Origin of the sequence: Streptomyces rubellus (assembly GCF_036323805.1) — a bacterium.
In the GTDB taxonomy this organism is placed as follows: Bacteria; Actinomycetota; Actinomycetes; order Streptomycetales; family Streptomycetaceae; genus Streptomyces.
This window is the reverse complement of sequence record NZ_JAZDCX010000028.1, coordinates 1-94459: the sequence shown is the minus strand read 5'-3', so window position 1 is coordinate 94459 and position 94459 is coordinate 1. Positions and strand designations below refer to the sequence as shown.

Genomic DNA, 94459 nt, shown 5'->3' with positions numbered 1-94459 from the left:
AAGAGCGGCGGCCCTGGACTCCCGGGACGGTCCCGGGGGCGGGGCGGAGGCGGACACCGGAGTGGACGTGAGGTCGGACGGAGTGGGCGAGGCTGCCATGAAGGGCTCCCTGGAGTGCGACGGCTGTCGGCTATGCGCCTTCCGTACGGAAGCGCACCCGGTCAGGGTATCGGGCGGGACGGCCGGGGCCGGGAGCGTTCCGAGACGTGGACGGTTCCGGCACCCGTGGCGCCGGCCCCACGCCGTTAAGGAGTGCTGAACCGTCCGGTGAAGGAACACTCGCTGGTGCTGAAAGGCCGGCTGCGGGATGCTGGCCGGCATGATCACCCCCGACACCAAGAACTGGACCTGGGTGCTGGACCGCCCCTGCCCCGAGTGCGGCTTCGACACCCGGCCGGTCCGGGGCACGGACGTAGCCGGTCTGATCCGCGCGAACGCCGCGGCCTGGCGGCCGGTGCTGGAGCGCGCCGACGCGCGCGAGCGCCCCGCGCCGGACGTCTGGTCACCGCTGGAGTACGGCTGCCACGTCCGGGACGTCTTCCGGGTCTTCGACGAACGGCTGCGGCTGATGCTCGCCGAGGACGGCCCGGCCTTCCCCGACTGGGACCAGGACGCCACCGCCGTCGCCGAGCGCTACCGCGAGCAGGACCCGCGCCGGGTGGCCGACGAGCTGGCGGCGGCGGGCGAGGCGCTGGCCGCCCGGTTCGAGGCGGTGGCGGGCGAGCAGTGGCTGCGTACCGGCGACCGGAGCGACGGCTCCCGCTTCACCGTGGAGACCCTCGCCCGGTACATGATCCACGACCCCGTCCACCACCTCCACGACGTGACCCGCTGACATCCGCCGGTCAGCCCGCCGGCAGCGGGAGGTCCTCCCCGAGCAGCCCGGCCTCGACCAGCGCGTGCCACAGCCCGTCCGGCACGGGCCGCGCGAACATCCGGGCATTGTCCCGCACCTCCGCCCCGGTGGCCGCGCCGACGACCACCGAGGCCACCGCCGGGTGGCCGAACGGGAAGCGCAGCGCGGCCGCCCGCAGCGGCACCCCGAACTCCTCGCACACCGCCTGGATCCGCCGGGCCCGCTCCAGCACGTCCGGCGGCACCGGACGGTAGTTGTACTCGGCGCCGGTGCGCGGGTCGGCCAGCAGCCCGGAGTTGTAGACCCCGCCCACGATCACGGAGGTGCCGCGCCGGGCGCAGACCGGCAGCAGGTCGAAGGCCGCCCGGTGGTCCAGCAGGGTCCAGCGGCCGGCGCACAGCACCACGTCGACGTCGAGGTCGGCGACGAAGCGGGCCAGGTGGTCGCTGTGGTTCATGCCGAAGCCGATCGCGCCCACCGCTCCCTCCGCGCGCAGCTCGGCCAGGGCCGGGAAACCGGTCTCGTACACCTCGCGGACGTGGTCCTCCACGTCGTGCAGCAGCACGATCTCCACCCGGTCGGTGCCCAGCCGCTCCAGGGATGCCTCGACGGTGGCCCGGATGCCGTCCCGGCTCAGGTCCCACACCCGGGCGCGCGGCGGGGTGTCCAGGAAGCCCTCCGGGTCGGGCGGTTCCTCGCCGGGCTCGAGCGGGCGCAGCCGCCGGCCGACCTTGGTGGAGATCACGTACGAGCCGCGGTCCCGGCCGGCCAGCGCACGGCCGAGGCGCTCCTCGGAGAGGCCGACGCCGTAGTGCGGCGCGGTGTCCAGATAGGCCAGGCCCTCCGCCAGCGCGGCGTCGACGACCGCGCGGGCCTGTTCCTCGCCGACGGTGCGGTGGAAGTTGCCGAGGGGGGCGCAGCCGAGGCCGAGCGGGGGCACCCGCACCCCGCTGCCGCCCAGTTCCCGTGTGCCGTCCGGTCGCGTCATGGTCCTCTCCCGTCCTCCGCCGTCTTCCGGTTCCGGCCGTCCCGTCCCCGGCCGTCGCCCTGCGCGCATGACGACCATTCCCGCGGGAGCCGGAAGAACTCGCGCGAAGGACCGCCGCGGTCCCGCCCGCCGGCGGTCCGAAGGCCGGTCCGGGTGATCGGTTCCGGGGACCGGCGTGCTCCCGGAAGGTGGTGTCCGGACACTCGCGGCGGTATTCGGACTCTTCTCCTCCGCTCCGTTCCGACTCGCGCCGGAAACGCTTGCGGGGGCTGCGGGCCGGGCACGGTGACGCCGTAGGCTGGGGGCCGCACAGTACGCAGGGCAAGGGAACGTCAGCCGGTACGGAGCGTGGCGCTCCGGTCGGCCGGAAGGAGGCACTGGGTGATCGAGCTCGAGGGGGTGCCCGAGCTGGTCGACCCGGTCATGGTGGCCGCGTTCGAAGGCTGGAACGACGCCGGCGACGCCGCCTCCGCCGCGGTCGCCCATCTGGAGCGGGAGTGGAAGGGCGAGGTGTTCGCGGCGCTGGACGCCGAGGACTACTACGACTTCCAGGTCAACCGCCCCCAGGTGTGGCTGGAGGGCGGCGTGCGCAGAATCACCTGGCCCACGACCCGGCTGTCGGTGGTGCGCGTCGGCGAGACCGGCGGCCGGGGCCGGGCCCGCGACCTGGTGCTGGTGCGCGGCATCGAGCCGAGCATGCGCTGGCGGTCCTTCTGCAACGAACTGCTGGGCTTCGCCCACGAACTCGGGGTGGAGATGGTGGTGGTGCTCGGCGCGCTGCTCGGCGACACCCCGCACACCCGGCCGGTCCCGGTGACCGGCACCACCTCCGACGCCGACCTGGCCCGCACCATGGATCTGGAGGAGTCCCGCTACGAGGGCCCCACCGGCATCGTCGGCGTCCTCCAGGAGGCGTGCGGCCACGCGGGCGTGCCGGCGGTGAGTCTGTGGGCGGCGGTGCCGCACTACGTCTCGCAGCCGCCCAACCCCAAGGCGACGCTCGCCCTGCTCAACCGGCTGGAGGACCTGCTGGACATGCGGATCCCGCTGGGCGAGCTGCCCGAGGACGCCCGGGCGTGGCAGCTGGGCGTGGACCAACTCGCCGCCGAGGACAGCGAGGTGGCCGAGTACGTGCAGTCCCTGGAGGAGGCCCGGGACACCGCGGAGCTGCCGGAGGCGTCGGGCGAGGCCATCGCCAAGGAGTTCGAGCGCTACCTGCGCAGGCGCGACGGCCAGCCGGGCCAGCCCGGCGGCCATGCCTCCGGCGGTACGACGGCCACTGAGGGCGGTTCGTACCTGCGCGAGACCTCCGGCGGTCCGGGCCGCCCAGCGCGGCCGCAGGAGCCGCGGGAGCAGGCGGAGCCGCGGGAGCAGGCGGAGGAGTCCCAGGAGGGCGGAGGCGCTCCGGAGCGGCAGGACGACCCGGAGAACCGGGACGGCTCCGAGGGCCGGGAGGGGCCGGACGCCTCCGGCGGGCGGGACGACGGCTGACCGGTCCCGTCCGCGCCGGTCGCCGGTGCTCCGGCCGGGCGCGGACGGGACCGCCGGTCACAGGGCGGTCGGAAAGCGGTCAGAGAGCGGTCAGAGAGCGATGCCCAGCAGGGCGTCCACGGCCCGGGAGACCAGCCCGGGCGCGCCGGTGTCCGTGCCGCCGTCCGTCTCCTGGCGTCCGGCCCAGCGGTCGACGGCGGCCAGCGCGGCGGGCGCGTCGAGGTCGTCGGCGAGGGCCGCGCGGATCTCCGCGACCAGTTCCCCGGCGGGCGGCCCGTCGGGACGGGAGACCGCGGCACGCCAGCGGCCGAGCCGTTCGACCGCCTCGTCGAGGACGGCGTCCGTCCACTCCCAGTCCGAACGGTAGTGGTGGGCCAGCAGGGTGAGGCGGATGGCGGCCGGGTCGACCCCGGCCCGGCGCAGCCGGCTGACGAAGACCAGGTTCCCCTTGGACTTCGACATCTTCTCGCCGTCGAGGGCGACCATTCCGGCGTGCACGTACGTCCTGGCGAAGGGGTGCTGCCCGGTGAGTGCCTGGGCGTGCGAGGCACCCATCTCGTGGTGGGGGAAGGCCAGGTCGGAGCCGCCGCCCTGGACGTCGAAGCCCATGCCCAGGTGCTCGAGGGCGATGGCGACGCACTCGATGTGCCAGCCGGGGCGGCCCGGTCCGAGGGAGCCGCCGTCCCACGAGGGCTCGCCGTCGCGGGCGGCCAGCCACAGCACCGGGTCGAGCGGGTTCTTCTTGCCTGCGCGGCCGGGATCGCCGCCGCGCTCGGCCGACAGGTGCCGCATCGTCTCGGCGTCCAGCCGGGACACCTCGCCGAAGTGGGGGTCGCTGGAGACGGAGAAGTAGACGTCGCCGTCGAGTTCGTAGGTGGCGCCGGCGTCGCGCAGCCGCTCGATGATCGGGACGATCCGGGGTATGGACTCCACCGCGCCGATGTAGTGCTTCGGGGGGAGCATCCGCAGGGCGGTCATGTCCTCGCGGAAGAGGGCCGTCTCACGCTCGGCGAGCACGGTCCAGTCGTCACCGTTGGCGACGGCCCGCTCCAGCAGCGGATCGTCGATGTCGGTGACGTTCTGCACGTAGTGGACCTGCCGCTTGGTGTCGAGCCATACGCGCTGTACGAGGTCGAACGCGTTGTAGGTCGCCGCGTGCCCGATGTGGGTGGCGTCGTACGGCGTGATGCCGCACACGTAGAGGCGGGCGACGGGGCCGGGGGCGAGGGTCACACGTCCCCCGGTCGCGGTGTCGTGGAGGCTGAGGTCGCGGCCCTGACCTGGCAGGGCGGGCACCTCGGAAGCGGGCCAGGCATGCATGGTCATGAGCGTAACCGGCGATTGGTGGTGCCCACGAGTGGGGATCCGCGCCATGGCCGGGACCCGCCGTCCGTCCGGCCCGCCGGTCACGGGAAGGGCGGAGCCGCCGCGGGCGGCCGGTGCGGGCTGCCGGGCGGACCGGTCACACGGGGGGCCAGGGGATGGCGGGCCAGTCCCCGCCGGGCAGCGGGTGGCGGCCGGTGTCGATCAGGTCGCCGGTCCGCCTGCGCAGGGCGTCCAGCTCGGCGGGGGTGATCAGGGCGGCCAGCCGGGTGGCGAGGGGACGGTCGCCGGCCAGCGCCGCGGACAGCCGCCGCAGCGCCGCCACCGCCTCGGCGGGCAGCGGTTCGCCCGCCCAGCCCCACAGCAGGGTGCGCAGCTTGTCGTCGGTGTGGAAGGTGACCCCGTGATCGATGCCGTACAGCCGCCCGTCGGGGGTGGTCAGCAGGTGCCCGCCCTTGCGGTCGGCGTTGTTGATCACCGCGTCGAGGACGGCGAGCCGCCGCAGCCGCGCGTCGTCGGCGTGCACCAGCAGCGCGGTGCGGTCCTCGTCCACCTCGACCAGTCCGATGGGCTTCCAGCCCTCCCCCGCCTCCTCACCCGGCACCAGCGCGAGCAGCCCTCCGGCGAGGGAGCCCTCCGGCCCGTCGGAGGCGCCGGGGTTGCCGGAGGCGCCGTGCTCCCCGGAGCCGTCGGGGGCCGGTCCGATCCACAGCTGGCACATGCCCTCGCCGTACGGGCCGTCGCGCAGCACGGTCGGCGGCACCAGCCGCCAGCCCAGCGCCTCGGAGACCTCGTACGCCGCCACCTCGCGCCGGGCCAGGTCGCCGTCGGGGAAGTCCCACAGCGGGCGCTCCCCGCGCACCGGCTTGTAGACGCAGGGCACCTCGTGTCCGGCACGGGCGGCCGTGCAGTACAGCACCGCGTTGGACGCCCCGGCCAGCCGCCCGCGCACCGTCAGCTCACCGCGGGCCAGCAGTTCGGTCACCGGCGGGCCGGGTGTCACGGCTGGCGGCGGTATCCGTTCTGGCGCGGACATACGTGTCCCTCCGGATCGAGCGGCAGGCTGCACAGCGGGCACGGCGGGCGGCCCGCCCTGACGACCTCCATGGCGCGTTTGGCGAAGGACCGGGCCGTGGTGCCGCTGATCCGCACCCGCAGGACCGGCGGACCGTTCTCGTCGTCCCGCAGCAGCCGCTCCTCGGCGTCGGCCAGTTCCTCCTCGGACTCGACCTCCAGCTCGACCAGGGCCTGCGCCTCCACCACCACGCACTCGTCCTCGCCGTCCCAGGCGAGCGCCATCGTGCCGACCCGGAACTCCTCGTCCACCGGGGTCTCCAGCGGCGCGGTGTCGGTCGCCTCGGCGGGTGCGACGGCCGGGACCGGGGCGCTGCCGCCGGTGCGCCGCACGACCTCGTCCAGAAGTTCGTCGATGCGTTCGGCGAGCGCCTCGACCTGCGCCTTCTCCAGGGCGACGCTGGTGGTGCGGCCGGCCGTGGACGCCTGGAGGTAGAAGGTGCGGCGGCCAGGCAGCCCGACCGTACCGGCCACGAAGCGTTCCGGGTGGTCGTAGAGGAACACCTGACGGGACACGTCCTGCTCCAACGGGTCGACTGCTGGGTCACTGGCACCCTACTGCGCGCGGCGATCACCGTGCCGACCACCGTGCGCTGATCACCGTACCGGCCGCCGGGCCCCGGGCGCCGTACCGGCCCCGGCCCCGCTGTCCGCGCGGCCCCCGCTCCCGTCTCAGGCTCCGCCGCCGACGGCGGCCCGCCCGTCGCCCCCGGCCTCGGGCACCCCCTGCGCGGCGTCCTCCTCGCGCGGGGCCAGCGAGGAGAGGTCGCCGGTCTCGCCCAGCCGCAGCAGGAAGGGCCGCCGCGGGGTGTAGCGGACGGCGGTGACCGAACAGGGCTCGGCGTGCAGGCGCTGGAAGAGGTCGAGGTGCAGTCCGAGGGCGTCGGCGACCAGCGCCTTGATGATGTCGCCGTGCGAGCACATCAGATAGGTGGCGTCGGCGCCGTGCTCCCGTTCGATGCGCTCGTTCCACTCCCGTACCGCGTCCACCGCCCTGGCCTGCATGCCGCGCATCGTCTCCCCGCCGGGGAAGGCCACCGCGGAGGGGTGCTGCTGGACGGTGGCCATCAGCGGTTCCTCGCCCAGCTCGGCGAGCTTGCGGCCGGTCCAGTCGCCGTAGTCGCACTCGCTGATCCGCTCCTCGGTGTGCAGCGGCAGCTCCGGTCTGGCCCGGGCCAGCGGTTCCAGGGTCTGCCGGCAGCGTTCCAGCGGGCTGTGGACGGCGGCGGCCAGCGGGATCGGGGCGAGCCGGGCCGGGAGCGCGGCGGCCTGGGCGGCGCCGTGCTCGTCCAGGAGGACGCCGGGGGTGCGGCCGGCGAGCACCCCGGAGGTGTTGGCGGTGGACCGGCCGTGCCGGACGAGGAGCAGCGTGGGCATGGCAGCCAGCGTAGGCGAGGGCCCGGACGGCACCGCTCCGGGTGTCCCGGGTGCAGGGTCGCACCGGGCGGCCCGGGGAAGAATGGCGGATGTGATCGTGGACCGCGCCGTCTACCGGGACGGGCACCGCACCGAGGACTCCGGAGACCTCCCCGGGGCGGTCGAGGCCGTCCGGGGTGCCGCCGGCGACTTCGTGTGGGTCGGGCTGTCCGACCCCGGTGAGGAGGAGCTCGCCGCGGTCGCCGAGGCGTTCGGACTGCACCCGCTGGCGGTGGAGGACGCGTTGTCTGCGCGGCAGCGCCCGAAGCTGGAGACCTACGACGGCTCGCTGTTCCTGGTGCTCCGGCCCGTGGCGTACGACGAGGCGGCGGGCGCCGTGCGCACCGGGGAGTTGATGCTGTTCGTCGGCGACTCCTTCGTGGTCACCGTGCGGCACGGCGGCATCGATCCGCTGTGCGAGGTGCGCGAGCGGCTGGAGCGGGAGCCGGAGGTGCTCCGGCACGGCCCGGCCGCCGTGCTGTACGCGGTGAGCGACGCGGTGGTGGACGGGTACCTGGACGTGGCCGCGCTGCTGCGCACGGACCTCGACGAACTGGAGGAACGGGTCCTCGCTCCCGCGCCCGCCGCCGGGGGCGGGCGCGGGAGCGCCGGCGCCCGCGAGATCTACGCCTTCAAGCGTCAGGTGCTGGAGTTCCGCCGGGCGGCCGGCCCGGCGGTGGAGCCGATGGAACGGCTGACGGGGGCCGGGGTGCCGTTCGTCCCCGACCGCTCGCGTCCGTTCTTCCGCGACGTCGGCGACCATCTGATCCGGGTGAACGACCAGACCGAGGCGATGGACCGGCTGCTGTCCGACATCCTCTCGGCCTGTCTGACGCAGGTGAGCGTCCGGCAGAACAGCGACATGCGCAAGATCTCGGCCTGGGCGGCCATGGCCGCCGCCCCCACCATGATCACCGGGGTCTACGGCATGAACTTCGCCCACCTCCCCGAGCTGGACCGGCCGTGGGGCTATCCGGCGGTGCTGCTCCTGATCGCCGGTGTGTGCACCGGGCTGTACCGGACGTTCAGACGCCGGGGCTGGCTGTAGGCGCCCGGTCGGCGGGCGGGACGGCGGGCGGGGTCCCCGGCAGGACGGCGGCCGGCCGGGACGGCGGCGGAGACGGGACGACGGCGACGGGGAGGCCGCCGGACGGCAGACGGCACCAGGCGTCGCGCACGCCGGTGAGCCGCTCGTACGCGTACCGGCCCTTCGTCCACGTCTCCAGCGCCACCGACCTCGTCATGCTCCAGTCCAGCAGCCCTCCCAGCCGGGCCAGTACGGCGAGGCCGGTGTCCCGGTGGACGCGGCTCTCCGCCAGCGCGTTCTCCCGCAGCAGCCACCGGACGGCGGCACCGTGCCCGGCGCGGACGAAGCGCAGCAGACCCTGCCGGCAGTGTTCGAGGTGCGCCCCCTTGGCCCGGAGGACCTCCGCCAGCGGGCGGGCGAGTTCGAGACGGCCCGCGCAGTGCCCGGCGAGCCGGGCCAGCCAGGCCGCGGCCCGGGTCTCGGCGACGTAGCCGTGGGCGAGGTGGGCGATGACGTCCCGTTCCTTCAGCGGCTCCCCGCGGCGCAGCCGGCCGTGCGCCGGGCAACCGCCCCGCCGCTCCAGCAGCAGGTCCAGCGACCGCGCGTGGTCCGTCTCGGGAGGCACCTCGACCGGGGACAGTCCGCGTGTCGCGGGCAGTCCGGCGAGCAGCCGGGCGTGCCGGCCCTGCTGCTCGCCGTGTCCGGCCAGACCGGGCGCCAGGTCGCGCTGCCCGCGGGGGACGAGCACGGCGATCCGCCGGTTCTCCCGGCCGTTGCGGGCCTCGGCGGCGGCGGTCAGCGAACACAGCAGCGCGAAGGCCGCGTCGTTCCGGAGGGCCTCCTCGTACAGGCCCTCGAACAGACCCGCCGTCCAGCGCATGACCGGTACCTCCACGGACGTGTCCAACGGATCGTCTCCACCGGAACCGAGTCAAGCGGCGCGCCGCCTCGGCGGCAACAGCTGGGGCCGCCGCATGGGCCGAACGGAGGGTCCGCCGCCGCCGCGCGTAACCCTCCGGGCCGCGGGCCGTTGTGCCCGGGACGGCCGTGGCGGGGATGACCCCGAGCCCCCACCACGGCCGCGGACCTCTCCGGCGCCGGTCCGGGCGCGCCGTCCGCCGTCAGGCGAGCCCGGACCGCTCCAGTGCCGCCACCCCGGCGCGCAGCGAGGCGAGCCGCTCGTCCAGGGTGAAGCCGGCGGGCGCGAGCGTCAGGGTGGTCACCCCGGCCTCGGCGTAGGCCCGCATCCGGTCGGCGATCCGCTCGACGGGGCCGATCAGGGTGGTGGAGTCGATGAGCCGCCGGGGCACGGCCGCCGCGGCGCCGTCCTTGTCGCCGGCCAGGTACCGGTCCTGGATCTCGGCGGCCTCCTTCTCGTAACCCATGCGCTGGGCCAGCCGGTTGTAGAAGTTCTGCCTGCGGCTGCCCATGCCGCCGACGTACAGCGCGGTGTACGGGCGGAAGGTGTCGGCCAGGGCGTCGAGGTCGTCGCCGACGGCCAGCGGCACGGTGGGCACCACGTCGAAGCCCTCCATCGTCCTCCCGGCCTTCTCCCGTCCGGCGCGCAGCGCGCCGAGGGTGGTCTCCTCGGCGTGCTCGGGCGAGTAGAGGATCAGCAGGGCGCCGTCGGCGATCTCGCCGGTCTGCTCGAGGTTCTTCGGGCCGATGGCGGCGATGTAGACCGGGATGTGCTCGCGGACGGGGTGCACGGTGAGCTTGAGCGGCTTGCCCGGGCCGTCGGGCAGCGGCAGCGTCCAGTGCTCGCCGGAGTGGGTCAGGCGCTCCCGGGACATCGCCTTGCGGATGATCTCCACGTACTCGCGGGTGCGGGCGAGCGGCTTGTCGAACCGCACCCCGTACCAGCCCTCGGAGACCTGCGGTCCGGAGACGCCCAGGCCCAGCCGGAAGCGGCCGCCGCTCAGGGTGTCGAGGGTGGCGGCGGTCATCGCCGTCATGGCGGGGGCGCGGGCGGGGATCTGGAAGATCGCCGAGCCGACGTCGATCCGCTCGGTCCGGGCCGCGACCCAGGCCAGCACGGTGGCGGCGTCCGAGCCGTAGGCCTCCGCGGCCCAGCAGACGGAGTAGCCGAGACGGTCGGCCTCCTGGGCGACCGCGAGGTTGTCCGCGTCCATCCCGGCGCCCCAGTAGCCGAGGTTGATCCCGAGCCGCATCGCGCTCCCCTTACCGATCAGTAACGTTCCTGTCCCCGGGACTCTAGCGCGGCCCCGCAAGTACGCTCAACGGCCATGGAGCACAGGCACGTGGGCCGCACCGGCCTCCGCGTATCCCGGATCGGCCTCGGCACGCTCACCTGGGCGAGGGACGTCGGGGAGCGGGAGGCGGCCGACCTGCTGAAGGCCTTCTGGGAGGCGGGCGGGACGCTGGTGGACACCGCCGACGTGTACGCCGACGGGGGCGCCGAGCACCTGCTGGGCCGGCTGCTGGGCGACCTGGTGCCGCGCCGGGATGTGGTGATCGCCACCAAGGCGGGCAGCGTGCCGGACCCCGACCGCCGCGTCGACTGCTCGCGCGGCCATCTGCTGGCCGCCCTGGACGCCTCGCTGGAGCGGCTGGGCACCGACTACGTGGACCTGTGGCAGATCCACTCCTACGACCCCGTCACCCCGCTGGAGGAGACCCTCCAGGCGGTCGACACCGCGGTGCGCAGCGGCCGGGCCCGCTACGCCGGGGTGGCGGGCTTCTGCGGCTGGCAGCTGGCCAAGGCCGCCGCCTGGCAGCTCGCCGCGCCCGGCACCCGCGCCCCGCTGGCCGCCACCCAGCTGGAGTACTCGCTGCTGCAGCGCGGGGTGGAGCGGGAGGTGCTGCCCGCCGCGCTGGACCTGGGGGTCGGGCTGCTGCCCTCCTCGCCGCTGGGCCGGGGGGTGCTCACCGGCAAGTACCGCGGGGGCGCCCCGCCGGACTCGCGGGGCGCCTCGGAGCGGCTGGCCCCCTTCGTCTCGCCCTACCTCGACGAGGCGGCGGCCCGGATCGTGGACGCGGTCGCCACCGCGGCCGACGGACTGGCCGTCACCCCGCTCCAGGTGGCACTGGCCTGGGTGCGGGACCGGCCCGGAGTGGCCGCGCCGGTCGTCGGCGCGCGGACGGCGCGGCAGCTCGACGAGGCGCTGTCAGTGGAGGGCCTTACGCTTCCGGACGAGATCTGCCGGGCGCTGGACGACGTGTCGGCCCCGGTGCACCGCTATCCCGATCACGACTGGAGCACGCTTTGACCGCCTCCGGTACCGACAGTGCCGACAGCGCCGACATCCCGGGTGGCACCGGGGACGACACCAAGGACGCCGGCGGCCGGGCCGCCGAGCTCATGGCGGCCGTCCGCGCCGTGGAGAGCGGCGAGCGGTCCGCCGCCGAGTTCTTCGCCGAACCGAAGCCCGCACCCCGGCGCGCGGCACCGGCCTCCCGCCCCGTCCCCGCTCCCGGCGCCTCCCCGGCCGAGGGCACTCCGGTGGCGGTCCCCGAGGAGCTGACCGCACTGCTCACCGGCGGCGGGGTGCCCGGGGAACTGGCCCCCCGGGCCGCCGCGGTGCTCGGCGAGGGGGCCGAGGAGGTGCTGCGCGCCGACCCGTGGCAGCTGCTGGCCGTCCCCGGCGTACGGCCGGAGCAGGCGGACGGCTTCGCCCGGGCGCTGCTGGGCGGCCAGGCCGGTCCGGGGGACGAGCGGCGCACCCGGGCGCTCGTGGTGTGGCTGCTGGAGCGGGCGGCGCTGGCCGGGCACACGGTGCTGTCCCCCCGTGCCCTCGCCGGGGAGCTGGCCCGGTACACCGTGCCGGATCCGGACGGTGCGGTGGGCGAGGCGGTCGACTCGGGCACGGTGCTGGTCTTCGAGGACGCCGAGGAGACCTCCGGGCCCTCCGGGGCCGCCCCCGGTGGCGCGGAGGGGTCGGACGGCGGTCCGGGCCACCAGGGGGCCGGGGAGGCCGGGGAGGAGACCGAGCGGCCCGTACGGCTGCTGCTCGGCCTGGACCGGTACGCCCTCGCCGAGGAGAGCCTGGCCGATGGTCTGGCCCGGCTGACCAGCACGTTCACTCCGCCCGACGAGGAGGACGCGCGGCGCTGGGCCGAGGCCGCGGCGCAGGCGCCCACCCCGTCGGCGGCGGAACTGCTCCGCGCGGCCGCGCACAGCGGCCTGGTCGCCCACACCGGTGGCGAGGCCGCGCGCGCCGAGCCCGCGGCCCTGGTCGCCGCGGCCCGCTCCCTGGGGCTGCGGGCGTACGCGGCGGCGCACGGCGAGGACGGCCGGCGGCGGCTGGCGGAGCTGCTCGCGGACGGCGGCGGGCAGGACGGCGGGGACGGCACCGCGGACGGCGGCTCCGCGGGCGCGGAGGCGGCTCCGGCGGCGGTGACCGTGGACGGCCTGCTGGCCGGGCGGGAGGGCCCCGGGCGGGACGAGGAGGGCGCGTACGCGCTGGACCTGCTCGTCGTCCTGGACGCCCCCCAGCTCGACGCCGAACGGGCGGCGGCGCTGGTGGAGTCCCTGCCGGACGGGGCACGGCTGGTCCTCAGCGGGGATCCGCACCTGCTCGGGGCGGCCGGACCGGGTCGGGTGCTGGCCGACCTGCTGGCGGCGCGGGTCTGCCCGCACGTCGTCTCCCGGACCCCGGATCCCGGCCCGGTCGGCGAACTGGTCTCGGGCATCGCGATCGGGGAGCTGAACGAGGTGGCCGCGCCCGGCCGGGAGGTGGTGATCGTCCCGGTGCGCGACGCCGGGGAGGCGGTGCACCGCACCGTGCAGCTGGTGGCCGACTCGGTGCCGCGCGCGCTCGGGGTGCCCGCCGCGCGGACCCAGGTGATCACGCCCGGCCACGGCGGCGCCGCGGGCACCCGGGTGCTCAACGCCGCGCTCAAGGAACGGCTCAACCCCGGCCCCGGACGGTTCGGCGGCTTCGACCCGGGCGACCGGGTGGTCCACTCCCCCGCCCCGGGCCGCGCCGTACCGGGCACGGTGGTCTCCGGAGACACCGAGGGGCTGCGCCTGGAGTGCGACGGCCGTACGGTCACCGTCCCCCGCGAGCGGGTGGCGGTGACCGTACGGCACGGCTGGGCGCTCACCGCCCACCAGGCCGTCGGCACCCGCTGGCCGGCGGCCGTGGTGGTGCTGCCGGGCGACGCGGTCCCGGCGCTGAACCGGGCCTGGGTCTACACGGCGTTCAGCCGCGGTGAGCGGCATCTGTCCGTGGTGCACGGCGTGGAGCGGGCGCTGCCCGAGGCGGTGGCCCGGATCCCGGCTCCGGAGCGTACGACCCGGCTGCGTACGCTGCTGCGCGCGCAGCCGGGGGCGGACCGGGCACCGGACGCGGCGGGTTAGGCCCTCCCGCGGCGCGTGGTGTCCCCGAGGCCGGTGTCGTCGGGGCTGTCGGTGTCGTCGAGCTCTTCGAGGTCCTCCAGTTCCTCGAGGTCCTCGTCGTCCCCGTCGTCGGCCTCCTCCTCGGCGTCGGCGGCGGCGCCCCCGACGTAGAAGTCGTCCTCGTCGAAGACGGCGCTGACGTCGAAGCGGCAGACGACCCGCTCGGCGTCGGCCGACTCGAAGGGCGCGCTCAGCCACTCCCCCGGTTCGGCGGGCTCCTCGCTCGCGATCACCCACATCGTGGAGTCGCCCTCCTCCAGGCCGAACTCCTTGTGCCGGGTGGCGATCTCGTCCGGTTCGTACTCGCCGAACAGCACTCCGAGCGCGGCGTGCGCCCCGCTTCCGGCGAAGGGGCCCTCCAGCGCCTCCGCGTCGGTGTCCGCCGAGTCGGGGTCGAGCTCGGTGACACGCTGTGCCTGGGCCATCAGCCGCTGCGGTTCGACCACGGTGTAGTCGCGGCGGATCAGGACGGTGAGGGCGGCGGGCTCCTCCGGTCCGGTGTAGGCGGGCATGGTGTCGCCCCCGGGAACCTCGAAGGGGGTGACCTCGTCGTAGACGTCGTACAACAGCTCGTCGTACGCCTCGCCCGCCGCGGCGAGTTCGTCGAAGGCGGCGTGGACGGCGGCGTCGGCCCGGGCGGCCTCGGCGTCCGTGGCTCCCTCGGCAGACCGTCGTTCGACGGCTTCGAGGTGACGGTCCAGCGCGGTCTTCAACGCTTCGGCGGCGGCTCGTACCTCGGCAGCACTGGGCTGCGCAGCATCAGACATAGTGCAGACGCTATCCGTACTCGGGCCCCGCACGCACAATAGATGTGATGCCGGAATACGAATTTCGTGATGTGTACGTCCCGCGCGGGGTCTCCCGCAAGGCCGCGACACGTCTGCTGACCGACCATGCCGAGTACGGGCACTGGGAACTGGACCGCCTGAGGCTCAACTCCGACGGCAGCCGTCAGGTGCGGCTGCGGCGGCGGGTCATCCGCCAGCTGCGCGCCACCTGGTGACGCGGCTCACACGGGAGCGGACCCCGGCCCCGGCAGGGGGCGGGGTCCGCTCCTCGTCGTGCGCGGGGTGCGGCACGGAGCGCGGGGTCAGCTCCGCGCCGCGCGGGCACGCCGGTAGAGCACGGCGCCGCCGAGCAGCGCACCGGCGCTGACCGGCAGGATCGTGCCCAGCGCGGGCGCGCCGGTCTCCGCCAGGCGGCCTTCGACGGGCACCTGGACGTCGTCCCGGGAGTCGTCGTCCCGGCCGGGGGCCTCGGCGGCGGGCTCGCGCTCCTCGTCCTGCTCCTGCTCCCGCTCCTTGTCCGCCGGCTTGTCCCTGCCCTTCTCCTTGTCCTCGCGGTCCTCGTGCCCCGGCTTGCCCTTGTTCCCGGGCTCCTCCTCGCAGTCCTGCTCCTGCGGCTTCTCGGGCTTCTCCGGGGCCTTCGGCTTCTCGGTGACCGGCGCGGGCGCGGAGCCCTCGTTGACGCAGTCGTTGCCGAAGGCCGAGTTGAGCCCGCCGCCGGCGGTGACGGAGTTGCCGCAGATGTTCGCCGGGCCCTTCACGGGGGCCTGGACGACATTGCCGGAGCCGATGTCCAGCAGCCCGTCGGAGCCCCTGGCCACCCCCCGGGCCGTCGCGCCCTCGGTGTGCCCGGCGCCCTCGGCGTGGCGGTGGCCCCCGTCGTGGCGGTGCCCCCCGTCGTGGCGGTGGCTCTCGGTGCGCTGCCCGTGGCCCAGGTTGGCGCACTCGTTGCCGTACGCGGAGTTGAGCGCGCCGACCGCGGACACGGTGTTGCCGCAGATGTTCGCCGGGCCGTGCACCGGCGCCTGGACGGTGTTGCCGGACAGCACGCCCGAGGAGCCGATGGCGGCGCCCTCGGCGCCGGCGTCGGCGTGAGCGTGCCCGCCCGAGATGGCCAGCACTCCGCCGGCCGCCGCGATGGTGATCAGGCCCTTCCTGGTGACCTGTCGCATGTGTACTTCCCCTTGCCTTCTACGGTGCGTGGTGGTGTGTGGGATGGCGGGCGGAAGGCGTCTGCCGGCCGCTCCGCCCGAAACGGCGGCCCCGGGGCGCATGGCGCGCACTCCGGGGCCGCCGTGCGCCGGACCCGCGCGGGCCCGGTCGCGACGTCAGTGGTTGACGCAGGAGTTGCCGAAGGCGGAGTTCATCAGCCCGATCACGTTGACCGTGTTGCCACAGGCGTTCGCCGGGCCGTCGACGGGCACCTGGACGACATTGCCGGAGCCGATCCCCCCGGAGCCGACGGCGGCACCCTCGGCGCCGGCGCCGGCCATGGCCGCGCCGGCGCCCGCGAACGCCAGACCGCCGGCGGCGGCCGCGACAGCGGCAACCTTCTTGATCATTGGTTCCTCCTCGTTGGCAACGCGGTCCCAGCCGCGGACCGCACCCCCTGTAACGACACCGGAGGAGAGGAGCTACGGTCCGTGAGGGCTTTCACCCGACCCGGGGACGGTCGTACACAGTGGCGAACGGGATCGCTCCCGGTGCCGGCCGCCAGGACGGCCGGCACCGGGAGCGGAGGCCGGCACCGGACGGTGCCGGTCAGGACTGGGCGATGAAGCGGTCCAGCACCCGTACGCCGAAGCGCAGGCCGTCCACCGGCACCCGCTCGTCCACACCGTGGAACATGCCGGCGAAGTCCAGTTCCGGCGGCAGCTTCAGCGGGGCGAAACCGAAGCACCGGATGCCCAGGTCGTCGAAGGACTTGGCGTCGGTGCCCCCGGAGAGCATGTAGGGCACGGCCCGCGCGATCGGGTCCTCGGCCCGCAGCGCGGACTGCATGGCGTCCACCAGCGCCCCGTCGAAGGTGGTCTCCACCGCCTTGTCGGCGTGCACGTCCTCGCGCCGCACCCGCGGCCCCAGGATCCGGTCGAGGTCGGCCAGGAACTCCTCCTCGTACCCGGGCAGGAAGCGCCCGTCGACATGGGCGGTGGCCTGGCCGGGGATGACGTTGACCTTGTACCCCGAACCGAGCATCGTGGGATTGGCGGTGTTCCGCAGGGTCGCCCCGATGATCTTGGCGATACCGCCCAGCCTCGCCAGCGTCCCGTCCATGTCCTCCGGATCCAGTTCGACGCCCAGGGCGTCGGAGAGCTCGTCGAGGAAGGAGCGGACCGTCTTGGTCATCCGTACCGGGAAGCGGTGCCGCCCCAGCCGTCCGACCGCCTCGCACAGTTCGGTGATCGCGTTGTCCGTGTTGGTCATCGAGCCGTGCCCGGCGGTGCCCTCGACGGTGAGCCGCATCCAGTGCATGCCCTTCTGGGCGGTCTCCACCAGGTACAGCCGCAGGTTCTCGTCGACGGTGAAGGAGAAGCCGCCGACCTCGCCGATCGCCTCGGTCACCCCCTCGAACAGCTCCGGGTGCCGGTCCACCAGGAAGCGCGCCCCGTAGGTGCCGCCCGCCTCCTCGTCGGCGAGGAAGGCCAGCACGACGTCGCGCGGCGGCCTGCGGCCGGAGCGGAGCATGTCGCGCACGACCGCCAGGGTCATCGCGTCCATGTCCTTCATGTCGACGGCCCCGCGGCCCCACACGCAGCCGTCGGCGATCTCGCCGGAGAACGGGTGGTGGGTCCAGTCGTCCGCGTTCGCCGGGACGACGTCGAGGTGCCCGTGGATCAGGAGGGCGGGCCGCGAGGAGTCCTCGCCCTCGATCCGGGCCACGGTCGAGGCGCGCCCCCGGTGGGACTCCAGGATCCTCGGCTCCAGCCCCACCTCCGCGAGCTTCTCCGCCACGTACTCGGCCGCGGCCCGCTCCCCCGGCCCGGAGTGGTCGCCGTGGTTGCTGGTGTCGATCCTGATGAGGTCGCGGCACAGGCCGACGACCTCCTCCTCGCCGCGGACGGCCTCACCGCGGCCGGCCTCCGCCGCGGTCGCGTTCGGCTCGTTCACACTGCCGCTCACACTGCCTCCTCCTGTAGCGGGGTCCGCCCCATCCTCCCGCTTCCACCGGCCGCGGCACAGCGGCAGGGGTGATCGGCCGGCCTCCGGCCAGTGCTATGGTTTACACGTCGCCACGGCTGCGGCCGACGGCTCACATCCTGTCCGGGTGGCGGAATGGCAGACGCGCTAGCTTGAGGTGCTAGTGCCCTTTATCGGGCGTGGGGGTTCAAGTCCCCCTCCGGACACACACGCTGCATCCACCGACGGTGTCGGCCGGTTCCCGGTCGGCACCGTCTCGGTTTTCCCCGGCCGCCCGCGCGGTTCCCCGGACGGCAGGTCCCTCCGGTACGGGAGCGGTACGGAAACCAGTACTCCGGGGCACATGTGGCCGCGACGCACCGCTCCTAGCCTGGGCTCCGATATCCGGACACCACCGGACGTCCCGGATGAGAGCCGTGAGGGGTGTGAAGGCGTGACGCAGACCGCCGCGGAGCCGTCGGTGCGCAGTGGCCCACTGACCGTCGAGACGCACGAGGGCATCGCGAAGCTGACGCTGAACCGCCCGGACCGGCGCAACGGGATCAACCAGGAGCTGGGAGCGGAGCTGCTGCGCGCGGTCGTCGACGCGGCACGCGACGACACGGTCCGCGTCATCGTCCTGACCGGCAGCGGCCCGGCGTTCTGCGCCGGGGACGACATCGAGTCCCTCCGGGAGCTGATGGCGGGCAACCACGCGCGGGCGGCCTCCTTCCCGGGCAGCCGGGACTCCTACTACCTGCGCGTCTGCGAGGAGATCCTGCGGGCCCCCAAGCCGGTGATCGCCGGCCTCAACGGCGCGGCGGTCGGCGCCGGCACGGAGATCGCCTGCGCGGCGGACTACCGGCTCGCCTCGTCCGAGGCGAGGATCGGCAGCTGTCTGAGCCGCCTCGGGCACGTCGGCAACGCCGTGCTGCTGCCCCGGGTGGTGGGCCCCGCGCGGGCGACCGAGATCTTCCTGACGGGCCGGCTGGTCGGGGCGGCGGAGGCGGAACGGATCGGCCTGGTGGACCGCGTGGTGCCGGCGGAGGACTTCGCGAGCGAGCTGGAGAACCTCGCCGCCGCCCTCGGCAGCGGCCCCACCAGGGCCTTCGGCATGTTCAAGGAGCTGCGGGACCGTGCCTGGCAGGCGCCCGCGGAGTTCGGGCTCCGGCTGCAGGACGCCTACCACGCCAAGTGCCTGGACGGATACCACGACGGCCGGGAGGGTCCGCACGCCTATCTGGAGCGCCGTCCGCCCAGGTTCACCGGAAGGTGAGCCGCCCCGGAGATCCCGGCCGCCCGGCCGCCCGGCACCCCCAGACGAGGAGACCCGTGCACGACGAGACCGCGCCCACCCGTGAGCCGGCGGCCCCGCCCGCCCCGGAGAACCACCCGGACATCCTCCCGCGCCCCGGCTTCGACCCCGCGCTGTTCGCGGGCCGTACCGCCCTGGTCGCCGGGGCCAGCAGCGGCATCGGCGCGGCGGTCGCCCTCGAACTCGGCCGGTACGGCGCCCGGGTGGGGCTGGTGAGCCGCGACGGAGCGGCCATGGAGAAGGTGGCGGCGTCGGTCGCGGAGGCGGGCGGACAGGCGGTCGTGGCACCGGCGGACCTGGCCGACGGCCCGGCGCTGGCGGCGGCCGTGCGCCGCTGCGAGACCGAGCTGGGACCGGCCGACTTCCTCGTCAACAGCGTCGTGCACGCGACACGGCAGGTCTTCCTGTGCGAGCAGGACGAGGCGGACTGGCAGCGCACCCTGGACATCAATCTGACCGGCACGTTCCGGCTGTGCCGGCTCGTGGTCCCCGGCATGATGGAGCGCCGCCGGGGCTCGATCGTGCTGCTGTCCTCCACCGCGGGCAAGCGCGGCCTGTCGTCCAACACCGCGTACTGCGCCGCGAAGTCCGGCATCATCGGCTTCATGCGGGCGCTGGCCCAGGAACTCGGCCCGTTCGGCGTCCGGGTCAACTCCGTGTGCCCGGGACTGACCGACACCCCCGCCGTCCACGACGAGGACCGGTACGGCCGCGACTTCATGGCCAGCCTGCGCCGCCACCACGGTCCCGCCGACCTGACCTGGGAGCGTTATGTGCGCCGCTCGGTCCGGGGCACCGCGCTGGGGCGTCTTCTGCTGGTTCCCGAGGTGACGCAGCAGATCCTCTGCCTGCTGTCCGACCTCTCCTCCGGAGTGACGGGCAGCGCGGTCGACGTCGACGCGGGGGCGATGTGACCACGCACCCGGCCGGCACCGCGGCCGGCCCCCGCACCGCGCCCGGGCCCGGCGCCCCGGCGCCCCACGGGGGCCCGGCCCTCGTGCTGAACCGCGAGGCGCCCGGCGCGGACATCGTCGAGGACGCCCTGCGCTCGGCCGGGCTCCGGGTGACCGGTCCCGGCGGCACCGGACCCGGCACCCCGGGTGTCTGCTGCGCGATGCTGACCGGGGAGCGGGTCCTCGGGCACGGCGGGCGCCGGGGGGACAGCCGTCCGCTGGACCGGCGGGCGGTGGCGGAGACGGCCCGGGCCATGGCCGAGCGGGGTACCGGACGCATGCTGCTGGTCACCGACTTCGGCCCGGAGGTGCACGCCGCCACCGATCCCGGTCACGCGGCCGACCGCGCCGGCGATCTCGCCTTCTGGCGCCATCTCGCCGCCCGGCTGGCCCCCAGGGGGGTCCTGCTCAACCAGCTCCGCCTCGGTGTCGCCCCGTTTCTGGACGGCCCGGACGGCCCGTGCGGCCCGGACGGCCCGGTGCGGCGGGCGGAGGTGCTGCGGCATCTCGCGCTCCGGCGCGCCGCCCGGCCCGAGGACCTCTCCGCGGCGGTGCGGCAGCTGATCGCCGCGGAGTGCTCCTACACCGTCGGTGACACGCTCCATGTCGACGGCGGGATGGGACTGGGCATGATCCCGCCGGCCGCTCCGGGCGGCCCTCCCGGGGGCGCCGGGAGGGCCGGGGAGCCCGCGGCGGCCGGGGAGCCCGCGGCGCGGGGTTTCGACCTGCGCGGCCGGACCGTGCTCGTCGTCGGCGCCTCCAGCGGCATCGGCCGGGCGGCGGCGGTGAGCGCGGCCCGGCGCGGTGCGAGCACGGTCCTGGTGGCCCGCCGCCGCGCGGAACTGGCGGAGCTGGCGGACGAGCTGGGTTCCGGACCCGCACCGGCCGGGGCGGCGCCCCGGCACCGGGTGCTGCCCCTCGACGTCTCGCGGACGGAGTCGGTGCCCCGCACGGTGCGGGACGCGGTCGCCGCCGCGGGACGTGTCGACGCCCTGGTGTACGCGACGGGGCTCTTCGCGCTCGACCGGCCGGAGTCGGGGGCGGACGTGCGGGACCGCTCCCTCGCGCTCAACCTCCACGGGTACGCGGCGTTCGCCGAGGAACTCGTGCGGTACTGGATCGAACAGGGCATACCCGGCTCGGTCGTGGGCGTGAGCTCCGTCGGCGCGTCGGCGGCGCTGGTGCGACACATGGAGAGCTACGGGGCGAGCAAGGCGGCCATGGCGCACTACACACGCTGCCTGGCGGCCACCGCGGGACGGTACGGCATTCGCGTCAATCATGTGGCGCCCGGTCTGATCCGCACGCCGATGTCGTCGATCGTGAGCACCGGGTTCGAGCGGTGCTGGCTGTCCAGAATTCCACTGGGCCGGGTCGGCACGGCCGAGGAGGTCGCGTCCTGGATCAGTTATCTGGTGAGCGACGCCGCCGGATATGTCACCGGAACCGCCGTACGTGCCGACGGGGGTTTCGGCCTGGCCGGACTTCCGCCGCTGCGTCTGCCGTGAGCCTCTGACCAGCAGATATCCGGAGTACCGGTACCCGGCGTCCCATGCCGGCCGACGGCCCGGGTACCCGGAAACCCTGTTCCGTACCGCGTTTCTGCGATTTCCTCGAAGGAGCTGCCGATGCGGATGAGAACAGAACGGATGTGCCGCGAGAGCGAAGTCGTCCACCCGAGCGGATCAGAATTCCGAGCAATAGGGGCAGGGTGCATGGAAAACACCGCGAAAAACGCCGCCACCAAGTATGAAGCCGTCCGGATAACCGGGCTGGGATTCCTGCTCCCGGGGGCGGACACCGTGGCGGCGGCCTGGCGTCATCTGTCGGAGGGGAACTCGCAGCTCGGCCCCGTCCCCGCCGAACTCGGCGGCACGACCGGGGTGTTCTCCGCCGGCCGGGTCACCGGTTTCGACCACCGCGACTACCTCACCGACCTTCCGGACAACTTCACCAAGCGCTACAGCCGGGACATCCTCCTGGTGATGTCCGCGGTCGAGAACGCCCGGTCCGACGCCGGGCTCGACAGCGCCGGCGCCGTCGCCCCGGACCGCATGGGAGTGGTCGCCTCCAGCGCGCGGGGGCCGGCCGAGTGGTGGTACCAGGCGGCGTCGGGCCACGACCTGGGCACCACCTGGCCGACCGTCGCCCCGGACCGGGCGATCTTCGCCTCGCTGCCGGGCACCCCCGCCACGCTGAGCGCCATCCGGATCGGCGCACAGGGCCTGGTGACCACCGTGAGCAACGCCTGTGTCGGCGGCCACCAGGCACTGGCGCTGGCCGCCGACCAGATCGAGCGCGGCGCGGCCGACGTGATGTACGTCATCGGCTACGACCTGCCGCTGGTCCCCTCGGTGCTCCAGGTCTACTCGGCCCCGGGCAGCACGGTGCTGAGCCAGGAGCGGGACGCGCGGCGCGCGGTCAAGCCGTACCACAAGGACCGGGACGGCTTCGCCCTCGGCGAGGGGGCGGTCGTGGTGGTCCTGGAGAGCGAGGCCCACGCGCGGGCCCGCGGCACCGCCGGATACGCCGCGCTGCGGGCGGCGCACAGCATCAACGAGGCCGCGCACGCGACACGGATGGACCTCTCCGGACGCAGCACCGCCCGGATGATGGCGGAACTGCTCGACACGGCCGGCCGGCGTCCCGGGGCCGTCGACTACATCTGCGGCCACGGCACCGCGACCCGCTACAACGACGTCTGCGAGAGCCGGGCGCTGTCCCACCTCTACGGCGAGAAGCGGTCGCTCTGGCCGCCGATCGGATCGAACAAGCCGATCTTCGGGCACCTGCTCGGCGGCGCGGGCCTCCTGAACTGCGCCGCGGTCGCCCTGATGCTGTGGCGGCAGTGCCTGGCCCCCACGATCAACAGCGAGGAACCGGACCCGGAGTGCGCCCACGACCACGTGGCGGAGGGCGCCCGCCCCGTCCGGCTGCGCTCGGCCGTGTCGCTGGCCTTCGCCATCGGCAGCCAGAGCTCCTCGGTCCTGCTGGAGGCCGCCGAGTGACCCCGCGCGACCACGCCGGGCGGGCGGGGCCCGCGGCCGGGACCCCGGAGGAGGGCGGTGCCCCGTGAACGGCCCGTGCGAGACCGGGGCGCACCGGGTGCCCGGCCCCGACGAGCTGTGCGCGGAGTTCCTCGAACCGGGCGACCACCTCCACATCGCCTCGACCATGTCCCGGCCGAACGTCCTGGTGCTGGCCGTGGCCCGGGTGTTCGGCGCCCGCGGCCGGTTCACGGTGAGCAGCAACGCGCTGCACGCCGGTGTGCACGCGCTGACGATGGCCGGTGCCGTACGGCATGCCGTCACCGGCTTCGCCGGCGACACCGTGCCGTACTCCGCGCCCAACCGGCTCTACCGGGACCTCGCCGAGGGCCGCCCCTTCACCGTGGAGGAGTGGAGCCTGCTGTCGCTGGTCCAGCGGCTCGTCGCCGGGGCCACCGGCCTGCCGGCCGCGGTCACCTCCTCGCTGGCCGGTTCGGACCTGCCCCGCGGCGCGTCCGTGGCACCCGTCCGGACGCCGGCCCCGGCGGGAGACGCGGTACCGGCGCAGGCCGGCCCGCCGGACGGGGACGTCCGGCCCGGGCTGCTGATCCCCCCGCTGCGGCCGGACGTCACCCTGCTGCACGCCCAGTGCGCCGACCGGCTGGGAAACCTGTACCTCGCCGGTCCGCTGGGCGAGGGGCCGTGGGGCGCGCTGGCCGCCCGCAGGGGGGTGCTCGCCACGGTGGAGCGGGTGGTGGACGAACCGCCCGCCGGAGCGGACTGCTCGATACCGGCCGACCGGGTGCTCTCACTGGCCGTGTGCCCCTGGGGCGCCCACCCGCAGGGGCTGGCGCCTCTGCGGTCCGCCGGGGTGGCCGGCTACCTGGACGACTACGGCTTCCTCGCCGACCTCGCGGCGGCCTGCCGGACCCCGCGGGACACCGAGCGGTGGTTCCGGCGCTGGGTGGGCGAGGTGACCGGCCACGCCGACCACCTCGCCCGGCTCGGACCGCGGCGGCTGGCCGGCCTCCGGCTGGACGGAGCGGACCCGCGGGAGACCGGAGTGGACCCGGCGGCCGGACGGACGGCACCCGCGGCACCCGCGGCCCGGGCCGTACCCGCCGCCGCCCCGGAGCGGACGGGCCAGCCGACACCGCGGGAGCGGCACATCGTCCTCGCCGCGCGCGCGATCGCACGGCGGGTGCTGGACCGGGGCTACCGGACCGCCCTGGCGGGCATCGGCACCGCGCACATCGCGACCTGGCTCGCCGCCCATCTGCTCGCGGAGCGCGGGGTGCGCCTCCAGGTCTGCGCGGAGCTCGGAATGATCGACTTCTCCCCCGAACCCGGCGACACCTTCCTGTTCTCCCAGCGGCATGTCGCCCGCTGCCGGCGGACCGGCGGAATCCTCGACGTCCTGGGCGGCCTGGCCGGCGGCGGCGCGGGCCGCACCCTGGGCGTGCTGTCCACCGCGCAGATCGACGCCGCCGGGGCGCTGAACACCAGCCGGCGCGGTGACGGGCGGTTCCTCGTCGGCTCCGGGGGCGCCAACGACATCGCCTCACACGTGGACACGGTCGTCGTGGCCCCGGCCTCGCCGCGCCGCTACGTGCCGGCGGTGGACTTCGTCACCAGCCCCGGGCACAACGTCCGCTGTGCGGTGGCCGAGTTCGGCGCCTTCACCAGGGAGCACGCCGCCGAGCCGTTCACCCTGACGTCGTGGAGCCCGCCACCCGGCTCCGGCGGCACACCGCGGTCCGCGATCGAGGACCTCACCAGCTGGAAACCGCTCGTCGCCCGGGAACTCCCGACCGAGGACGCCGTCACGGCCGGGGAGCTCGACAGGCTGCGGGCCCTGGACCCCGAAGGGGTGTACCGATGAAGACACCGACGAGGCCGCGCACCGAGCGGCCAGCGTCCGGCCGGGCGGTGCCGGGTGCGCCCGTGGTCCTGGCCGGGGTCGGCCACGACTTCCCCGGCGAGCCCGTCGGGAACGACTACTTCGAGAACCTGCCGGGCCTGGACGTGGACGACGCGTGGATACGCCGGCACACGGGCGTCGCCACCCGGCACTGGGTGCCCGAGGACCAGCGGCCGGTCGACCCGGCCGAGCGGGCGGCACGGCAGGCGCTCCGGGACGCGGGGCTGGAACCCGGGGACGTCGATGTGATCATCGGCACCAGCGCCACCGCCCGGCCCCGGGTCAACCCCACCTCGCCGGGCAACCGCTACATGGACGTGGCGCTGCCCGTACAGCGCAGGCTGCACGCGGTCAACGCGTTCTGCCTGGACGTGACCGGAGTGGCGTGCGCCGGCTTCCTCAACGCCAGCGCGGTCGCCAAGGGACTGCTCGCCGCCACCTCCACCCGGACCGCCCTGGTGGTGTGCGCGGAGAACCCCAGACCGATCCTCAACTTCTCCTACCGCAACTGCGTTCTCTTCGGCGGCGGTGCCGCCGCCGGCGTCTGGCGGGTCAGTGCGGACGGCACCGACGGCATCCAGGCCCTGGCCCTGCACTCGGACGCCTCGTACTACGACGCCTTCGACATCGACGACCAGGACAAGATGGTGATGAAGGGCAAGGTCGTCGGCGACACCGCCCCGCCCCTGCTGCGCAAGGTCACCGACGAGGCGCTGACCCGGTCCGGCCTGGGCCTCGACGACATCGACTGGGTCATTCCGCACCAGGGGAACATCAACCTGATCCGGGACGTGGCCGGCCTGCTCGGCCTCCCCGAGGACCGGACGCTCCTCAACATCGGCCGCCGGGGCAACACCTCCAGCGTCAGCGTGCCCGGCTGCCTGTCCGAGTACGTCCACGACGGCACGATCCGCCGCGGCGACCGGGTGCTGAGCATGGCCATCGGACGCGGGTTCAGCACGGGCGCGATGGTCTTCAGCTACGGGTCGCCGCGGCACCGGACCCGCGGCACCGCCGCCCCCGCCCCGCAGCCCTCAGGAGACGAACACCCGTGAGCGACGCCTTCCAGGACGACCACCGCCCCTCCGGTCCCGCCGTGCGGAGCCCCGGACCCCGCTGGGCACGGCACGGCCTGGCGATCACCGGTACCGGTCACTACTACCCGCGCCGCCTGGTGCGCAACGACAGCGCGGAGCTGAGCAGGCAGGGCAGCGCCGCCAGCGCCGCGGTGCTCGGACGGGTGGCGGTGCGGTCCCGGCACGTCAGCGACGAGCAGGAGAGCGTTCCCTTCATGGCCTCCGCCGCGGTCACCGGGGCGCTGCGGCACGCCGGGCTCCGGCCCGCCGACGTCGACCTGCTGATCCTGAGCAACTGGACGACCCCGCCGTACATGCCCGAGTACGCGCCCCAGGTGGCCGACCGGATCGGGGCCGGCGCCTGTCTGGCCTTCGACGTGTCCGCCGCCTGCGCGGGATTCGTGCACGGCGTCCAGCTGGCGGCCGGCCACTTCGTGGCCATGCCGGAGATCCGCACCGCCGTGGTGGTCGCGGCCGAGCAGTTCAGCAGGCGCGCCCGCCCGGGCAGCAAGGGCGAGCTGGTCTGCGGGGACGCGGCCGGCGCCGTCGTCCTGGAGCGCTCGGGCCGGACGGGGACCGGGCTGCTGGACTCCGTGCTCGCCAGCGACGGCAGCCGCAGTGAGCTGGTGACCGTGCGGATGCCGGAGGCGTGGATCACCAGCAAGCCCGACCTGCCCGAGCACGCCGCCTCCGGTCTGCTGCGGGCCTGCGAGGAGCTGCTGGACCGCAACGGGCTCACCCCCGAGGACATCGACTGGTGGGTGCCGCACCCCGGCACCGACCTCGTGCACGAGCGGCTGCGGGCGTCCCTGGGCGTGCCGCACGAACGGTTCGCGTTCAACTTCCACGACCGGGCCAACACCGCCAGCGCGTCGATCCCCACCGTCCTGTCCGAGTTCGTCGAGGCCGGGCTGTTCCGGCCGGGCCATCTGGTGCTGGCCCCGGCCATCGGCTCCGGCTGGTACCACGGCGCGCTGCTGTTCCGGCTGTGACGGCGACCGCGCCGGAACGGCACGACGAGAGGCGGGGAGGCACCACATGACGACACCGGCACCCGGAGCCCGGCCACCGGAGCGGCGGCCACCGGAGCGGGAGCCGCGCAGGGCCGTCGTGGTCGGCGGGAGCCGGGGCATCGGGGCGGCCATCGCCCTCCGGTTCGCCGCGGAGGGGCTGGACACCGCGGTGGCCGCGCGCGACCCGGAGCAGCTGGACGGACTGCGCGACCACGCGCGCGAGCGGGGGCTCCGGCTGACGGTCCACCGGGTGGACGTGCGCTCGGCGGAGAGCGTGGACGGCCTGTTCGCCGCGCTCACCGGGAGCGGCGGCGTCGACGTCTGTGTCAACGCCGCCGGACGCAACCTGTCCCGGAGGCTGGTCGCACCGCCCCGCGACGGTTCGCTGACCTGGCGCACGCACGGCGAACAGGACTGGCGGGACATCGTCGACCTGTGCCTGACCGGGACCTTCCTGGTGGGCAGGGCCGCGGCGGCGGCGATGGCCGCCGCCGGGCGCGGCGGCGTCATCGTGCCGATCGTCAGCTGCACCTGGCGGGGCTCGTGGGGGCAGTCCGCGTACGCCGCGGCGAAGGCGGGGGTGGTGTCGCTGACCCGCAGCTGGGCGCTGGAGCTGGGCGAGTACGGCATCCGCGTCGTGGCGATCGCGCCGGGCGTGGTCGACGGCGCGGCGCTGCGCGAGAAGTGCGCGTCCGTACCGGCGCACGCGGCGTTCATGGACCGGCTGCGCGCACAGGTGCCGCTGGGCAGGTTCGCGGACGAGTCGGAGGTCGCCGAGACCGCCCTCTACGCGGTGCGCAACAGCTATCTGACCGGGACGGTGCTCGACGTCGACGGCGGGGGCTTCCCGGGCCGCGTCCGGTGAGCGCGGGCCCCCTCCCGGGCCCTGCCCCGCGAAGCCGCGGGCGGACCGCCGGCAGGACACGGACTCAGAACACGGACCGCAGGACACGAGCAGGAGGAGCGACGCGTGAGCCATCAGGAGAGCCGCCGCACACCGGCCGGGGCGGGCCCGCTGGCCGGCGTGCGGGTCGTGGAACTGGCCGGCCTCGGCCCGGCCCCGTTCTGCGGCATGCTGCTGGCCGATCTGGGCGCCGACGTGGTCGTCGTCGACCGCCCCGGCCCCACCGACGAGGACCTGGCCCGCCACAACCTGCTGAACCGGGGCAAGCGCTCCGTCGTCGCGGACCTGAAGGACCCCGCGGGCCGGCGTACGGTGCTCGGCCTCGCGGCCCGGGCCGACGTGCTGATCGAGGGGTTCCGTCCCGGTGTGGCCGAACGCCTCGGAGTGGGCCCGCGCCAGTGCCACGACCGCAACCCGGCCCTGGTCTACGGCCGGATGACCGGCTGGGGCCAGGACGGACCGCTGGCCCACTCGGCCGGGCACGACATCGGCTACATCGCGCTGACCGGCGCGCTGCACGCGATCGGACGGGCCGGTGAGGCCCCCCGCGTCCCGCTGAACCTGGTGGGCGACTTCGGCGGCGGCGGCATGTACCTGGCCGTCGGGGTGCTCGGAGCGCTGCTCCGCGCCCGGCAGGACGGCGCCGGCCAGGTCGTGGACGCCGCGATCGTCGACGGCGCCAGCCACCTCACCACCATCCTGTACGGCATGCTCGCCGCCGGGCGGTGGCGGGACGAGCGGGGGGTGAACCTGCTGGACTCCGGGGTGCCCTACTACGACGTCTACGAGACCGCCGACGGCGGGCACATGGGCGTCGGCGCCCTGGAGCCCCGGTTCTACGCCGAGTTCGTGCGTCTGCTGGGTGTCCGGGACCAGGTGCCGCCGCACCGCGAGCCGTCGGTCTGGCCGCAGCTGCGCAAGCTCTTCGCCGAGGCGTTCCGCACCCGGACCCGGCGGGAGTGGACGGAGGTGTTCGCGGGGACCGACGCGTGCGTGGCCCCGGTGCTGTCCTTCCAGGAGGCCCTGGCGGACCCGCACCTGACCGCCCGGGAGACCTTCACCACCGTCGGCGGCGTACCGCAGCCCGCGCCCGCGCCCCGGTTCTCCGGGACCCCCGCCGCGGTACCGGGCCGGCCGCCCGTACCGGGCGAGCACGGCGCGGAGGTGCTCGCCGAGTGGGACGTGGCCGGTGCGGCCGGCTGACCGGCCGCGGGGACCGGTACCGGTACCCCGGGTCACATCCGGCTTCCGCAGTCGGTACCCGCGGGCCGCGGACACCCGCGGCGCCCGTCCATAGGCTCCGAACCATTCACCCCCAGGAGGCACAGGCAATGCTCGACGGAGAGATCTGGAAGACCAGCGGCATCCAGTTCTCCGGCTTCGGCCGGTACTTCCCCCGGGAACTGCTGTCCAACGAGGGGGCCGAGGCCCGGCACACCACGGAGATCGAGCAGAAGGTGCTCGGTTCCGGCGGGGTGCGCACCCACCACCGGGCCGCGGAGGACGAGGACATCGGCTACATGGCCACCGCGGCGGCCGGTGCGGCGCTCGCGGACGCCGGCATCGACGGCTCCGAGGTGGACGTGCTGATCCTCAGCAACTGGACCGACCGGTGGTGCGCCCCGGAGTGGGGCGCCCAGGTCGCCACCGGGATCGGCGCCCGGCACGCCATGGGCTTCGACATCTGCACCGGCTGCGCCGGATTCGTCCACGGCGTGCACACCGCGGCGATGTACCTGGCCGGTCCCGCCCACTACCGCACGGCGGTCGTGGTGTGCTCGGAGCGCTTCTCCCGCCGGGTGCGGCCCGGTTCCAAGGGCGAGATGGTGGTCGGGGACGGCGCCGGCGCCGTGGTGCTCCGCCGTACCGGCGACGGGAACGGCGGAGGTGACGGAGGTGACGCGCCCGGGCTGATCGACTCCATCATGCGCAGCGACGGCACGCTGTCCCACATGACCACGGTGCACCCCGGCAACGGCTGGGTGCGCAGCCAGCCCGAACTCAACGAGGTCGCCGTCAAGTACGTCGTCGGCGCGGCGCAGGAGCTGCTGGAGCGCAACGGGCTCCGTGCCGGGGACGTCGACTGGGTGGTGCCGCACGCCGCGACCGAGCCGTTCAACCGGGGCTTCGAGGCGGACCTCGGCATCGACCGCGCCAGGATCCTCAACAACCTCGCCGAGCGGGGCAACACCTCCAGCGCCTCCATCCCCACCACCCTCTCCGAGAACCTGGAGAAGGGCGTCGTCAAGCGCGGCGACCTCGTCCTGTCGGTGTCGCTCGGCGGTGGCGTGTGGTGCCACGGCGGGCTGCTGTACCGCCTGTGACCGCGCACCGCCGCCGTTCCGCCCACCTTGCCGCACTCGCCGCGCCCGCACGGGCCGGCGGGCACAGACCACGAAGGAGCCGCACATGGGCAGGCCGCGCGACACCCTGGTGACGGGGATGGGATTCTGCCTCCCCGGAACCGGCGGTCTCTGCGCCGCCCGGGAGGACTTCTGGGACGTCATCTCCACCGGCAGTCTCCTGATCGACCGCGGCGACCGGTACGCCGGCGTCATCGAGGCCGACCTGCTCGCCGAGGCCGCCGCCCGGCTGCCCGGGGTGTCACAGAGGTATCTGGCCAACTACTCGCCGGTCCAGCTCTACGGCCTGATCTCCGTCGCGGAGGCGTGCCGGGACAGCGGGCTGGGCATCGAGGACGGCGACCTGGCGGAGGCCGGGCTGCTCAACGCCCGGCACTGCCTGGACGCGAACTTCCTGGTGCAGCAGCGGGCCCTGACCGCCGACCTGGAGACGACCACTCCGCCCGAGGCGCGCGGTCTGGTGGCCCGCAGCATGATCGGCGGGCAGCTCAACGACACCACGCTCGCCCAGGTCTCCGCGCTGCGCAACACCGGCCCCAGCTACACCGTGTCCACGTCCTGCGCCTCCGGCGGCGTCCTGTTCGGCATCGCCCAGCGCATGATCGCCGCCGGGGAGGCCGATCTGGTGCTCGTCACCGGCGCCGACCAGTACGACTCCGGCCGCCGCGCCGACTTCGACGCGGTCGCGGCCAGGGCGGTCGAGGGCCTGGACCTCTCCGACAGCGTGGGGGTCACCCATCGGATGATGCGTCCCTACGACCGCCGCACCGGCGGTCTGAACGTCGGTGACGGCGCCGCCACGATCGTCCTGGAGAGCCGGGAGCGCGTCGAGGCCACCGGGCGGCTGGACCGGGCCGGTGCCGTGCTGGTCAGCCAGAGCACCCGGCGCAGCCCGGTGCGCAGCACCATGGCCATCGACCAGGAGGGCGTGGGCGTGTCGCTCGCCATCGAGCGGTGCCTGGCCGGGCACCTCGCCCCGGAGGAGGTCGACTACGTCAGCGGCGGCGCCGAGGGGTCACCGGTCTTCCACTCGATGGAGTCCACCGCGCTGCGCGCCGTGTTCGGCGACCGGGTGCGCGAACTGCCGGTCAGCGTGCAGGAGGCGTGCTTCGGGCACAGCGGGTCCCCGCTGGGCCCGATGGGCGTCGCGGCCGTCACGCTGATGATGGAGCACGGGGTGATCTGCCACACCGCCGGGTGCGAGGAGCCCGATCCCGCCTGCGAGTTCGATCCGGTCGCCGACGGCAAGCCGCGCGAGGCGGCCGTCGACCACGCCGTCTCGCTGAACTACGGCAGCGGCATGGTCTCCAGCGCGATCCTCCTGGAGCGCCTGCGATGAACACACTCCACCGCACCCTGTCCGGCCCGCCCGCCGTGTCCCCCGGGGCGCCGGAGCCGTACTCCCGCACCGTCGCGGTCCCGCCCGGGGACACCCCGGGGTACCGCGGCGTCCGCGAGGCACTGCGCTCCCTGGGCCTGCGGGTCGTCACCGACGGCACCGGCGGTACCGGCCCGAAGGCACAGGGGGAACCGCCGGGTGCCTACTGCGCGGTGCGGATCGCCAGCCCGTGGTTCGGCGCCCCGCCCGGCGGCGGGGCGGACGGACCGCTGGACCGGACGGCGGTGCTGGCCGCGGCCGAGCGGATGTGCGCCGCGGGCGGCGGGCGCCTGGTCCTGGTGACCGACGCCGGCCGCTGGCCGGCCCTGGGCGTCGAGCCGGAGACCGCCGCCGACCAGGCCGCCGACCTGCACTGGTGGAACGAGCTGGCGGCCCGGGTGGCCGGCCGGGGCGTCGCCGCCAACACGGTGCGGATCGGCTACGCGCCGTTCCTCGGCCACCGGCTGTCCGCCGGCCGGGAGGCCGACCTCCTGCGCTGCCAGGCCGTGCGCCGCCCCGTGGCGCCGGAGGACCTGGCCGGGGCGCTGAGCATGCTGCTGTCCCGTTCCGCCGGCAACGTCGTCGGCGAGACGGTCCCGCTGGACGGCGGGCTGGAGCGGGTGGTGGTGCCCTTCGGCGGCACCGGCGGTTCCCGTCACGGGCCCCCGGCCGGCCCCGACCCCTGGTCGCTGCGCGGCCGGCGCTTCCTCGTCACGGGCGCGAGCAGCGGGATCGGCGCCGCCTGCGCCGGGGAGCTGGCCCGGCTGGGCGCCGACACGGTGCTGGCCGCCCGCCGGGCCGACCGGCTGGCACAGCTCGCCGCACGGATCACGGACACCACCGGGCGGTCCGCGCACGCGGTCCCCGCGGACCTGGCCGAGCCCGGCGCCGGGGAGGCCCTGCTCCGCGAGGCCGAGCGGGTCGCCGGCCCGGTCGACGGACTCGTCCACGCCGCCGGCGTGCTGGGGCTGGACGGCCCGGGCACCGGCCGGGCCGCGCGGGAGCGGCTCTACCGGCTCAACCTCTTCTCCCTCGTCGAGCTGGCGGAGGAGCTGACCGCCGGATGGGCCCGCGGCGGTGTGCGGGGCGTGATCGTGCCCATCGGATCCGTCTCGGCGCAGATCACTCCCGTGCCGCACGTGCAGAACTACGGCGCCGGCAAGGCCGCGGTCTCCTGGTTCTCCTCGCATCTGGCGATGACGGTGGCCAGGCACGGGATCCGGGTCAACACCGTGCTGCCGGCCGGGGTCACCACTCCGATGAAGGAGGCCGCGGACCCCGCCTTCGTCGAGGCGTCGATGCGGCGGGTGCCCAGCGGCCGGTTCAGCACCGTCGAGGAGGTGGCGGCGCTGGTGTCCTACCTGGCCGCACCGGTCTCGGACTATCTGACGGGGACGCAGCTGCGCATCTGCGGCGGGGTGGGCACCCTGCGCCCGCTGCCGGAGCTGGTCCCCCTGCACGACCACCCCGGCGGCGGAGCGGCGCCCGGCGGAGACGAGCGGAAGGCGGACGGGTGAGGCGCATGACGGACGACAGGACGGACGACCGGGCGGAAACGGCGGCCGCAGAGCCGGCGAAGGACGGCGGCGACCGTCCCCTCGCCGGCCGGCTGGCCCTGATCACCGGGGCCTCCTCGGGCATCGGCGCGAGCACCGCCGTCGAGCTGGCCCGGGCCGGCGCCGACGTCGCCCTCGTGGGACGCCGCGAGAACCTGCTGGCACAGGTCCGGCGGCGGGTGCTCGACGAACAGGTCGCCGGACACGCCGTGCCCATGGACCTCTCCGTCCCCGACGCGCCCTCCCGTCTGGTGGAGCGGGTGCGCGAGGCCGCCGGGCGGGACGTGGACATCCTGGTGAACAACGCCGCGGTGGCGCGCTCCGGCCCGATGCACCAGGTCGCGCCCCGCCACTGGGACCTGGCGCTGCGGATGAACCTGACCGTGCCGTTCCAGCTCGCCAACGCCCTGCTGCCCGCCATGCGGGAGCGCGGGCACGGCTGGGTGGTCAACATCGGCTCCGTCGGCGGGCTGCGGCCCCTGCCCGGTGCCGGGCCCTACTCGGTCAGCAAGCACGCGCTGCACTATCTGACGGAGCTGCTGGACCTGGAGAACCGCCCGGCCGGCGTGCGCGCCCTGTGCCTGTGCCCCGGCTGGGTGCGCACCGAGATGGCCCTGGAGCCGGAGCAGGTCGGGGTGGACGAGGAACTGCTCGTCAGCGCGGACGAGTTCGCCCAGGTGGTGCGCTGGGCGGTGACCCTGCCGGCCAGGGTCAGCGTCGGCCCGGTCATCCCCGTCTACCCGACGAGCGACCGCGCCGCGCTGGACACCGTCTGGCAGCGGCTGCTCGGCGGGGCGCGGCAGCCGTGGGAGGCCCCCCTGGAATCCCGGGAGCCCCTGGAGAACGGCACCGCCGGCCGGAACGCGCCGAGCCCGGCCGGCTGAGACCGGGACACCACGAGGAGCGAGGACGGATGCACACGTTGCTGGACGCCGCCGACCCGGCCGTTCCCACCGCCGAGCAGTGCGTACTGGGTCCCGTGCTGCGCGCCCGGGCCCGGCAGCACCCCGACCGGCTGTACGCCCTCTTCGACGACGGCGGCCGGTGGACGTACGCCGCCACGCTGGAGGCCGCCGAGCGCGCCGCCACGGGGCTGCGCGAGCTGGGCCTGGGACACGGCGACCCGCTGCTGGTCTGGCTGCCGAACGGGCCGGACATCCTGCGCTGCTGGTTCGGGGCCAACCTGCTCGGCGCCGTGTACACGCCGGTGAACACGGCCTACCGGGGCGCGCTGCTGGAACACGTCATCGGCCTGTCCGGGGCCCGGGTGCTGGTGGTCCACGCCGAGCTGCTGCCCCGGCTGGCCGGCCTCGACCTCGGGCGGCTGGAGCATCTGGTGGTCGTCGGGGAACCGGCCGGGGACGACGGCGGCTACCCGGGCCCGGCGGGACCCCGGCACCACACCGCGGAGCTGCTCGTCCGCTCCCGGGCCGGTGATCTCGACGAGGTGGCGGTCGCGCCCTGGGACACCCAGTCCATGGTCTTCACCTCGGGCACCACGGGGCCGTCCAAGGGCGTGCTCAGCTCGTACGTGCACCTGTACTCGACCGCCGGTGCCGATGTGCACGGTTACCACGGCCCGGACGACCGCTACCTGGTCAACCTCCCGCTGTTCCACGGCGCGGGCATGATCGCCTCCTACTGCATGATGCTGCACGGCGGCTCCGTCGCGGTGGTGCACGGCTTCGAGACCGGGACGTTCCTCCCCCTCGTGCGCCGGATGGGGGTGACCGTCTGCACCCTCCTGGGGGCCATGGCCGGTTTCCTGGCCGGACGGCCCGAGGAGCCGGACGAGGCGGACAACCCGCTGCGCACGATCTGCCTCGTCCCGTCCGTGCCCGAGGGCGCGCTCCTGCAGAAGCGCTACCGGGTGGACACCGTCTACACCACCTACAACATGACCGAGATCTGCGCCCCCCTGATCTCCGGCCCGCACTCCGGTCTGCCGGGCTTCTGCGGCCGGGCACGTCCCGGCGTGGAGCTCCGCCTGGTGGACGAGCACGACCGGGAGGTGCCCGTGGGCGAGACCGGGGAGCTCGTGGTGCGCGCCGCCCGCCCGTGGGCGCTCAGCCACGGGTACGCGGGGATGCCCGAGGCCACCGCGCGGGCCTGGCGCAACGGGTGGTTCCACACCGGCGACTGCTTCCGCGCCACCGAGGACGGCGACTACTTCTTCGTCGACCGGGCCAAGGACGCCATCCGCCGCCGCGGCGAGAACATCTCCTCCTTCGAGGTGGAGAACGCCGTGCTGGAGCACCCGGACGTCGCCGAGGCGGCGGCGGTGGGCGTCCCCAGCCGGCACGGCGAGGAGGACGTGCTCGTGGCCGTCGTCCCGGCGCCCGGTGCCGAGCTGGATCCCGCCGGTCTGCTCGAGTTCCTGCGGCCGCGCACGGCCCACTTCATGGTGCCCCGCTATGTCCGCACCGTGGCGCGCCTGCCGTACACCCCCAGCAACAAGGTCCGCAAGCACCTCCTGCGGGAGGCGGGTGTCACCGGGGACACCTGGGACCGGGAGGCCGCGGGCGTCCGCGTCGGGCGGACGCGGTTCGGCCGGCAGCCCGACCGGTGACGACCGCGGCCCGGCCGGCCGCCCGTCCGGCACGATCGTGAGGAGCCTCCGTGGCACAACCCGTCATCGACATCTGCTCGCTCTGGTTCGACCGGGACTGCTGGCGCTTCTTCCTGCGGAGGCTCGCCGGTGTCGCGCCCGCCTATCTCGAACGTTTCGGCCTGCTCATGGCCGGGGGCTTCGGCGCCGACCCCGGCGAGTACCGCGGGGCGCTCGCGGAGCACGGTGCCGACGCGGCCATCGAGGTGCTGGTCCGCCGTCATCCGGTGGACGGCGACCCGGCCGGCCATCTGGCGGGACTCGACGCGGCCGGGGTGGTCACCGAGGTCGTGCACGGGATGCCGGGCCGGCTGCCCGGTGGCGAGACCGTCAACGAGCGGCTGGCCGCCATGGTGGCTCGGCTCGGCGCGGCCGCCGGGCGGGTGCGGCCCTGGGCGGGCATCACCCTGCTCGACCCCGACGAGGCGGTCGCCGAGATCGACCGGTGCGTCCGAGCCGGGTTCACCGGCATCAACGTGGCCCCGTTCTACGAGGGGGTCCCGCCCCTCGACGGCCGCGCCGCCCCGGTGTTCGCCGCCGCGGCCGAGCGCGGGCTGCCGGTGTGGGTGCACTGCGGGAACAACTTCCGCGCGGACCAGCCCATGGACCTGTGCACCTGGCGGGACCTGGACCGCCTGGCGGGGCGCCATCCGGACCTGGTGCTCGTCGCCGGCCACGCCGGCTGGCCCTGGATGCTGGAGACCATGGCCGTCGCGCAGCGGCAGCCGGGTGTCTATGTCGACCTGTCCACCCACCGGCCGCGGCGGATGTCCCGCCCCGGTTCGGGCTTCGAGCCGCTGCTGGCCTACGGCGCCACGACGGTGCGGCACAAGGTGCTGTTCGGCACCGGCGGTCCGTGGGTCCATCCCGTGGACGTGCCGCAACTCGCCGAGGAGGTGCGGGCGCTCCGGCTGCCGCCCGGGGTGGCCGAGGACTGGCTGCACGACAACTCCGCCAGGCTGCTCGCCTGACGGGACCGCAGTGATTCACCGAGAAGGAGACCGCATGTCCGCTTCGGCACCGAACGCCTTCCTGCGCGGTGGGCCCGACCACTGCGACCACAAGCGGGTCCGGTATGTACGCGACGTCCGGGACACCTACAAACTGCCGGTCGGCCACGCCTACGAGCACTTCCGGCCGACCGACGAGACGCTGGAGCACCAGGCGGGGACGCTCAGGGTGTTCGAGTGGGTCACCCGTACCTACGTGGCGGAGTGACCCCGTCGGCCGCCCGGGTGCCGCGGGCCTCCCGGCCGCGGCACCCGGGCGGCCGGCCATGACGCGGGGGTCTCCGGGAAACTACCGGGGAATTCCGGTGCGGCGGCCTCCGGCCTGTTCAGCCGAACCGGTCGGATGAGGGCCTTGCCGATCCCTCACCGACCTGGGCGGAAAGAAATTCCAGCAGTCGGCGGTTGAAGAACTCCGGGTTGTCCTGGTTGGCATTGTGGCCCGCGTTCGGAACGACCACGGGCTCGCCGTTGGGCTCCCTTTCCACCCAGGTCCGGAAGTCCTTTTTGACGGAGCCGGCCGAGTCGTTCTCACCGCGGGCGAGAAGCGCCGGGCACGGTATTCGGTACTCGGGATCGGGCCGCATGCACCGGGACAGCCCGGACCACACCCGGAAGAACTCCTTCTTGCGGAGCCGACTGGTGGCGTCATAGGCGTACCGCCGGCTCTCCGGTTCCGTCGCCGTTCCCTCGCTGACCACCTTCCTGCGCCATTTGTCGCTGGTCAGCAGGAACAGGATCGGGGATAACCGGAAGAGAATCTTCCGCGAGGCCGAGAGGGGCATGGTGAGGCTGTTGTTCCCCACCACGACGAGCGCGCGCACCGCCTCCGGACGGCGGTACAGCAGTTCCTGGGAGATGAAACCGCCCAGCGAGTGCCCCAGCAGGACCGCACTCTCCCGGCCCACCTCCCGCATGAGGGCGTGCAGATGCTCGGAGGCCGCCGTCACCGAGAACCTCCCGGGCAGCGGCTTCGACCGGCCGTGCCCCTGGACGTCCCAGGTCAGCACCCGGTAACCGGCCTCGGTGAGGGGCTCCACCTGTGCGTCGAACATCCGGTGGTCCATGGAGAGCCCGTGTGTGCACATCACCAGCGGGCCGTCTCTCGGCCCGGCGGTCCAGTAGTGGATCGACGTTCCGGAGGCCGCCATCGTGTGCGGCGTCATCTCGGTCATCTGCCGCTTTCCTCTTCCGACTGTCCGGTTTCGGCTGTCCGGCCGTCGCGGTGCCGGTCCCGGCATCCGCCCGGCCCGGGGTACCTCAGGTACCGCTCCACTCGGGGGTACGTCGCTCCAGGAAGGCGCGAGCCCCCTCCCTGGCGTCCCGGGAGCGGCGCACCTCGTCCACCAGGGCCCGCTGCCGCTCGAAGCCCTCGGCCGCCGGCCAGTCGCGCGCCAGGGTGCCGATCCGTTTCGCGGCCCGGACGGCCAGCGGCGCCGCCTCGGCGATACGGTGCGACATCCGCAGGGCGAGTGCCCGGGACTCCCCGGGCTCACACACCGTGTTCACCAGTCCGTACCGCTCGGCACGCGCCGCGTCCAGGGGATCGCCGGTCAGCAGCATCTCCATGGCGATCTGGTGCGGAACACGGGAGGACAGCCTGAGCAGGCCCCCGGCGGCCGGCAGCAGGCCCCGTCTCACCTCGGGCAGTGCGAAACGCGCGTCCCGGGCGGCCACCACCAGGTCGCAGCAGAGCAGCAGTTCCAGCCCGCCGCCCCAGGCACCGCCCTCGACCGCGGCCAGCAGGGGCTTGGCCGGCGGGCGCTCGGCCAGACCGGCGAAGCCGCGTCCGGGGACCCGGCAGGGTCTCCCGGCGGCGAACTCGGCCAGATCCATCCCCGCGGAGAACCAGCCGCCCGCCCCGGTCAGCACACCGGCGCACAGCCGCGGGTCACCGTCCAGCAACTCCATCGCCGCGGCGATGCCCTCGGCGGTCGGCTGGTCGATGGCGTTGCGCCGGTGCGGGCGGTCGATGGTCACCAGCAGCACGCGGTCGACCCGCTGGACCGTCGGGCTCTCGGCCATCGGCTGGTCAACTCCGTCCGGTTCGGGGTGCCGTGGGCTGGGCGTCCGGACCGCGCGGCGGCGCCGGTACCCCGACGCTACGGCCGAACCGGAACCGGCGGATCCCACCGGCGGTACCGCCCGGACCCGGTGCTCCGGGACCGGTGGTACCGGACCCGGCGGTACACGGGGCACCGCACGGCGGCGGGATCCGCCGGTTCCGGCCCGGGGACGCCCCCGGCCGTACGCGGCGACACCGCGGCGCGGACCGCCGCCCGCGGAAAGGCCCCCGTTTTCCCCGCTTCCCGGAAAACGGTCTTCACACCGTCACGCGGGACACGGAAGAGCCTCTTCCGGCGTCTTCCTCCACCGCCCGGCGAAGTTTCGCGGAGGTGAAGAATTCCCGGCCGTGCGGATGGATTCCACCCAGCGGCCCTGACCCGGGTTAGAGTGCTTCCGTCGGCGGCACGGGGACGTCGGGGACGCCACGGCCAGGGACCGGTTTCCACAATCCGGCGCCGACACACCGCAAGTCAGGACATGAGGGAGACGTCCCTTATGGGGATCGCCGGCACTTTCACCGGAGCCGGGTCACACGCCCGGCATCACTGCCCGCCCAATCCGATAACGCCCGCCCCATCCGATCGAGCGGCTCTCCGGTCGCATCCACCGGAAAAACCCGGGCAGACGCAGGACAACAGCACGGACCATGAGCCAGAACACGGGGGAACACGCCATGACGACCGCTTCCACCACTCGCGCCACGACCGCGCCCCACGCACCGTCCCGGTAGCCAGGAGGTCGGGGGAAAATGCGAGAGAAAGTATTGATCGTCGAAAACTTCCCAATCCTCTCCTTCGCCGTGGAACAGGTTCTCAGCACGAGCGAGTCCGTGTCGGTCGTGGGCGTGGCCAGCGACTTCGACTCGTCCGTGGAGCTGGCCCGGCAGTACCGGCCCGACGTGGTCCTGCAGGAACTGTGCCTGCCGACGCCACCGCGGGGCCTGGCCCTGTGCCGGGCGATGAAGGACCTTCCCTGCTCCCCGCGCGTGGTGGTCTTCACCACGGACAACACCCCGCGGACCGTCGCCGACTCGGTGGCGGTCGGCGTGGACTCCTTCGTGCACAAGTCCGTACCGCCGGGCAAGCTCCTCGAAGCCCTGGAGAGGTGCACCGAGGGACGTCGTACCTGGTGGCTCGGTGACGACTACGGAGACGAGGACGCCTCGGCCGCCGCCCCCGAGGAACTCGGCACGATGATGACCGACCGGGAGAAGGAGATACTGTCCCTGCTGGTCCAGCGCTACACGAACGACGAGATAGCGCGGGAACTGCGACTGGCCCGGCAGACCGTCAAGAACTACGTGAGCAGTGTGCTGGGCAAGGTCGGGGTCCCCAGCAGACGGCACCTGTTCACCCGTCCCGGCTGACCGCGCGGACATCGGTGCCCCGGGGGGGGGGGAGGAGACTGCCGGGGGCACCGGCGCGCCCCGCCCTACCGCACACGGCGGGTGCGCCCGCCCCGGACCGCGCTCAGTCCACCGCCCTCGCCGCCGCCCGGCCCGCGGTGCGGCCCGAGAACAGGCAGCCGCCCAGGAAGGTGCCCTCCAGGGAGCGGTAGCCGTGCATGCCCCCGCCGCCGAACCCGGCGGCCTCGCCGGCCGCGTAGAGGCCGGGGAGCGGCTCACCGCCGGCGGTGAGCACCCGCGAGGACAGGTCGGTCTCCAGGCCGCCGAGGGTCTTGCGGGTGAGGATGTTCAGCCGGACGGCGATCAGCGGGCCCGCCGCCGGGTCCAGCAGACGGTGCGGCGGGACCACCCGGGTCAGCCTGTCGCCCAGATAGGAGCGCGCCCCGCGGACCGCGGTGAGCTGGAGGTCCTTGGTGAAGGGGTTGCCGACCTCGCGGTCACGGGCGGCGATCTCGCGCCGCAGGGCGCTCTCGTCGATCAGGTCGTCACCGGTGAGCGCGTTCATGCCGCGCACCAGGGCGGACAGGTCGCGCTCGACGACGAAGTCGGCCCCCCGCTCCATGAAGGCCCGCACCGGTCCGGAAGTGCCGGAGCGGGCGCGGCCGAGGACCTGGCGGACACTGCGGCCGGTGAGGTCGGGGTTCTGCTCGGAGCCGGAGAGCGTGAACTCCTTCTCGATGATCTTCTGTGTCAGGACGAACCAGGTGTACTCGTGCCCGGTCCGCATGATGTGTTCGAGGGTGCCCAGGGTGTCGAAGCCGGGGAAGAGCGGCACCGGCAGCCGCTTGCCCGTCGCGTCCAGCCAGAGCGAGGACGGGCCGGGCAGGATGCGGATGCCGTGATTGTTCCAGATCGGGTTCCAGTTCTCGATGCCCTCGGTGTAGTGCCACATCCGGTCGCGGTTGACGATCCGGCCGCCGGCCTTCTCCGCGATGCCCAGCATCGCCCCGTCGACATGCGCGGGCACTCCGGAAAGCATGCGCCGGGGCGGGGTTCCCAGCCGCTCCGGCCAGTTGGCGCGCACCAGGTCGTGGTTGCCGCCGATGCCGCCGGAGGCGACGATCACGGCCTGGGCACGCAGTTCGAAGGCACCGGTCACGTCCCGGTTGCTGGCCGTGCCGCGTTCGGTGTCGCTGGGGGCCAGCACCTCGCCGGTGACGGTGTCCACCGCGCCCGCGCTACGGGCCAGGGCGGTGACGCGGTGCCGGAAGCGCAGCTCCACCCGGCCGCGTGCCACGCCCTCGCGCACCCGCCGTTCGAAGGGCTCGACGAGGCCCGGCCCGGTGCCCCAGGTGATGTGGAAGCGCGGCACGGAGTTGCCGTGGCCCGTCGCGTCGTAGCCGCCGCGCTCGGCCCAGCCGACGACGGGGAACAGCCGCAGCCCCTGGGCACGCAGCCAGGACCGCTTCTCGCCCGCGGCGAAGTCGACGTACGCCTCGGCCCAGCGGCGCGGCCAGGCGTCCTCCTCCCGGTCGAAGCCTGCCGTGCCGAGCCAGTCCTGCCAGGCCAGTTCGCGGCTGTCGCGGATGCGCAGCCGGCGCTGCTCGGGGGAGTCGACGAGGAACAGCCCGCCGAAGGACCAGTGCGCCTGGCCGCCGAGCGAACCGGGTGGCTCCTGGTCCAGCAGGATCACCTTCCGTCCGGCCTCGGCCAGCTCGGCGGTGGCTGCGAGGCCGGCCAGCCCTGCTCCGATCACGATCACATCGGCGTCGTACACCATTCGCCCACCCATCCCGGTTCGGTCACGCTGGTGACTGGAGAGTAACCCCGCTCTTCGCGCGGCCGTATCCCCCGCGGCCAACTCAAAGGGCAGATCCGCGGGAGGGTGCCCCGGAATCGCGGGGCACCGGTCACGCGTAGGGTCGGAACCGTGATCGACAGGTTCCGGACGGCGGCGCGGCTGTGGTGGGCGCCGGGGCGGCTGCACGAGGAGGGCGAGACGCCCGACTACCGCTTCTCCCTGGCCAACGAGCGGACCTTCCTGGCCTGGATCCGCACCGCGCTGGCGCTGGTCGCGGGCGGGATCGTGGTGGACCAGCTCCTGACCGGCCTGCCGCCGGGGGCGCGCACGGCGATCGCCGTCGTACTGCTGGCGGGCGGCGCGCTGTGCGCGGTGCGGGCGGTCAACCACTGGCTGCGCACCGAGCGGGCGATGCGGCGCGGCGAGGACCTGCCGCTGTCGCGCTTCCCCGTGCTACTGGCCCTGGGTACGGCGCTGGCCGCGCTGCTGGTGGTGGGCGCCGTGGTGCTGGGGCGGTTCGGACGGTGAGCCGGACGGGGGGCGGGGCCGCGGACGGGGCGGCCGTACGGGACCCCGCGGCGCAGCCGGAGCGCACCCGGCTGGCGTGGCGGCGCACTGCGCTGGCCTTCGCGGTCGTGGTGGTGCTGGCACTGCGCCGGGCGGTCCACGGCGGCGGGGCGGCCGCGGCATGCGCCGCGGCGTTCGGGGCATTGGCCTGGCTGGTGTTCCTGGGCGCGGCCCACCGGCGCTCCCGGGCCCTGGCCGCGGCCCGGCCCGGTCCGCTGGGCACCGCGGTGGCGGTGACCGCGACCGCCTGTACGCTGGCGTTGCCGATCTCTGGGGTGGTGGTGCTGCTATGACGAATCCGCTTGTCGTGGTGATGGGGGTGTCCGGTTCCGGCAAGACGACGGTGGGCACGTCCCTGGCCGAGCGGCTGGGAGTGCCGTACGCGGAGGCCGACGACTTCCACCCGCCGGAGAACGTGGCGAAGATGGCCTCGGGCGTCCCGCTGGACGACGAGGACCGCCGCCCCTGGCTGGACTCGATCGCCGCCTGGCTCAAGGGCCAGGACGGGGAGGGCGGCGTGGTGACCTGTTCCGCCCTCAAGCGGAGCTACCGCGACCGGCTGCGCAGGGCCGCGCCGGAGCTGTTCTTCCTCCATCTCGACGGTTCCGCGGAACTGATCTCCGCCCGGCTGGACGGGCGCAAGGGCCATTTCATGCCGCCCGACCTGTTGCGGTCCCAGATCGAGACACTGGAACCGCTGGAACTGGACGAGCAGGGCGCAGTGGTCCCCATCGACGGCACTCCCGAGGAGACCGCGGAGCTGGCCGTGGCCGCCGTGCCCCGCTGACCCGCGTCACGGGACGGTGTTCCCGGCCGGCCCGGGGCGCCCGCTGCCGAGGCCGGGACGACCGCCGCGTCGGCCCGGATTCCACCGGATCTCCACAGACACTGAGCAGCCGATATGTGGCATCGGAAGATTTCGGGGCACACGGATCCCACAGAGGGTCCGGTACGTCCCAACGATGACGACTCGGCGACTCCGTCGGAGGTGGTACGCGTTGGCCGGTTTCAATGCCCTTGCCGAACAGGTACGTGATCCTGACAGAGATCCTTCCCAGCGCCGTCAGGCACTGCGCAAGTGTCTGGAGCGATTCGCGCCGTACGGGCACCGTGCCACCTGGCACCATCTGTGCGCCCGCGCGGGCATCTCTCCGGACGACCGCCGTCCCGATCCGGAACGGCTGGTGGCCGCCCTGGAGGAGCTGGAGGAGGCCAGGGAGGTGTGGCTGGCATACGAACGTGCCTTCGCCCTGCGGCGGAGGCGGCAGAAGTACGACGGCATCCGGCAGCCGCCGGGAGCCGACGACTGGCACCGTCGCAGCTGGGGAGGCCGTCAGCTGCTGCCCGTCAAGAACCCCGAGGCCGCTCCGCCCGCGCCGCTGGCGGAGGTGCTGCGCCGCCTGGTGCGCGAGGCGGAGGCACGCGAGGCGCGCTGTGCGGCGGCGCGGGCCGCGCACGAGGCGGCCGGGCGGCGCCCGGCCGGAAGGGTGGCCGTCAGCCACTGACGGCGCACGGGCGCGGCCGGCGGACACGGGCCCTCCCGGGACCGGCCACGGAGCCTGCGGGCCGTGGCGGGACACGACGGAACGGAGCGGTCACGGGGCGGCACGGCGGGTTCCCGCACGGCACCGGGAACCCGCCGTCGCACGCCGTGCGCCGTACGGATGTCCCCGAACCCCGGCCGAAGGTGTCTTCCGTTGACAGTGCCGCCCCTCCCCAGCATGCTGAGCAAGCGCTTGGTCGCGAACGGTGTCACGGTCACGAGGTTGGGGAGGCGAGCCCTGATGGCGGAGCCCCGGGTTTTCACGTCGGTCGGCGAACTGCGGGCGGCGGTCGGCGAGCAGCTGGGCACCAGCGACTGGCTGGAGATCGACCAGCGGCGGATCGACCTGTTCGCGGACGCGACGGGCGACCACCAGTGGATCCACGTCGACCCGGAGAAGGCCGCCGCCGGACCGTTCGGCACCACCATCGCGCACGGCTATCTGACCCTCTCGCTGCTGCCGGTGCTGGTACCGCAGCTGCTCCGGGTGGAAGGGGTGCGCATGGGCGTCAACTACGGCCTCAACAAGGTCCGCTTCCCCGCCCCCGTGCCGGTCGGCTCACGGGTGCGCGCCACCGCCCGGATCGCGGAGGTCACCGCGGTGGCCGAGGACTGCGTCCAGCTCACGGCGGGCGTGACGGTCGAGCGCGAGGGCGGCGGAAAGCCGGTGTGCGCCGCGGAGAGCATCGTCCGCTACTACCGCTGACTATCCGCGGCCGCCCGCGGCCGTCCCGCTCTCCGGGGCGGCCGGGGAACCGACCATCCGCAGCACGAGGCCGGCGTAGAGCTCGCCGATCTCCTCGGGGGTGCGGGGGCCGCCGGAGCGGAACCAGCGGGCCACGTCGACGCAGAGTGAGAGCACCGCCAGCGCCGTGCCCCGGATGTCCTCGACCGTGAACTCCCCGGTGGCCACACCGTCGGCCAGGATGCCGCGCAGGATCTCCTCGCTGCGCCGCCGCAGGGCGACGATCTCCGCGTAGTGGTCCTCGGCGAGCGCGCCCAGTTCGTACTGCACCACCCGGGCCGTGGTGTGGCGCTCTGCGTGCCAGCGCACGAAGGCGCGCACCGCCGCCGCGAGCCGGCCGGGGGCGCCCGCGACGCTGTCGTCGGCCTCGGTCAGGATGCGGACCGAGCGTTCGTGGCCGACCCGGCTGATCTGGTAGAGCAGCTCCTCCTTGGTGCGGTAGTGGATGTAGAGCGCCGCCGGGCTCATCCCCGCACGGGAGGCGATGTCCCGGGTCGTGGTGGCGTGGAAACCGCGTTCGGCGAACGCCTCCACCGCCGCCAGCAGCAGCCGGCGGGCCGCCTCGGGAGACACCTCCGCCCAGGAGTCGTCCGGGCCGCCGTCCGCCGCACCGCCCGGGGACTCGTCCACGGCCCCGGGCTCCGCATCCCCTGTCATCCGCACCTCGCCGCGCTCAGTCGACCGGTCGAACACCATACATCGATTGCTGAGCAGCCGCTTAGCGGCGGAGGCGGTGCCCCGGGAGGTCCCGGGGCAGCCGGGAAGGCGGAGACCCCGGTCGGCGAACTCCTCGGCCACCCGCCGTACGGCGGCCCGTTCCCCGGACAGTTCCAGATCCACGCCTGTTGAACCGGCATCTAAACCGGCATCACCGGTTACCGAGTGGCGGACACCGGACGAGCCCTCGAGGGCGTGGTCCGTGGCGCGCCACGTACCCCCGCCCAGCCGGGAGCGGATCGGCGAGGGCGCCTTCGAGACGGGCCTTCGCACTCGTCGACGGGCCGCCCGGCCCGGCCGGGGCGGGGAACGGTGCGCGGAGGGCTGCCCCCGGAGTCCCGGATCCCGGGCGGCCGTCTCAGGGCGTGGCACCCCCGGCGTCCGTCACCTGCCCCCGGCTGAGCCGCCGTTCGGCCGCGGCCCGCAGTTCCCGGCGCAGTTCCCCGGGGGAGGCTCCGCGCTCCAGGGCCCGCCAGACCAGTTCGGCCGGGGCGGGCGGGGCCAGCCCGCCGACCGGGGCGTCCAGATCCAGGTTGGTGGGGAAGGAGTACCCCTCGGCGCAGGCGGCCACCACGTTCCGCAGCCACCGCTCGGGAGCGCCCTCGGCCCTGCGCCGCAGCAGCACCGGGAACACGGCGTTCACCATCCGCTCGCGGTCCACGGTCTCCATCGAACGGCCGAACGGCGAGGAGATCTGCAGCAGGTTCGCCATGCGCCGCACGTCCGCGGTGCTGTTGTGCCCGGCCGCGTGGAAGAGAGCCGGGCTGAAGAAGACGGCGTCGCCCTTGTCCAGCGGCAGTTGTACGTGGTGCTCCTCGAAGTAGGCGCGGAACTCGGGCCGCCGCCAGGCCAGATAACCGGGTTCGTAGGTCTGGGAGTGCGGCAGGTACATCGTCGGACCGGTCTCGACGGGCATGTCGCAGTGCGCCACCGCGCCCTGGAGGGTCAGGACGGGCGCCGCCCTGTGCATGTGGGCGGGGAAGGCCGCGGCGTGCTCGTCGGTCAGGAAGCCGAAGTGGTAGTCGCGGTGGACACACTGCGCCAGGGCCCCCGGGTTGACGACGTTGACCTGGGAGGTGAGCTGGTAGCCGGGCCCGAGCCAGGCCTCGCAGACGAGCGCGGTCATCTCGTCGGCGTGGTACTCGGTGAAGACCTCCGGGGCGCGTACGGCCAGCTTCTCCACCGCGTTCCACACCCGGTCGTTGGTGCCGGGCTGCGCGTAGTGGTCGCCGCGTGCCGTACCCGCCGCCCGCTCCTCCTCGATCAGCGCGTCGAACACCGCGCCGGCCCGGTCGAGGACCGAGGGGTCGGGGTAGGCCCGTTTGAACACCACGATGCCCGGACCGTCCAGCAGGACCCGGGCGAGTTCCGCCTGGACCGCGCGCCTGCCCCGGGGGTCGGCCGCCAGCCGGCAGAGGTGCTCGGCGTCGTACAGGGGGACGTTCCGCACGATGTCGGCTGCGGTGGGGCAGTCCGCCGGGACGGTGGTCCGCCCGACGTGCGCGCGGAAGTCAGCGAGATCGCAGTCGGTCTCGCCGAGCCAGGTCTGCGGTCCCTTGACTGTGAGGGTCATCGTGCTCCTTTCGGGGCCCGGCGTCGTCGGGTCCGAGGGGGGTCGGCCGGGCGAACGCCCGGTCGCAGTAGGACAGGGGGATCCGGTCACTGACGTACGTGCTCTCGACCAGGCCGACGATGATGCTGTGATCGCCGCCCGCCACCACGCTGTGGGTGGAGCAGGCGACCCGTGCGGTCGCCTCCGGCAGCCCCGGAAGCCCCTTCTCGCAGGGGACGAAACCGCTGGTGGCCACTTTGCGGTGGCTGCGCCGGGCGAAGTGGAGGGCCACCGGGGCGTGTTCCGCGGCCAGCACGTTGATCAGGAAGGAACCGGCCCGGGTGAAGGCGAGGTGTGACTCCGCCTCCTTCGCCAGACAGAGCAGGATCAGCGGCGGCCGCAGGGACAGTGAGCAGAAGGAGCTCGCGGTGAACCCCCACGAGCGGCCGTCCGGTGTGACGGTCGTGGCGACCGTCACCGGAGCGGGCACCCTGCTCATGGCCTCGGTGAAGGAACTGATGGAGACAGCCATCTGGAACCCTTCCGGGTGCGGGACCTCGGTCCACCGCCTACCTGGACAGATCGGTCCGCCCCTCCGGAGGCGGACCCCGGACCGCCGGTTCTTCCGGGTCCGGTCACCAAGCCTGGCCCGGGGAGATACACGCGGGCTACGCGGCCCATACACGTCCGCGCCCGGCGCCGAGGCTCCGACTCCCGGATTCCCGCCGGCCCGCCCACCGGGCGGGGAGAAGGCCGTTTGAACGGATTCCACCCGGATATACGGAGGACCCGCTTCGTGACCTCATCCGCTCCCATCCGCCGTCCACAGCGGACGCGGCGCGCCCCGGACCCGCAGGGTCCACCCGCCGTCTCCGTCCCTCACAGTCGCCTCGGCCCCAGATGGGTGATCTTTCAAGGGAGAACCATGGAATTCCGGGTGCTAGGTTCGTTGGAAGTACGGGGGGCCGGCCGGTTACTGCCCATCCGGGGCAGCCGCCGCCGGGCGCTCCTCACGACTCTGCTTCTCCATGCCGGCCGGGTGGTTCCCGTGGGGAGCCTCACCCAGGCGGTGTGGCCCGACGGACAGCCCAACTCGGCACTGGCGAACATCCGTACCTACGTCTATGAATTACGGCGCCAACTCCAGCTCTTCGACGACGCCGAGGACCGGCTGACCAGTCATCCGGGCGGCTACCGGCTGACCGTGGGAGCCGGGGAGCTGGACCTGTTCAACTTCCGCGCCCTCGTCACCGCCGGGCACCGCGTCATGCGGCACGGCGACCACCACGGCGCCGCCGAGTGCTTCGGCCGCGCCGTGCGGACCTGGCGGGGACGGCCGGCGGAGGGGCTGGAGTTCGGCCAGTCGGTCGCGGCGATGCTGGCCTGCCTGGAGGAGGAGCACTGGTCCGCCACCTCGGCCTGGATCGATGCCCAGCTGGCCCTCGGACGGCACGAGCAGGTGATCCCCATGCTCCGCGAGACGGCTGCCCGGCGCCCCCTGTGCGAACACACCTGGGCCCAGCTCATGACGGCGCTGGGCAGTGCCGGGCGGACCGCCGAGGCACTGGCGGCCTACCAGCAGGCCCGCCGGGTCCTGGTGGACGAGATCGCCGTCGAGCCCGGAGCGGAGCTGAGGCGGCTCCACTCCGCCGTCCTCGAGGGCCGGTCCCTGGACTCCGCGCCTCCGGCTCCGCCGCACCGCGCCGCCCCCGGCGCCGTCCCGGGCACGCCTCTCCCCCCGGCGGCACAGCCCGTCCGGGCCTCCTGCGACCTGCCGCCCCGGCTACCGACGCTGGTCGGACGCGAGGACGTGCTGGACGAACTGCGCCGACTGGGCGAGCGGCAGAGCGCCTCCGTCGACGACCAGGCCAGCGTGGCCGTCGTCGCCGTCTCCGGCCCGGTCGGCGTGGGCAAGACGGCCACCGCGGTGGCCGCGGCCTACGGGATGCGCCAGCTGTTTCCCGACGCCCAGCTCTTCGCCACCTTCGGCGCGATGACCGGCACACCGCGCCGGACCGGCGAGGTGATGGTGGAACTGCTCGGCGCCCTGGGCGTGCCGCAGCAGGCCATCCCGTCCGGCGACTACCAACGGGAGGCGCTGTACCGGGCGGTGATCGCCGGACGGCGCATACTCGTCGTGCTGGACGACGTGGCCGACGCCGCGCAGGTCCGTCCGCTCATCCCCGGCGCCGGACGCTGCGCCGTCCTGGTCACCAGCCGCCCCCCGCTGGTCGACCTCGATGTCGACCGGCGGCTGTGTTTGTCCCCCTTGAGCAACGGCCAGTCCCTGCAGTTGCTGGCCGACCTGGTCGGCCGGGCCAGGGTGGAGGCCGAGCCCGGCGCGGCCGCCAGGATCGCCGAGGCGTGCGAGCGGCTGCCCCTGGCGCTGCGGATTGCCGGAGGCAGGCTGGCGGCCCAGCCCACCTCCCCGCTGGCGGCCATGGCACGGCGGCTGGAGAACGAGCCGGGCCGGCTGGACGAACTGACGCTGGGCGACCTGTCCGTCTCCCCACGGATCGCGCAGAGCTACCGCACGCTCGACCCGGTGACGCGCTCGGTCTTCCGGCGACTGGCCGCCGACGGCCCTCCGACGGTCACCCTTCGCACGCTCCGCGACCGGCTCGCCCTGTCGGAGCCGGTCGCCGACCGCGTTCTGGAGGAGCTGGTCCGGCACCACTTCCTCGTTCCCCTGGCGGAGGCGTCCCCCCGGGGAGGCCACCGGATGCCGAGGTTGTGTCGCGCCTACGCGCGCGTCTCCGGAGGGTCGGGAGACCAGCGCCCTTCCCACCACGGCGCTGTCATGAACCGCCCCGTGAACCGCAGTCGCCCGGCCGACCGGGCCGGTGCCGACTCCGGGAGGCAGTCTTGGTGAGCCCGCCCGGCATGCGGGAAGGGGACGGCGCCACCGCGCCATCCCCCTCCCGGGGGGCGGTGCGGGCCCGGCTGGCCGTCTCCCTGGTCTTCGTCATCATGGGGTCGACCATGGGCGGCTGGTCCGCGCGCATCCCCGAGATCAAGCGCACGGTCGGCCTGGGTGACGCCGCCTGGGGCGTGGCCAACACCGCGTCCACCGCCGGCGACCTGGTGGCCCTCGTGGTGGTGACCCTCCTCATCGGACGGGTCAGCATCCGCCTGCTCAGCCTGGTGGGCGCCGCCCTGATCCTGCTCAACGCGCCTCTGCTGGCCAGCTCATCGACCACCGTCGCGCTCGTCGTCGGCCTGCTGACCTGGGGTTTCGCCGCGAGTCTGCTCTCTACCCCCATGAACGCCCAGGCCATCGAGGTCGAACGCCGGTACGGCCGGCCGCTGCTGTCCACCTTCCACGCCTGCTTCAGCTTCGGCCTGCTCGGCGGCGGTCTGCTGGGCACGCTGGCCGCCGCCCTCGGCGTCCCGCCCAATCTCCAGCTGGCCGCCACCAGCGTGCTCCTGGGCACCCTGCTGGCAGTGGCCGGCAGGTCGCTGCCCGACGAGGTCACCCGCATCCGCGACCGGACCCCCCTGCGCAAGCGGCTGCGCAACAGGTTCACCCCGCAGCTCGTCCTGCTGGGTTCCATCGCCTTCCTCTCCTCCTTCATCGAGGGCGCCGCAGGCCAGTGGAGCGCCATCTACGCCGCCGACTCCCTCGGCGCCGGCGCCGCCCTGGCCGCGGCCACCTACACCGGTTTCACCGTCACCATCGCCACGGCCCGCCTCCTGGGCGACCGGCTGGCCCTGCGTCTGGGCCACCGGCGCCTGCTGCGACTGTCCGCGCTGACCGCTGCGCTCGGCGCGGGCATCACCGTGACTTGGCCGCACCCCGTCGCGGCGATGGCCGGCTTCGCCGTCGTCGGCGCCGGCATCGCCTGCATGACCCCCACGGTCTTCGGGCTCGCCGGCAAGCAGCCCGGCCTCTCCTCCGGGGAGGGCGTTTCGGTGACCGTCATCGGGCAGTGGCCCGGCTTCCTGCTGGCACCTCCCGTCATCGGTGCCGTCGCCGGCCTGCTGAGCCTGCGGATCGCGCTGGTCACCCTCGTGGTCGCGGCACTGGGCGCCGTGGCGCTGTCCGGCCGCGTCTCCACTCCGTGAGACCGTGCCCGGCCGCGGCCCGGGCACGCCGTACCGCCCGCACCCTCTCTCGTGGGGTGCGGGCGGTACGGGTGTCCCGCTCGCCCGGTCCTCCGGTCAGGGGACCCCGGACGCCATCCGCGCCAGCAGGCGGCGGTCCGTCTTGCCGTTCGCGTTCACCGGGAAGCCGGTGACGGAGGAGAACCGCTCGGGGACCATGTAGGGCGGCAGCGCGGCGGCCACCCAGTCGGACAGGTCGGGCTCCTCCGCCCCGTCGGCCACGTAGAACGCGTGCAGCCCGGTCTCGCCGCGGCCGGGGACCGCCAGCACGACCGCCTCCCTCACCCGCGGATGCCGGCGGAGCACCGCCTCGATCTCGCCCAGCTCGACCCGGTGCCCGCGGATCTTCACCTGGTCGTCGAGCCGCCCGAGGTGCGTCAGCTCACCGTCCTCGTACCGCACCCGGTCCCCGGTGCGGTAGTGACACTCCGGGCCGGGCGCGTCCGTCACGGCGGTGGCGCGGCCCGCGGCCAGCCGCACGAAGGCTCCGCTGTTGTGCCGGGGGTCGAGGTAGCCGTCGAAGCGCTGCGGGCCGCGGACGCACAGCTCGCCCTCGGTGCCCCCGGTCCCCTCCGCGGTGAGCAGGACGGCCTCCAGACCGGGGTGCGGGCGGCCGATCGGCACGGTGCCGTTGGAGGTGCACGGCCAGTCCCGGGGGACGGCCGGCAGCCGGTATCCGGTGCAGGTGACGGTCAGTTCCGTGGGCCCGTACAGGTTCTCCACGGTGCTGCCGGGGGCCGCCTGTGCCCAGGCGGCTGCCTGGTCGAGGGTGAGCTGTTCCCCGGCGAACAGGCTGTGGCGCAGACCGGGCATGCCTCCCGGAGGGAGGGCGCGCAGCCGACGGGCGAGGGAGATCACCGAGGGGACGGAGAACCAGTGGGTGATACGGCGGGAGGTGACGAACTCCGCCGGACGCAGGATCTCCTCCCGCCGGGGCACCACCAGTGCGGCCCCCGCCGTCCAGGCGGTGAACATGTCGAAGACCGAGGGATCAAAGGTCAGGTCGAAGGTCTGGGAGAGTCGGCTGCCGGGTCCGACCCGGTAGCGTTCGGCCCGGGAGGCCAGATAGCCGCCGAGGTTGCGGTGCCGGATGGGGACGCCCTTGGGCTCACCGGTCGAGCCCGAGGTGAACAGGATGTAGGCGATGTCCTCCGGCCGCCCGCGGTAGGGCTCGCTCCAGGGATCCGCCGGCAGTCCGGCGAGCGGGCCGCCGGGACCGGTGTCCGCCAGCCGGACGGCGGCGGCCCCGGCGGCGTCGGCCACGTCCTGCGCGTACGGCGCGCCCGCGTCGTCCGACACCACCGCCTCCACCGCCGCGGCCCGCGCGACGACGGTGTTCCGCGCGGCGGGGAAGGCGGGGTTGAGCGGCACGACCGCCGCCCCCAGCCGCAGGGCGGCCAGATAGCCGGCGTACGCGGCCGGGCTCCGGGAGGCGAGCAGCCCGACGGACGCCGGACGGCCGCCCGCGGCCCGGACCAGGGCGGTGGCCGTCCGTTCCGCGAGCCGGTGCAGCTCCTCGTAGGTCATCGTGTGGCCGGCGGCCTCCAGGGCCGGCGCGCCGGGGAGGCGCCGTGCGGTACGGCTGAACCAGGTGTACAGCGTGCCGTCCGGGGTGAGGACCCGGGTCATGGGAGGTCTCCCTTCGCGTCTGGGGTGGAACGGTGAGGCACCGGGCGGTCGGCGGCGGGCGCGGGACCGGCAGGGCCACGGGCGTAGGAGAGCGGCACGGGTGAGACGGCCCGCAACGACCGCCAGCACAGCCCCCGCCACTGCCCGTGGCGTGCGCCCGGGGCGACCGGCACCGTCCAGGGGCGGCCGGCCAGCCCGGTGCCCTCCGCTTTGACGCACGCCTCCTGAACCGTCCAGATCCAGGCGAACTCCCGGGCCCGGACGGATTCCGGCAGCGACGCCAGCAGCCCGGGTGCCTCTCCCCGGCAGCACCGCCGCACCAGTCCGGCGCTGGGCCGGTAGGGCGACTGGACGTCGACGCCGACGACGGCGCGGGCACCCCCCGGGGCGTGGAGCACCGCCGCGGCGACCCACCCCTCGGATCCCGACAGGCTGACGGCCGTGCCGGGGCTGCCGGGCAGGTACGGCCGGCCGCCCGGGCGGGCGGCCAGCGGCTCCCGCGCCGTGTCCGCGCCCACCGCCTCCGCCAGCAGGCTCCGCAGCAGGGCGCGGGCGGCCAGGTACCGCTCGGCGCGCCAGGCGGGCAGGTGCCCGGCGGCGCGGCGGTCGGCCGGGAAGGGGGGCACCCGGACGAGCGCGGCGGCGCGGGCCACGGCCAGGTGCACTCCGCCGGCGTGGTCCACGGCCCGCAGGTTCCCGCCGGGCCGGACCGTCAGGCTGAGGTCCGCGGCGGCCGGGAGCACCGGTCCTCACTCCCCGGCCGGGGCCGGAAGGACGGGACGCCGGGCGGGGAGCACCTCCCGGACCGGTCGGTCCGGGGCGGCGAGGAGCGCCGCGACCACCGACCGGTACTCCGCCACGACATCCGCGACCAGCGCGCCGTCGTACAGGTCGCGGTTGTAGACCATCACCCCGCCCCGGCGGTCGTCGTCGAGGACGATCCCCGGCACACCGCGCTGGGCCCACACCGGCAGCAGCTCCTCCGCGACGTCCCCCAGCGCCAGCAGCGGCGGGCCGTCCCCCAGGGCTTCCTCCCCCCGGGGCGACACCTGCCGGACGCTCAGCTCCGGGTACTCCAGGACGGGTGCGGCGGGCGCGGCCGACTGGAACCAGTAGTGGAACAGCCAGACGAACGGCCACGGCCGGTGCGCGTCGAAGTCCGGGCGCACCGCACGCGCGACGCGGTTGAACGAGCTGTTGTGGGCGACGGCCTCCGCCATCGTCGTGTGCACCGCCCGGATCACGTCCAGGAAGCAGTCGCCGGGGCCGGCCCGCAGTTCCAGGTAGACGTTGTTGGTGAACTGGCCGATCACCTGCCGGGAGGCGGGAGTGGCACGACCCAGCGTGGTGGTGCCGCCGATCAGCCGGTTCTGCCCGGTGAGGCGGCACATCAGCACGTGGTAGGCGGCCATCAGGGACAGGAACGCCGTGCTCTTGGCGCGCCAGGCCACCGTCCGCATCGCCCGGACACTCCCGTCGTCGAAGGTGAACCGATGGGCGACCTCGGCGGTCAGGTCCGGACCGCGCGGGGTGCCGAGCGCGGGGAAGACCGGTTCGGGCGGGAGCGGCAGAAGGTGCCGCCGCCAGTAGTCGTCGCGCGTGCCGTCCTCGGGGAGGGCCGCCCGCTGCCAGGAGGCGACATCCCGGAACGAGACGTCCAGCGGCTCCTGCGGGGCGGCCCGCCCGAGCCGCACCCGGTAGGCGTGCAGCAGGTCCTCCACGAACACCCGGCAGGCCCAGCCGTCGGAGACGACATGGAAGAAGCCGACCGTCAGAAGGTGCTCGCGCGGCGCCGTGCGCACCAGGCGCACCCGCCACAGCGGGCCGGAGCGGAGGTCGAAGGCGGCGAACTGCTCGCCGTGCACCAGGGCGGCGAGCCGCCGGTCCCGTTCCCGGGCGGGCAGCCCGGAGAGGTCCACGAGGGCGAAGGAGGGCTCCGTGTCCGGGCGGACGCTCAGCAGCGGCTCGTCACCGGTGGTCTCGAACACCGTACGGAGGACGTGGTGGCGGAGCGTCACGTCCCGCAGAGCCTGTTCCAGGACCGCCGGATCCACCTCGCCGTCCAGCCGGCGGAAGTCCACCACCGGCATCAGCGCGGCGCCGGGGTCATGCGGGGCCAGTCCCCTCATCAGCTCCCACAGCGTCTCCTGGCCGGGTGCCAGCGGCAGCCGCTCCTCGGCGCGGCCCGGCCGCGTGTACGCCGCCCCCGCCCCGCCCCGCGCCGCCGCCCGGTGTGTCGCTGCGTGGTGTGTCGCTGCGTGGTGTGTCACTTCTCCTCGCTCCGCAGGTAGGTGCTGTCGTCGGGCCACTCGAAACCGCCGAAGAGCAGGGCGGGACTGCGGTACCTGACGGCCCCGGCCACCGCTCCGGCGTCGAAGAGCCACTCCAGGAGGGCGCAGGCGACGGAGTCGGCCAGCGCGCGCGGCGTCCGGTCGTCTCCCAGCAGCGGCCCTACCTGGCGGGCGAGCAGGAGGCCCGCCACCGCGGGCACGGCGAGCAGGCTGCGCCCGCGGGAGCGGCGCCGTGCGGCGAGGGCGGCCAGGGAGGCGGCGGCAACCACACTGATCTTGTTGAGCATGAAGCGCCGCCGCTCCGGATGGGTCACGCTCAGCCACTGCTCGGAGAGCCCGTAGCTCAGCAGCCGCCGGCAGACAGCCCCCAGGGTGTCGGTGCCGACGCTGTCGTGCAGCACCACGGCCCCGGCCTCACAGGCGGTGACGTAGCCGCCGGCGGTCAGCCGGAGGCCCAGCTCGATGTCCTCGCCGCCGGTCGGGTGGGGGGAGTCCTCCGGGAAGCCGCCGACCTTCTCGAACACCTCGCGCCGCACGGCGAGGTTGCAGGTCGCGCCGCTGGTGAGCCGTTCGTACCGGACGGGGTCCTCGTGGTGGCCGTTGAGCAGCCACGACCGCCGCATGACGCGGAACACCGCGGTGTCCCCCTCTGCCAGGATGCCCGGTCCCGCGATGGCGGCCACCTGCGGCGGGGCGTCGCGCAGCGCCTTGACGTGCCGGTCGAGGAGTTCGGGGTCCGCCCGGCAGTCGGAGTCGACGAAGCACACGAGGTCGTACTGTGCGAGCCGGGTGCCGAAGTTGCGCTTGGTACCGACGTGCGCCGGCCCCTCGACATACCTGGCCCCGTGGCGGCGGCAGTTCTCCCGGTGGCGGTCCGCCTCGGGCTGCGGCGAGTCGTCCACCACGATGACCTCGGCCGGTTCGGTGCAGCGGGAGACCGCTGTGGCGAGACTCTCCAGCAGCCTGCCCATGAGCTCGACCCTGCCCTTCACCGGAACCACCACGGATATGCCCCTGCGGGTCTGTCCGCGGGGGGTGCCCGCGGCGTCCGCGGTGTCCGTCGTCGTGTCAGTCATGTCCGTCCGTCTCCGCCTCGGGGGCCACGGAGGCCACGGAGGCCGCGCGGTCCGTACCGTCCGTGTCCGCCGTGCGGTGTGTGCGCGCGCCGCACGGCCGGGGTCCCGCCGCGACCTTGGCCACGGCGTTCGCGATGTCGTCCATGTCCTGCCCGTCCCCCAGGAAGGCGCTGTGGTGCAGCAGGACGGCGTGGCCGGCCAGGTACTCGGCCCCGGGGTAGGTGCGGCCGCGGTGGACCTCGGTGAACCGCTCCGACAACGGCGCTATGGCCGGTTTGGTCCACGGGCGCAGCAGCGGGCTGCGCGGCAGCGGCGTGCGCGGAGTGTAGACGCGGGTGCCGAGTTCCGCGCTGAGCGCGTGGGCCACCCAGGTGTTGTCCGCGGCCGGCGGCAGCGGGTCGAAGACGATCGGCACCTCGTACATGGAGAGCCGGTCCTGGGCCGGCGGGCGGCGCAGGAGCCGTACGCCCGGTATCCCGGCCAGCAGCCCGGACAACCGCTCGTAGTTGCGGTTCCGGACGGCGTGCTGGCGGTCCAGCAGGCCGAGCTGGGCGCACAGCAGGGCCGCGGCGAACTCCCCCAGGCAGAAGTTCGACCCCATCATCGAGGCCGTCTCCGCCAGTTCGAGAACCCTCTCGCGCCGGTGCGGGCCGTAGCGCCGGGAGTCCGCGCGCAGTTCCTCCAGTACGGGCGCCAGGGTGTCGTCGTCGGTGACCACGGCGCCGCCCTCCCCCGAGGTGAGGACCTTGCTGTGCTGCATGCTGAAGCAGCCCAGCCTCCCCAGGGAGCCCGCGGGCCGGCCCTGCCACCGCGCGCCGTGCGCCTGTGCGGCGTCCTCGACGACGGTGACCCCCCGGGGCGCGACGGCCGCCGAGAGCGCCGGTACGTCGGCCATCGCACAGGCCCAGTGGACGGCGATGAGCGCGCGTGCGTCCACATCGGGGTCCAGGGTGTCCGGATGCAGGCAGCCGGTCCACGGGTCGACGTCGGCGAGCACCGGCACCAGTCCGGCCCGGAACACCGCCGTGGCGGTCGCGGTCCAGGTCAGGGCGGGCACGATCACGTACTCCCCGTGGGGAAGGCCGAGCGACTCCAACGCGATCACCAGGGCGCTGGATCCGTGGTCGGTGGGTACGCAGTGCCGCGTGCCGGTGTACTCGGCGAACATCGCCGCGAACCGGCGCTCGGCCAGCTCTCCGCGGCGGGGGCTGCTGATGGCCCACCTGCCGCTGTGCAGTACGGCTGTCAGTTCCTCCGCCGCGCCATCGGCCGGCTGCGGCCAGGTCGGCCACGGCGTGTGCGGCTCGCGCACCGGTGGTCCGCCGTCGATGGCGAGGCGAGCCGTCCGGAGCCGTGTCATGGCCATGAGTCCTCCTCCCGTCGGGTCCTCCTGATGTGCGGCACGAGCCGGTGGCCGGCCCCTCCGCGTGTCCCCCCGAGGCTTTCCCGCCCCTATACAGGGGCCGTACGTGCTCCGTACATGTGGCGCGCAGGGCTCCCCCGGTGCGCCACGGCACCGGCCCGCCCACCGCGCGTGCTACGGGACGGCTGCGCGCGCCGGGGGCGTACGGCCCCCGGCGCACGGCCGGGAGCCGTGGTGGCCGGCGGTCGGCCGACACGGCCGGGAAGGGCGGGTTCCGACCGTGCCCGACGCGTCCGCTCCGGGCACGGGCAGGGCGGGGAGACAGTCCGCCAGTTGCTCCTCCACCACCTGGGCCGCCGCCTCCACCAAGGCGTCGAGCGCCGGGTTGGGCAGGGTGTTCCGGCGCCGGACGACCTGGGTGAACGTCTCGAACGGCGGCGACCAGTCGACCTGGCGCAGCTCGCCGCTGGCGAGTTCGGCCTCGACGGCGACCCGCGGCACCAGGGCCACGCCGATGCCGTTGGCGACGCTCCGCCTGGCGGCGTCGGCCGAGTCCAGTTCGAAGACCCTCAGCCTCTCCGGCTCCCTGCCCCGGGAGGAGGCCAGGAGCCTCTCAAGGCCGAGGTGGCACCCGGCGCCGTTGTCCGAGCGGACGAGCGTCGCGCCGCGCAGGTCCTCGTCGGTGACCATGGTGCGGTCCGCGAGCGGGTGGTCGCGGCCGGCGACGAGGACGAGCGGCTCGGGACACAGGACCTCCGTCTCCACGTCGGCCTCCGCGTCCTCGGGGCCGCGGAGGCGGTCCACGAAGAACGCGCAGTCGAACCGGCCCGCGCGCACCTGGGCGACCACGTCCCCGTCCGCCGGGGAGCGCATCGAGATCTCGATCCCGGGATAGCGCAGGTACACGTACTCGATCAGGGGCAGCAGCCGGTGGTTGGCCAGGCTCTCGGGGGTGCCCACGTCGACCCGTCCGCGCAGTTGCCCTCCCGACTCGACCAGACAGCGGGCCCGGTTGGTGAGCGAGACGATCTCGCGGGCGTAGGGAAGCAGTTCCCCGCCGGCGGGTGTGGGGGTGACCCCGCCGGGCAGCCGCTTCAGCAGCACGGTGCCCAGCGCCTGCTCCAGCGCCTTGATGCGGTTGGTCACCGTGGGCTGGGACAGTCCCAGTCTGGCCGCGGCCCTGGTGAAGCTTCCGATGTCGACGACGGCGAGGAACGCTTCGAGCTGGGGCGTGTCCACGGTGCACCTCCCCCGTGCCACGGATGGCACGCGACATCACGTGCGGGGCGCCTGCCGCGTCCCGCCTCCACGGACAAACCTCACAGGCCGCCATACAGCTGTCATACGCGGGGCATACACCCGTGTCATACACGGGGCACAACCGCCCGCCGGGCCGGCCCGGCGGGCCGGGAGCCGGAGTGGCCGGGCGCGGGCGGGTCAGGTACCGCGGCTGGGCAGGGACAGCAGGTGCTCGCAGACGGTCCGCACGGTGCACGGCCGCGTCTCCAGCAGTTCGGGCCGCAGCTCCACGCCCAGGGCGTCCTCGATGCCGAGCAGCAGGGAAACCCCCTTGAGCGAGTCGAGGCCGTAGTCCTCCATGTCCCTGTCCCGGTGGATGTCGGCGGCCTCGACCCCGTTGCCGAGCACGTCCGCGAGCACGGTCCTCACAACAAGTTCGACGTCTTCCACCGCGCGTCCTCCCTCTCCCCGATCGTTCCGCCGCATTCCGTCCAGCTGTGTTCGGTCACGGTCTCCAGGGCCGCCATCACCGTCTCCTGCGGGACGGGAACCAGCGGGTATCCGCTCTCCCCGGCCAGCGGGCCACCGAGCGACTCCAGGAGCACCATCGCCACCTCGTCGCGACCGCAGGGTATGTAGCCCCGCTTGTTGTCGGTGGCCAGCTTCGCGCGCAGCTCCGCCCGGTCGAAGCGGCCGAGCCTGGTGCGCGGGTCGGGCAGCCGCAGCCAGTCGACGATCCGGTAGTGGCTGCGCAGATCCTCGCCGCCGAGTATCCCCAGGCTGTGGCTGACCTCGGCGGCCACCAGCATTCCCCACGCGACTGCCTCGCCGTGCTTCATGGACCCGCCGGAGATGAACTCCAGCGCGTGGCCGACGGTGTGGCCGTACTCGAATATCAGGGCCTCCCGGCGCTCCCTGGGATCCTGGCGCAGGAAGGGCTCCTTGGCGGTGACGCCTATGTCGAAGAGCTGGAGCAGCGGACCGATCCGCTCCCCGGGGAGCGCGGACAGCGCGCCGCGCAGCGTCTCCTCCTCTCCGGGCAGGACCGCCAGCACGTTCTTGGCCATCTCCGACAGCCCGGTGAACAGTTCCTCGTGAGGGACCGTCGACAGCCAGCGCAGATCGCAGGCGATGAGCGAGGGGGCGTAGTAGGTGCCGCACAGGTTCTTGCCACCGCGCAGGTTGACGGCCTGTTTGACCGACACCACCGAGTCGAAGGCCGCCACCGGTGTGGTAGGCAGGTGGATCAGTCCGGTCCCGCGGAACAGCAGCGCCGCGGTGAGCCCGGCGACGTTGCCCACCATTCCCCCGCCCATGCCGATGACGAGGGAACTGCGGTTGACGCCCCGGCTGATCGCGCTCTCGGCGACGCCCTGGACCAGGGACATCGTCTTGTTCGTCTCGGACGCGTCGATCCCGAACGTCTCGACCTTGACATGGTGCGACAGCTGCCGGGCGAGCGGTGCCGTGTGTGCGGCCACCTTGCGGTCGGCGACCAGGAGGACGGAGTCCGCGGAACCGGTCCTCGCCGCCAGCGCCTCGGCCAGGGCGGTGCCGCAGTCCACGCCGTACAGATAGGGGGTCTCGTGGCCGTCCAGCGGTATGTGTCGTTCGAGCATCATTCGTTGTCTACCTTTCCGTCGTCGGCCGTCCGCCGCGGCACCGCGCCGCCAGTTCTCCGCGGTCGACCTTCCCGTTCTCGGTGATGGGCAGCTCGCTGACCACTCGGAGCCGCTGAGGAACCATGTATTCCGGCAGCGCCGTCCGGCAGAAGGCGATCACCTCCGTGCTGTCGGGACCCCGCTCTCCCGGTTCCGGAAGGACGAAGGCGGCCAGTAGAGGGTCGGTGTCCGGCTCCTCCACCACGACCGCGGCGGCGCCGGCCACACCGGGGAAGTCCCTGAGCCGGTGCTCGATCTCACCGAGCTCCACCCGGTTGCCGCGGATCTGGACCTGGGAGTCGGCGCGTCCGCGGAAGTAGAACCGCCCGTGCTCGTCCCGGTGGGCGAGGTCTCCGGTGCGCAGCACCCGCTGCCCGGTACGCGGGTTCACGGGGTCGGGCACCAGGGCCGCCTCGGTGGCCCGCGGATCGTTCCAGTAGCCGGTGAACAGGGTGGGGCCGCGCAGGAGGAGCTCACCGGGCACCCCGGGCTCGTCGACGGCGCGTCCGTCCCCGTCGACGATCATCAGTTCCGCCCCGGCGTGCGCTGTACCGATCGACAGCCTCTCCAGGTCCTCCGGCAGCGGGCGGGGGACCTCCGCGAACGAGGCCGCCATCGATTCCGTGCTCCCGTAGCAGTTGATCATCCGGGCGCCGGGGAGGAGCTCCTGCAGCCTCCGCAGCTCGTGCGGCGGGAACTCCTCCCCGCAGAACAGCACGCCGCGCACCCGGTCCAGGCCGCTCAGCAGTTCCGGCTCCCTCCGGAGTGTCTGGCGCCAGATCGAGGGCACGCCGTTGACCTGGGTCGCGCCGGTCTCCCGCAGCACGGCCGCGAAGCGCCGGGGCCAGCGCAGCAGGGTGCGCGGCACCGGTACGACGGCCGCTCCGCTGCCCAGCGCGAGGCCGATGTCCAGCAGGGAGAAGTCGAACTGCAGCGGGGAGGTCGTGGCGACCCGGTCGGAGCCGCCGACGATGCCGCACGCCGCCATGCCGCGATAGAACGACACGACCGCGCGGTGGCTCATCACCACGCCCTTGGGCCGGCCGGTGGTGCCGGAGGTGAAGATGACGTAGGCGGGATCGGTCTCGACCCCCCGGCGCCAGCCGCGGTCCTCGCGCGGTGCCGGTGCCCGGTCCAGCTCCACGCCGTCCGGGCCGAACCGTCCGGTGCCGGACGCCTCCGGCGGGATCCGCCCCGGCCCCGTGTCGTGCGCCCGCAGGAACAGCACCGGCTCCGTGGTCCGCGCGATCCACCGCAGCCGCGGTGGGGGCGTCTCGGGGCTGACGGGCACGAAGACGGCGCCCAGCGAGGAGCAGGCCGCCAGCATCGCGATGGCCGACGAGGAGGTGTCCGACTCCAGGAGCACGCAGTCACCGACCCCGACGCCCGCCTCCGCCAGGGCACCGGCGTACTCGTCGGCACATTCCGCCAGCTGCCGGTAGGTGACCGTGCGGACGTCGCCGCGCCCGGCGTACTCGACGACCGCCGGGTTGCCGGGCACGACGGCCGCCGCGGCCAGCAGGAACTCGTGCATGCGCTCGCCGGCGGGGTGCGGCGGGGCCGCGCCGTGCTCGTCCGTGTTCACCGGGGGCCCCTCCCGTCGTGCGTGGTCGCGGCTGTCCTCGCGCCGGGGCGCGAGGACAGCCGCGACATCGCCCCGCCCACCTCGTGGAGCGCCCGGGCCACCACCTCCGGCCTGGCCCGACCGCGCTCCGCCGACATGGCGGCGAACCGCAACGCCCGCGGCAGCTCCGCCCAGCTCGCCGACGCCGCCCGCCCGGCCGCCGCCGGCAGCAGGCCGGCTCCGGTCAGGACGGTGATGCGGTGCCGCTGGTGCCGGGCCGCGGCCCACAGGTCGTCGGTGTGCGCGGCCAGCGCGGACGTGTCCGTCAGCCGGTCCGCCAGGAACGCCAGGACCTCGCACGGCTCGTCCAGCCAGCTGCCCGGCACCGGCGCCGCGGGGGCGCGGTCCTGCCGCACCAGCCACCGGTAGCGGGTGGCGGGCGGCACCGGGACGGGCACACCGAGCGCGTGCGCGTCGCGCAGCTCCACCTCGGGCCGGATCCCGGCCGGCGGGTTGAGCGCGGCGCGCAGCTCCGCGTCGGTCAGCCGGCCGCGGTACGGCCGGTGCCGGCCCTGCGGGAGCAGGGCGTCGAAGTGGTCCGTCAGCAGCCAGCGGCCCTCCCGGTGGTCCTCCAGCAGCAACCAGTGGGACACGTCGGCCCGGCCGTACTGCGGCGACCAGGGCAGGAAACGGGTGTTCCCGACGGCCAGGACGGCTCCCCGGGCGGCCAGCTCGCGGGCCAGCTCCGCACGCGCCGTCCGCCACCGGGCGGCGCCGCGGTAGCCGAGCTCCCGGCCGTCCCCGGTCCGGTCGATCCGCCGGTGGTGGGTGAAGGCGAGGCGGCCGCCGGGCAGGTCGGTCCGCACCGCAAGCCGTACCGCGTGGGCCAGGCGCCGGGCGGCGCCCGGCGCCTCCCGGTCCAGGTAGGCGACGAGACTGGTGGTGTAGCAGCTCAGTTCCGGGACGCCGCCGTGCCGTGTCGCGGCCATGGGGGACTCCTTTCGGGGTGGTCCCTGTCGGGAATCAGATCGCCAGTTCCGCCAGGACGGAGTCGGCCGCGTCGCCCACCACGGACAGCACGACCTCCGTGGTGCCGCCACCGATGCCGAACAGCGCCGCCTGTGCCCGCAGCCGCTGCGCCCCCGTGACGGCGAAGCCCTCGGCGCCCTGGAGGTGGGCGCACTCGGTGAGCACCCGTTCCACCGTGGCGGCGGCGCTGCTCTTCAGGAGGGCCGCCGCCGTGGTGTCGTGCCGCGTGGCGACGCGGTCGGCCAGCTCCCCGGTGAGCGCGTGCAGCTGCCGCACCTGCACCAGGCAGGCGGCGAAGCGCTGCCGGACGCTCTCCAGGTGCCACAGCGAGCCGTCGCCCACCGGCCGGGCCATCAGACGCCGTTTGGTGTCCGCCAGCACCCGTCCGCACAGCGCGGTTCCCCACAGCGCGCCCGCCAGCCGTTCGACCGCGATGTGCGCGGCGAAGCCGGCCAGGCCCATCCCGGGACGTCCAACGAGGTGGGCGCGCGGCAGCCGGACCCGCTCCAGCCGGAGGTGGCCGGTGCCGGAGCCGTCGAACAGGTCGGTGTCGGCCCGCTCGACGGTGACGCCCGGCGCGTCCGCCGGGACGAGCACCCAGGTGAAGCTGGTGAAGTGGCGGCCCGGCCGGTGCCTGGCGAGCACCAGGGCGTACTCGCACCAGGTCGCGTTGGTGATCCACCGCTTGACCCCGTCGACCTCCACCTCGGTGTCCCCCAGGCTCACCCGCGTGCCCAGCGCGGCGAGGTCGCACCCGGGCGACTCGTCCGTCGCGGCGAGTGCCACGGTGCGGGCGCCGTCGAGAGCGGCCCCGGCCGTCCTCCCCACCGGGCCCGGTCCGCGCACCGCGGCCAGCAGGGGTACGGCGGTGGCCAGCTGGACGCAGGACGCCAGGGTCGAGCCGATGCCGACGTGCGCGTCCGCCGCGGCGAGCAGCGCGCCGAGCCGGGCCGGTACCACTCCCGCCGCCGGATCACCGGCCCGGTAGACCCCGCGGAGCAGCCCGGCCGACCCCAGCGCGGCCCACACCCGCCGACCGTCCGCGTCCCGCGGGAGGGCGCCGAGCACGTCCGCCAGGGCCCCCGCGAACTCCTCCCGGCCCGGGTCCGCCGCCGGAGGGGTCGGCCGCACGCCGTTTCCGGCCGCCGTGCTCACGCGGTCTCCGGGGCGGTACCGGTCGCGGAGCGGGCGGCGCTCACGGCCCGCCACAGGCTTCCCGCGGTGGCAAACGTGGCGTCGTTGAGGTCCTCGTCGGGCAGGGAGACCCCGAGGACGTCCTCGATGGCGAACAGCAGGTCGATCGACCTCATGGAGTCCAGGCCGAGGTCGCGCAGCGGTGAGTCGGCGGTGAGCGGCCGGTCGTTGAGGAATTGCAGGTGGGAACCGACCAGTTCGACGAATTTCGGGTCCACGGGGATGAGTCCCTCCCAGAGGCGGCTTCTGCGGTCTGCGCGGGTTCCGGGTCCTACGGGTTCGCGGCGGCCCGCGCCCCGCCGAAGACCTCGCTGTCGGCGGCCAGCGCGGCGGCCAGCCGGGTCAGCAGCGCACCGGTGCCGGCCCCGCCCCGGTGCAGCCGCCGCAGCGTGATGAACGCCTGCACCGCGAGCTCGTTCCACCGGCGCACGTGCGCCTCGACCTCCGGCCCGGCCGGTCCGCCCGACCGGTCGCGGTACGCGGCGTGCAGTCCACGCGACCGGGCCAGCAGCCAGGTCTCCACGGTCAGCTGCTCCACCGCCCTCCCGGGATCGGGACACTGCTCGTAGGCGGCCAGGTAGGCCGACGGCGGCTCGATGTCGACGGCGGGGGCGGCCCGCGGCACGCCGCCGGCCGCCGGGGCGAAGCGCACCGCGCTCTCCACGCGGGGCAGTTCGTCCCAGCCGACCGTCCACCGGCCCGGAACGGCCGGCCCCCAGCGCGTCTCGTTGTGGTAGGCGTCGGTGACCAGGGCCCGGTCGCCGGAGCGCCGGACCAGGAAGCTGTGCGCCATGTGGCGCTTCCCGGCGTACGGCAGCCAGGGCATCCCGTAGGCGTCCCCCACCGCGTACACCGTGCCACCGTCCCCGGCCAGCTCGGCGGTCCCGGCGCCGGACAGGTCGGTCGCCGCCTCCCGCACCGTCAGACCGAGCCGGGCGGCGCACTCCTCGACCTGCTGCGCCACGGGCGGTTCGACCGTGGGCAGCGCGGTCTCCGGGAGCCGTCCAGGCCGGAAGCGGAGCACCGCGCCCAGCACGAGGTGGCTGTCCGGTCCGTGGTACCGGTCGGCCAGTACGGCGAGGTTGACCTGAATGCAGTCCAGCAGCTCCGTCCGCACCGTGGACGGGATGGTGGACGGGGTGGTTGTCGGCATCTGGCGCCTCCGCCTCCTCCGGCTGCCGTCTTCTCCGGGCACCGCGGGAAAACGGCGCCGGCGAAACAGAATGGAGCGGGAATCCATCGCGGGAGAGCGCGACGGGACCCGACTTTCCCTCATGTTATTGCCGCCGGGTAATCCGGGGTCAAGCGGCGCGGCAAGCGGAGCCATAGCGGATTTTTATGAGGGTATAAATCCGGCCGTTGGGCGGGCGTGCGCAAACTGTGGCGCGGAACCGCGGACAGGCCCTAATGTGAGAACACCTGCCACGAAACCGGAGGAAGGTCTCATGTCCCTAATGGTCCGCAGCCCCGTGGAAACAGAACGTTTTCGCGCATGGGGACCGCATCAACTGGACGAGATCGCGGCTCGGTATGGAATACCTCCGGACCTCCAGGAATCCATACGCCTCGTTTCACGGGTCCTTCCCTTCCGAGTCAACGAATACGTCCTGTCCCATCTGATCGACTGGTCGGACGTCCCGGACGACCCGATGTTCCAGCTGGTCTTTCCGCAGCTGGAGATGTTGCGGGAACAGGACCGGCGGAGCCTGGTCCGGCTGACCGGCACCGACACCCGGCGGTCCGACGCCCGGGCCGCGGTGCGGCGGATCCGGGAGCGACTCAATCCGCACCCCTCGGGGCAGCGGGAGTACAACGTGCCCAGCCTCGACGGCGAGCGGCTGTCCGGCCTCCAGCACAAGTACCGCGAGACGGTGCTGTACTTCCCCGGACACGGCCAGACCTGCCACGCCTACTGCACCTACTGCTTCCGCTGGGCGCAGTTCGTCGGCGAGCCCGGTCTGCGGTTCGCCGCTCGCGGACCGACGGGGCTGATCGCCTACCTGCACCGGCATCCGGAGGTGTCCGACGTCCTGGTCACCGGAGGCGACCCGATGGTGATGTCGACCGAGCGGCTGCGCTCCCACCTGGAGCCGCTGCTGGACGTGGAGACCGTGCGGACGATCCGCATCGGGACCAAGGCCGTCGCCTACTGGCCCCAACGGTTCGTCACCGACCGCGACGCCGACGACCTGCTCCGGTTCATGGAACGGATGACGGCCACCGGACGCCAGGTCGCCGTGATGGCCCACTTCAGCCACCCCCGCGAGCTCGGCACCGGCACGGCCCGCCGGGCCCTGGCCCGGATCCTGTCCACCGGGGCCGTGGTGTACTGCCAGGCGCCGCTCATCGCCCACGTCAACGACTGGGCGTCGACGTGGAACGAGCTGTGGCGCACCGAACTGGCGGCGGGAGCGGTCCCGTACTACATGTTCGTCGAGCGCGACACCGGACCGCACGGTTACTTCCGGGTCCCGCTGGCCCGGGCCGTGTCGGTCTTCCAGGACGCCTACCGGCTCCTGCCGGGACTGGCCCGCACCGTACGCGGACCGGTGATGTCCGCGACCCCCGGCAAGGTGGTCGTGGACGGTGTCGAGAGCGCCCCGGACGGGAAGTTCTTCAGGCTGCGGATGCTCCAGGCACGCGACCCCTCGCTCGTCGGGAGGCCGTTCCGGGCCCCCTACTCCCCCACCGCCGCGTGGCTGACGGAACTCGGCGCGGACCCCTCCACCCCGGCCGACATCGCCGCGGCGGTGCACGGCGCCCACACCCCCGCGCCGGCCCGCGCCGGGTCCGCGGGGCAGTGGCGAGAGGAGCACCGGTGACCGGCCCCGGCGCGGCCGCTCCCGCCGCCCCCCGTCAGCTGTCGCCCAACCTGGCCCTCAACGAACTCGTCGAGCGGCGCAGGGCGGCCGGCGACTCCCTGGTCCACCTCGGGTTCGGCGAGGCCCGGCTGCCCGCCTTCGCCCCCCTGACGGCACGGCTCGCCGCCGGCGCGCACCGCAACGCCTACGGCCCGGTCGCCGGCGCCGCGCCGGTGCGGGAGGCCGTGGCGGGCTACTTCGCCCGGCGCCGGATGCCCACCGATTCCGGTCAGGTGGTCGTCGGCCCCGGCAGCAAGCCCCTGCTGACGGCGCTGCAGTTCGCCGTCCCCGGCGACGTGCTGGTCCCCCGTCCCTGCTGGAACTCCTACGCCCCACAGGTGCGGCTGGCGGGCAAGCAGGCGTTCGGCGTGCCGATCCCCGCCGAGTGCGGCGGCGTGCCCGAGCCGGACGCCCTGCGCAGGACCCTGCACGCGGCCCGGGCGGCCGGTCATGATCCGCGCATCGTGGTGCTGACCCTGCCGGACAACCCGACCGGCACCCTGGCTCCTCCGCGTCTGGTGCGGGAAGTCTGCGCGGTGGCCGAGGAGGAGGACCTCCTGGTGGTCTCCGACGAAATCTACCGGGACACCGTGCACGACCCGGCCACCGCGCTGCTCGGCCCGGCCGAGGTGGCGCCCGGGCGCACCGTGGTCACCACCGGCCTGTCGAAGAGCCTGGCGATCGGCGGCTGGCGCATCGGGGCCGTCCGGTTCCCCGCCGGCTCCCTGGGTGAACGGATCCGTGCGGAGGTCCTCTCCGTGGCCAGCGACATGTGGTCCGCCCTGGCGGGTCCGATGCAGGAGGTCGCGGAGTACGCGTTCGGGGAGCCCTCCGAGATCCGTCGGCATCTGGCCGCCTGCGCCCGGCTGCACGGCGCGGTGGCGCGCGCGGTCCACCGGGCCGCCGTGGGCGCGTCGGCCCGCTGCCGGCCGCCGACCGCGGGCTTCTACGTCTACCCCGACTTCGAACCGGTCCGCGGGGAACTGGCCGCACGGGGCGTCACCGACTCCGGCTCCCTCCAGCTCCACCTGCTGGACAGGTACGGCGTCGCGGTGCTGGCCGGCCACCATCTCGGCGACAGCCACGGCGCGCTGCGCTTCAAGGCCGCGACCAGCATGTTGTACGGGGACACCCGGGAGCAGCAGGAGGCGGCCCTGGACGCCGCCGACCCGCTGCGGCTGCCGCACGTCGGCGCCGTCCTCACCAGGATCGAGGAGGCCTTCCGGGGGCTGTCCTCACGGAGCGCCGGGGAGGCGGCATGAGCGGCGACACGATCAGGGACGTCCGCGCGACGGTGATCAGCACGGCGGCCGAGGTGCTGGCGGTCGACAGCGGCGCACTCGCCCGCGACGGCGAGCTGCACCGGCTGCCGGCGTTCAACTCCTTCCGCATGGTCGAGCTGGTGGAGCGGATCGAGGAACTGCTCGGCGTCGAGGCCGACCCCTCCGGCCTCACCCCCGAGACCCTGCGCACGGTGGACGGCTTCTGCCGGCTCTTCGAGCGGGCGGCAGGCCCGCCCGCCGACCCGGCGGCACTGCTGGAGCAGATCCGGCCCGTGGTCCGCGAACACGCGGCACGGACCGACCGGGACGCCTCCTTCCCGGTGGAGGCACTGGAGGCACTGCGCCGCAGCGGTCTGCTCGGCCTGCTCGTCCCGGTGCGGTACGGCGGTCTGGGCGGCACGACGTCCGACATGCTCGCGGTCGCGGGCGGACTGTCCCGCGAGTGCGTGTCGGTCGGGATGATCTACGCGATGCACTGCCAGCAGGTCGCGGCGCTGACCGGGCACGCGTCGGAGGAGCTGCGGGCGGCGCTGCTGCCCCGGGTGGCCCGGGGCGGGCTCTACATGGGCTCGGTCACCACCGAGCCGGGCAAGGGCGGCCACCTGCTGACCTCGTCCTCGCCGCTGGGCGGCGACGCGTCGGTGCTGCGCCTGGAGCGGACGGCACCGGTCGTCACCGGCGGTGCCCACGCCGACGGCTTCCTCGTCTCGATGGCCGCTCCCGACGCGGCCTCACCGAACCGGGTGTCGCTGGTGTACGCCGACCGGGACCAACTGGAGATCACCGTCACCGGCGGCTGGAACCCGCTGGGCATGCGCGCCACGCACAGCGTCCCGATGCGGCTGGCCGGCGACATCCCGGCGCGCCAGGTCGTGGGCGGTCCCGGCGGGTTCCGCGACATCGTGCTGCGCACCTTCGCGCCCCTGGCCCACGTGGGCTGGGCCGCCTGCTGGCTGGGCGCCGCCGACGGCGCCCTGGCCCGGGTGGTGCGGTTGCTGCGCGCGGAGCGGGACCGCCGCGACCTGGGGTCGGAGCTGCTGCTGCGGCGGCTGTCCCGGGCCCGCCAGCACCTGGACACGGTGCACGCCGTGCTGCGGCACGCGACCGGGGTGCTGGAGGACCCGGCGACCGACGTGACGTCCCCGCCGGTGCAGCTCCTCCTGAACGCGGTGAAGCTGACCGCCTCCGAGAAGTGCCCCGCCGCCGTGGACGAACTGATCGAACTCACCGGCATGTTCCACGGCTATCTGCGCGACTCCCCCCTGGCCCTCGAACGCACCCTGCGGGATCTGCGCTCGGCCCCGCTGAACTACAGCAACGACCGTCTGCACGCGGCGGACGGTGCGCTGGTCCTCATGGACCGGGACGTCCGCCACGCCTGACGGCTCCGAGAAGCCCCGGAGAGTCCCCCGAGGAAACCCCGAGCAAGGAGCGACCATGAGATACCTGATCACCGGGGGAGCCGGGTTCATCGGCTCCCGTCTCGGCGAGGTCCTCCTCGCCGGGGGGCATTCGCTGCTGGTGCTCGACGACCTGTCGACGGGAAGCCCGCCCGGCGCCCCGGCCGCCGCGCACGGCGAGCGGTACGCCTTCGTCCGGGGGAGCGTGCTGGACCGGGGCCTGGTGGACGAGCTGGTCGAGCAGTGCGACGCCGTGGTGCACCTGGCAGCGGCAGTCGGCGTCCGGCTGGTCGTCGAACGGACGCTGCGGTCGTTGGCCACCAACGTGCTGGGCACGGAGGCGGTGGCCCGGGCCGCCCACCGCTTCGGCAGGAGGCTGCTGCTGGCCAGTACGAGCGAGGTCTACGGCAAGAACGCGGACGTGCCGCTGCGGGAGGACTCCGACCGGATCCTCGGCAGCCCCGAAGTGGCGCGGTGGTCCTACAGCGAGGCGAAGGCAGTCGACGAGTCCCTGGTCAACGCCTATCACCGGGAGCAGGGCCTGGAGTCGGTCGTCGTGCGCTTCTTCAACACCGTCGGCCCCGGGCAGAGTCCCGCGTACGGGATGGTGATCCCCCGGCTCGTCCGCCAGGCGGTGGAGAACCGTCCCCTCACCATCTACGGGAACGGCCTGCAAACGCGTTGCTTCATGCACGTCGACGACGCGGTGGAAGGAGTCGTCCGGCTGTTGGAGGAGGAGCGCTCGATCGGCGGGACGTTCAATCTCGGATCCTCCGAGGAGATCAGCGTCCTCGACCTCGGGAGGCGCGTCATCGAACTCACCGGGTCGAATTCGGAGATCACCTTCGTACCTCATGAGGAAGCCTACGGAAAACATTCGGAAGAACCGCTGCGCCGCGTGCCGGACACGACCCGGGTGAGGAAGCTGACGGGCTGGCGGCCGAGGCGATCGCTGGACGACGTGCTGCGGGACGTGATCTCGGAGGTCCGCGTCGGCTCCGTCGTCGCCGGCTAGTCCCTAGGAGGAATTCGTGACATACGATTACGCGGTAGTGGGGCTCGGTTATGTGGGCATGCCCCTGGCCAGGGCTGCGGCCGCGGTCGGCGGCCGCGTCGTCGGGTTCGACGTGGCGGCGCACCGGGTGGAGATGCTCAACGCCGGGCGGTCACCCGTCGACACGGTGTCCGACGCCGAGCTGGCCGTGATGCTGGACCAGGGGTTCACGGCGACGACCGACCCGGCGGTGCTGGCCGCCAGCGACACGATCGTCATCTGCGTACCCACCCCGCTGGACGGCGACCACCGGCCCAACCTCGGCCAGGTGTGCGCCGCCGCGGAGACCGTCGGAGCGCACCTGCGCGCGGGCACCCTGGTCGTCCTGGAGTCCACGATCTGGCCTGGAGCCACCGAGGGCGTGGTGCTGCCCATCCTGGAGCGGTCCGGTCTCAGGGCGGGCAGGGACTTCGGCCTGGCCTACTCCCCGGAGCGGATCGACCCGGGGAATCCGCACTACGGGGTGCAGAACACCCCGAAGCTGGTCGCGGGGCACACCCGGGCCTGCGGGGACCGGGCGGCGGCGTTCTACGGAAAGTTCGTCGCCGAGGTCGTCCCGGTCTCCGGGATCCGCGAGGCGGAGCTGTCCAAGCTGCTGGAGAACACCTACCGGAGCGTCAACATCGCGCTCGTGAACGAGATGGCGATGTTCTGCGACGAGCTGGACATCGACCTGTGGGAGTCGATCGAGGCGGCGGCCACCAAGCCGTTCGGGTTCGAGCGCTTCCTGCCCGGCCCCGGGGTCGGCGGCCACTGCATACCCGTCGATCCGGTCTACCTCGCGCACACGGCCCGCGGCCTGGGCCGTCCCTCCCGGCTCGTCGAGCTGGCCGTGGAGGTCAACGAGCGGATGCCCGGGCACGTGTTCAGTCGGATCCAGCACACGCTGAACACCGTGGGCAGGTGCACCAACGGTGCGCGCGTCCTCCTCGTCGGCGTGACGTACAAGCCCGACGTGTCGGATGTGCGGGAGACCCCCGCGGTCCCGCTCGCCCGCGCTCTGCGCCGGGCCGGTGCGCACGTCGTCTTCACCGATCCCCTGATCGGGGAATGGGTGGTGGACGGCGAGCCGGTCGACAGGGAGGAGGATCTGGCGGCGGCCGCCGCCTCGTGCGACATCGCCGTGCTCCTCCAGCCGCACCGGACGCTGGACCTGCACGACATCACGGCGGGTGGCTGCCCGGTCCTGGACACCAGAGGAGTCATGCCGGCAGACCCTCGGGTCAGTCGGCTGTAGGCCCCTCGGACACCGCCCAGCGGAACGGGAGAGCGCATTGCGAAGGCTACTTGTGGTTGTCGCGCACGGAGACGACGAGACCCTCGGGGCGGGCGCCACCCTGGCACGGCTGAGCGACGCCGGCGTCCGCATCCGGCTGTGCGTACTGACCGACGACGACGGTTCCCGGCACCGCAGTCCGCACCGGGCCGCCAACCGGTCACTGGCGGTCAAGGAGGCCGCCCGGATCCTGGGCATCGCCGAAGTCGCCGTACACGGCCACGGCGACAACCGGCTCGACCGGGTCGGCCAGCTGGAGCTCAACAGGCTCGTCGAGGTAGAGATCCGGGCCTTCGGCCCGGACACCGTTCTCACCTCCAGCCTGGCCGATCTCAACCAGGACCACCGGCTGGTGAGCTCGGCGGTCCGGGTGGCGGCCCGGCCCGGGCGCAGCGGTGTCGGCGAGATCCGCTGCTTCGAGGTCAGGTCGGCCACCGACTGGGGGGAGGCGTCCGGCATCCGGCCGTCCTTCTCCCCGAACTGCTGGCAGGCCGTCTCCGAGGAGCACCTGGAGCGCAAACTGGCCGCGCTGCGCGCCTACGGCCAGGAGGTCGAACCGTGGCCGCTGCCCCGGAGCGAGGGGGGTGTCAGAGCGCTCGCCGCGTACCGGGGCTCGCAGGTGGCGGTCCCGCTCGCCGAGGCGTTCGAGACACCGAGGGTCGTCCACGTGTAGCGACCCGGCGCACCGCCCGCGGCGGGCGGTGCGCCGGGTCGCTCCGGGAAGACCACCAGCGCCCACCCGCCGCGTCCGGCCGGTGACCGGCGCGTCCGGGTCCGGCCCTCCCGGAGCGGACGTGCCCGGCGAGCGCCGGCAGGTCGCGGACGGGGCCGCAGTCGCCGTGGACACGGCCGGACGGGGCGGGTGGGCGAAGCGGAGGATCCCCGGCGGGGAGAAGGAGGCCCTCGGCTCCCTGCCGCCGATGCCGACGACGGTGGTGCGGTCGGCGGACCGGGCGGCGCCGACGGTCTCCGTGCGCCCGACGCGCTCCACGGCGGCACCCGATTTCCCGATTGACGCCCGCCCCCACCCATTCCTATGGTGTTCGACAGGAAACCATGGGCACCGGGAGCGTTGCTATGAGCGGCACGACGAGCGGTTTCGAGCAGGCGCGCAAGACCGCGGCGGGGCTGGCGTACTCCCCCGGGTTCGGGAACGAGCACAGCGGCGAGGCCGTCCCCGGAGCGCTTCCGGTGGGCCGCAACTCCCCGCAGCGTGCTCCCCTGGGGCTCTACGCCGAACAGCTCAGCGGCACCGCCTTCACCGAACCCCGCGCCCACAACCGCCGCTCGTGGCTGTACCGCATCCGTCCCTCGGCCGCCCATCCGCGCCTGGTCCGCACCGGGAACGGAAACCTGCGCGGCGCCCCCTTCACCGAGACCGCGCCGGACCCCAACCGGCTGCGCTGGGACCCGCTGCCCGACCCCGCGCCCGGCACCGACTTCCTGGCCGGGCTGTGGACGCTGGGCGGCAACGGCGACGCCGCCCGGCGCGAGGGCGTCGCCGTCCACCTCTACGCCGCCGACGCCCCCATGGAGCGGGTGTTCGGCGACGCAGACGGCGAACTGCTGATCGTGCCCGAGCGCGGCGGACTGCTGCTGCGCACCGAGTTCGGCCTGCTGGCCGCCGCACCGGGCCAGGTGGCACTGATCCCGCGCGGGGTGCGCTTCCGCGTCGAGCCGCTGGACCCGCTCGTGCGCGGCTACGTCTGCGAGAACATGGGCCGCCCCTTCACCCTCCCCGACCTCGGCCCCATCGGCGCCAACGGCCTGGCCAACCCCCGGGACTTCCTCGCCCCCACCGCGGCCTTCGAGGACGTCGAGGGCCCGGTGGAGGTGGTGACCAAGTTCTGCGGCGACCTGTGGACGGCCACCTGGGACCACTCCCCCCTGGACGTCGTCGCCTGGCACGGCAGCCATGTGCCGTACGTCTACGACCTGCGCCGCTTCAACGTGATCGGCAGCATCAGCTACGACCACCCCGACCCCTCGGTCTTCACCGTCCTCACCTCGCCGTCCGACACCCCGGGCCTGGCGAACGCGGACTTCGTGGTGTTCGCCCCGCGCTGGCTGGTCGGCGAGGACACCTTCCGGCCGCCGTACTTCCACCGCAACGTGATGAGCGAGTACATGGGCCTGATCGAGGGCGCCTACGACGCCAAGAGCTCCGGCCCGGGCGGCTTCGTCCCCGGCGGCGGCTCACTGCACAACATGATGTCGGCGCACGGACCGGACCGGGAGACCTTCGAACAGGCGAGCGCCGCCGAGCTCGTCCCGCGGAAGGTGGACGACGGCCTCGCCTTCATGGTCGAGACCCGCTGGCCGGTGGTGCTCACCGCGCAGGCCCGCGACGCGGAGCACCTCCAGCGCGGCTACGACGAGGTGTGGCAGGGTCTGGAACGTCACTTCAGGGCCTGACGCGGCGCCCCGGCACCGCGTACGGTGACCCGCGTCGTGGTGCGGCGGCGCCGTGCGCGTCACCGCACCGCCGCACCGCCGCACCGCCCAGAAGCCGCACCGCCGCAACCCGTCAGGCCGTCCGGAGGCCGCCGTGACCGTCTTCGCCCCCGACTCGCTCGCGCTGAACCGCAAGCTGCCGCTGTGGTACCAGGTCTCGCAGTCGCTGCGGGCCTCGATACTCGGCCGCTCCCCCGGCGCGCCGCTGCGCCTGCCGACCGAGGAGCGGCTCGCCGAGCACTACGGCGTCAGCGTGCTGACCATGCGCCAGGCGCTCAAGGAGCTGGAGAACGAGGGGCTGATCAGCCGGCACCGGCGGCGCGGCACGTTCATCGAGCCCGGTGCCCGCAGCGGTGCGCCGGTACGGCTGCTGGGCTCGGTGGACGCCATCGTGGCCCAGCAGTCGGGCGAGGAGACCACCCTGCTGGGCCACGGCCCGGCACCGGTCCCCGGGGAACTGGCCGAGCACTTCCCGGATCTGTCCGAGGCGGTGTCCTACCGGCGGCTGCGCCGCGACCGGGAGAACGGCGAGCCGACCAACTGGGCCGACAACCTGGTCCGTCCCGAACTCGCCGCCCGCGTCGATCCGGACGACCTGGCCCGCTGGCCGATGACGAAGGTGCTGCGCGACACGGTGGGCGTGCGGATCAGCCGCATCACCGACACCGTCCAGGCCCGGCTCGCCGACCCCGAGACGGCCGGCCTGCTCGACGTACCGCTGCTCAGCCCCATCCTGCACTACACGGGCGTCACCTACGACGACACCGGCCGGGTGGTGGACGTGGCCCGCATCCGCTACCGCGGCGACCGCTTCTCGTTCTCCGTCACCGTGGAGGCGGACTGACCGCCCCCGTACCATGCGGGCGGGGACGCGGGAGGCGGGCGGCAGCGGTGTACGGCGGCGGACCGACAGGGGTGAGCGGCAGGGTGCGTGACGGGGCGGCGGACGGCGGAGCGCTCCCGCTCGACGAGCTGATGCCCTGGTCCGTCCGGCCGCTCCGGCCGGGCCGGAGCTGGGTGCTGGCCCCCGACCCGGCGTCCCTGAAGGCCCGCTGGGCCGCGCTGCTCCGGGCCCGGGGGGCCGAGCGCGAGACGCTGTTCGTCCCGACCCGCGCCCGTACGACGCGCTCCGCGGTGCCCCGGCTGCCCGGCCCGGCCGGGGCGGCGGCCGCGTCCACCGGACGGCTCGACCGGGAGGACGGGCCCTGCCCGGAGCCGGTGCGGGCGCTGGCCGGGCTCCACGACCGGCAGTGGCTGATACCGGACCAGCGGCTCCTCGACGCCGCCCGGCCGGAGCTGTGGCGGGTCGCCGACGAGCGGCAGATCCACCTGGTCGAGGCCGCCCCCGCGCCCCGCGCGCCCGTCGCCGAGGCGGTCTTCACCGCGCTGCCCGCCGTCAGCGCTCCGGTGTCCCCCGGGACCCGGGCGGCCCGCCCCGGCCGCGTCCGGCCCCTGTACCGGCGTCCCGGCGGCCGGGAGCCCAACCTCGCCCCCGGGCTGCCCGCCCTGCTGTCCGCGCGGCTGGGCACCGCGGTGACGGCCGAGGACGTCCTCGCCTGGACCGCCGCCGCGCTGCGCCCGGGCCCCGCGGGCCTCGCCGTACCGCTCACCGCGGACCGCGCGGTGTGGGAGGAGGGCGTCGAGCTGGGCCGCCGGCTGCTGTGGGTCCACACCCGGGGCGCCCGCTGCGGCGACGGCGCCCGGCCGCGGCTGCCGGGCGGCCGACGCCCCTACGTACGGGCCGCCCTGCCCGGCCGGCCGGCCCCGGACGGGCTGCGCCACGACGCGGACGAGGAGGCCCTGTGGCTGGGGGACGGCCGGATAGCCCCGGTGGCGCGGGCCGCCTGGGAGTTCGAGGCGGGCGGCGCACCGGTGCTCCGGGAGTGGTTCGCCCGGCGTACGGCACCGGCCGGGCCCGGCACGCTGGAGGCGGTGCGTCCCGCCCGCTGGCCGGCGGAGTGGACCTCCGAGCTGCTGGAGCTGATCACCGTACTCACGCTCCTGGACCGGCTGAGCGGCCCGCGGGAGGAGCTCGCCCGGCGGCTGGCCGACGGCCCCGCGATCGGCACCGCGGAGCTGCGCGCGGCCGGGGTGCTCCCGGTGCCGCCGGGCGCCCGGCGCCCGGCGTCCGTCCTGGACCACCCCGAGGAGGGCCCGGAGGGGCAGCTCGCCCTGCTGTGAGCTCCCCTCCGACCGGCCGGGACCCGCGCCACCGGGAACGGCGGTACGCGGGCAGCATTCAGGGCCGGGCGGCGACGCCCGGCCCTCGGTGGGGAGTCAGGATCGGCGCGCGGTCAGGCGCGCCCGCCGAAGATGGAGCGCCGCAGCCGCCGCAGCGGTGCGAACAGCGACACCCTGGCACTCCGGTTCCCCGACCGGGCGCGTGCGGTGTCGCGCGTGGTCAGCTCGCGCATGAGCGTGGTGGCCTCCGCCGTGTCATCCTGGGGGACGGCGGGACCGGCCAGCACGCTCAGGTGCCGGTCGAGGCGCGAACTGGTCGCACCGCTCCCGCACTGGATCGCAGGGACTCGTGCCCTGCTGCGCACCGTTATCTGTTCCATGACTCTCCCCACCCAAACGAGGGCTCCCGGCCCGGGCAGGGTAACCCTATCTCCCGACCGTGACCCACGGGTATTCCGGTCATCGGATTCAGCTTCCCCGCAAGGGGATTGACGAACACAGTACGAGACATCAGCATCCGATCACGCCAGGGGACGGGGGACACGCGATGGACACGGAACGGCTGCTGGCCGACCGGTACCGCCTCACCGCCGAGCTGGGCCGCGGCGAGGTGGGCGTGGTGTGGCAGGCGCACGACGAGGCGCTGGGCAGGCAGGTCGCGGTCAAGGAGATCCGGGCGGCCGACGAGCTCGCCCCGGACGAGGTCCGGCGGCTGTACACCCGCCTGGAGCAGGAGGCCATGACCGCCGGCCGCATCTCGCACCGCAACGCCACCACGGTGCACAACGTGGTGGTCGAGGACGGCCGCCTGTGGATCGTGATGGAACTGGTACGGGGTCTGTCCCTGAAGGACGTGCTGGCCGCGGAGGGATCGGTGCCCCCGGCCCACGCCGCGCGGATCGGGGCGGAGGCGGCCTCGGCACTGCGCAGCGCGCACGAGGCGGGCATCTGGCACCGCGACATCAAGCCCGCCAACATCCTGCTGGGCAACGACAACCGGGTGGTGCTCACCGACTTCGGCATCTCGCTGGTGAAGGCCGACACCGCGCGCGCCCGGACCGGGGAACCGGTCGGCGCGCCGGAGTTCACCGCGCCCGAGTGCGCCCGGGGCGCCGCGCCCGGCCCGGCCTCGGACATGTGGTCGCTGGGCGTCCTGCTGTACCTGGCCGCGACGGGCGTCTCCCCGTTCCGCCGCGGCACCGCGGAGGAGACCCTGGGAGCCCTGGCCTCGTACACCGACGCCGACCTGCCGCCGGTACGGGAGGCGGGCCCGCTGGCGGCGGTGCTGGAGAGGCTGCTGCGGGCGGATCCCGACGAGCGTCCGACGGCCGCCGCCGCCGAGCGGCTGCTGTGGGTGGCCGCGGCCGGGAGCACTCCGCGCCCCGCCCCGGGGCCGTCCGCGGACCGTGCCGACCGTGCCGGGGAGCCCTCCCGGCCCGTGTCCTCCGGGGACCCGCAGGACGGCGGGGGGCGCGGGCCCGCCGCCGGCCGGCGCCCCGTACCGGCCGACGCGCCCGGGCCGTCGGCCGGTTCCGGGTCCGCGCCCCCCGCCCCGGAGGGCGACCGGGGGCCGTGGGTGCTGCCGGTGACCATCCTGGTGGTGCTGGTGGCGCTGCTGGCGGCCCTCGCAGCGGCCGTAGCAGCCCGGTAGCGCCGGGCCGGCCCGGCGGGGCACGGCACGGGGACATCCCGGAAAACCCGCGTGCGCACGGCACGGTGGTGCCGGATCATGAGGCCCATGTGTGCCGACCATCCCGCCCGGCCGACCGAGGAAAACCTGCCCGTCCGCCCACCCGCCCGTCCCTCCGCCCACCTCCCCTCCCGGCTGTCCGCGCAGCTCTTCTCCCGGCTGCCCGTCCGGCTGGGCATCGACGACAGCGACTCCCCCTCCGACGTGATCGACGCCCTGTTCCTGGGCCGCTTCACCACCGGCGAGCAGCCGCACGCCCACGGCCGCTCCCTGAACCGGGCCGGCAAGGGGCTGTCCCTGCTGCCGCCGGACGCGCTGGTGCTGCGCTCGGCGCGGGACGGCGGCCGTGAGACGGTCCTCGCCGAGGGCGAGGGCTGGACGGTGCTGGTGTCCCGCTGGAACCAGGGCGTCGACGTGACGGTGACGGCCGTCAGCGAGGAGCTGGCCGAACGGACGCTGCGGGCGGCGCTGGACGGCGCCGAGGAGGAGCCGGAGCCCGCACCCGAGGACGTCACCATGGGCTTCTGGTACAACTCGCCGCGCCGCGGCCCACACCGCACCACGCGCCGGATCAGGGCCGGGAGCTGGGAGGAGGTCCGCGGCAACTACCCGGCCCCGGTCGCCGAGGCCATGGACGGCCTGATGAAGACCTCCCCGGACGACATCACGGGCCGGCTGCTGCTGCTCCACGGCCCGCCGGGCACCGGCAAGACCTCGGCCCTGCGCACCCTGGCCCGCTCCTGGCGGGACTGGTGCCAGGTGGACTGCGTGCTCGACCCGGAGCGGCTGTTCAACGAGGTCGGCTACCTCATGGACATCGCCGTCGGCCAGGAGGACGACGGCCCGGACGCCAAACGCTGGCGGCTGCTGCTCCTGGAGGACTGCGACGAGCTGATCCGCGGCGAGGCCAAGCACGCGACCGGCCAGGCGCTGTCGAGGCTGCTGAACCTCACCGACGGGCTGCTGGGCCAGGGCCGGAACATCCTGGTCGGCCTGACCACCAACGAGGACCTGGAGCGGCTGCACCCGGCGGTGGTGCGGCCCGGCCGCTGTCTGGCCCGGATCGAGGTCGGCCCGCTGACCCGTGCCGAGGCGGTGCGGTGGCTGGGCCGGGAGGAGGGCGTCGGCCGGGACGGCGCGACGCTGGCCGAGCTGTACGCGCTGCGCCGGGGCACCGCCCCGGCCGCGGTGCCCGGGCCCGGCACGGCCGAACAGGGGCTCTACCTGTGACGGGCACGGCGCCCGGGCACCGGGTGGCGGAACTGGTGGCGCGGCGGGCACGCGGCGAACCGTTGAAGTACCTGTACTTCCGGGGGAACTCCCCCCGGCGGGGCGGTCCGGTGGGCCCGGAGTGCCTCAGCCAGTGGTGGCCCGCCCCGTTCACCGCGGCGGGTGTCGGCTACGCCACCGCGGAGCACTGGATGATGGCCGCCAAGGCGCGGCTGTTCGGGGACGCGGAGGCCGAGGAGCGAGTACTCGCCGCGGCGGAGCCCGGCGCGGCCAAGGCGGCGGGCCGTACCGTGCGCGGCTTCCACGAGGAGGTCTGGGCCGAACACCGCTTCGGGATCGTGGTCGAGGGGAACGTCCACAAGTTCGGACGGCACGCGGACCTGCGCGCCTTCCTGCTCGCCACCGGGGGCACCTCCCGGACCGGAGGCCGCCGGGGAGGGCGGGTGCTGGTGGAGGCCAGTCCGCTGGACCGGATCTGGGGCATCGGACTGGCCGCCGACGACGGGCGCGCGGCCGACCCGGCGCGCTGGCGCGGGCTCAACCTGCTGGGCTTCGCCCTGATGGCGGCGCGGGAGCGGCTCGCCGCGGGCTGACCCGCGCGGGCCGGCGGAGCGCGGGTCCGGCGCGCTCAGCTCCCCGAGCCGTACCCGGCGCGCAGGGCGTCCTCGACGGCGGCCAGCGCGGCGGCCCGGTCCAGGCCCAGCCGCCGGGCCCGCCGGACGTACTCCGCGGCGGCCGCGGCGGCCTCGCGGGCGGCGGCGTCCCCGGCAGCGGCCACGAAGGTGCCGTGGCGCCCCCGGGTCTCGATCACCCCGTCCGCCTCCAGGGCCCGGTACGCCTTGGCCACGGTGTTGGCCGCCAGGCCCAGCTCCCCGGCCAGCGCGCGCACGGTGGGCAGCCGGTGGCCGACCGGCAGTACGCCGCCGCGGGCCTGTTCGGCGATCTGGGCGCGCAGCTGCTCGTACGGGGCGGTGGGGGCGTCCGGGTCCACGGCGATCCTCAGGGGCACGGCACATCTCTCCTGCTGCGGGAGGTCTTCGGGGCGCCGGGCGGGGTGCCGTGGCGCGCCGACGATTCTGCACCAGCCTCCCCGCCGGTTTCCGCCGGCTTCCGGCGGCCGGAACCGGGGAGGTCCGGGTTCAGGTCCGCCGCGGCCGGTGGCCGACCTTGCCGAACGCCTCGGCGAGCACGGCGAGCTGCTCGCGGTCGAGGACGTCGACGAGGGCTTCGCGCACCGCCGCCACATGGCCGGGCGCGGCCTCGTGCAGTGTCTCGCGCCCGGTGTCGGTGAGCACCGCGAAGACGCCGCGGACGTCGCTGGGACAGGCGCGGCGCCGCACCAGGCCCCGCTTCTCCAGCTGGCCGACCTGATAGGTCAGGCCGCTCTTGGAGGCGATCAGCCGTTCGGCCAGCTCGGTCATGCGGAGCTCGCCGCCGGGGGCCGCCGCGAGGTGCACCAGGATCTCGTACTGCGGGTGGGACAGGCCCGCGTCCTGTTTGAGCTGCTGGTCCAGGTACCGGTTGACGCGGTGCCAGGCCTGCAGAAAGCCCTTCCAGGCCGCCATTTCCAGCTCGTCCAGCCAACGGGGCTCGTTCATGGTGCCATCCTACGCGGTTGTTCAAATTTGAATCTGAAACTACACTCGCCGGCGTCCGTGATTCGAATTCGAACCACAATCTCGAGGAGCCCGTATGACCGCCCCCACCGGCATGCACGACGGCACCACCCGGTACACCGGCGCGCCCGCCACCGCCCCGGACCCGGCGCACCCGGCCCCGGCCCCGGCCCCGGCTCAGGACGCCGGACTCCTGCTGCTGCGTCTCGCCCTCGGCCTGATCATGGCCGCGCACGGCACGCAGAAGCTCTTCGGCTGGTTCGACGGCGGAGGGCTGGAGGGCACCGAGCAGTTCTTCGCCTCGGTCGGCTACCCGGCCGCGGGGACGATGGCCGTGGTCGCCGCCCTCACCGAGACACTGGGCGGACTCGCCCTCGTCCTCGGCCTGCTCACCCCGCTCGCCGGGGCCGCGGTGCTGGGCACCATGCTCAACGCGGTGGCGGTGAAGTGGGACGGCGGCTTCTTCTCGCCCCAGGGTGTGGAGTACGAGCTCCTCCTCGTCGCGGCCGCCGCCGCGCTCGCCCTCACCGGCCCCGGCCGCTGGGCGGTGGACCGCGCCCTGCCCGTCCTGCGCTCGCACCGGCTCTCCCACGGCGTCGCCGCCGTCGCGCTCGGCACCGCCGCGGCGGGCCTGACCCTGCTGGTCCGCTCCTGAACCCTGAGCCACCCGTACGCCCCGGTCCCGGGGCGTACGTCCCGGAGGAAGATCCCATGACCGCCCCCACCCGGCCCGCCCGGCGTCCCGCCGCGGACCGCATGCCCGTGCTCTACCTCAGCCACGGCGCCCCGCCGCTGGCCGACGACGGCCTGTGGACCGCGCAGCTCGCCGGGTGGGCCGGTGAGCTGCCGCGTCCCGAGGCGGTGCTGATCGTCTCCGCGCACTGGGAGTCCGCCCCGGTCACCCTGGGCGCCACCCGGACCGTCCCGCTGGTGTACGACTTCTACGGCTTCCCGGAGCACTACTACCGGGTCGCCTACCCGGCGCCGGGCGCCCCCGCACTGGCCGAGAAGGTCCGCAAGCTGCTCGCCGGCCCGGGCAGCCCGGTGCACCAGGACCCGGACCGGGGGCTGGACCACGGCGCGTACGTGCCACTGGCCGAGATGTACCCGGACGCCGACGTCCCCGTGCTCCAGCTCTCCATGCCCACCCTCGACCCCGGGGAGCTGCTGGCACTCGGACGCCGGCTGGCCCCGCTGCGCGACGAGGGCGTGCTCATCGTCGGCAGCGGCTTCTTCACCCACAATCTGCGGGAGCTGAGGTGGGGCGCCGGCCCCGGCGAGGCACCGGGCTGGTCCAAGGAGTTCGACGCCTGGGGCGGCGAGGCACTGGCCCGGGGGGACGTCGACGCCCTGCTCGACTTCGAGCACCGGGCCCCGGCAGGCCGGATCGCGCACCCGCGCACCGACCACTTCGCCCCGCTGTTCGTCGCCCTCGGCGCGGGCCAGGACGAGCTGTCCGCCCAGCGCACGGTCATCGACGGTTTCTGGGCCGGACTGGCCAAGCGCTCGGTCCAGCTCGGCTGAGTCCCGGCCCGGCCCGCGCGGTCGCCGCCCCGGCCGGACGGGCCGCTCCACGGGTCTTTCTGTGGCCCCGCTCAACGGCGTCTTAACGGCGGCATAAGGATCGCCGGACCGGGCCGGAAGGCCCCGGAAGGGGCTTCGGACGCGGCTAACGTGCGTGCCGCCGGGACCCGTTCGCGGGGGGACGGGGTCCGGCTCCCCCACCCGTACCACCCGCCCCCGTGGCTGGAGGAGTACCGCAGATGACCGTTAGCCGCAGGGCCGCCGCCCTCGTAGCCGCCGGCACGGCGCCGTTCGCCCTGTGCCTGCCGACCGCCGCGCCCGCCGCCGCCCACGGCTCCCTCACCGACCCGGTCAGCCGGGTGGCCGCCTGCCACGCCGAGGGGCCGGAGGCACCGAAGTCCGCGGCGTGCAAGGCGCTCGTCGCCGCCGGCGGCACCCAGCCGCTGTACGACTGGAACGAGGTCAACATCGCCGACGCCGCGGGACGCCACCGCCAGATCATCCCGGACGGGAAGCTGTGCAGCGCGGGCCGCGACAAGTACAAGGGCCTGGACCTGCCCCGCTCCGACTGGCCCGCCACCCCCCTGACCGCCGGCGACCACACGTTCCGCTACCGGGCCACCGCACCGCACAAGGGCACGTTCGAGCTCTACCTCACCAAGGCCGGTTACGACCCGGCCAAGCCGCTGGCGTGGTCGGACCTGGAGGCGGAGCCGTTCGCGAAGGTCACCGACCCCCGGCTGGAGGACGGCTCCTACGTCTTCTCCGGCACCGTGCCCGAGCGGTCCGGCCGCCATCTGGTCTACAGCGTCTGGCAGCGCTCGGACAGCCCGGAGGCGTTCTACACCTGTTCCGACGTCGTCTTCGGCGGCAACGGCGGCGGCGGTGCCGGTACCGCGCCGGCCGCGCCGACCGACGAGCAGATCGAGGAGAGCGCGGAGAAGTCCACCGTGAGCCATGACGGGCACGGCGGCGACGAGCACGGCGAGAAGCGGCAGACCGCCCCCCTCTCCACCGACGGCACCGGCACCGGTGGCGGCAAGCCGGCCGAGCCGGCCGCCGGGAAGGCCGGGACCGGTGGGACGGGGACCGGGAAGAGCGAGGGGTCCGGGAAGGCCCCGAACGGCACCGCCGTGTCCCCGGCCGAGGACACCGGGGACGGCGGACAGCAGGTCCACCTCGCCGAGACCGGCGGCGACGACAGCACCACCGCCGTCGCCCTCGGCGGCGCCGCGGCCGTCATGCTGGGCGGGGCCGTACTGCTGGCCACCGCGCGCCGCCGCTCGGCCCGGTCCCGCCACCGCGCCTGACCCGGCGGTCTCCGGCACCCACGATCGCGCCGCCGTCGCCCGTCTGCCCCTCCGGGGCGGCGGTGGCGCCCCGGCCTCCCTGTACGTACCGCGGGGAGGGGAGGCCGGGGCTCGCCCCGCGCCGGGGACCCCGCCCTGGGCGGCGGCGCGGGCGAGCGCCGGGCCGGTCTGTGCCCGCTCCGAGCCGGAGCGGGCACAGACCGGCCCGCTGGTGTGACGGCGTGCCGGGGCACCGGGGCGAGCCGGCCGGCCCCGGCACGCTCGGCCGCGGCCCGCGCCCCGGTAACCCGCCGGGAAGACCGGTGAGCCGGTGCTCGAGCACCTGGACACCACCCGGTGGTCCCGAGCCGCTCGGGGCACGCGCTCCGGCGCCGGTGGGCGGGGCGTGCTCCAGCACGCCGGGCCCCGGCCGGACACGGCCGGCGGGCCGTACGCCCTGCTCGTCCGCGTGTGACGTACGTCAAGGAGATTTGGCGCCCGCCCGTCCGGCAGGGCAGGGTAGAGGGCTGAGGCTGCGGGACACGGACGACAGAAGGAGCCCCATGAGAATCGGGATCGTCGGAGCCACCGGTCAGGTCGGCGGTGTGATGCGGGAGATCCTGGCCGAGCGCGATTTCCCGGTGGACGAGCTGCGGCTGTTCGCCTCGGCGCGCTCCGCCGGGCGGACGCTGCCCTGGCGGGACGGCGAGGTCACCGTCGAGGACGCCACCACGGCCGACTACGCCGGCCTGGACATCGTGCTGTTCTCCGCGGGCGGCTCGACCTCGAAGGCGCTGGCCCCGAAGGTGGCCGCGGCCGGGGCGGTCGTCATCGACAACTCCTCCGCCTGGCGGCTGGACCCGGAGGTCCCGCTGGTGGTCTCCGAGGTGAATCCGGAGGCCGCCGCCGAGCGTCCCAAGGGCATCATCGCCAACCCGAACTGCACCACCATGGCCGCGATGCCGGTGCTGAAGCCGCTGCACGCCGAGGCGGGGCTGACCGGCGTGGTCGTGTCCACCTACCAGGCGGTGTCCGGCAGCGGTCTGGCCGGGGTCGCCGAGCTGGACGAGCAGGTCCGCAAGGCGGTCGAGGGCGACGCCACGCGGCTCGCCCACGACGGCTCGGCGGTGGAGTTCCCCGCGCCGGACAAGTACGTGCGCCCCATCGCCTTCAACGTGCTGCCGATGGCGGGGTCCATCGTGGACGACGGTCTGGGCGAGACCGACGAGGAGCAGAAGCTCCGCAACGAGAGCCGCAAGATCCTCGGCATCCCCGGTCTGAAGGTCTCGGGCACCTGTGTGCGGGTACCGGTCTTCACCGGCCACTCCCTCCAGATCAACGCCCGCTTCGAGCGCTCCCTCGCCCCGGAGCGCGCGCTGGAGCTGCTGGACGGCGCCCCGGGCGTGGCCCTCTCCGAGATCCCCACCCCGCAGCAGGCCGCCGGCCAGGACCCGACGTACGTGGGCCGGATCCGCTCGGACGAGACCGTCGAGCACGGGCTGGCCCTGTTCTGCGCCGGTGACAACCTCCGCAAGGGCGCGGCCCTCAACGCCGTGCAGATCGCGGAACTCGTCGCGGCCGGGGCCCGCTGACCCTTCCGTGCCCACCACGGCCGCACGACCGGCCCGGCACCGCCGTCGGCGGTGCCGGGCCGGTCGTGCGCTGTCGTTCTCCCCGGTCCCTCTCCCTCCGTACCCCTGCGTGCCTCAGCCGAGCCGGACGCCGTTGTCCCGCAGCGCCTCGGTCAGCGGCTGGTGGAAGGTCTCACCGCCCCGGGTGCAGTCACCGCGCCCACCGGAGGTCATCCCGTGGCCGGTGTCGCCCCAGAACAGCGGCCCGCCGCTGTCGCCGGGCTCCGCGCAGGCGGTGGTCTGGATCAGGCCGTGGACCGTGCCCTGCCGATAGGTCACCGAGACGTCCAGCGCCGTGACCCGGCCCTCCCGGACCCCGGTGGCAAAGCCGCTGCGCCGTACCGGCTGGCCGACGATGGGATCGGCCGCCCGGTTGATGACCTGGCTGGAGCCGTTGTAGAGGTTGACCCGGCTCGGGCGGTCCACCCGGGCGATGTAGCGCACCAGGGCGTGGTCGTCACCCGGGAAGCTGCTCGCCACGGTGACGCCCACCACCCGGCCGCTCCGGGCCGGTGACCAGCGGTCGAAGAGCCGGGCGCAGTGGCCGGCGGTCAGGAAGTACGGCAGGCCGTTCCGGGTGACGTTGTAGCCCAGCGAGCAGCCCACCCCGTCGCCCCGCCGGATCTCGTCGCCGCCCATGAGGTAAGGGCTGAACCTGTCCGGGACCTGCCGCAGGACGGCCGCGCCGCCCTGTGCCCCGATCCGCTCCCGCAGCGTCCTCAGGTCGTCGCCGCGGACCGTGTCGTCCGCGGTGACGACGACCCGGTTGAGCCGGGGGTCGACGGCGCGTGCGGTACCGGGCACGGCCCCGGCCGTGAGGTCGTCCCGCACGGCGTCGAGCCGGGCGCTGGAGTACCGGACCGTCCGGGGCTCGGCCCCGGCCTGCCGCGTCCTCTCCGCCGCCTGCGGGGTGAGGACGTTGACCACCAGTTTCCGTTCCCCGGCGTCGTAGTAGGCGCCCGCCATGTCGTCCTTCAGGACGCCGGCGAGGTCGGCGGCCAGACCGGTGGCGTCGGCGGCCGTGAGGCGTGCGGTCCCCTGCCCGGTGTCCGCGGTGTCCGCGTTCGCCGGACCGGAGGGGCCGGCGAGGAGCGCCGCCGCGCACGCGCACGCGACGGCCATGCGCCGTGTGAGTGTCCGTCTTGGTTTCAACTCTTGTGCCTCCCATGGAGACGGGATCGCCCGGGCCGGGGCGATCCCGGAGGAATGCCCGGTTGAGTGATGATTCCTCGCCCGACGGAAGGACACACAATATGCACCCGTATGGATTCATTGTGTGATGAGTGGGGCCAGATGCCCCCGGACACGGCGGAGCCCCCGCCCGGTCTGCGCCGGGCGGGGGCTCGTCTACCGCGGGCCGGACGGGCCCGCGCGGAGGAACGGTGAGGATCAGTAGACGCTCACGCCGTAGGCGTTCAGCGCCTCGACGACCGGCTGGAAGAAGGTCGTCCCGCCGGTGCGGCAGTTGCCGCTGCCGCCCGAGGTCAGACCGTAGGCGGTGGTCCCGTAGTAGAGCGGGCCGCCGCTGTCGCCGGGCTCGGCGCAGACGTTGGTCTGGATCATGCCGTAGACGATGTCACCGCTGCCGTAGTTGACGGTGGCGTTCAGACCGGTGACCCGGCCGCTGTGGGTGCCGGTGGTGCTGCCGCGGCGGGTGACGGTCTGACCCACGGACGGGTTGGCGGCGCGGGTGATGTCCTGGCTGCCGACCTGGCCGGGACGGCTGATCGAGCTGGTGTAGCGGACGATGCCGTAGTCGTTGTTGGGGAAGCTGGACCCGGCCCGCGTACCGAGGGTGGTGGAACCGTTGGTCCAGGTCGCGCCGGCGGCGGTGCAGTGGCCGGCGGTCAGGAAGTACTCCGTGCCGTTGCTGCTGCGGACGTTGAAGCCCAGCGAGCAGCGTCCGCCACCGGCGTAGATGGCGTCACCACCGGAGATCATCTTGGTGAACTTGCCGGAGGTGCGCTCGATCCGGATGGCGTCCGCGCCGGCTCCGGCCGTCTTCTTGATCTTGGCTATCTCGGCCTGGCTGACGGTGCTGTCCACCGTGACGACCAGGGTGTTGGTCGCCTTGTCGGTGTACCAGGCGGTTCCCGCGACGTCCGCGGTCTTCATCGCCTTGCCCGCCATGGCCACCTGGGTGGCGGGGGAGGGCGCGGGCTCGGCGCTCGCCGAGGCCGGCACGGTCAGGGCGGCGACGGCCAGGACGCCGGTGGCCGCGGCCACGAGGCGGGTACGGCCCCGTCTGGCCGAACCACCGTGGGGGGAGGTGCGCTTCGTCCTCACTGGTTGTCCTCCTGTGAAGGAAATGGGGGGAACCCGCCGACGGGCGGGCACGCGCAACGCGGCCGGGGACCCGCTGTTCGACGCGTCCCTGACAAGCGTTGGTCTGGAGTATTCACGCGTCGGATCAGCGCCCGCAAGAGGGCGTCCACCAAAATGTCTCGCTGAGCGCAACAGCCGCCCCACATAACGGACATGACCGCCCGTCGGTCAACAACCGCGCCAACCGGTCGCAGACGTCATCAGTTGCAGCAGCCGCAGCACTCACCGCATTCGCAGCAGCCGTCGCTCTTCCCCCGGCACCAGCCCTTGCGCCGCCGGCCCCGCCAGGGGTCCCGGTACTCCTTGCGGCAGCAGGTCTGCCCGGTGCAGAACAACCCGGTCCACACCGCGCAGCCCGCCACCGGCCCCCGCCGCCGGTCCGAACCGGGCGGCGGGTACGGGGGCGGGCCGAACTGCCCGGCGGCGAAGGCCCGGTCCACCGCGTGCCGCAGCTCGTGGACGAGCAGCCGGTGCGCCAGCGCGGCGCCCCCGGCGTCCGCGAACTCCACCTCCCGCAGCGCCAGCCGTACACCGTGCACCGCGTCGTCGCACAGCCGCCGCACCTCCGGCAGGGGGGCGCCGGTGACGGCGACCGGGTTCCAGGCGCCCGACCTGCGGTCGGCGGCCAGGTCCTCGACCGCGTCCAGCAGATGCGCCAGCCGGCCGAAGAGCCGGCCGGCCTCGGCGAGCGGTCCGGCGTTGCCGGGCCGCCCGGCCAGTACGGCGGTGTGGGCGAGAGCGGCCGCGGTGGCGGTCTCGGTGGGCTCGGTGACCGCGAGCAGCGAACCACCCGGCCCCGTGGCGGCCTCCACCAGCGGCTGCCGGTCCACGGCCGCGGTCAGCGTCCCGGTGTCGAAGCCCAGCTCGGCACCGGTGCGCGTCCCCGCCCGGTCCCAGCCGGCCGCCACCCTGCGCGCCGCGACCGCCACCGGGCGGCGTGCCAGCACCCCGTCCCCGTCGGCGACATGATCGCGCACCTTGGCCGAGGCCAGCACCAGGGAGACCGCCGCCGCCAGCCGGGCGCCCTCGCCCCGGGCCACCCGCGCGGTGCGCATACCGCGCAGCGGGCACGGTCCGGCGGTACGCCGCAGCCCGTCCCGGCGCGGGGACTGGGCCTCGGTCAGCACCGAGACGACGATCCCGTCGTAGTTAGTGACGACCCTCGCGAACTGGCCGTGGTCGCCGCGCAGCGCCAGACAGAGCCCGCACAGATGGGCCAGCCAGGCCGCCTGCTGCCCCTCGTCCAGACCGTGCCGGCAGGGCCTGATGACGCCGAACAAAATTTCCCCCGTTGACCTGAACCGATGAGTGGCGGTCACGATACCGGGCACTTCACCCGTATGCCCTCGGTGACCACCCGTCCGGCGGGACCGCCCGGTCTCACGCCGCACCACCAGCCGTGTGCGGCCCGGAACTTCACTCCGGCGGTCCGCTCCGCGCCCCTTGTGCACCAGAACCGTCACGAAACCCGTGCGGAACCGGTAACCACTTGGCGCGTTGTCAGCATCATGGACGACCATAGGGGTGCGGGCCCCGCGGCGGAGGCACTGCCAGACACGGTGGACCGTGCTTGTGAGAGGAGGCGTCCATGGGATCGGTGCGCAGGGCGAGTGCCTGGCTGGGCCTCGTCGACGACAGCGAGATGCGCTACTACGACGACGAGTACGCCGAGGGACCCGATTCCGAGGACGTCCGTGAGGCATGGGTCACCGACCCGCGGGTGCGGGTGACCGCGGAGACCGCCCAGGACCAGGGCACCCGGATCGCCACGATCACCCCGGACGGTTTCCGGGACGCCCGGGGCATCGGCGAGCTCTTCCGGGAGGGTGTCCCGGTCATCGTGAACCTCACCGGCATGGAGTCCGCCGACGCCAAGCGGGTGGTCGACTTCGCCGCGGGTCTGACGTTCGGCCTGCGCGGCTCGATCGAGCGGGTGGCCAACCGGGTGTTCCTGCTGACCCCCGCCGACTACAAGGTGATCAGCGGCGAGCACCGCCGCGCCGCCGAGGGCGGTTTCTTCAACCAGAGCTGACGGACGCCGGCCCGGTCCCGGACGGGCCGCGCCGGCGCGTCACCGGCGGCGGGCACCACCGGCCAGCACTGACCCGTCCGGCCGGTCGGCCCGCGCCGTCCCGGCCGGGCGGACACGGTGCCCTCCGGAAGGCACCGTGCCGCGCCGGACACCTCCGGCGGCTTCGGCCGGGGCCCGGTCGCCCCGCTCGGCCGCGCGCTCACCGCCGTGCTCCCCACCGGGCGCCGGGGACTCCGCCGTGCGGGGCAGCCGCAGGGCCGCCAGCGCGCCGAGCACCAGCAGTCCGGCACTGACCAGCAGCGAGACGTGCAGGCCGTGGACGAACGATTCCCGGGCCGCCGTCCGCAGTGCCTCCCCGGCCGGTCCGCCGAGCTGCCCGGCGATCCGGTACGCCTCCCCCAGCGATCCCGCGGCACCGGCGGCGGCCTCCTCCGGAACACCCGCCGCGCCCCGCACGCCGGGGGCGTAGACGGCGTTCATCACGGTGCCGAGGACCGCGATGCCCAGACCGGCGCCGAGCTGGTAGGCGGTCTCCCCGATCGCCGCGGCGCCGCCCGCGTGCCGGGCCGGGGCCTCGCTGAGCATCGACTCGTAGGAGCCGAACAGCGTGGTCTCCAGACCGAGGCCGAGCAGGACGAACCCGCCGAGCAGCAGGACGGGCCGGTCCTGGCCGCCGGCCCCGGTCAGCAGCAGCACGGCCGCGGCGGTCACCAGGAAACCCGAGGTGACCATGGTGCGCGGTCCCAGCCGGCGCAGCAGCCGGGAGCCGGCCAGTCCGGCGGCGATCGCGGCGAGGCTGAGCGGCAGCAGCCGCAGCCCGGTCTCCAGGGGAGTGAGGCCGAGGACCAGCTGGAGGTACTGGGCGGCGATCAGCGCCAGCCCGACGAGCGCCAGCACCGTCAGCACGATGCACGCCACGGCCGTGCCGAAGGCGGGCCGGGCCAGGGTGGCGCAGTCCACCAGGGGGTACCGGCGGCGGCGCTGACGGCGCACGAACAGCGCCAGCAGGGACACACCCAGCAGGACCGGTCCCACCGTCCCCGGGCCGAGCACCCCGCCGCCCGACTGCTTGACACCGAGGATCAGCGCGCCCAGTCCGGCCGCCGCGACCAGGGCGCCCAGCACGTCCCAGGGCCCGTCGCGGTCACCGGTGGACTCCGGCAGCAGCCACCGGCCCACCGGAATGGACACCAGCATCAGCGGGATGTTGACCAGGAAGACCGAGCCCCACCAGAAGTGCTCCAGCAGCAGGCCGCCGATCAGCGGCCCGACGGCGGCGCCGACCGCGGCGACCGCGCTCCACACCCCGATGGCCAGCGCCCGCTCGCGGCGGTCGGGAAAGACCTGCCGCAGTATCGACAGGGTGGCGGGCATGATCATCGCGCCGCCGACCCCGAGCAGTGCCCGGGCCGCGATCAGCACCCCGGGGCTGTCCGCGTACGCGGCCAGCGCCGAGGCGACACCGAAGACGGCGTACCCCGCCAGCAGCACCCGGCGCCGCCCCACCCGGTCGCCGAGGGAGCCGAAGAGGATCAGCAGGGAGGCACAGACCAGCGGATAGGCGTCGACGATCCACAGCAGCTCGACGGCGCCGGGCCGCAGCGCTCCGGAGACGGCGGGAACGGCGACGTGCAGCACGGTGGCGTCGACCGCCACGAGCAGCAGGCTGACACACAGGACCACGAGCACGGCCCAGCGGTTCGCGCCACCGGCCGCGCCCCGCGGGCCGCCCGCCCGGACCGGCCGCCGGGGCCCCTGCCGGGGGACGTCCGCCGCCCCGGTGGCTCCGGCCGTGGTCGTCCCGGACATGTACGCACCTCCTGTCGCGCTCGCACCCGGCCGGCGCCGTGGGGAACACCGGGACGCTCGGGCGGCGTCCGGCCCGGTGCGGAGGGACGAGTCGATGCGCCAGCGTACGCGAGTCCGCCGCGCGCTCACGTGGCTCACCTCACGTTGACATCGCCTTGAGACGCTTCGCGCCGCTTCCGCCGGACACGTACGCTCCCGGGTCATGCCCGCCAGTGAGCTCCTCCCGCCCCCGCCGCCGGTCCGGCAGACCGCCTCCCGCCCCGCCGTCGGACCGCCGGCCGCCCCGGGCTCCGGGGAGGCGGGCCGGCGTTCCGTCCGCGCCGCGCTGCGGTACGCGGCACCCGCGCTGCTGGCCTACTCCGGGGTGCGGGCACTGGGCCTGCTGGTGCTGGCCGGCTGGGCGGCCGCGGCGGACCGTGACGCGTACCGGCTGCTGTCCGCCCGCTGGGACTCCCTGTGGTACGCCCGCATCGCCGAGGACGGCTACGGCCACACCGCCCGGGCGGCCAACGGCGACCTCCACCCCGACCTCGCGTTCTTCCCCCTGCTGCCCGCCCTGGAGCGGGCTCTGTCGGCCGTCACCCCGCTGGACGCGGCCGGCGCCGGGGTGGCCGTCAGCGCCCTGGCCTCGCTGTGCGCCGCCGCGGCGCTGTTCGCGATCGGCGACCGGCTGTACGGCAGGAGCGCGGGCATCACCCTGGCCGTGCTGTGGGCCGCCCTGCCCGTGGGGATCGTCCAGTCGATGGCCTACAGCGAGTCGCTGTTCACGGCGCTGGCCGCCTGGGCGCTGTACGCGCTGCTGACCGGCCGGTGGGTGTGGGCGGGGACGCTGGCCGCGCTCGCCGGGCTGACCCGGCCGGTGGGCGCGGCGGTGGTGGCGGCGGTGTGGATCGCCGCGGCGGGCCGGCTGCGGCGCGAGCGGCGGCTGCCCGCGTCCGCGGTGGCCGGGGTGCTGCTCGCCCCGCTCGGCTGGCTGGGCTACGTCGGCTGGGTGGGGGCGCGCACCGGCAGCCCGGCCGGTTATCTGGACGTGCAGGCCCAGTGGGGCAACGGCTTCGACGGCGGTGCGGCCTTCGCCGCGTTCGTGTGGGACCGGCTCACCGGCGCGCCGGCCGGCGGGGTGGCACTGCTCGCCGGGGTGGGCCTGGTGGTCTGGCTGTGCGTGTGGTGCGTACGGCAGCGCCAGCCGCCGCCCCTGCTGGCGTACGCCGGGACCGTGGTGGTGCTCGCGCTGTGCGCCCGGGGCTACTTCGGCTCGAAGCCGCGGCTGCTGCTCCCCGCCTTCCCCCTGCTCCTGCCGCTCGCGGTCGCCCTGACCCGGCTCCGGCCGGCCGCGACGGCCGCGGTCCTGGCCACGGCGGCCCTCGGCTCGGCGGTCTACGGCGCCTTCTGGCTGCACGGTTCCGGGCCGCCCTGACCGCCCCGGCGGTTTTCCGGGCGGTGCCCGGTTGAATTCCGGTGACTCCCACATGTCCGCCGGGAAACGAACACGGAAAGGACACGCGGCACCCTCCCGGCCCCGCCCCGGCGGCCGGGCCGGAGCCGCCGGGGACAAAGTCCCACCCGGCTCCTCCGACCAGGGAATACCGGCTCACGGAAACCTCCGGTGAGCGGCTCCCCACATCACATAGGCATCACGAAGCAGGTGGCCGGCCCTGCGGCGCCCGTCACTGCCTGTAATCTCGTTGGAGTGCGTACCGACCGGATCTTCGCCCGCCTGGAACAGGAGCCAGCGCGGCCGTCCGCTCCCCCGCCGGAGATGAGCGGCACCCGCAGGGTGCTCTTCCTCGTCACGCTGGGCTTCTACGCGGTCATCGTGGTGGCGGTGCTGACCACCTCCCGGCTCGTCCGGCTGGACTGGCAGGTCATGCTCTTCCGCCCCTACAAGCAGTGGCCGGAGCTGCACGCCTTCCTCGACTACTTCGTGGTGCTCGGTCAGCGCGGCCCCACCGCGGTGCTGGTCGCGGCCTGGCTCGGCTGGCGCTCCTGGCGGCAGCGGACCCTGCGCCCGCTGCTGGCCCTGGGCACCTCCCTGCTGCTGCTGAACGTGACCGTGGGCGCGGCGAAGCTCGGCATGGCGCGGGAGGGCCCGCACTACGCCAATCAGGTCGGTGCCAACGAGATGTTCCTGAACGGCGACATATTTCCCTCCGGCCACACCGCGAACGCCGTGGTCACCTGGGGGATCCTGGCCTATCTGGCCACCACGCCGCGGGCGCGGCGGCGGCTGTCCGTCGTCGCCGCCGTCTTCGCGCTCGGGGTGGGCGCCACCACCGTCTACATCGGCACGCACTGGGTCAGCGACGTGCTCCTCGGCTGGGCCGCCGGCCTGCTCATCCTGCTGGCACTGCCCTGGTTCGAGCCGCTCATCGTACGCGCCGAGGCATATCTGCTGAGTCACTGGTACCGGCTGCGGGACACCTCCGTGCCGCTGCCCGAACGGCTGCGGCCCGCGGGCGACCGCGCCTCCGGCTCCCCCGCCGGCACGCCGGGACACCGGCCGGTCGCGCCCCACGGTCCGGAGCCGGCTCTCTCCTCGTCCCTCACCGCGGGCCGGCCGGGCCATGCCGCGGACTCGTGTGCGCACCACCCCGCCCACCCGGGCCGGCACCCGGCCCGGCCGGCGGGCGCTCCGCCCGGGCCGGGTGCCGGCCGGCGGCCGCACGGCGAGCGGCAGGTGCCCCACCCGGCGCCGACGGGGCCGCGCAACTGACACCGGTTCAGAACACCTCCCGGGCCGGGGAGAAGGACGGTACGCGCTCCCACCGGGGGCGGAGGTGGGCGGGGGGCCCCCCCC

The 94459-nt window shown here is 74.5% G+C and carries 86 protein-coding genes and 1 tRNA gene; 50 read left to right on the top strand and 37 right to left on the bottom strand.

All coding sequences use genetic code 11. The features are described 5' to 3' along the window. Positions 1-319 precede the first annotated feature (319 nt). Complete coding sequence (locus V1L54_RS25960) at positions 320-835, top strand: DinB family protein (RefSeq protein ID WP_330120559.1); 516 nt, start codon at positions 320-322, stop codon at positions 833-835. A gap of 10 nt (positions 836-845) precedes the next feature. Here the strand turns inward: V1L54_RS25960 and V1L54_RS25955 are convergent, their stop codons facing one another. After that, positions 846-1844 (bottom strand): aldo/keto reductase, encoded by a 999-nt coding sequence (locus tag V1L54_RS25955; RefSeq protein ID WP_330120558.1) that lies wholly within the window; start codon positions 1842-1844, stop codon positions 846-848. Between the two features lie 381 nt (positions 1845-2225). Between V1L54_RS25955 and V1L54_RS25950 the strand changes: the two genes are divergently transcribed. Then, a complete protein-coding gene (locus V1L54_RS25950) occupies positions 2226-3335 on the top strand; it encodes a PAC2 family protein (protein ID WP_330120557.1) in 1110 nt (369 codons plus the stop codon). A 90-nt stretch (positions 3336-3425) separates the two neighbouring features. Here the strand turns inward: V1L54_RS25950 and mshC are convergent, their stop codons facing one another. The 4 genes from mshC to V1L54_RS25930 form a co-directional block, all read right to left on the bottom strand. Next, the gene (gene mshC / locus V1L54_RS25945; RefSeq protein WP_330120556.1) at positions 3426-4655 is read right to left on the bottom strand and encodes a cysteine--1-D-myo-inosityl 2-amino-2-deoxy-alpha-D-glucopyranoside ligase; all 1230 of its coding nucleotides are present in this window, start codon (positions 4653-4655) and stop codon (positions 3426-3428) included. A gap of 142 nt (positions 4656-4797) precedes the next feature. Beyond that, positions 4798-5694, bottom strand: a complete 897-nt coding sequence (locus tag V1L54_RS25940) for an SCO1664 family protein (RefSeq protein ID WP_330120555.1) — start codon at positions 5692-5694, stop codon at positions 4798-4800. Beyond that, a complete protein-coding gene (locus tag V1L54_RS25935) occupies positions 5658-6248 on the bottom strand; it encodes a DUF3090 domain-containing protein (RefSeq protein ID WP_330120554.1) in 591 nt (196 codons plus the stop codon). Before V1L54_RS25935 ends, V1L54_RS25940 begins: the two co-directional genes overlap by 37 nt. A gap of 156 nt (positions 6249-6404) precedes the next feature. Further along, positions 6405-7109 (bottom strand): histidine phosphatase family protein, encoded by a 705-nt coding sequence (locus tag V1L54_RS25930; protein ID WP_330120553.1) that lies wholly within the window; start codon positions 7107-7109, stop codon positions 6405-6407. A gap of 82 nt (positions 7110-7191) precedes the next feature. On the opposite strand from V1L54_RS25930, the gene V1L54_RS25925 reads away from it, so the two are divergent. Further along, entirely contained in the window at positions 7192-8196 is a 1005-nt protein-coding gene (locus V1L54_RS25925; RefSeq protein WP_330120552.1) for a magnesium and cobalt transport protein CorA, read from the top strand. Here V1L54_RS25925 and V1L54_RS25920 read toward each other — a convergent pair. Further along, positions 8174-9055, bottom strand: a complete 882-nt coding sequence (locus tag V1L54_RS25920) for a ferritin-like domain-containing protein (protein ID WP_330120551.1) — start codon at positions 9053-9055, stop codon at positions 8174-8176. The two genes, V1L54_RS25925 and V1L54_RS25920, sit on opposite strands and share 23 nt — an antisense overlap. Positions 9056-9296: 241 nt before the next feature. Beyond that, positions 9297-10346, bottom strand: coding sequence for an LLM class F420-dependent oxidoreductase (locus tag V1L54_RS25915; RefSeq protein WP_330120550.1), 1050 nt, complete (start codon positions 10344-10346; stop codon positions 9297-9299). Between the two features lie 75 nt (positions 10347-10421). Between V1L54_RS25915 and V1L54_RS25910 the strand changes: the two genes are divergently transcribed. Continuing rightward, positions 10422-11405 carry an aldo/keto reductase gene (locus V1L54_RS25910; RefSeq protein WP_330120549.1) on the top strand — a complete coding sequence of 328 codons (984 nt, stop codon included), beginning with the start codon at positions 10422-10424 and terminating at the stop codon, positions 11403-11405. Further along, entirely contained in the window at positions 11402-13498 is a 2097-nt protein-coding gene (locus tag V1L54_RS25905; RefSeq protein WP_443076789.1) for a helix-hairpin-helix domain-containing protein, read from the top strand. The genes V1L54_RS25910 and V1L54_RS25905 overlap by 4 nt, the downstream gene beginning before the upstream one ends. On the opposite strand, the gene V1L54_RS25900 is transcribed toward V1L54_RS25905, so the two are convergent. After that, positions 13495-14304 carry a hypothetical protein gene (locus V1L54_RS25900; RefSeq protein ID WP_330120548.1) on the bottom strand — a complete coding sequence of 270 codons (810 nt, stop codon included), beginning with the start codon at positions 14302-14304 and terminating at the stop codon, positions 13495-13497. The two genes, V1L54_RS25905 and V1L54_RS25900, sit on opposite strands and share 4 nt — an antisense overlap. Before the next feature lie 47 nt (positions 14305-14351). Here V1L54_RS25900 and V1L54_RS25895 point away from each other — a divergent pair, with 47 nt between their 5' ends. Next, complete coding sequence (locus V1L54_RS25895) at positions 14352-14540, top strand: DUF5703 family protein (protein ID WP_100204177.1); 189 nt, start codon at positions 14352-14354, stop codon at positions 14538-14540. Positions 14541-14627: 87 nt separating this feature from the next. Here the strand turns inward: V1L54_RS25895 and V1L54_RS25890 are convergent, their stop codons facing one another. The 3 genes from V1L54_RS25890 to V1L54_RS25880 form a co-directional block, all read right to left on the bottom strand. Further along, positions 14628-15494, bottom strand: a complete 867-nt coding sequence (locus tag V1L54_RS25890) for a chaplin (protein ID WP_330120547.1) — start codon at positions 15492-15494, stop codon at positions 14628-14630. 156 nt (positions 15495-15650) lie between these two features. Further along, entirely contained in the window at positions 15651-15884 is a 234-nt protein-coding gene (locus tag V1L54_RS25885) for a chaplin (RefSeq protein ID WP_330120546.1), read from the bottom strand. A 199-nt stretch (positions 15885-16083) separates the two neighbouring features. After that, positions 16084-17430, bottom strand: a complete 1347-nt coding sequence (locus V1L54_RS25880) for a M20/M25/M40 family metallo-hydrolase (RefSeq protein WP_330120567.1) — start codon at positions 17428-17430, stop codon at positions 16084-16086. A 151-nt stretch (positions 17431-17581) separates the two neighbouring features. Here V1L54_RS25880 and V1L54_RS25875 point away from each other — a divergent pair. From V1L54_RS25875 to V1L54_RS25795, 17 genes are all read left to right on the top strand, one after another. Further along, a tRNA-Leu gene (locus V1L54_RS25875) sits at positions 17582-17666 on the top strand. A gap of 227 nt (positions 17667-17893) precedes the next feature. Beyond that, positions 17894-18715 (top strand): enoyl-CoA hydratase/isomerase family protein, encoded by an 822-nt coding sequence (locus V1L54_RS25870; RefSeq protein WP_330120545.1) that lies wholly within the window; start codon positions 17894-17896, stop codon positions 18713-18715. Between the two features lie 56 nt (positions 18716-18771). Further along, positions 18772-19668, top strand: a complete 897-nt coding sequence (locus tag V1L54_RS25865) for an SDR family NAD(P)-dependent oxidoreductase (RefSeq protein WP_330120544.1) — start codon at positions 18772-18774, stop codon at positions 19666-19668. 83 nt (positions 19669-19751) lie between these two features. Beyond that, positions 19752-21215, top strand: coding sequence for an SDR family oxidoreductase (locus V1L54_RS25860; RefSeq protein WP_330120543.1), 1464 nt, complete (start codon positions 19752-19754; stop codon positions 21213-21215). Between the two features lie 207 nt (positions 21216-21422). Beyond that, positions 21423-22715, top strand: a complete 1293-nt coding sequence (locus V1L54_RS25855) for a beta-ketoacyl-[acyl-carrier-protein] synthase family protein (protein WP_330120542.1) — start codon at positions 21423-21425, stop codon at positions 22713-22715. A 64-nt stretch (positions 22716-22779) separates the two neighbouring features. Beyond that, positions 22780-24576 carry a CoA-transferase gene (locus tag V1L54_RS25850; protein ID WP_330120541.1) on the top strand — a complete coding sequence of 599 codons (1797 nt, stop codon included), beginning with the start codon at positions 22780-22782 and terminating at the stop codon, positions 24574-24576. Then, entirely contained in the window at positions 24573-25670 is a 1098-nt protein-coding gene (locus tag V1L54_RS25845) for a 3-oxoacyl-ACP synthase III family protein (RefSeq protein WP_330120540.1), read from the top strand. Before V1L54_RS25850 ends, V1L54_RS25845 begins: the two co-directional genes overlap by 4 nt. After that, positions 25667-26683 carry a ketoacyl-ACP synthase III gene (locus V1L54_RS25840; protein ID WP_330120539.1) on the top strand — a complete coding sequence of 339 codons (1017 nt, stop codon included), beginning with the start codon at positions 25667-25669 and terminating at the stop codon, positions 26681-26683. The genes V1L54_RS25845 and V1L54_RS25840 overlap by 4 nt, the downstream gene beginning before the upstream one ends. 46 nt (positions 26684-26729) lie before the next feature. Then, on the top strand, positions 26730-27569 hold the full coding sequence (locus tag V1L54_RS25835) for an SDR family NAD(P)-dependent oxidoreductase (protein ID WP_330120538.1): 840 nt from the start codon (positions 26730-26732) through the stop codon (positions 27567-27569). Positions 27570-27674: 105 nt separating this feature from the next. Then, positions 27675-28811: a CaiB/BaiF CoA transferase family protein gene (locus V1L54_RS25830; RefSeq protein WP_330120537.1), complete on the top strand. Its 1137-nt coding sequence runs from the start codon at positions 27675-27677 to the stop codon at positions 28809-28811. 128 nt (positions 28812-28939) lie between these two features. After that, positions 28940-29932, top strand: coding sequence for a 3-oxoacyl-[acyl-carrier-protein] synthase III C-terminal domain-containing protein (locus V1L54_RS25825; protein WP_330120536.1), 993 nt, complete (start codon positions 28940-28942; stop codon positions 29930-29932). 85 nt (positions 29933-30017) lie between these two features. Continuing rightward, entirely contained in the window at positions 30018-31310 is a 1293-nt protein-coding gene (locus V1L54_RS25820; RefSeq protein ID WP_330120535.1) for a beta-ketoacyl synthase N-terminal-like domain-containing protein, read from the top strand. Continuing rightward, entirely contained in the window at positions 31307-32866 is a 1560-nt protein-coding gene (locus V1L54_RS25815) for an SDR family oxidoreductase (protein WP_330120534.1), read from the top strand. Before V1L54_RS25820 ends, V1L54_RS25815 begins: the two co-directional genes overlap by 4 nt. 5 nt (positions 32867-32871) lie before the next feature. Continuing rightward, entirely contained in the window at positions 32872-33789 is a 918-nt protein-coding gene (locus tag V1L54_RS25810) for an SDR family NAD(P)-dependent oxidoreductase (RefSeq protein WP_330120533.1), read from the top strand. Positions 33790-33818: 29 nt separating this feature from the next. Further along, positions 33819-35474: an AMP-binding protein gene (locus V1L54_RS25805; protein WP_330120532.1), complete on the top strand. Its 1656-nt coding sequence runs from the start codon at positions 33819-33821 to the stop codon at positions 35472-35474. A gap of 50 nt (positions 35475-35524) precedes the next feature. Continuing rightward, entirely contained in the window at positions 35525-36484 is a 960-nt protein-coding gene (locus tag V1L54_RS25800) for an amidohydrolase family protein (RefSeq protein ID WP_330120531.1), read from the top strand. A gap of 34 nt (positions 36485-36518) precedes the next feature. After that, on the top strand, positions 36519-36731 hold the full coding sequence (locus V1L54_RS25795) for a DUF5988 family protein (RefSeq protein WP_330120530.1): 213 nt from the start codon (positions 36519-36521) through the stop codon (positions 36729-36731). Positions 36732-36849: 118 nt separating this feature from the next. Here V1L54_RS25795 and V1L54_RS25790 read toward each other — a convergent pair whose 3' ends face one another. Both V1L54_RS25790 and V1L54_RS25785 read right to left on the bottom strand, forming a co-directional pair. Then, entirely contained in the window at positions 36850-37695 is an 846-nt protein-coding gene (locus V1L54_RS25790) for an alpha/beta fold hydrolase (protein ID WP_330120529.1), read from the bottom strand. 85 nt (positions 37696-37780) lie between these two features. After that, positions 37781-38545 carry a crotonase/enoyl-CoA hydratase family protein gene (locus V1L54_RS25785; RefSeq protein WP_330120528.1) on the bottom strand — a complete coding sequence of 255 codons (765 nt, stop codon included), beginning with the start codon at positions 38543-38545 and terminating at the stop codon, positions 37781-37783. 790 nt (positions 38546-39335) lie between these two features. On the opposite strand from V1L54_RS25785, the gene V1L54_RS25780 reads away from it, so the two are divergent. Then, entirely contained in the window at positions 39336-39953 is a 618-nt protein-coding gene (locus V1L54_RS25780) for a response regulator (protein ID WP_330120527.1), read from the top strand. A gap of 103 nt (positions 39954-40056) precedes the next feature. On the opposite strand, the gene V1L54_RS25775 is transcribed toward V1L54_RS25780, so the two are convergent. After that, positions 40057-41712, bottom strand: a complete 1656-nt coding sequence (locus tag V1L54_RS25775; RefSeq protein WP_330120566.1) for an FAD-binding dehydrogenase — start codon at positions 41710-41712, stop codon at positions 40057-40059. Positions 41713-41865: 153 nt separating this feature from the next. Here V1L54_RS25775 and V1L54_RS25770 point away from each other — a divergent pair, with 153 nt between their 5' ends. The 5 genes from V1L54_RS25770 to V1L54_RS25750 all read left to right on the top strand — a co-directional run bounded on the left by V1L54_RS25770 (position 41866) and on the right by V1L54_RS25750 (position 44549). Beyond that, positions 41866-42261, top strand: coding sequence for a YidH family protein (locus V1L54_RS25770; protein WP_330120565.1), 396 nt, complete (start codon positions 41866-41868; stop codon positions 42259-42261). Continuing rightward, positions 42258-42593: a DUF202 domain-containing protein gene (locus V1L54_RS25765; RefSeq protein WP_330120526.1), complete on the top strand. Its 336-nt coding sequence runs from the start codon at positions 42258-42260 to the stop codon at positions 42591-42593. The genes V1L54_RS25770 and V1L54_RS25765 overlap by 4 nt, the downstream gene beginning before the upstream one ends. Beyond that, on the top strand, positions 42590-43087 hold the full coding sequence (locus tag V1L54_RS25760) for a gluconokinase (RefSeq protein WP_330120525.1): 498 nt from the start codon (positions 42590-42592) through the stop codon (positions 43085-43087). Before V1L54_RS25765 ends, V1L54_RS25760 begins: the two co-directional genes overlap by 4 nt. A 211-nt stretch (positions 43088-43298) precedes the next feature. Continuing rightward, entirely contained in the window at positions 43299-43805 is a 507-nt protein-coding gene (locus tag V1L54_RS25755; protein ID WP_330120524.1) for a hypothetical protein, read from the top strand. A 279-nt stretch (positions 43806-44084) separates the two neighbouring features. Then, positions 44085-44549 (top strand): MaoC family dehydratase, encoded by a 465-nt coding sequence (locus tag V1L54_RS25750; protein WP_330120523.1) that lies wholly within the window; start codon positions 44085-44087, stop codon positions 44547-44549. On the opposite strand, the gene V1L54_RS25745 is transcribed toward V1L54_RS25750, so the two are convergent. From V1L54_RS25745 to V1L54_RS25735, 3 genes are all read right to left on the bottom strand, one after another. Continuing rightward, positions 44550-45245, bottom strand: coding sequence for a TetR/AcrR family transcriptional regulator (locus tag V1L54_RS25745; protein WP_330120564.1), 696 nt, complete (start codon positions 45243-45245; stop codon positions 44550-44552). A gap of 418 nt (positions 45246-45663) precedes the next feature. Further along, a complete protein-coding gene (locus V1L54_RS25740; RefSeq protein WP_330120522.1) occupies positions 45664-46878 on the bottom strand; it encodes a phytanoyl-CoA dioxygenase family protein in 1215 nt (404 codons plus the stop codon). Further along, a complete protein-coding gene (locus V1L54_RS25735) occupies positions 46817-47389 on the bottom strand; it encodes a flavin reductase family protein (protein WP_330120521.1) in 573 nt (190 codons plus the stop codon). The genes V1L54_RS25740 and V1L54_RS25735 overlap by 62 nt, the downstream gene beginning before the upstream one ends. A 393-nt stretch (positions 47390-47782) precedes the next feature. On the opposite strand from V1L54_RS25735, the gene V1L54_RS25730 reads away from it, so the two are divergent. Both V1L54_RS25730 and V1L54_RS25725 read left to right on the top strand, forming a co-directional pair. After that, complete coding sequence (locus tag V1L54_RS25730) at positions 47783-49729, top strand: AfsR/SARP family transcriptional regulator (protein ID WP_330120520.1); 1947 nt, start codon at positions 47783-47785, stop codon at positions 49727-49729. Further along, complete coding sequence (locus V1L54_RS25725; protein WP_330120563.1) at positions 49726-50922, top strand: MFS transporter; 1197 nt, start codon at positions 49726-49728, stop codon at positions 50920-50922. Before V1L54_RS25730 ends, V1L54_RS25725 begins: the two co-directional genes overlap by 4 nt. Positions 50923-51018: 96 nt before the next feature. On the opposite strand, the gene V1L54_RS25720 is transcribed toward V1L54_RS25725, so the two are convergent. The 13 genes from V1L54_RS25720 to V1L54_RS25660 all read right to left on the bottom strand — a co-directional run bounded on the left by V1L54_RS25720 (position 51019) and on the right by V1L54_RS25660 (position 65160). Continuing rightward, complete coding sequence (locus V1L54_RS25720) at positions 51019-52590, bottom strand: amino acid adenylation domain-containing protein (protein ID WP_330120519.1); 1572 nt, start codon at positions 52588-52590, stop codon at positions 51019-51021. Then, positions 52587-53333: a 4'-phosphopantetheinyl transferase family protein gene (locus V1L54_RS25715; RefSeq protein WP_330120518.1), complete on the bottom strand. Its 747-nt coding sequence runs from the start codon at positions 53331-53333 to the stop codon at positions 52587-52589. Before V1L54_RS25715 ends, V1L54_RS25720 begins: the two co-directional genes overlap by 4 nt. A gap of 6 nt (positions 53334-53339) precedes the next feature. Then, the gene (locus tag V1L54_RS25710; RefSeq protein ID WP_330120517.1) at positions 53340-54860 is read right to left on the bottom strand and encodes a condensation domain-containing protein; all 1521 of its coding nucleotides are present in this window, start codon (positions 54858-54860) and stop codon (positions 53340-53342) included. After that, positions 54857-55957 (bottom strand): glycosyltransferase family 2 protein, encoded by a 1101-nt coding sequence (locus V1L54_RS25705; protein ID WP_330120516.1) that lies wholly within the window; start codon positions 55955-55957, stop codon positions 54857-54859. The genes V1L54_RS25710 and V1L54_RS25705 overlap by 4 nt, the downstream gene beginning before the upstream one ends. Further along, a complete protein-coding gene (locus V1L54_RS25700) occupies positions 55950-57323 on the bottom strand; it encodes a DegT/DnrJ/EryC1/StrS family aminotransferase (RefSeq protein WP_330120515.1) in 1374 nt (457 codons plus the stop codon). The genes V1L54_RS25705 and V1L54_RS25700 overlap by 8 nt, the downstream gene beginning before the upstream one ends. 171 nt (positions 57324-57494) lie before the next feature. Beyond that, positions 57495-58559: a LysR family transcriptional regulator gene (locus V1L54_RS25695; protein ID WP_330120514.1), complete on the bottom strand. Its 1065-nt coding sequence runs from the start codon at positions 58557-58559 to the stop codon at positions 57495-57497. Positions 58560-58757: 198 nt separating this feature from the next. Next, positions 58758-59009: an acyl carrier protein gene (locus V1L54_RS25690; protein WP_330120513.1), complete on the bottom strand. Its 252-nt coding sequence runs from the start codon at positions 59007-59009 to the stop codon at positions 58758-58760. Then, positions 58985-60178 carry a 3-dehydroquinate synthase family protein gene (locus tag V1L54_RS25685; protein WP_330120512.1) on the bottom strand — a complete coding sequence of 398 codons (1194 nt, stop codon included), beginning with the start codon at positions 60176-60178 and terminating at the stop codon, positions 58985-58987. Before V1L54_RS25685 ends, V1L54_RS25690 begins: the two co-directional genes overlap by 25 nt. A 10-nt stretch (positions 60179-60188) precedes the next feature. Further along, the gene (locus V1L54_RS25680; RefSeq protein ID WP_330120511.1) at positions 60189-61805 is read right to left on the bottom strand and encodes an amino acid adenylation domain-containing protein; all 1617 of its coding nucleotides are present in this window, start codon (positions 61803-61805) and stop codon (positions 60189-60191) included. Further along, positions 61802-62773 carry a hypothetical protein gene (locus tag V1L54_RS25675; protein WP_330120510.1) on the bottom strand — a complete coding sequence of 324 codons (972 nt, stop codon included), beginning with the start codon at positions 62771-62773 and terminating at the stop codon, positions 61802-61804. Before V1L54_RS25675 ends, V1L54_RS25680 begins: the two co-directional genes overlap by 4 nt. Positions 62774-62807: 34 nt before the next feature. Then, positions 62808-63968 carry an acyl-CoA dehydrogenase family protein gene (locus V1L54_RS25670; protein WP_330120509.1) on the bottom strand — a complete coding sequence of 387 codons (1161 nt, stop codon included), beginning with the start codon at positions 63966-63968 and terminating at the stop codon, positions 62808-62810. Continuing rightward, a complete protein-coding gene (locus V1L54_RS25665; RefSeq protein ID WP_330120508.1) occupies positions 63965-64225 on the bottom strand; it encodes an acyl carrier protein in 261 nt (86 codons plus the stop codon). The genes V1L54_RS25670 and V1L54_RS25665 overlap by 4 nt, the downstream gene beginning before the upstream one ends. Before the next feature lie 53 nt (positions 64226-64278). Further along, positions 64279-65160 carry a hypothetical protein gene (locus V1L54_RS25660; RefSeq protein WP_330120507.1) on the bottom strand — a complete coding sequence of 294 codons (882 nt, stop codon included), beginning with the start codon at positions 65158-65160 and terminating at the stop codon, positions 64279-64281. A gap of 292 nt (positions 65161-65452) precedes the next feature. Between V1L54_RS25660 and V1L54_RS25655 the strand changes: the two genes are divergently transcribed. From V1L54_RS25655 to V1L54_RS25615, 9 genes are all read left to right on the top strand, one after another. After that, positions 65453-66829, top strand: coding sequence for a KamA family radical SAM protein (locus V1L54_RS25655; protein WP_330120506.1), 1377 nt, complete (start codon positions 65453-65455; stop codon positions 66827-66829). Then, positions 66826-68130: a pyridoxal phosphate-dependent aminotransferase gene (locus V1L54_RS25650; RefSeq protein ID WP_330120505.1), complete on the top strand. Its 1305-nt coding sequence runs from the start codon at positions 66826-66828 to the stop codon at positions 68128-68130. The genes V1L54_RS25655 and V1L54_RS25650 overlap by 4 nt, the downstream gene beginning before the upstream one ends. Beyond that, a complete protein-coding gene (locus V1L54_RS25645) occupies positions 68127-69533 on the top strand; it encodes an acyl-CoA dehydrogenase family protein (protein WP_330120504.1) in 1407 nt (468 codons plus the stop codon). Before V1L54_RS25650 ends, V1L54_RS25645 begins: the two co-directional genes overlap by 4 nt. A 55-nt stretch (positions 69534-69588) precedes the next feature. Continuing rightward, positions 69589-70566, top strand: a complete 978-nt coding sequence (locus V1L54_RS25640; protein ID WP_330120503.1) for an NAD-dependent epimerase/dehydratase family protein — start codon at positions 69589-69591, stop codon at positions 70564-70566. Between the two features lie 16 nt (positions 70567-70582). Further along, positions 70583-71842: a nucleotide sugar dehydrogenase gene (locus V1L54_RS25635; protein WP_330120502.1), complete on the top strand. Its 1260-nt coding sequence runs from the start codon at positions 70583-70585 to the stop codon at positions 71840-71842. A gap of 52 nt (positions 71843-71894) precedes the next feature. Next, positions 71895-72554 (top strand): PIG-L deacetylase family protein, encoded by a 660-nt coding sequence (locus V1L54_RS25630; protein ID WP_330120501.1) that lies wholly within the window; start codon positions 71895-71897, stop codon positions 72552-72554. A gap of 404 nt (positions 72555-72958) precedes the next feature. Beyond that, a complete protein-coding gene (gene hmgA / locus V1L54_RS25625) occupies positions 72959-74296 on the top strand; it encodes a homogentisate 1,2-dioxygenase (RefSeq protein WP_330120500.1) in 1338 nt (445 codons plus the stop codon). A gap of 133 nt (positions 74297-74429) precedes the next feature. Continuing rightward, positions 74430-75179, top strand: a complete 750-nt coding sequence (locus V1L54_RS25620; protein WP_330120562.1) for a GntR family transcriptional regulator — start codon at positions 74430-74432, stop codon at positions 75177-75179. Between the two features lie 71 nt (positions 75180-75250). Next, positions 75251-76516, top strand: coding sequence for a type ISP restriction/modification enzyme (locus V1L54_RS25615; RefSeq protein WP_443076786.1), 1266 nt, complete (start codon positions 75251-75253; stop codon positions 76514-76516). A 113-nt stretch (positions 76517-76629) separates the two neighbouring features. Here the strand turns inward: V1L54_RS25615 and V1L54_RS25610 are convergent, their stop codons facing one another. Next, positions 76630-76896 (bottom strand): hypothetical protein, encoded by a 267-nt coding sequence (locus tag V1L54_RS25610; protein ID WP_330120499.1) that lies wholly within the window; start codon positions 76894-76896, stop codon positions 76630-76632. Positions 76897-77063: 167 nt separating this feature from the next. On the opposite strand from V1L54_RS25610, the gene V1L54_RS25605 reads away from it, so the two are divergent. The 3 genes from V1L54_RS25605 to ybiA all read left to right on the top strand — a co-directional run bounded on the left by V1L54_RS25605 (position 77064) and on the right by ybiA (position 80029). After that, the gene (locus V1L54_RS25605; RefSeq protein ID WP_330120498.1) at positions 77064-78167 is read left to right on the top strand and encodes a serine/threonine-protein kinase; all 1104 of its coding nucleotides are present in this window, start codon (positions 77064-77066) and stop codon (positions 78165-78167) included. Positions 78168-78341: 174 nt separating this feature from the next. Next, positions 78342-79436: a DUF5925 domain-containing protein gene (locus V1L54_RS25600; protein WP_330120560.1), complete on the top strand. Its 1095-nt coding sequence runs from the start codon at positions 78342-78344 to the stop codon at positions 79434-79436. Further along, positions 79433-80029: a riboflavin biosynthesis intermediates N-glycosidase gene (ybiA, locus tag V1L54_RS25595; RefSeq protein ID WP_330120497.1), complete on the top strand. Its 597-nt coding sequence runs from the start codon at positions 79433-79435 to the stop codon at positions 80027-80029. Before V1L54_RS25600 ends, ybiA begins: the two co-directional genes overlap by 4 nt. Before the next feature lie 35 nt (positions 80030-80064). Here ybiA and V1L54_RS25590 read toward each other — a convergent pair whose 3' ends face one another. Continuing rightward, on the bottom strand, positions 80065-80445 hold the full coding sequence (locus V1L54_RS25590; RefSeq protein WP_330120496.1) for a GntR family transcriptional regulator: 381 nt from the start codon (positions 80443-80445) through the stop codon (positions 80065-80067). A gap of 130 nt (positions 80446-80575) precedes the next feature. Then, positions 80576-81034, bottom strand: coding sequence for a MarR family winged helix-turn-helix transcriptional regulator (locus V1L54_RS25585; protein ID WP_330120495.1), 459 nt, complete (start codon positions 81032-81034; stop codon positions 80576-80578). A 94-nt stretch (positions 81035-81128) separates the two neighbouring features. Here V1L54_RS25585 and V1L54_RS25580 point away from each other — a divergent pair, with 94 nt between their 5' ends. The 4 genes from V1L54_RS25580 to V1L54_RS25565 all read left to right on the top strand — a co-directional run bounded on the left by V1L54_RS25580 (position 81129) and on the right by V1L54_RS25565 (position 85457). Next, positions 81129-81707 (top strand): DoxX family protein, encoded by a 579-nt coding sequence (locus tag V1L54_RS25580; protein WP_330120494.1) that lies wholly within the window; start codon positions 81129-81131, stop codon positions 81705-81707. A 56-nt stretch (positions 81708-81763) separates the two neighbouring features. Continuing rightward, positions 81764-82576, top strand: coding sequence for a dioxygenase family protein (locus tag V1L54_RS25575; protein WP_330120493.1), 813 nt, complete (start codon positions 81764-81766; stop codon positions 82574-82576). Between the two features lie 239 nt (positions 82577-82815). Next, positions 82816-83886, top strand: a complete 1071-nt coding sequence (locus tag V1L54_RS25570) for a lytic polysaccharide monooxygenase auxiliary activity family 9 protein (protein WP_330120492.1) — start codon at positions 82816-82818, stop codon at positions 83884-83886. A 542-nt stretch (positions 83887-84428) separates the two neighbouring features. Further along, entirely contained in the window at positions 84429-85457 is a 1029-nt protein-coding gene (locus tag V1L54_RS25565) for an aspartate-semialdehyde dehydrogenase (RefSeq protein WP_330120491.1), read from the top strand. Positions 85458-85571: 114 nt separating this feature from the next. Here V1L54_RS25565 and V1L54_RS25560 read toward each other — a convergent pair whose 3' ends face one another. The 3 genes from V1L54_RS25560 to V1L54_RS25550 form a co-directional block, all read right to left on the bottom strand. Then, complete coding sequence (locus V1L54_RS25560) at positions 85572-86618, bottom strand: S1 family peptidase (RefSeq protein WP_330120490.1); 1047 nt, start codon at positions 86616-86618, stop codon at positions 85572-85574. Positions 86619-86885: 267 nt separating this feature from the next. Then, positions 86886-87782 carry a S1 family peptidase gene (locus V1L54_RS25555; protein ID WP_330120489.1) on the bottom strand — a complete coding sequence of 299 codons (897 nt, stop codon included), beginning with the start codon at positions 87780-87782 and terminating at the stop codon, positions 86886-86888. A 239-nt stretch (positions 87783-88021) separates the two neighbouring features. Continuing rightward, positions 88022-89101 (bottom strand): DUF5685 family protein, encoded by a 1080-nt coding sequence (locus tag V1L54_RS25550; RefSeq protein ID WP_330120488.1) that lies wholly within the window; start codon positions 89099-89101, stop codon positions 88022-88024. A 308-nt stretch (positions 89102-89409) separates the two neighbouring features. On the opposite strand from V1L54_RS25550, the gene V1L54_RS25545 reads away from it, so the two are divergent. Beyond that, positions 89410-89853, top strand: a complete 444-nt coding sequence (locus tag V1L54_RS25545) for a cell division protein SepF (protein ID WP_330120487.1) — start codon at positions 89410-89412, stop codon at positions 89851-89853. Positions 89854-89892: 39 nt separating this feature from the next. Here the strand turns inward: V1L54_RS25545 and V1L54_RS25540 are convergent, their stop codons facing one another. After that, positions 89893-91662: an MFS transporter gene (locus V1L54_RS25540; RefSeq protein ID WP_330120486.1), complete on the bottom strand. Its 1770-nt coding sequence runs from the start codon at positions 91660-91662 to the stop codon at positions 89893-89895. 202 nt (positions 91663-91864) lie between these two features. Here V1L54_RS25540 and V1L54_RS25535 point away from each other — a divergent pair, with 202 nt between their 5' ends. Further along, complete coding sequence (locus tag V1L54_RS25535; RefSeq protein ID WP_330120485.1) at positions 91865-93079, top strand: mannosyltransferase family protein; 1215 nt, start codon at positions 91865-91867, stop codon at positions 93077-93079. A gap of 273 nt (positions 93080-93352) precedes the next feature. Beyond that, positions 93353-94375, top strand: coding sequence for a phosphatase PAP2 family protein (locus V1L54_RS25530; RefSeq protein WP_330120484.1), 1023 nt, complete (start codon positions 93353-93355; stop codon positions 94373-94375). The last annotated feature ends 84 nt before the right edge of the window (positions 94376-94459 follow it).

What these genes read in the sequence shown, in the direction of transcription:
- V1L54_RS25960 (WP_330120559.1), top strand. Translation starts at nt 320, where the DNA reads ATGATCACCCCCGACACCAAGAACTGGACCTGGGTGCTGGACCGCCCC.
- V1L54_RS25955 (WP_330120558.1), bottom strand. Translation starts at nt 1,844, where the DNA reads ATGACGCGACCGGACGGCACACGGGAACTGGGCGGCAGCGGGGTGCGG.
- mshC (WP_330120556.1), bottom strand. Translation starts at nt 4,655, where the DNA reads ATGCATGCCTGGCCCGCTTCCGAGGTGCCCGCCCTGCCAGGTCAGGGC.
- V1L54_RS25940 (WP_330120555.1), bottom strand. Translation starts at nt 5,694, where the DNA reads ATGTCCGCGCCAGAACGGATACCGCCGCCAGCCGTGACACCCGGCCCG.
- V1L54_RS25930 (WP_330120553.1), bottom strand. Translation starts at nt 7,109, where the DNA reads ATGCCCACGCTGCTCCTCGTCCGGCACGGCCGGTCCACCGCCAACACC.
- V1L54_RS25925 (WP_330120552.1), top strand. Translation starts at nt 7,192, where the DNA reads ATGGCGGATGTGATCGTGGACCGCGCCGTCTACCGGGACGGGCACCGC.
- V1L54_RS25920 (WP_330120551.1), bottom strand. Translation starts at nt 9,055, where the DNA reads ATGCGCTGGACGGCGGGTCTGTTCGAGGGCCTGTACGAGGAGGCCCTC.
- V1L54_RS25915 (WP_330120550.1), bottom strand. Translation starts at nt 10,346, where the DNA reads ATGCGGCTCGGGATCAACCTCGGCTACTGGGGCGCCGGGATGGACGCG.
- V1L54_RS25910 (WP_330120549.1), top strand. Translation starts at nt 10,422, where the DNA reads ATGGAGCACAGGCACGTGGGCCGCACCGGCCTCCGCGTATCCCGGATC.
- V1L54_RS25900 (WP_330120548.1), bottom strand. Translation starts at nt 14,304, where the DNA reads ATGTCTGATGCTGCGCAGCCCAGTGCTGCCGAGGTACGAGCCGCCGCC.
- V1L54_RS25895 (WP_100204177.1), top strand. Translation starts at nt 14,352, where the DNA reads ATGCCGGAATACGAATTTCGTGATGTGTACGTCCCGCGCGGGGTCTCC.
- V1L54_RS25890 (WP_330120547.1), bottom strand. Translation starts at nt 15,494, where the DNA reads ATGCGACAGGTCACCAGGAAGGGCCTGATCACCATCGCGGCGGCCGGC.
- V1L54_RS25885 (WP_330120546.1), bottom strand. Translation starts at nt 15,884, where the DNA reads ATGATCAAGAAGGTTGCCGCTGTCGCGGCCGCCGCCGGCGGTCTGGCG.
- V1L54_RS25855 (WP_330120542.1), top strand. Translation starts at nt 21,423, where the DNA reads ATGGAAAACACCGCGAAAAACGCCGCCACCAAGTATGAAGCCGTCCGG.
- V1L54_RS25845 (WP_330120540.1), top strand. Translation starts at nt 24,573, where the DNA reads ATGAAGACACCGACGAGGCCGCGCACCGAGCGGCCAGCGTCCGGCCGG.
- V1L54_RS25835 (WP_330120538.1), top strand. Translation starts at nt 26,730, where the DNA reads ATGACGACACCGGCACCCGGAGCCCGGCCACCGGAGCGGCGGCCACCG.
- V1L54_RS25825 (WP_330120536.1), top strand. Translation starts at nt 28,940, where the DNA reads ATGCTCGACGGAGAGATCTGGAAGACCAGCGGCATCCAGTTCTCCGGC.
- V1L54_RS25820 (WP_330120535.1), top strand. Translation starts at nt 30,018, where the DNA reads ATGGGCAGGCCGCGCGACACCCTGGTGACGGGGATGGGATTCTGCCTC.
- V1L54_RS25815 (WP_330120534.1), top strand. Translation starts at nt 31,307, where the DNA reads ATGAACACACTCCACCGCACCCTGTCCGGCCCGCCCGCCGTGTCCCCC.
- V1L54_RS25810 (WP_330120533.1), top strand. Translation starts at nt 32,872, where the DNA reads ATGACGGACGACAGGACGGACGACCGGGCGGAAACGGCGGCCGCAGAG.
- V1L54_RS25805 (WP_330120532.1), top strand. Translation starts at nt 33,819, where the DNA reads ATGCACACGTTGCTGGACGCCGCCGACCCGGCCGTTCCCACCGCCGAG.
- V1L54_RS25795 (WP_330120530.1), top strand. Translation starts at nt 36,519, where the DNA reads ATGTCCGCTTCGGCACCGAACGCCTTCCTGCGCGGTGGGCCCGACCAC.
- V1L54_RS25790 (WP_330120529.1), bottom strand. Translation starts at nt 37,695, where the DNA reads ATGACCGAGATGACGCCGCACACGATGGCGGCCTCCGGAACGTCGATC.
- V1L54_RS25785 (WP_330120528.1), bottom strand. Translation starts at nt 38,545, where the DNA reads ATGGCCGAGAGCCCGACGGTCCAGCGGGTCGACCGCGTGCTGCTGGTG.
- V1L54_RS25780 (WP_330120527.1), top strand. Translation starts at nt 39,336, where the DNA reads ATGCGAGAGAAAGTATTGATCGTCGAAAACTTCCCAATCCTCTCCTTC.
- V1L54_RS25775 (WP_330120566.1), bottom strand. Translation starts at nt 41,712, where the DNA reads ATGGTGTACGACGCCGATGTGATCGTGATCGGAGCAGGGCTGGCCGGC.
- V1L54_RS25760 (WP_330120525.1), top strand. Translation starts at nt 42,590, where the DNA reads ATGACGAATCCGCTTGTCGTGGTGATGGGGGTGTCCGGTTCCGGCAAG.
- V1L54_RS25750 (WP_330120523.1), top strand. Translation starts at nt 44,085, where the DNA reads ATGGCGGAGCCCCGGGTTTTCACGTCGGTCGGCGAACTGCGGGCGGCG.
- V1L54_RS25745 (WP_330120564.1), bottom strand. Translation starts at nt 45,245, where the DNA reads ATGACAGGGGATGCGGAGCCCGGGGCCGTGGACGAGTCCCCGGGCGGT.
- V1L54_RS25740 (WP_330120522.1), bottom strand. Translation starts at nt 46,878, where the DNA reads ATGACCCTCACAGTCAAGGGACCGCAGACCTGGCTCGGCGAGACCGAC.
- V1L54_RS25735 (WP_330120521.1), bottom strand. Translation starts at nt 47,389, where the DNA reads ATGGCTGTCTCCATCAGTTCCTTCACCGAGGCCATGAGCAGGGTGCCC.
- V1L54_RS25730 (WP_330120520.1), top strand. Translation starts at nt 47,783, where the DNA reads ATGGAATTCCGGGTGCTAGGTTCGTTGGAAGTACGGGGGGCCGGCCGG.
- V1L54_RS25720 (WP_330120519.1), bottom strand. Translation starts at nt 52,590, where the DNA reads ATGACCCGGGTCCTCACCCCGGACGGCACGCTGTACACCTGGTTCAGC.
- V1L54_RS25705 (WP_330120516.1), bottom strand. Translation starts at nt 55,957, where the DNA reads ATGACTGACACGACGACGGACACCGCGGACGCCGCGGGCACCCCCCGC.
- V1L54_RS25700 (WP_330120515.1), bottom strand. Translation starts at nt 57,323, where the DNA reads ATGGCCATGACACGGCTCCGGACGGCTCGCCTCGCCATCGACGGCGGA.
- V1L54_RS25685 (WP_330120512.1), bottom strand. Translation starts at nt 60,178, where the DNA reads ATGCTCGAACGACACATACCGCTGGACGGCCACGAGACCCCCTATCTG.
- V1L54_RS25675 (WP_330120510.1), bottom strand. Translation starts at nt 62,773, where the DNA reads ATGGCCGCGACACGGCACGGCGGCGTCCCGGAACTGAGCTGCTACACC.
- V1L54_RS25660 (WP_330120507.1), bottom strand. Translation starts at nt 65,160, where the DNA reads ATGCCGACAACCACCCCGTCCACCATCCCGTCCACGGTGCGGACGGAG.
- V1L54_RS25655 (WP_330120506.1), top strand. Translation starts at nt 65,453, where the DNA reads ATGTCCCTAATGGTCCGCAGCCCCGTGGAAACAGAACGTTTTCGCGCA.
- V1L54_RS25645 (WP_330120504.1), top strand. Translation starts at nt 68,127, where the DNA reads ATGAGCGGCGACACGATCAGGGACGTCCGCGCGACGGTGATCAGCACG.
- V1L54_RS25640 (WP_330120503.1), top strand. Translation starts at nt 69,589, where the DNA reads ATGAGATACCTGATCACCGGGGGAGCCGGGTTCATCGGCTCCCGTCTC.
- hmgA (WP_330120500.1), top strand. Translation starts at nt 72,959, where the DNA reads ATGAGCGGCACGACGAGCGGTTTCGAGCAGGCGCGCAAGACCGCGGCG.
- V1L54_RS25610 (WP_330120499.1), bottom strand. Translation starts at nt 76,896, where the DNA reads ATGGAACAGATAACGGTGCGCAGCAGGGCACGAGTCCCTGCGATCCAG.
- V1L54_RS25605 (WP_330120498.1), top strand. Translation starts at nt 77,064, where the DNA reads ATGGACACGGAACGGCTGCTGGCCGACCGGTACCGCCTCACCGCCGAG.
- V1L54_RS25585 (WP_330120495.1), bottom strand. Translation starts at nt 81,034, where the DNA reads ATGAACGAGCCCCGTTGGCTGGACGAGCTGGAAATGGCGGCCTGGAAG.
- V1L54_RS25580 (WP_330120494.1), top strand. Translation starts at nt 81,129, where the DNA reads ATGACCGCCCCCACCGGCATGCACGACGGCACCACCCGGTACACCGGC.
- V1L54_RS25575 (WP_330120493.1), top strand. Translation starts at nt 81,764, where the DNA reads ATGACCGCCCCCACCCGGCCCGCCCGGCGTCCCGCCGCGGACCGCATG.
- V1L54_RS25570 (WP_330120492.1), top strand. Translation starts at nt 82,816, where the DNA reads ATGACCGTTAGCCGCAGGGCCGCCGCCCTCGTAGCCGCCGGCACGGCG.
- V1L54_RS25565 (WP_330120491.1), top strand. Translation starts at nt 84,429, where the DNA reads ATGAGAATCGGGATCGTCGGAGCCACCGGTCAGGTCGGCGGTGTGATG.
- V1L54_RS25560 (WP_330120490.1), bottom strand. Translation starts at nt 86,618, where the DNA reads ATGGCCGTCGCGTGCGCGTGCGCGGCGGCGCTCCTCGCCGGCCCCTCC.
- V1L54_RS25545 (WP_330120487.1), top strand. Translation starts at nt 89,410, where the DNA reads ATGGGATCGGTGCGCAGGGCGAGTGCCTGGCTGGGCCTCGTCGACGAC.
- V1L54_RS25540 (WP_330120486.1), bottom strand. Translation starts at nt 91,662, where the DNA reads ATGTCCGGGACGACCACGGCCGGAGCCACCGGGGCGGCGGACGTCCCC.
- V1L54_RS25535 (WP_330120485.1), top strand. Translation starts at nt 91,865, where the DNA reads ATGCCCGCCAGTGAGCTCCTCCCGCCCCCGCCGCCGGTCCGGCAGACC.